The following is an 85,719-nucleotide window of genomic DNA, read 5'->3' on the forward strand; positions in this document are numbered from 1 at the left end:
TGGACGCATCAGAGCAAAGAAAAGCTGGCTCAGTTTATTGTAGACAAAATTGTAGCTTCACATTGTTAAGCTATTTTAAAAAAAATAAAATGTAAAAGAAGCGGATTTACGAAATGTGAATCCGCTTTTTTATGATTTTTCGCTTGCAAGTTTTAATTCTCTATTCATTTATGTTAAATAATTCATAATATCCACCTCATATTTATTATTTATTTTGAGTTTTATTAAATTGCCGCTCATTTTTGAATCTCATGAAGACGTGTAATTTTGTACTTATCCTAACTGTTTTATTATCGATATTTTCCTGTAAAAAAAAGTCTGAAGCCAAAGAAGTTTCGGCTGAAAATACAACCAATCTGCCCAACTATGGAAATGTAGATCTGGGTAATATTTTTACAAAAGGGGACGGACAGCTTTTGAATAGACAAACTACCGTAAGTTATATCGATCAGTATTACAAGAAGATATGGGAAGGAGGAGACCTTAGCGGTGGAATTCTTGTTGCCAAAGGTGATGAAATCCTGTATGAAAATTACAGAGGTTTCGGAAGAGAAGGAAATCAAATGCCAATCGATAAAAATACACCTTTACACGTTGCTTCAGTTTCGAAGACTTTAACGGCAATGGCGATGATGAAGCTGATAGAGGCAGGAAAAATAAAATTTACGGATCACCTTACGCAGTTTTTTCCAGGATTTCCCTATCCGAATGTTACCGTTCAGACTTTATTGGATCAAAGAAGCGGTCTTCCGAAATATGAATATTTTATTACCAAGATACAGCCGGCTCCGGCAGAACTTTCCAAGCCATTTATTACAAATGAAGATGTATTGAATATGATCATTAAATATAAACCTGATCTGGCAAGAGATACGGATACAGGATTTATGTATTGCAATACCAACTTTGCTTTATTGGCTTTATTAATTGAAAAAGTGACCAAAACTCCTTTTCCTCAGGCGATGAAAGAAATGGTTTTCACACCGTTGAAAATGAATAATACGTATATCTTTCAGGAAAAAGATATTCCAACAGCAGCACAGTCTTTTTATTATGGAGGAAATAAGCTGTATCCTTTAGACAGACTTGATCTGATTTATGGAGATAAAAATGTCTACACTACGCCAAGAGATCTGTACAATTTCTCAAAAGCCATGTTTTCGAAAAATTTCCTGAAGCCTGAGCTGATGCAGATGGTATTCACTCCTTACAGCAATGAAAAAGCGGGAATGAATAATTATGGTTTAGGATTCAGAATGAAAATATTTGATAACGGTGAAAAGCTTACTTATCACAATGGATGGTGGCATGGTACCAACTCGGTATTTGCCCATCTTTTAAAATCTAAGGTTACCATCGTAGCTATCGGAAACAAATATTCAAACAAAGTATATACAGCTCTTGCATTATCCGGATTATTCGAAGATTTCCCTTTACAGAAAGAGAAGCTGCATACGGTGATGCATGACAATAAAGATACTTTGAATTCCGGACAGGAAGTTTTTGGAGAATAATGTTTACTTTTGCCTAAACATTTTCATGAAAAGGTTTCTTTTATTACTCGTTATCTGTTTTCTTGTACATTCATGTGCAAGGGTAGGATCTCCTGTCGGAGGGCCTAAAGATACTCTGGCACCGAAGTTTTTAAGTTCAAACATTGATACAACAAGAATTAATGTCAAAAGAGATATTCACCAGCTCCGTCTGGATTTTGATGAATATGTGACGTTGAAGGATATCAATAAAAACCTTATTATTTCACCTCCCATTAAAGGGATCACGAGGATTCTTCCTTCCAATATTGCCAACAAGTTTGTTCTGATTCAATGGTCAGATACGCTTCAGGCCAATACGACTTATAACTTTAATTTTGGAAACTCAATTGTTGATAATAACGAGTCCAATATTTTAAGGTATTTTAATTTTGCTTTTTCTACAGGAGACAAATTGGATGATTTGTACATCAGTGGGGAAGTAAAAGATGCGCTCGATACTAAAAAGAAAACCGGAACTACAACAGAAAATAAGCTGGTGGTAGGATTGTATCAGGTAAAGGATACAATGGATTACAAGAAAAAGCCATACTATATCACCAAGGTAGATGAAGATGGATATTATGAATTAAATTATCTGACTCCAGGAAAATATAAAATTATTGCCTTTGAAGACGAGAATGGAAATTCAATGTATGACCCCGGAAAAGAAAAAGTTGGATTCCAGAAAGATCCGATCAATTTTGAGAAATCTATTTCAGGATTGAATTTAAAAGTATACCCTTCCAAAAAGGCTGTAAAGTATCTTGAAATGAAAGAGATTGCAGGAGGAATTTTAATGACATTCGAAGGGAATCCTGATGACGTGAAAGTTCAGTCGCTGAATGAGAAACTGAAAGATGTCAAAATAACCCATACTCCGAAATCAGACTCTGTAAGAATCTGGTTTGATGCTGTAAAGGATAATGTGGGGCAGGAAGCCAATGAAAAACTGATATTTACTCATAATAAAGGTCCGAAAAAAGACAGTGCCTATAGCGTCTCTTTATTTTACAGATACAATAAAAAGAATGCCATGGACCTTAACAGTGATAATGGAGGAGAATCAATAGCTCCACAGTCAGATTTTAAAATATCGTCCAACTATATTGTGGATAAAATTGATCCTTCAAAGTGGACACTTAGGGCTAAAGGAGATAGTTTAACAACGTTACCGTTTACTGCTAAAATTTCAGAAACCAATCCTTATCAGATTCAGGTTCAGTCAGATTTTGTGATGGGAAAAAGCTATCAGCTTACGGTGCCTAAGGAGACTGTATCCTCATACTATGCAAAAAACACACAATCTAAGCGTTTTGATTTTGATGTTGCCAAAATAGACCAGTTTGGAAGTGTTGAATTCACTATTTCAAATGCACCGGAAACAAATTATTGGATTCAGCTGTTGGATTCTTCAGACAAGGTTGCTTATCAGAGGTATATGAAAGGAGATAAAGTGAAATTTGATATCCTCAAACCTGGGGAATACATCGTGAGAATCCTGGTAGATAATAACGGGAATAAATATTGGGATGAAGCAGATTTTGCTAATGATATTTTTGCTGAAGATGCCTATATTTTCTATAAAAAAGTGATCGTTAGAGGTCTGTGGGAAACAAGAGAAGAGTGGGATCTGAAGGATACCAGAACACTTGATAATCCTAAAGGAGCTACCCCCGCTGTAGCAGCTCCTGCTGGGGAAACACCGCCTGTACCGACTGAAGTGAAACAGGAGGTTAAAAAAGAATTGAAATCTCAAAATGCTGTTATAACGCCCGCAAAATAAGCAGATGAAGACCGCTAAGAAAATAGTATTCTGGACTTTTGTGGCATTTGCCCTGATTCAGTTCTTTCCTATAGACAGAACCAATCAGCCTGTGGATGCAAAGGTAAACTTTGTGGATGCAAGGAAATCACCGGAAAAGGTTAGAACACTGCTTAAAAATGCCTGTTACGACTGTCATTCCAATGAAACAGTTTACCCGAAATATGCTTTTATTGCACCCGTTTCCTGGTCTGTAAAAAGCCATGTGAATGAAGGCAGGGAACATCTTAATTTTTCTGCATGGGAAACTTATAATAAGGATTTGAAGGAGAACATGCTGACTAAATCCATTCAGACCATTCAGAATAAAACAATGCCGATGCCTGGCTATATCGTGTACCATAAAGAGGCTAATCTTTCAGAAGCAGAAAGAGCATTGCTGATTCAGTATTTTGAAGAAATGCTGAAGACTAAAACTTATTAATTTCTACCATAAAAAACTCCCGCAGATTTTACAAACTGAGCAGATTGTTTAAAACAAATATCTGTCCGGTCTGTAAAATCTGCGGGAGAATATTTTACAAAAATTATTTCTTTAAATAGCTCTCAAAAAATCTCTTCTGAGAATCAAAAGCAAGATCTTCAAGATCCAGATCCTGTAAAGGAATCCAGACAGCTTCCGAAATCTCAGAGAGCTCGAGATTTACCTCAAACTTTTCCGAAACATTGTATTCATAAAAGAGATCGATCGTATTGTAATCAATTTCCTTGTATTGATAGATGTTAGGAAGGCTGGTGAGGTATTTCAGGTTCGAAATATCGATATCAAGCTGAAGTTCTTCAAAAAGTTCTCTTTTACAGGTTTCTTCTGCACTTTCTTTAGGGTCGACAAATCCTCCTGCAAGATCGAGTTTCCCTTTTTTAGGTTCTCTGTTTCTTCTGGTAAGATAAATTTCGTCTCCACATCTGATGACAACCGCTACAGCACCTGCCACATTATTATACAAAGTAAAACCGCATTCCGGACAGCTCCATTTTTTTTCACCATCCCAGTGTAAGGACTCTCTGCCACAGCTTGGACAATATTTCAATAATTTCATTGAGCAATATTAATATTTCTCGGGTGATAACTCAAAATAACATCCCTTAATTCTTCCGTTTTCAGGTGCGTATAGATCTCCGTTGTCGTAATACTGGAGTGTCCCAGCATTTCCTGAATATAACGTAAATCGGCTCCATTTTGTAATAAATGGGTCGCAAATGAATGTCTGAATGTGTGTGGAGATATTTTTTTGTTAACCCCTGCTTTATCTGTAAGTTCTTTAATAATAAGAAATACGATTACTCTGGACATAGAAGTCCCACGACTGTTTAAAAACAGAGTGTCTTCATATTTCTTATTGATTTTACCTTTAGAACGAACCTCTTTGATATAACTTTCAAGCAGATCAGCAGTATAATCAGCTAAAGGAACAAAACGGGTTTTGTTTCCTTTTCCGTTTACCTTGATGTATTGCTCTTTAAAGTTGATATTGGAGATCTTCAGATCGATCAGTTCAGAAACACGAAGCCCACAGCCATAGAGTACCTCTATGATGCATTGGTTTCTTTTTCCCAGATCTGTATTCACCTCAATAGCAGCAATAATTTTGTTGATATCAGGCAGGCTTAAAGTATCAGGTAGATATAATCCCAGTTTTGGGCCTTCAAGTAACGCCGCAGGATTGTCTTCACGATATTCATCCTCCAGCAGAAATTTAAAGAAAGCTTTGATGGAAGATATCCACCTTGCCTGTGATCTCTCACTGAATTTCTGTTTGGAAAGATTGAAAATGTATTCCTGCAGGTTTTCGTAACCGATGGAGTCTGGACCGACGTTTTCCAGATCCTCTTCTGCGTAATCTTTTAATTTCTTAATGTCCCGAACGTAGGCGTCGAGTGTGTTTTCTGAAAAATTTCTTTCGAAACGAAGAAATATTTCAAAATCTTTGATCTTTTCATCCCAAGTCATTTGTGCTTATTTTTTTAGTTCACAGTCCGATATTTGTTCTATTTCAATGTTATGGTTCCTCAGGAACGATATTCCATCGTCATCCGAATACTCATTAATATACACCAGTCTCGTAATCCCTGCCTGCAGAATCAGCTTGCTGCATTCTTTACAGGGAGACAGCGTTAAATATAACGTTGCTCCTTTTGCAGATTGGGTAGAGGCAGCCAGCTTTAATATAGCATTGGCTTCCGCATGCAATACGTACCAGTGTGTTTTTCCATCTTCATCTTCACAGCAGTTTTCGAATCCCGAAGGAGTCCCGTTGTAACCATCTGAAATAATCATCCTATCTTTTACGATAAGAGCTCCCACCTGTTTTCTCTTACAGTAGGAGAGTTTTGCCCATTCCTGAGCCATTTTTAGATAAGCTTTATCAAACTTATTCATACCGCAGCATTGTTTTTTTTCGAAATAATTTGGATTAAAATCTTTTAGAAAGATTTAGAAGTTAGGCTTTCTCTTCTCTAGAAACGCAGTAACTCCTTCTTTCTTATCTTCCATTTCAAAAAGTTCTCCGAAATATTTGATTTCAGTTTCAAAACCTTTCTCCGTATCCGATAAATTCACGGCATTGATAGCCTTCGATATTGCCATTGGTGAATTGTAGGCAATCGTGTTTGCTAATTCTTTCGTTTTGGTTAATAATTCTTCAATAGGGTATACTTCATTCACCAGTCCGATCTCTTTTGCTTTTTGAGCAGGGATCATTTTGGCAGAGAAGATCATTTCATTGGCAATACCTTTTCCTACAAGCTTGGGAAGCCTCTGGGTTCCTCCATATCCCGGAATTAATCCAAGAGTTACTTCAGGAAGCCCTAATCTGGCGTTTTCCGATGCGTATCTGATGTGGCATGCCATGGCAAGCTCTAAACCTCCTCCTAATGCAAAACCGTTTACGGCTGCAATGACAGGTTTAGACATATTTTCAATTTTGTTGAACAATGTATTCTGTCCGTTTCTTGCAAGTTCTTCAGCTTTTTCCTGTCCGAATTCACTGAATTCCTTGATGTCAGCTCCCGCTACAAAAGATTTTTCTCCACTTCCGGTAAGGATAATTACTCTGCATGAAGTGTCAGCGTTAAGCTCATCCAGTGCGGTACTGATTTCCTGAATTGTTTTGGCATTTAAAGCATTTAAACTCTCAGGTCTGTTTATGGTAATAATAGATAATTTATCTTCTTTTTTTAATAATATGTTCTCGTAACTCATTTTTCCACTTTAAAATATCATCCTTTGCAAATTATGAATTTTTTACAAAAAAAAGGAAAAAATATTATTTTTTTTTCCTTTTTTTTAATTTATCATTCAATATGATTATTTGGAATGATTCATCATATTTGCATCAATATTGACGTTTAGTTGAGAAGCCACTTTCATGCCAAGCTCAATGTTAGCACGGAAAAAGTGACATAGTTGTCTGTTGATAATCTCATCTTTCTTAGACCCGGTAATACCACTCATGCTGCCTACAATATTTTTGATCAGATGATCTCTGTCTTCTGCATTCATCGCTTTTGAATACAAAAGTCCAGGTTGGGTATAGTGGTCACTATCGTTGTCATTTCTGTTGTAGCTGGCAACATGGGCACTGTCTAACTCATATTCATAGTTTTTATAGGATGAATCTGCTTGGATGTCATCAAAACTGTTAGGATGGTAATTCGGCTTGTCCTGATACTGGCTTGAATCTGCCATAAAACCGTCTCTCTGGTAATTGTTGACCGCAAAAGGACATCTGTTCACTTCCAGCTGATGGGCGTTGACACCTACTCTGTAACGGTGGGCATCAGGATATGAGAATAATCTTCCCTGAAGCATTTTGTCCGGTGAAAAACTGATTCCGTTAATTAAGTTACTTGGAGAAAAAGTAGACTGTTCCACGTGAGCGAAATAATTAACAGGTACTTCGTTCAGTTCCATTTCTCCTACCTCAATTAATGGGAAATCATCATGGAACCATACTTTAGTTACATCAAACGGATTCCATCTGAAATCTTTCGCCTGCTCCTCTGTCATCACCTGTATAAATAAAGTCCATTTCGGGAAATCTCCGTTTTCAATAGCGTTGCAAAGATCTTCCTGTGCAAAGTCAGGGTTTTCTCCAGCCATTTTTACGGCTTCTTCATCCGTGAAGTTTTTTACACCTTGTTTTGTTTTAAAATGGAATTTTACCCATACTCTCTCATTTTTATCATTGATCATGGAGAACGTATGAGATCCGAAACCGTGCATATGTCTGTAGCCGTGAGGTGTTCCTCTGTCTGACATCAATATAAGAACCTGATGAAGTGATTCCGGGTTTAAGCTCCAGAAATCCCACATCATGGTGGCACTTTTCAGGTTGGTTTTCGGTACCCTTTTCTGGGTGTGGATAAAATCCGGGAATTTTTTTGCATCCTTAATAAAGAATACCGGAGTATTATTTCCTACCAGGTCCCAGTTTCCATCTTCCGTATAAAATTTTAAAGCAAATCCTCTTGGGTCTCTTGCAGTATCGGCACTTCCTTTTTCGCCTCCCACAGTAGAAAATCTTGCAAACATTCTGCATGAGTTTCCTACTTTTGAAAACAGTTTTGCTTTCGTGTACTGGCTGATATCATGCGTTACGGTAAAAGTTCCGTACGCTCCGCTTCCTTTGGCATGCACAATTCTTTCAGGAATTCTTTCCCTAACGAAATGTGCAAGATTCTCCTGAAGAATAAAGTCCTGCAGCAATACCGGGCCTCTTGGTCCTACCGTCTGTGAATCCTGATGTTCAAAATAAGGTGCGCCGTTACTTAACGTTAATTTTTTAGAATCCATATCATTAATGATTTGTATAAATGTTTTTTGTTTTTCTAAATCCAAGTGTAAAGGTAATGAATATCAAATTTACTTGAATTTTTAATTGGTAATAGCAAAAACGTTATATCTTTGTAATAGATAATATTAATCAAATGAACATTCAGCAACTGGAGTATCTTATCGCTGTTGATAAGTATAAACATTTTGGTAAGGCCGCTCAGGCGTGTTTTATTACCCAACCTACGTTAAGTGCCATGATACAGAAATTTGAGGATGAACTGGATGTAAAGGTTTTCGACAGAACGACCCACCCGATCCGTACCACGGACGTAGGTCTTCAGATTATTGATCAGGCAAAGGTAATTATCGAGTCTGTCAATGAGCTGAAAAACAAAGCCAACCTTTTGAATAATATTTTAGGAGGAACAATCAATCTGGGAATCATTCCTACGGTGTCTTCTTTCATTCTGCCAACAGAGATTTTTAAATTCCTGGAGGATAATCCGAAGATTCAGATGAATGTAAAAGAAATGACAACTGATAATATTATTAAAGCATTGAAAGCAGGAGAACTGGATGCCGGAATTATTTCTACTCCGTACGATACTGCTGACGAGTTTTATCAGGATTTCCTTTTCAACGAGGAGCTGATGATTTACAGCTCCAATACAGAAGCTAACAAAAAGAATTCTTACATCATTCCGGAAGATCTGAATGTAGAGAAAGTATGGCTTCTTGAAGAAGGAAACTGCCTGAGAAATCAGTTTGAAAATATCTGTCATCTGAAAGAAAATACCCTGAAGCCAAAAAATTTGGATTTCTTAGCTTCCAATATCCAGACTTTGGTACATATGGTGGATAAAGTAGGGGGTATCAGTATTCTGCCGGAACTGGCACTGAGCCAGCTTTCAGAAGAGCAGAAGAAAAATGTTTTCAGATTCAAAAAACCTTTCCCATATCGCGAAATCAGTATTATTTATTATAAACCAACCTTCAAACAAAAGATTATTGATGAATTATCACATTCTATCAAAACTTCTTTAGAACTTAAGTTGAATTACCACGAAAGTCCGAAAGAATTTGTAAGCATTAAGCCTCAGTAATGGAAATGCTTTAAAGTGATAGAAATCATCAATTTAAATAAAAGTATAATTAATAAACAAAATTTTTGAGTATTAGGAAAATAGTACTTAAATTTGCTGACGTTTATTACGAGGAAAAATTTGACCTGATTGCAACCTCTATAAAAAAATGCTAAAACAGTATTCTTTTTTCTGGGCAATTTCATTCATATTTTTCGCAAATACAATTTTTTAAATCTTTAAAAACAAAAGAATTATATGTCTTATTTATTTACATCTGAATCAGTTTCAGAAGGACATCCGGATAAAATTGCCGATCAAATTTCCGATGCATTAATCGACCATTTCCTGGCATACGATAAAGATTCAAAAGTAGCATGTGAAACTCTTGTAACTACCGGACAGGTGGTATTGGCAGGAGAAGTAAAATCAGATGCGTACCTTGATGTACAGACTATTGCCAGAGAAGTAATCAACGGAATCGGGTATACGAAAGGTGAATACATGTTCAATGGAGACTCTTGCGGAGTTATTTCTGCAATCCACGAGCAGTCACCTGATATCAACCAGGGAGTTGACAGAGCTGTAAATGATGAGTCTTTCGAAGCTAAAGCAAATGCACAGGGAGCTGGAGATCAGGGAATGATGTTCGGGTATGCAACCAACGAGACGGCTAATTATATGCCTCTGGCATTGGATCTTGCCCATACAATTCTGAAAGAACTTTCTGCCATCAGAAGAGAAAATAAGGAAATCACTTATCTTCGTCCGGATGCAAAAAGCCAGGTAACGATTGAGTATTCTGATGATCATAAGCCTATCAGAATAGATTCTATTGTAGTTTCAACTCAGCACGATGACTTTGGTACGGAAGAAGAAATGCTGAATAAGATCCGTGAGGATATCAAAAATATTCTGGTTCCAAGAGTCGTTGCGCAGCAAACTGAAGAAATCAAAGCTTTATTCAACGATCAGATCAAATATCACATCAATCCTACCGGGAAATTTGTAATCGGAGGACCTCACGGAGATACAGGTCTTACAGGTAGAAAAATCATCGTTGATACCTACGGTGGTAAAGGTGCCCACGGTGGTGGTGCTTTCTCTGGAAAAGACCCTTCTAAAGTAGACAGAAGTGCTGCATATGCTACAAGACATATTGCTAAGAACCTAGTAGCTGCCGGAGTAGCGGATGAAGTTTTGGTACAGGTTTCTTACGCCATTGGAGTAGCTGAGCCTTGTGGCTTATACATCAATACTTACGGAACTGCGAAAGTAGATCTTCATGATGGGGATATCGCGAAAAAAGTTTCTGCTATTTTTGATTTAAGACCTTATGCTATCGAGCAGAACTTAAAATTAAGAAACCCTATTTATCAGGAAACAGCGTCTTACGGACACATGGGTAAAGAGCACTATGTAGCTGATAAAACTTTCAATAAAGGCCATAAGAATGAGATTACGTTAAAAGATCTTGAGTTCTTTACCTGGGAGAAACTAGACAAAGTAGAGGAGATTAAAACCGCTTTTGGAATTTAATTTCTCTTTGAAGAATAATAAATGAACTGCTTTATCTTTGGATAAGGCAGTTTTTTTTAATTTTACACCTTAATAATATAGAAAGATGATGAATTTTCGAACTGTAGTTGCTGTCATGTCCCTGTTTTTGCTAAGTTCTTTAGTAAAAGCCCAATATACCATGCATAAAATGATCAGTGTAGGGTATACTTACCAGAATCAAAGTTTTGGTGAAGTAGGAGGTAAATTACTTTTTCTTAAAAATGATGATGTGATTTACAGATTGGGAGGATCTGCAATGATGGGATCTGTAGATTCTAAATTTGCTATTATGCCAAAACTACAGGCTGATGTCCTTCTTAATTTTGAAAAAAATGTAGACTTCTATCACTCGTATTACTTTTTAGCAGGAGTAGAAGGTACCAATAAATACATTGCCCCTAAGATCGGAGTTACCCTATTTGGGATGCTTGACCTTACAGGAGGCTATGCCTTTCCTATCGGAGACACCCGACTGAACGGTAAAGAGATGAAAGGACTTAATATTAATTTTACATTAAATATCCCTACTGTATTTATTCATGACATGTTTAAGTGATTTTTTTTAGATTTTTCTCTATAAAATTTAATAATAGGTTAACAGTTATTAAAAAATTATTATATTTACATCATAATAATTGTACTACCGCCTATAGAAGAGACTCTACTCAAGAACTGTTTTGTTTTACAGCAAAGGCCAGAAGAAATATCTGGTAGAATGCCTGTCTGCAAATATTTATATTGAGAAGAGTTATGAAATCAAAATCGGATAGTTTACTAATTTCCCTTTACCAGAAAGGTGATGAGAGCGCGTTGTCAACCCTCATTCACCGTCATCAGAGAGAACTTTTTACATTCATTTTTTACAAAATTAATGATGAAGATTTAGCCAACGATATCTTCCAGGATACATTCATGAAGATTATTGTCATGCTGAAAGAAGGACGCTATAACGAAGAAGGCAAATTTATTCTTTGGGCGAAAAGAATTTCCCACAATTTAATCATTGATCATTTCAGGTCAAAAGCCAAGAATATCAAAGTTTCAGAAACTACTTTTGAAACAGATGAATATTCTATCTTTGATTTAATCAGAGAACCTTCGGAAAATATTGAGGATCAGCTTGTGACCAACCAGATTCAGGAGGATCTTATGAGGATGTTACTGTTTTTGCCACAAAACCAGCAGGAGGTAATCAAACTGAGGTTTTTTGATGGTCTGAGTTTCAAAGAAATTGCAGACCATACAGAGATGAGCATTAATACTACGCTAGGAAGAGTAAGGTATGCACTGATAAACCTGAGAAAAATCATGGATGAAAATAATATAATCTTAACAAGATAGATAATATTTCAGGAAATTTCGCGTTTTTAAGGAAAACATACTTCGCTTATGAAAAAAAATGACTCCTTAAAAGTGAAAACTTTGAAACCTAAAAAACAAACAATTGATTTTTTGCTGAATTTTTCCAAAAGCCTTGAGATTGTGAAAAGCAAGAGCAAAAATTATCCTATTACAAAAAATTAAAATTATTAACTTTGTGCTGTATGAAAATGCAGCACGTTTTTTTTGACCTGGATAATACACTCTGGGATCATCGCAGAAATGCCTATCTTACCATCAAAGATCTTTTTGAAAAACAGGAAATCACTTCAAAATATCATATTGAATTTGAAGAGTTTCATTCTGTATATCACAATATCAACGAAGAGTTGTGGGAAAAGATCAGAGACGGAATTATCGGCAAAGAGTACTTGAGAGAACACCGTTTTTATGATTCATTCAAACATTTTGGAGTAGATAATAAAGAGCTTGCCCTTTATTTTGAAGAAAACTTCCTTGATAATATTGTAAGTCATAATGAATTGGTAGAGGGAGCAGAAGATGTTTTGGAATATCTGAAAGCTAAAAATTATACACTACACATTATTTCCAACGGATTTCAGGAGGTAACAGAAAGAAAATGTACCCTTTCCGGAATTGCCCCTTATTTTAAAACAATTACCAGTGCAGATGCAGTAGGCGTAAGAAAACCTAATCCAAGGATTTTTGAATACTCACTAGGACTTTCTGAAGCCAGCAAAGAAGAAAGTATCCTGATTGGAGACGACTGGATTGCAGATGCTTTGGGAGCTACAGATTTCGGGATGGATGCGATCTTCTTCGATGTTTACAAAGAAGATAAACAGAAAGAAGGGTTAAAAGCCATTACCCATCTTCAGCAGATCAAAGAATATTTATAGAAATATAAGATCATAAAATTTGATAAAAAGCCACTAAGACAATCTTAGTGGCTTTTCTGTTTTTAATACCCTGCAGAAATCGACACAAACATCTGTGATCATCTGGGTCAATCTGCGATTAAATCATTTTTCCCAATTCTTTCCCAAATTGATTAGGAACTTTGCTCCATAATAATAACAGAAAAATGTAATAGTATGAAAAATGTAAAGAAAATCACAGGAGTATTAATGGTCTTATTTTTATTGATCGGAGGCTTGGTTTCAGCACAGGACAGAGCAATCAATGCAAATCAGTTACCGAAAACAGCTAAAAACTTTCTGGCTGCTCATTTTAAAGGAATACCTGTGGCCTCGGCAATAGAAGACAGAGAAATCTATGGTGTAGATGAGTACAAAGTATATCTGACAAATGGAATGAAAATGGAATTTGACAGCAGTGGAAGCTGGAAAGAAGTGGATGGAAAACATCAGAAAATTCCTTATGGCTTCATTCCTGTATCCATCAGAAATTACAGCACGAAAAACTTTCCTAACACTTACATTATTAAGATTGAAAAGAAAAGATGGTCTTATAAAGCAGAGCTTTCCAATGGATTGGAGCTTGAATTCGACAGGAATGGGAATTTTAAAAGAATCGATGATTAGCACGTAACCGAATACAAACACTAAATAGTAATACTATGGTCAATTGGAATTTAATAAACAGTAACGGAAGAAAGGGGTCTTCTGCCAAGATTAGAAAAAGTATGGTGTCTTTTCTGACAAAGTACCATCCCGGCAGCGTGATTGATTCTATCGAGAAAAAATACAATGCCTATAAAATCAATTTGATGAATGGTATCAGTCTTGTTTTTGATGCAGACGGCCGATATGTCAAATCGAATTAATGGTAAGGCTGGAAGTTGGAGGTCGGAAGAAGGAAGTTAAATGAAACTGCATAGATTGATGGAGTCTGAATAACTTCCAGCTTCCCTCTTCAATCTTCCAGCTTTTAATTTCATATATTTGATATACATTAATGAAGTAGCAGAATATACAGATCCAGAAATATGAAGATTTTAATAGTAGAAGACGAACCTGAACTGAAAGATACCGTACAGAAGTTTCTGGAAGCAGAGCATTTCATTGTAGAATATGCGGAAAATTACAGCGGTGGGCTGGAGAAAATTATTTCTTACGAATACGACTGTATTTTGCTCGATATTATGCTGCCTGACGGAAACGGAATAGATCTTTTGAAAGAGATCAAAAAAATGCATAAGAAAGATCCTGTAATTATCCTTTCTGCTAAAGACTCTGTGGACGATAAGGTGGCCGGACTGGAAATAGGAGCAGATGATTATCTTGCAAAACCTTTCCACCTTGCAGAACTGATGGCGAGAATCAAATCTGTGATCAGAAGAAAAAATCAGGATGGCGAAAATATCATCCGTTACAAAAATATCAGCATCGATCCGGAGAACAGAACGGTGAAAGTAGGTGATGAAGAGCTGGTTCTTAACAGAAAAGAATATGATCTTCTGTATTACTTCGTAATTCATCCGGAGAAAACCTTACAGAAAACAACACTGGCTGAAGCCATCTGGGGAGATTATATCGATCAGGCAGACAGCCTGGATTTTATATATTCCCAGATCAAAAATCTTCGTAAAAAACTGAAAACCCTCAATGCAGAAGCTGATTTCCAGGCTGTATATGGAATAGGATATAAATTCATCTGATGAAGACTTCATTAAAATATTATACGATTAAATATCTGATCATGATCCTGCTGCTGATTATAGCAGTGTGGGCAGGTCTTTTTTATGCCTATATCCTGGATGAAGTGCATGATAATGTAGATGACGGATTGAGGGATAGAAAAATACAGATTATTAAAGCGGTCTATCTTAATCCTCAGCTTTTGAAGAACAATGAATTTGGATTCAATGAATTTAAAATCAATCCCATCAAAGCTGGAAATTATCAAAACAAAAGCAGGCTGTACAACAAGATGTACTATATGGAGTATGATGACAAAGACCAGCCTTACAGGGTTTTGGAGGCCGACTTTATTGACCAGTTCAAAGGTCATCAGCGGCTTGTCATCAGAACATCTACGGTAGAAGAAGATGAGCTGATATACGACCTTACAACAGCCTTAATTGTGCTTTATATCCTTTTGGTGATAAGTATCGTAGCTGTTAACGGATATCTGCTTAATAAAGCCATGAGGCCGTTCTATCTGATTTTGGATAAACTTAAAAAATATCAGTTTGGAATTCCTTTCTCTCAGGAAAAACATAACTATAAGATTACCGAATTTGAGGAATTGAATGTGGAAATCAATGAAATGATTGAACGTAATGAATTGGTTTTCTATCAGCAGAAACAGTTTATTGAAAACGCTTCCCATGAGCTTCAGACTCCTTTGGCTATCGTGATTAATAAAATTGACCTGATGATCCAGAATGATGATCTTGATAAAAAGAATCTGACTTTTCTTACGGAAGTGAAGAATGACCTGAGAAGAATGGTGGGACTGAATAAATCCTTACTCATGCTTTCCAAGATTGAGAACAGCCAGTTTAATAAAACTTCAGATGTTGATTTTAATGTGATGATCGCTCAATTAGTTCAGAATTATGAAGATTTTATTGCCTTTAAAAAAGTAGAGGTCAATATTATTGAAAAAGGAAAATTTGTTGCAGATTTCAATCAGGATCTTGCGGATATTCTGCTGTCTAATCTTCTTAAAAATGCAGTAAAATATAACAACGAAGAAGGAACTCTGAACATTATCATTGAAAATAACAGAATCGCATTTCAAAACAGTGGAAATCCTGTGGCTTTAGATCAGTCAAGGATCTTTAACCGCTTTTACAAACAAAGTTCAGATCATACATCCACCGGACTGGGATTGTCTATCATTAAAACCATTATCAAACAATATCCGGGCTGGGATATTCATTATGAATATGGAGATCAGATGCATTACTTTATTGTGACAAAGAATAACGGACGTTAAAAATTGTAATTTATATTTATAGAGAAAGAGGCTGTCCCAAAAGTGTCATTCTGAACGAAATGAAATGTAGTGAAGAATCTAATATATCTGATATCAATAAGATTCTTCCTTCGTCAGAATGACAAAAGTCAATAATTGACTTTTGAGATAGCCTCTTTCTTATTTTTACAACTCAGCATTAAAATCCTAAGCTTGTTCTTACTCTTTTCAGCGTTTCCAGCGCAATGGGTCTGGTTTTCTCAGCTCCTTGCTGAAGTTTTGCTTCAAGTTCATCAAGATTGTTCATGTAATAAGCGAACGTTTCTCTTTCTTTCTCAAAACGTACCAGGATAAGATCCAGCAATTCTTTCTTAGCATGTCCGTATCCGAAGTTTCCGGCAAGATATTTTGCTCTTAATTCTTCAGTCTGTTCAGGTGTAGCAATCAGCTGATAAATCTGGAATGTTTTGTCCGTATCAGGATCCTTAGGCTCTTCTAAAGACTTGGAATCTGATTCAATGCTCATCACCTGTTTTTTCAGCTCCTTTTCAGGTAAGAAAATATTGATGATATTTCCTCTTGATTTTGACATTTTCTGACCGTCCGTTCCAGGAACATATTTAGTGTCTTCCTGAAGTTCAGATTGTGGTAATACAAGAATTTCACCCATCTGGTTATTGAACCTTGAAGCGACATCCCTTGCAAATTCCAGGTGCTGAAGCTGATCTTTTCCTACAGGAACGATTTCAGCATCATACAATAAAATATCTGCAGCCATCAGAATAGGGTAAGTAAACAAACCGGCATTTACATCCTGAAGTCTGTCTGCTTTATCCTTAAATGAATGGGCTAATGTTAATCTTTGATAAGGGAAAAAACATGATAAATGCCAAGAAAGTTCACAGGTTTCAGCGATATCACTTTGTCTGTAGAAATATGTTTTTTCAGTATCTAATCCACAAGCAAGCCAAGCCGCAGCAATCTCGTAGGTATTTTGTCTTAAAGTCTGCGCATCCTTAATCTGTGTAAGCGTGTGAAGATTCGCAATAAATAAAAATGATTCATTTCCTTCCTGCTTGGATAGTTCGATAGCAGGAATAATAGCTCCCAATAAGTTTCCAAGATGGGGCGTTCCGGTGGCTTGTATGCCGGTAAGAATTCTTGACATTTGGTTAAAATTTATATTTAAAAATTAATGAATAGCAAATTTACGAGGTTTGCCGGGAATAACGAAAGATAAAAGATAAAAGATAAAAGATAAAAGATAAAAGATAAAAGATAAAAGATAAAAGATGTTGTTATTAAAATTCAATAGGGGGTGGGCTTCAGCCCAGCCAGCTTAAAATTGAACATCACCCATTGGCTTTAGCCAAAACCTATCCATTGGTAAAATCTTAATATCCTTCTACACAATCATCTGTGAAAATCCGTGCAATCCGTGGTTAAAAAAAATTAAGGAATCAAAATCTTCTCTCCCCCAAATTTAGGCTCCACACCAAAAAGAAGATCCCAATAGGCTTTAGCTTTTGCAAAATACTCTCTCAAATTGGTCTTTAAGCCTGCATATTTATTCACATCTGCTGCATTGTATCCAAAGGCTTCCATGCCATTTTTCCTGGCCAGGAAAACCGCTCTTTCATTATGGAATTTCTGAGAGATAATAACCAGTTTTGTCTGGCTGAAAATATCTTTTGCTCTTACTACAGAATCCAGAGTCCTGAATCCGGCATGGTCTAAAATAATTTTATCCTTTGGAATTCCTTCCTGTATCAGTGCAAGCTGCATATCTTCAGGTTCATTATAATCCTTGGTACTGTTATCACCACTAACGATGATGTATTGTATTTTCCCGCTTTTGTATAAATCACTTGCGGCCTTAATTCTGTTATAGAAATAAGCATTTGGAGTTCCGTTGCTCAGAAGTTTTCCTGTTCCCAGTAATAAAGCGGTTTTTGCTTCCGGCACATCAGCAGTATTGTAGGAAACGAATGGTGCGCTGTCCTTTTTAATGCTGTAATTCGCCCAGGCAATAAAAATAATTCCTGCAACGAAAAGAAGCAGGAAAAATTTAAAAATATTTTTGATTATTTTTTTCATCCGAAAATATATCTTTTAAAACTCCAGACCGTTCGGGAAAGCTTTTTTTCTGAATATTAATAAGAATGCAGCTCCTACTGTGATCGCAGAATCAGCAACATTGAAAATATATTTGAAGAACTCAATATGTTTTCCTCCTATCACAGGCCAGCTTTCAGGAACGTACCAGTCTACTACAGGGAAATGAAGCATATCCACTACACATCCTTTCATAAATGTAGAATATCCGTGTCCGAAAGGAACAAGCTTGGAAATTCCGCCATAGCCAATCCATCGGTCTGTACTGGCATCATAAACCGTTCCGCTGTCGAAGATCATTCCATAGAACATTCCGTCAATAAGATTTCCGATTGCGCCTGCAAAAATGATAGCCATGGGAACTAAAAGATAATTAGAAGCTCCTTCTTTCAACCATTTTTTGAACATGTAGATCATCCCTCCAATCAGGAAAACCCTTAGGATAACCAGAAAATATTTCCCGATAATTCCTCCGAAGTGAAATCCATACGCCATTCCCGGGTTTTCAACAAAAGTTTTGTTAAAGAAACCGTTGATGACAGGAATACTCTCATTCAGTTCAAAATGAGTTTTGATATAGATTTTTGAAGCCTGGTCAATGAATAACACTAAAAGAGTTATCGCTAATATCTTTTTCATTACTGTCCTTTAGGTTTTGAAGGCTTTGAAGCCGGCTTTACATTTTTGTTATCGCTTGCTTTCTTCACCACTTTTTGTCCATTGAATGAACTCTTAACGTGAGCTTTTTCAAATTTAATGCCCATTTCTTTCAGAACACTTTTCAGTGCACTCAGCTCCATAGAATTCTTAGGATGTACTATGATAGATTCCATTTCTTATATTTATTTTTTACATTTTGGACAGCTCATCAAGTCTTTTCCTGTCTTTCTCAGACAGATCATTGACTCCATTTTTGCCCATCTTACTCAAAAGTCTGTCGATTTCTTTCTCCCGTTCCCGTTTATCAGAATTGAATTGATCATCAATGGTATAGTTCTTCTGCGGTTCAGGGAAGAATCTGTTTTTGATCCATTCTCTGTTGAAAAACAGTAATACTACCGTGACAATCAATCCCAAAATTAATAATTCGCTCATGGGTATACATTAAAAATTAGGTTTATAAAGTATCCGTGAATACGATATAAACCCAATATTATTTTTCAAACCTTACGGTTATTTCTGCATGTTTTTCGCTTCGATGCTCAGCGTAGCATGAGGAACAGCTAAAAGTCTTTCCTTAGGAATCAGTTTTCCTGTTACTCTGCAAACACCGTACGTTTTATTTTCGATTCTGATCAAAGCATTTTTAAGATCACGCACGAATTTTTCCTGTCTTCCTGCCAAAATAGAATTCTGTTCTTTGCTCAACGTTTCTGCTCCTTCCTCAAAAGCTTTGAAAGTAGGAGATGTATCATCAGTGCCATTATTCTGGTCATTGATGAAACTTTCTCTGATAAGCTGAAGATCTTTTTCTGCTTTTTCTATTTTTTCTTTAATGATCGCTTTAAATTCCTGTAAATCAGCATCGCTGTATCTAACTCTTTCGTCTGACATATTCTTTCTCTTTTTTAATAAAATTATGAAATGGAATTTGAAATATAATAACTACATGTTAATTTTTTTCAACATTTATCTTAAAATTAACCTCATCTATTTCGATTTCGTTAAAATTTGAAAGTGAAGATACAATTTCTATTTTATTTGACAAGACTTCAGAAGAAATATATTCCTCATTTTTCTTAATCTCATTCAGGAAAGGAGAACTTTCTTCCAATGTGATTGAGATTCTGTCTGTCAGATCAAAGTCTTTATCTTTTCGCAGGTTTTGAATTCTGTTGATGAACTCTCTTGCGATACCTTCAGATTTTAACTCATCGGTTAACGTCAAATCTAATGCCACAGTTGTTTTTCCATCGGAAGTTACTGTCCATCCCGGGATATCTTTTGTAGAAATTTCCACATCATCAAGAGTAATCTCGTATCCCTGAACGTCTATTCTTCCTTCTTTTTCAAGACCGGCAATCTGCTCTGCAGTAAGATTGGCAATCTCGCCACCTACCACTTTCATGTCTTTTCCTAATTTAGGACCAAGCGCTTTGAAGTTAGGTTTTATTTGCTTTACAATTAAGTGAGATGCTTCTTCAGCATTGATTAGCTGTAATTCTTTCACGTTTACTTCCTGCTTGATCAGGTCTGCTACAGCAAGAATCTGCTCTTCTGCTTTAGAATCCAGTACAGGAACCAATACTTTTTGTAACGGCTGACGAACTTTTACATTTTCTTTCTTTCTCAAAGAGAAAACCATACTTGTAATGTTCTGTGCTAAATGGGTCTTTTCAACCAGATCCTGATCGATTAAACTTTCATCTGCTACCGGGAAGTTTGTTAAGTGTACAGATTCACAATTTTCTTTACCTGTTACCTTATTTAGATCCTGATACAACTGATCCATAAAGAATGGTGCAATTGGAGCAGATAATTTTGCCACTGTTTCAAGACAAGTGTATAAAGTCTGGTAAGCAGAGATCTTGTCATCAGAATAATCTCCTTTCCAGAAACGTCTTCTGCACAGTCTTACATACCAGTTGCTTAAGTTGTCGTTCACGAAGTTGCTGATTGCTCTTGCAACTCTTGTTGGTTCATAGTCTTCATAGAAAGCTTTCACTTCCTTGATCAGAAGATTCAGTTCAGAAAGAATCCATCTGTCGATTTCCGGACGGTTTTCCACTTCTTTTTCCGAATAGTTGAAGCCATCCACATTCGCATATAAAGCAAAGAATGAATAGGTATTGTAAAGTGTTCCGAAGAATTTTCTTCTTACCTCGTCAATTCCTTCAATGTCAAACTTCAGGTTTTCCCATGGGTTTGCATTCGAGATCATATACCAACGCGTTGCATCCGGTCCGTATACAGCCAGTGTTTCGAACGGATCCACAGCATTTCCTAAACGTTTTGACATTTTTTGTCCGTTCTTATCCAGAACAAGACCGTTACTCATTACATTTTTATAAGCAACTGAATCAAATACTGCAGTTCCGATAGCGTGAAGCGTATAGAACCATCCACGCGTCTGGTCAACACCTTCTGCAATGAAATCAGCAGGGAATGCTTTATTATTATCGATTAATTCTTTGTTTTCAAAAGGATAGTGCAACTGTGCATAAGGCATAGACCCTGAATCGAACCAAACGTCGATCAAGTCGCTCTCACGCTTCATTGCTTTTCCTGAATCAGAAACCAATACCACTTTGTCTACTACGTTTTTGTGAAGATCCACAAGCTCATAATTAGACTCAGACATATTTCCGATGATGAAACCTTTGAATGGATTTTCAGTCATCAGTCCTGCTGCAATTGATTTTTCGATTTCGTTGTATAATTCTTCTACAGAACCGATGATTTTTTCTTCTTTCAGGTCATCTGTTCTCCAGATTGGCAACGGAATACCCCAATATCTTGAACGGGAAAGATTCCAGTCGTTTACATTTTCCAGCCAGTTGGCAAAACGTCCTTCTCCGGTAGCTTTTGGCTTCCAGTTGATGTCTTTGTTCAGATTAACCAGTCTGTCTTTTACAGCAGTCATTTTTACAAACCAGGAATCAAGCGGATAGTACAATACCGGCTTATCTGTTCTCCAGCAGTGTGGATAAGAGTGGACATATTTTTCTACTTTGAAGGCTTTGTTCTCTGTTTTCAACAAGATCGCAAGTTCTACATCCCATGATTTCTCAGGAGCAGTTCCTTCATCGTAATATTCATTTTTGATATAAGTTCCCGAGAATACCTCAGGCACATTGTCTCCTTTGATGAATTTCCCTTGTAAGTCTACCAATGGTACAAGATTATCATTTTCGTCTTTTACCAACATTGGCGGGATCTCAGGCTGAGCCATTTTAGCAACTCTCGCATCATCCGCACCAAAAGTAGGTGCCGTGTGAACGATACCTGTACCGTCCTCAGTCGTTACAAAATCCCCTAAGATTACTCTGAATGCGTTCTCAGGATTATCATTTGGCGTAAACCAAGGAACTAATTGCTCATATCTTGTATCAACAAGTTTTTCTCCTGTAAACTCTTTTAAGATTCTGAAAGGAATTACTTTCGTTTCCGGAGTATAATTCGCAAAATCTTCATCTGTACCTTCTGTATATTTTTTACCGAAAACCTTAGGTAAAAGAACACTTGATAACACTACGGTTACAGGTTCAAATGTATATTGATTGAAGGTTTTAACTACAACATATTCAATATCTCTACCTACGGTAAGAGCCGTATTGGATGGAAGCGTCCATGGAGTTGTCGTCCATGCAAGGATATGTACATCTCCGTCAACATCATTGAACAATGCTGAAGAGTCTTTCTTTACTTTAAACTGAGCCACAACCGTTGTGTCTGAAACATCACGATAGGTGCCAGGCTGGTTAAGCTCGTGAGAAGAAAGTCCTGTCCCTGCTTTCGGAGAGTAAGGCTGGATCGTGTAGCCTTTGTATAACAAGTCTTTGCTATACAACTGCTTCAATAACCACCAAACGGTTTCCATATATTTTGACTTGTACGTGATGTACGGATCATCAAGGTCTACCCAATATCCGATTTTCTCCGTAAGGTTATTCCAAACATCGGTATAACGCATTACCGCTTCACGACAAGCTTTGTTATAGTCTTCAATAGAGATTTTTTTGCCAATATCTTCTTTCGTGATTCCTAACTCTTTTTCTACACCCAGTTCCACAGGAAGACCATGCGTATCCCAGCCAGCTTTACGGAAAACCTGCTTTCCGTTCTGAGTCTGGTAACGGCAGAAAATATCTTTCAATGCTCTTGCCATTACGTGGTGAATTCCAGGCATACCGTTTGCTGAAGGCGGACCTTCATAAAAAACAAACTCAGGATTTCCCTGACGAATCTCAACACTCTTATTGAAAGTTTTATTTTGTTTCCAAAATTCCGCTACATTCTCTGCTACGTCAATAAGGTTGAGGTTTTTGTATTCTTTAAATTGGCTCATTGTAAATATCTCAATATCGTTGATTAATTAAGTCTGCAAATTTACTAAAATTTGTCGGTTTATAATATATGTTTTATTTTGATATCTTCTATTAAAAAGTTCAATTTCAGAAATATAAATGAAGAAAGTGAGAAAAAGTGAATAGTGAATGGTGAATAAGTGAATTTTCCTGGCTGTTTTTCATATGAAATTTAATGCAATTTATTCAATAGGAGCGGGCTTTAGCCCGCTTAAATAATAAAAACAAATCCTACGGCTTTAGCCAAAACCTACAACATAATCATCTGTGAAAATCTGTGAAATCTGCGGTTAAAAAAATAAGCATAACTTAAAAATTCGTATATTTAATTAGACGTAAAACCCAAATGCTGTATGAAAATCTTTTATTACCTAATGCTTTTTGTCTGTTTTATCAACACAAGCATTGTACAAGCTCAAAATAATTATCCACAAAATTATTTCAGGAATCCACTCAACATTCCCATGCAGCTAGCAGCCAATTTTGGAGCTATCAGGACCAATCACTTTCATATGGGGCTGGATTTAAGAACCAATAGCCAGGAAAACCTTCCTGTTCTTGCAGCTGCGGATGGCTATGTAAGCAGGATAAAAGTCGAGCGCTACGGATTTGGAAATGCTGTGTACATTACTCACCCCAATGGCTATACAACAGTATATGCTCACCTGAACAAATATTTTAATGCACTTGATGAATACGTAAAGGAAAGACAATATAAAGACGAAAAGTGGGAACAGGACATCATTTTTCAACCCGGACAGTTTCCTGTGGAAAAGGGACAACAGATTGCTTTGAGCGGAAATACCGGAGGATCTGCAGGTCCGCATCTTCATTTTGAAATAAGAGATACCAAAACAGAGGAATGCCTGAACCCGTTACTTTTTGGTTTTGCCATTCCTGATAATATAGCCCCGATTATTAGCGGATTGTATTGGTATGACCGACGTTTCAGTACGTATGAACCAGGAGCGAATAGTATTACCATAAAAAAAGCGGGAAATATTTATACTGCCGGTCTCATTCAGGTAAATTCTCCGGAAATAAGTTTGGGCATTAAAGCAGTTGATAAAGCTAATCAGGGTTTTAATTTAGGTGTTTATAATGCTGACCTATTGATGGATGGAAAGCTGATTTACAGTTTTAAAATTGATAAGATTCACTATGATGATACCCGATATATCAACGGCTGTATAGATTATACCAAATTTATCAGAGATAAAATGGGAATTCAGCACCTGTCCGATTTACCGGGAATGAAACTTCAGAATTATAGTCTTCCAAATTTAACAGGAATGATCAGACTTCAGGATGAAAATGTTCATACCATTGAAATTGTTCTGAAAGACGTGAAAGGAAATACAAGCCGGTTAACAACAAAACTCCAGTTAAGCAAAACCTCAGATAAAATATCTCCTACGGCAAAAACACTAATAGCTAACGAAGCGAAAACCATTACCACAGAAAATACGGAGATTACCTTCAGTAAAAATGCCATGTATGATGCGGTAAATTTCAATGCTTATGAAAAACCGGATGCTGATCCGAATGCCGTTTCAAACAGTATTGTTTTGCAAAGTCCATACATTCCCGTTCAGGACGAATATACTTTAAAAATAAAACCGAATAGAAAATTAACCAATACAGAAAAAGATAAAGCTGTTATCCTCCTTGATTATGGCAGTGATAAAACCGTTGTCAAGGTAAAATGGAATGGTGATTGGGCAGAAGGGAAATTCAACAGATTGGGTACCGCAAAATTGTTGATTGACAATAATTTTCCATCCGTTTCATCAGGCTGGTCAGAAGGGGCATTGGTTAATAGCAGTTCTTTACTCTTAAAAGGAACAACGAAAGTGGGAGATATTATTTCATTTCGTGCCGAACTGGATGGCAAATGGTTGAGGTTTGCCCGTGTAAAAGATAATTTTGTCTACATTTTTGATGAAAAATGTCCTAAAGGAAGCGGTTCTCATACTTTAAAAGTGACAACCATCAATACTGCCGGGAATACCAATACCCAAACTTTTACGTTTCAAAGATAAAACTGTAGCTGCAATCATGAATACATTTTACATGAATACCTCCTACAATCTTGTAATTTTAAATAAATTTGCTTTTTAAAAATTAAAATCATTGGAATTTTATCCGTCAATCGAAAAAGCAGGGATTCAGGAAATCAAAATATTTCAGGAAGAAAAACTTCATGAGCTTTTGAGGTATCTTGAAACTCATTCCCCTTTTTATCAGAAACTGTTCAAAGAAAATAATATCCATATTGCTGACATTCGTACGTTGGAAGATCTTCAGAAGATTCCTACGACTACAAAAAACGATCTCCAGCAGTATAACCATGATTTTTTCTGCATAACACCGGATAAAATTGTGGATTACAGTACCACTTCCGGAACATTGGGAGATCCGGTAACTTTTGGATTGTCTGACAGTGATCTTGAAAGGCTTGCGTACAATGAAGCGATATCTTTCGCCTGTGCAGGAATTCAGAAAGGAGATGTTGTTCAGATGATTACCACCATTGATAAAAGGTTTATGGCCGGGCTTGCTTATTTTCTTGGTTTAAGAAAAATGGGTGCTAGCGTAGTGAGAATGGGTCCTGGAATTCCGGAACTGCAGTGGGATTCTATTTTCAGATACAAACCCAAATATTTGATCACCGTACCTTCTTTTCTACTTAAAATGATTGATTATGCCGAAAAACATGGATTGGATTATAAAAATTCCGGTGTGTATGGGGCTGTATGTATTGGAGAAAGCATCAAAAATCAGGATTTTACAGATAATATTCTTTCACAGAAAATCAAAGAGAAATGGGACATCAAACTCTTTTCCACCTATGCTTCTACCGAGATGAGCACCGCTTTTACAGAGTGTGAGTTCCAGATGGGAGGACATCACCACCCAGAATTGATTATTACAGAAATTCTGGATGATGAAGGAAATCCTGTAAAAGAAGGAGAAAGCGGAGAACTTACGATTACGACTTTGGGAGTGGAAGCCATTCCTTTGTTGAGGTTTAAAACCGGAGATCTTGTAAAAGCCCACTATGAGCCATGCCAGTGCGGAAGAAATACAATGAGATTAGGACCTGTTGTAGGAAGAAAGCAGCAGATGATCAAATACAAAGGAACAACGCTGTACCCACCGGCAATGAATGATATTTTGAATGATTTCAACAATATCTTATGCTATCAGATTGTTATTCAGGCTAACGAAATCGGACTTGATGAGATCATTATTAAACTAAGTACTGAAGCGGATCACGAAGGGTTTGTTAATGAAGTAAGAGACCACTTCCGTGCAAAATTAAGAGTGAGTCCGAAAATTGAAATCATAGATTTTGATGTTCTCTCTAAAACTGTTTTTAACCCAAACAGCAGAAAGCCAATCACTTTTATTGACTTAAGATAAAATTAAAATAAAGAGTGGGTAAAGATTTCCTTTTTACAATATCTTTGGGCTCTTAAATAGTAAAACTAATACACTATGAAAAAATTATTTCTGCTGCTTTTTGCAGCCATTACCACGGCAACTTTTGCCCAGGACAAAATTAATATTGAATCTGGAAATTTTGACTTTCTGAAAGATCAGACTGAGGTAAATGTTCAGTTTAAATTTGAAAACCCTCTTTTTCAGGCAGATAATTATACTGAAGCCCAGTATCTTGAAAGAAGAAAGACAGAAACGTTAGCTAAGAAAGGCGAAGAATCCTGGAAAGAATGGGATGAAGAGTGGCAAAAGCATAAAGAATCTGTTTTTTTTGATAAGTTTATTGAAGGAGTAAATGGTAAAGCGAAAAAAATAAAATTCAGTAAAGGAGCATCGGCAAAGTACACCTTGATACTGGAGACAAAATGGATCTATGCCGGATGGACAGGATTTGTAACACAACCTGGTAAATTAACCTCAGAAATGATATTTGTTGAAACTGAAAACCCATCTAAAGTGTTAGCTAAAGTTCAGGGTGATAAGATTGAAGGGATAGGAAGTAAAGGCAGTTATCGTATGGAATACGGAAGAATATCTGCAGCCTATGAAAAAACAGGAAAAGAATTAGGGAAAGCTATTAAAGATGCTTTAAAATAACAAAAAACGGTCTGAATGTTCAGACCGTTTTTTTATGCTTGATTTTGCTGTTCCTGTTTTTCCAGCTTGATCAGGTTGGCAAGGTTTTTAATAACTGTATCGTGCTTTCTCACAAAAGGATTGTCTTTATTCCAGACATAGCCTGCTAAAACAGCACAGATCTTTTTCTTTACGTCCGGATTTTCCGGTTGATGGAAGAATAATTCCTGAAGATTTCCGGTATACCATTCTTTTACATACGTTGTGAAAACATCCACTCCATATAAAATGTAGTCTGTGTATTCCTTCTGCCAGTCAATTTTTTCTCCGTTTAATTGTCTTAATGCCAGTTTTGCGGCCAGCATTCCGGATTCTGTAGCAAAAGCCATTCCTGAAGAGAATACCGGATCAAGGAATTCTGAAGCATTCCCCGTTAAAGCAAATCCGTCTCCGAATAAACTTTTTACAGAACAGGAATAATCTTTCAGATGTTTAGGTTCAAAAAGGAAATCTACGTTTCCAAAACGTTTTACATAATATTCAGAAAGAGAAATCGCTTTTCTTAAAGCTTCCGTTGTATCTCCGTTTTCAGATAATTTGTCGATATATTCAGTAGGACCTACAATTCCTAAACTTGTGTTTCCGTTGGAAAAAGGAATTACCCAAAGCCATACTTCTGTTTCAATAATGTCAAAAGAAATTAAAGTTCCTTCCTCTCCCGGTTCTCTGTTGATATCATTTACATGAGAGAAAATCGCAGAGTGAGGAGATAGTTTTGAAGGTTTCTCCAAATCAAGAAGACGAGGCAGTACTCTTCCGTAGCCGCTGGAATCGATAACAAACTTAGCATGGATCTCTTTTGTTTCTCCATCCTTGTTTCTTACCGTAGTTATAGAATCTGTTCCGTCAAATTTGATGTCTATCACTTCAGTTTCAAACTCAAGATCAATTCCCTTATTTATGACTTCCTGAGCAAGCGTATTATCAAAATCAGCTCTTGGAACCTGCCAGGTCCAGTCCCAGCCTTCTCCGAATTTGTTGCTGAAATCAAAAATGCAGACTTCCTCACCACGAAGAAAACGAGCTCCAAGCTTTTTTTCAAAGCCCATTTTGTCTAATGCAGGGAAAAGTCCGGCTTCTTCAAAGTGGTCCATTACCCTTGGAATTAAGCTTTCTCCAACTACGAGTCTGGGGAATTTTGTCTTTTCGACTACTTTTACGCTGACGTTATTGTTCTTCAGGTACGAAGAAGACACGCATCCGGAGGGTCCGGCTCCGATTACAAGAACGTCAACAAATTCTTTGCTCATCTTTGATTTTTTATTTTAATAATAACTTTTATCTTTGCCGCAAAATTAGTGACAAATAATTAATATTTTACAAAATTATCAACTATTACTTTTAATTGATGAAAATAAATAACTTTTTAGAACTGAAAGACTTTCAAAAAATTATCATTGAGAATGAAAAAATAGAACTGGATGAATCACTTTTGTCAAGAGTAGATAAAAGTTTTCAGTTTTTAAAAGAGTTTTCAAAAAATAAAGTAATATATGGTGTGAACACCGGTTTTGGGCCCATGGCTCAGTTTAAAATCAGTGATGAAGACACCCACCAGCTTCAGTATAACCTGATCAGAAGCCACTCTTCAGGAATCGGAAATCCGTTACCTGCAGAAGAAGTAAAAGCATGTATGCTGGCAAGATTGAATACCTTATCATTAGGGAATTCAGGAGTACACCAGTCTGTTATTTATCTTCTTCAGGAGCTGATCAACAGGGATATTACTCCACTGATCTTTGAACATGGAGGAGTAGGAGCAAGCGGTGACCTTGTTCAGCTGGCTCACCTGGCTTTGGTATTAATTGGAGAAGGAGAAGTTTTTTACAATGGAGAAAGAAAATCTACCAAAGAAGTTTTTGAAACTGAAGGCTTAGAACCGATCAAAGTAGAGATCCGTGAAGGTCTTGCTTTGATGAACGGGACTTCAGTGATGTCAGGAATCGGTATTGTGAATGCTTATAAAGCCAATCAGCTTACTGATATTTCTCTTAGACTTTCTTGTGCCATCAATGAGATTGTACAGGCTTATGATGATCATTTATCAGAAGCATTGAACGGAACTAAGAAACATTACGGTCAGCAGAAAGTGGCAGAAAGAATGCGTGCTCACCTGGCAGACAGTAAACTGATCAGAAAAAGAGAAGAACATCTTTATACCCATTTTGAAGAACAGGAAAAAGTATTCAAGGAAAAAGTTCAGGAATATTATTCATTAAGATGTGTTCCTCAGATTCTAGGTCCGGTATTGGATACATTGGAATACACAGAGAAAGTTCTTGAAAATGAGATCAATTCAGCGAATGATAACCCGATTATCAATGTTGAAGACCAGCATGTTTACCACGGAGGAAACTTCCACGGAGATTATATCTCTCTGGAAATGGATAAACTTAAAATTGTGGTAACCAAACTTACCATGCTTGCAGAAAGACAGTTAAACTACCTTCTGAATGCCAAAATCAACGAAATTTTGCCTCCTTTTGTCAATTTAGGTAAATTAGGTTTCAATTTCGGGATGCAGGGAGTACAATTTACGGCAACTTCTACTACAGCAGAAAGCCAGATGTTGTCAAACCCTATGTATGTTCACAGTATTCCAAACAATAATGATAATCAGGATATCGTTAGTATGGGAACAAACGCTGCTGTAATTTGCAGAAAAGTCATTGAAAATGCCTTTGAAGTTTTGGCTATTGAAGCGATTACCATTATTCAGGCGGTTGAATATCTTGGATTCCAGGATAAGGTTTCATCCTCTACAAAAGAACTGTATGATGATATCAGAAAAATTATTCCTGCTTTCTCAGACGATATGGTCATGTATCCGTATCTGGAGGAAGTAAAGAAATATCTGAAAGGAATGTAACTATTGGTTGCCATCAATTGTCTTTTAAAAAAGGCTTCCAGCATCAACTTAAAAAACTAAAAACGATATAAACACTAACGCATGAAATGTGCAATTGTAACAGGAGGCTCCAGAGGAATCGGGAGAGCAATCTGTATAAAACTGGCTGAAGAGAAAAACTATCACATCCTTATCAACTACGCTTCAAATGAAACGGCAGCAAACGAAACGTTGGCTAAAGTGAAAGAATTGGGCGCTACCGGAGAAATTCTTAAATTTGATGTAGGAAACCCCGAAGAAACACAAGCTGTTTTAACGGAATGGCAGGAGAAAAATCCTGATGCCGTGGTAGAAGTGATCGTCAATAATGCCGGAATCACAAGAGACGGTCTTTTTATGTGGATGCAGAAGGAAGACTGGAACAGTGTAATCAATACAAGTCTGGACGGATTTTTCAATGTGACCAATTTTTTTATTCAAAAGCTGCTTCGTAATAAATACGGAAGAATCATTAATATGGTTTCTGTATCGGGAGTAAAAGGAACCGCTGGTCAAACGAATTATTCTGCTGCGAAAGGTGCTTTGGTGGGAGCTACAAAAGCTCTTGCTCAGGAAGTTGCCAAAAGAAATGTTACCGTCAATGCTGTTGCTCCTGGTTTCATCAAAACAGATATGACTCAGGAATTCAATGAAGAAGAACTGAAAGCAATGATTCCTGCCAACAGATTCGGAGAAGCTGAAGAAGTGGCGGATCTTGTAGCATTTTTAGCATCTAAAAAATCTTCTTACATTACAGGAGAAGTGATTAATATTAACGGAGGAATTTATTCATAACATGGAAAATAGGGTTGTAATTACCGGAATGGGAATTTATTCCTGCATCGGGACGTCTTTAGAAGAGGTCAGGGAATCCCTATATCAAGGAAAATCCGGTATTGTTTTAGATCAGGACAGAAAAGAATTTGGTTTCAGGTCTGGCCTTACGGGAGTAGTTCCGAAGCCTGACCTGAAAAATCTTTTAAACAGACGCCAGCGTGTCAGTATGGGAGAGGAGAGCGAATATGCTTATCTTGCTACATTGGATGCTTTAAAACAGGCGAATCTGGATGAAGAATTCCTAGATGCTCATGAAGTGGGGATCTTATACGGAAATGACAGTGTTTCCCAGGCAGTCGTAGAATCTATCGATATTGCAAGGGAAAAGAAAGATACAACATTGATGGGATCGGGAGCGATCTTCAAATCAATGAACTCAACGGTAACGATGAACCTTTCAACCATTTTTAAACTGAAAGGAATCAATCTTACCATCAGCGCAGCATGCGCAAGCGGTTCCCATTCTTTGGGACTGGCTTATATGATGATCAAAAATGGTTTTCAGGATATGATTATCTGTGGGGGTGCTCAGGAAACCAACAAATATTCCATGGCGAGCTTTGACGGATTGGGAGTGTTCTCAGCCAGAGAAGATGAGCCTACAAAAGCATCCAGACCTTTCGATGCAGAAAGAGACGGATTGATTCCAAGTGGCGGAGCAGCCAGTCTGATCGTTGAAAGCTTAGAATCTGCCCAAAGAAGAGGCGCTCCGATTATTGCCGAGATTATCGGTTACGGTTTTTCTTCCAACGGAGGTCATATTTCAACGCCTAATGTAGACGGGCCGGCTTTAGCAATGGACAGAGCCTTAAAACAGTCAGGATTAAAAGCTTCAGACATCGATTATATCAACGCTCATGCAACTTCTACTCCAATTGGTGATGCCAACGAAGCGAAAGCCATCTATGAGATCTTCGGTAGCGAAGTTCCGGTAAGTTCTACTAAATCAATGACCGGACACGAGTGCTGGATGGCAGGTGCAAGTGAAGTTATCTACTCCATTCTGATGATGCAGAACGATTTTGTGGCTCCCAATATCAATCTGGAAAACCCTGATAATGAAGCACAAAAGATAAATTTAGTCGCAAAAACAAAAAATCAAAAAATTGATGTATTTTTGTCGAATTCTTTTGGGTTTGGGGGAACCAATTCTGCACTAATAGTTAAAAAATTTGATTAAAAACATGGAAAGGGAAAAAATTGTTGCTATTGTTAATGATTTTCTTGTCAACGAATTCGAGGTAGACGGAGACGAAATCAGTAACGATGCCAACCTTAAAAATACACTGGGCTTAGACAGCTTAGATTATATCGACATGGTAGTCGTGATTGAATCCAATTTCGGGGTGAAATTAGGAGAAGCAGATTTCAAAAAAATGGTAACATTTGATGATTTCTATACAACGATTGAACATAAGATTGCTGAAAAAAACGCGTAGTTATTGAGTAAATCTTTATTCTATAAAATGTGCCAATGTAACAATATCACAGTGATCCGGTAACGGACACTTCAAAAAGGTATTATTACATTGGCTCTCTGTTATATTAAATTATAGATATGAACAAATGGAAAGGTAAATCTAAAGGAACAGTACTCGGATACAGAATATTCGTCTGGTGTATTAGAAATATCGGGATCAGAAGTTCATATGGTGTGCTGTATTTTGTAGCAGCCTATTACTCCCTGTTTCAGACGAAAAGCAACCAATACATTCTTTATTATTTTCAGAAAAGACTGAACTACGGATACTGGAAATCCAAAGCTTCTATTTTTAAAAGCTATTTTACTTTCGGAAAAGTTTTAATTGATAAAACCGCGATTTCTGCCGGACTCAGAGAAAAATATACTTATGAGTTTGACGGTATTGAAAACCTCAGAAATCTTTTAGCCGCTAAAAAAGGAGGAGTGCTGATCAGTGCCCATATCGGTAATTTTGAAATTGCGGAGCATTTTTTTGCTGATATTGATTTCGACTGTCAGATCAATCTGGTCACTACAGATCAGGAAGTTACCGTCATCAAGGAATATCTTGAAAGTGTTGCTGTAAAAGAGAGCAATATCAAGTTCATTTATGTAAAAGACGACATGTCTCATATCTTTGAGATCAATCAGGCTTTGTCCAATAATGAGCTTATCTGCTTTACCGGAGACCGTTATTTCGAAGGATCCAAATATCTGGAGGCAGAACTGTTGGGAAAAAGTGCAAAATTTCCGGCCGGCCCGTTTTTGATCGCTTCAAGATTAGGTGTTCCGGTAGTATATGTTTATGTGATGAAAGAGAATAATCTTCATTACCATCTGTATGCAAGAGTGGCACAGAATATCAAGAACCGGGATTCACAAGGGCTTTTACAGTCGTATGTGCAAAATCTTGAAACTATGGTGAAAAAATACCCGCTTCAATGGTTTAATTATTTTGATTTTTGGGATGATGTTGATTAATTTTTCTATTTTTATCCCATAAAACGAATAAAAACTAAAACCATTAAGATGTACCGAGGTTTAAGATAACCAAAAAAAATTCTTTGCTTACTTTACGAAAGTAATCTTTAAATATCTTAAATTCCCTGTTTCTTAATTATTAAAAGCACATTCTCTTTTGAAGAAAGAATATGACATACTTGTAATCGGCAGCGGATTGGGAGGTCTTGTTTCAGCTCTTATTTTAGCGAAAGAAGGTCTGAAAGTATGCGTTCTGGAGAAAAATAACCAATATGGAGGAAATCTGCAGACCTTTTCAAGAGATAAACTTATTTTTGATACCGGAGTCCATTATCTTGGAGGTTTATCCAAAGGACAGAATCTGAACCAGTTTTTTTCCTATCTTGAAATCATGGATGATCTTGAGCTTCAGTTGATGGATGAAGACGGCTATGACAGAATCAGTTTTGGAGAAGATGAAATAGAATATCCTCATGCACAGGGCTATCAGAATTTTGTTGAACAGCTTTCAAAGTATTTTCCCGAAGAAAAAGAAAATCTTGAAACCTATTGTGAAGAAATTCAGTATGTATGCAGCCAGTTTCCCAGATATCATGTGGTGGGAAAAGATAATTACAACGAAGAAATCCTGCACCTCAATACTAAAAGATTCATTGAGTCTGTTACCCATAATAAAAAACTGCAGTCGGTTTTATTAGGTTCCAACTTTTTATATGCCGGAGACTCAGAGAATGTTCCCTTTTATGTACATGCTTTGACGGTAAATTCTTATATCCAAAGTGCTTACAAATGTGTGAAAGGAGGAAGCCAGATTTCTAAACTTTTAATCAGAAAACTTCGGGAATATGGAGCCGAAGTACACAAGCATTCGGAAGTTTCAGAATTTGTTTTTAATGAAAATAATACACTGACCTCTGTTAAAACAAAAAAAGGAAAAGAATACACCGCCAAACAATTTATTTCAAATATAGAAATCCGTTCCACCATTAAACTTATTGGTGAAGAAAGACTTAAAAAGTCCTTTCTGAACAGGGTTTTAAGCTGGAAGCCGGTTTCATCGTGCTTTAGCATTTACCTTGTTTTAAAACCTCACTATCTTCCGAATTTTAATTATAACAGATATCATTACTCTTCTGAAGAACAGGTTTGGAATGCATTCCAATACCGGAAAGAAACATGGCCGGAAACGTTTATGCTTTCTTCTACACCTTCGAAACGTCATCCTGAATTCGCAGAAAGTCTGACGGCGATATCGTATATGGATTTTGATGAGGTTAAAGAATGGGAAAATACCTTCAATACCGTTGCCGATGAACATGAAAGAGGAAATGCTTATGAAAGATTTAAGCTTGAAAAAACAGAAAAAATGCTTGATGCGCTGGAAAAGAAAATTCCGAATGTAAGGCATGCCATTAAAACACTCTATACTTCCTCTCCTTTGTCTTATCGGGACTATATCGGGAATTGTGAAGGAAATATGTATGGATACATGAAAAGCTCGGAGAATCCCCTTAAAACGATGGTTTCTCCCCGTACCAAAATTGACAATCTTTTTCTGACCGGACAATCCGTGAATATGCATGGGATTTTAGGCGTTACTATCGGAGCTTTTAACACCTGTGCTGAGATTATCGGAAAAGAAACGATAGACATGCGGCTGACTCAAATGATTAATAAAAACTAAAGTGAAAAAAACTAAAACCATTTATTCATCTCACAAAAGAATTTTTCTTTATCTCACTTTTTGTGTTTTCCTCACATCTTGCGGAATCTCAAAGTCTGTCAAACATATTCCCGAAGTACAACAATATGCTCTGGAAGTTCCGAAAGTAAACCAGATCAATGACAGTACATTCAGCTACAATCAGAATTATCTTACCAAAAACAAACAGCAGCTCTGGGAACTTTATATTAAAGGAAACCCTTTGCAGCTCGGATATAACAGCGGAGCATTGACGCAAAGCTTAATGCAGAAACAGGAAAACATTTTCTTTTCAAAAGTGGAAGGTTTTGTACCCTCAAAATTCAGGCAAGGACTGCTAAGAGGTTTTTTAAAATGGTACAACAGAAAAATGTACCTCAATGTAAGAGAAGATTATCAGGCAGAATTATTTGGCTTGTCACAGTATTCATCCGATCAGTATGACTTTATTGCTCCCAAATATTTAAGAAACCTTTACCTGCACGGAGCTCATGATATCGGGCATGCCATGCAGGATCTTGCCATGGTAGGATGTACATCTCTTGCTGTATGGAATGAGAATACGGAAGATGGAGAATTGTTGATTGGAAGAAATTTCGACTTTTATGTGGGAGACGATTTTGCTAAAAATAAATTGGTAGAATTTGTGCAACCCGAAGAAGGAATTCCCTATATGTCGGTAAGCTGGCCGGGAATGATTGGTGTGGTTTCAGGAATGAATAAAGAAGGAATTACTGTGACCATTAATGCCGGAAAATCAAAAATTCCTTTAACGGCAAAGACTCCGATTTCCCTGGTTACAAGAGAGATATTACAGTATGCAAAAAATATAGAAGAAGCTATTGCCATTGCTCAAAAAAGAAAGGTATTTGTTTCAGAATCCATTCTTGTGGGAAGTGCAGCAGATAAAAATGCAGTCATTATTGAAGTTTCACCTAAAAATTTCGGAGTGTACAGCGTGCAGAATACCAGCAGAGTTCTTTGCACCAATCATTTCCAGTCTGAAGCTTATAAAGATGACAAAAGAAATCAGAAGCAGATTGAAGAAAGCCATTCTAAATACCGCTATGAAAAACTTCAGGAGCTTTTGCAGAAAGAAAAGAAGATCACTCCCGAAAAGATGGCTTCCATTTTAAGAAATAAATCCGGTTTAAAAGAGGAAAGTATCGGTTACGGTAATGAAAAAGCACTCAATCAGCTATTAGCTCACCATGCCGTTATATTTTCACCTCAGAAAAAACTGGTTTGGGTTTCTTCCAATCCTTATCAGCTTGGAGAATTTGTTTGTTATGACCTGACTGAGATTTTTTCCGGTAAACAGTTATCGCAAAGTCTGCTGGCCAAAACAGAACTGAATATTGCAAGAGATCCGTTTGCTGATTCTGAAGAATTTCAACACTATGAACTGTCCAAATTGTACGGTAAAGAAATCAACGAGGCCGCTGATGATAAAAACACGCTGTTGACAGATGATGTAATCCCATCGTATCAGGCTATGAACCCCGATTTTTGGCTGGTCTATTATCAATCAGGAAAGTATTATTTTAGCAAAAAAGAATATTCGAAGGCAAAGATGGAGTTTGAGAAAGCATTGACGAAAGAAATTACAACAGTTCCCGACAGAAAAGATGTTGAAAAATACCTGAAGAAAACTTTAAAGAAACTGAAATGATCCCCAAATATATAAAACTGCTGTTCTGTATTCCTTTTGTTATTATCATCTGCTATTCTGTGTATTTGTGCACCGTTTACAGCTCAATACCTGACACCATTACTATTCACGGGTACGGAAGTATGAAGGACAATTATGGAAGCAAAATCTTTCTTGTGTTTCCCGTATTGATGAATCTGGCTGTTCTTTTATTTATCTGGTTGATCATCAGAAGGCCTGATAAAATAAAATTTACTTTTGAAATCAATGAGGAGGAAAGAGAAAAAACATATCATATCACCCAGCTCGCTCTGGTTATTATTTCGATATTTGTTACCATCATGATGACACCACTATCATTTGCTGATGTGGTCTTTAAATAATTGATTATGAAAAAACTTTTAACCTTATTCTTTACCGCATTAGCTCTGTTATCATTTTCCCAGGACAGAAAAGAGATCGGAAATACTTTCATTAAAGCTTTGCTTATAGATAAAAATGCGGAAAAAGCACATTCTTATTTCGATCCTTCCGTAGCAGGGCAAATTCCGGTGGATCAGCTTAAAGCCATTCCAGAACAGCTTCATAGCCAGGTTGGAGGATTTAAAAATATCCTTGAAGTAAATAATGAAGGAAACACCTACTATTACTATTCCGAATTTGAAAAAACAAAACTTGACATTCAAATTACTTTTGGAGATAATAATAAAATGCTGGGTTTCTTTTTAGTTCCGCATAAAACATTTGAAAAACCAGACGAGAAAACCACACTTAAAATAAAAAGTGATGGAATTGAACTGAATGGAACGTTGTTGCTTCCTCCTTCCAACAATAAAAAGAAACTGGTTATTTTCGTTCATGGCTCAGGAGCACATGACAGAGACGAAACCATTGGGGAAAACAAGCCGTTTAAAGACATTGCAGAATATCTTTTAGCCAACGGAATTTCTTCTTACCGATATGATAAAAGAACCTATTCCTACCCTGAGACATTTAATGAAAAATCTACTGTAGAAGCGGAAACGATCAATGATGCCGTAAACGCAGCTCTTTATTTTAAAAATAATGCTGATTATAAAGGATATCAGATTATCATTCTTGGGCATAGCCAGGGAGCGTATATGATGCCAAAAATTGCCGAAAAGGCTCAGGTTTCAAAATATGTTTTTATGGCTGGAAATGCGAGACCATTGCAGGATTTATTAGTGGAACAGTATGATTATCTTCATGCTTTAGATCCAGCTAAATTTCCTGCTGAGGCTGTTCAGAAAGTGAAAAAGGAGGTAGCATTTTTAAATTCGTCTAAATTTAATGTAAGTTCACCTTCATCAGAGCTTCCTTTGGGACAATCTGCATCCTATTGGAAATATTTGAAGGATTACAATCAGCTTAATGAAGTTAAAAAAGTAAAAGCTCCCATGTTTTTTGCACAGGGCGGAAGAGATTATCAGGTAACTGAGAAAGATTTCAGCCTTTGGAAAGAAACATTGAAAAATGATAAGACTGCTGTATTTAAGTTTTATCCTACATTAAGTCACTTATTCATTGCAGGTTCTGGAAAACCCTCTCCAAAAGACTATGAAACGAAAGGGAAAGTGGATGAACAGTTTTTAAAAGATTTGGTTCAATTTATTCTGTAATAATGTATTCAACGTAAAATAGAAAATAATATTCATTGTGATAGGCCTGGAACTTTATTCCGGGCTTTTTAGTTGTTTTCCGGGCTTACTTTATTCAGAAACAAAAAAGAAGCTATTCCTGCAACAGCAGAAAGTGTGGTGCTTAAAATAAAACTGCCGATAACATATTGCAGAAGATTGTTCTTAATCAGCTCAAAGTTTAAATCCTGATTTAATAGATCACTATCACCACTTACAAATGGTGCTCCCAGAAATAGAGAGGCTGCAATAATAAAAGGAATAAAAGGAGGGAGACTTACATTGGAGGCTACAAATGCAAGGACTTTATTGAGTTTAAAAAGTACAGATAAGCTGATCACCAGAAGCGTCTGAAATCCCCAGAAAGGTGAAAGTCCTATAAAAACTCCCAGTGCTATAGAAAATGCTTTCGTACGGTTACTTCCGTCACTTTCTAACACGTCTTCCTGTATGAATCTTTTAAAGCTTTTTTTTTTGAAATTATTCACGAAATTTCTCGGAATAATATAAAGTAGAGTAATCGTTACCAGAATCGTATTCAGAATACTGATTCTCGTAAAATCTTTGAAAGGTCTGAAATGCGAAACCCGCTCCGCCGGATCATATAAAACCTTAATCGGAACATTTTTTACCGGAACATGCCTCCATGCAGTTCTTACAATGATTTCGATCTCAAATTCAAACTTAGGCGTAAAGTATTTTTTTGGAATTTTATGCAAAGGATAAAGCCTGTAGCCGGACTGTGTATCTTCCAGCTTGATACCGGTTTCAAACCAGAACCAGAAATTGGAAAAACGGTTTCCGAAACTGCTTTTCTTAGGAATACCATCCTGAGACATATTTCTGTTTCCGATCAGAAGAACTTCCTCTTTTTCCTGAAGAAGGGCTTCTACAAATACCGGAATATCATCCGGATAATGCTGCCCATCCGAATCGATGGTGATGGCGTAATCATATCCTGACTTCTTTGCTGCTCTGAAACCTGTTTTAAGACCATTTCCTTTTCCTTTGTTCTGCGGAAGGGAAATCACCGTAATCTGAGGATATTGAGAAAGAATCTGTACGGTAGAATCTGTAGAACCATCATTGACCACGATAATACTTTCGGTGTAGTCGAGAACGCCGTCAATAACCCTCTTCAGGGTTTTTTCATTATTGTAGGTAGGTATTAAAACGCATATCTTCTTTTCGGAAATAGCGTCTTGTACTTCAGCAAGCAACATTTTTTTATTTTAAAGTGGCTCTTTCAGCCTCTGTCATGGTTTTAGACTGCATTGCAAACCTTTTGATATAGCTTTTTAATGCTGTATTCTGTTTGCTGTAATTGTTCAACAGGAATGCTTTATCATCTTTCAAACTTCCACGATATCCTACAATTTTCGGAATATTTTCCTGAACGCTCATTCTGATCAGACGTAATTCCGCATTATTAGGATTGCTTTTGATAATGCTTTCAAGACTTGTTGCTCCTGTTTTTACCAGTGATTTTCTGTTGCTTTTAGCAATTTTTGCCTCCATAATCTTTGCTGCTGCCTTGTATCCTGCAGTGACTGCATCAGAACCGGATTGTTTGTCCGCTGTTTCAATGAAGTTTTGTGTATTGCTATTAGATTCATTGGCTTTAGCATAGCTGTTTCTCAAGGTTTCAAGATCAGATTGAAAGAAAAAAACAAATGCTGCTATGAATGATAAGATTAGTTTCATGACGATATTTTTTTATAGCTTACAGACAATTTCAATGCAATAGTCTCGCCAAAAGAAGTCGTGTTTTTTACTTTAACATCTTCTTCATTTTCAGCAATATCCAGGTTAAGTACCAGATCAGGTGTTTCAAAAGGATTGATAATTGCCATGAACTTTACATTGGAAGCTGTTTTCAGAAATAACTTTGAACCTGTAAATTCCTCAGTCAGTTCCTTAATAATCTGCATCATACAAACACCTGGAGTTACCGGATTTCCAGGGAAATGCCCTTTGAAAATCTCGTGGTCTTTATTCAGGTGAATATGAGCGGTAAATTTTCCGTCTTCTGTCTTATCGTATGATGTTAAAGTATAAAAATCTGTAAGAATCGTTTGCATGATCTTATTTTTTAAGATTAAATGTATAATACATTCCCACCTGGAATGTTACGTTGGTATTGTCATTGTTAATATGTACAAAACCTTTTTTAATTCGGGCCTCAACGCCTATATTTTTTGTAATATCATAACCGGCTCCAAATAACAGTCCCAAATCTGCCTCAATAGGGGAATCGATATTTTTATGATCTGTCAGAAGTTCCAAGGTCGGACCAAAATGAATATTAAACTTTTCAAAATAGAATTTATTCACTACTGCTCCTCCTACATAAGAAAGTGTCGCTGTTTTTGAAGAAACAGCAGGATTCTGGCTTTCAAATCTTGCGCCCTGGCGGGTATAATAAATTTCCGGCTGAAGAGCATAGAATTTTGCAAACCGGATATTGGCCTGGAAACCTATGTAGAAATCCACTTTTGATTTGATATCATAAGCATTGGTACCATAGTGATATCCCTGATTGTCATTATAATAAAAGGACTCATAAGCAGGTCCGTCAGAGATATGTGAAATATTGGCACCTACTCTGATTCCCGGATTGAAAGTGACCTGGGCAAAAGATAAGGCGGAGAAAAGTGCAAAAAGCAAGAAATATATTTTTTTCATGTGAAATTTATTCCGTTTCGGTTATTTGAAATAGTTTTATATTGATCTTAAAGTCCTTGTGCTGCAGGTTTAAGCTGTCTGCGAAGATAGGTTTTTTTGCATCAAAAGTGAAATCGATTTTCTCCTTGTTGTTTTTTGTATAAATAATCTGCTTCAGCAAATTATTTTCTTTGTTGAAAAAAAGATAATAGCTTTTATTTTCGATTTTTGAAAGATAGATGTTAGCATGATCATTTTCAAAGCTTTCATTGACAGAATATTTTCTTTTCAGAAGCTGCTGAAAGTCATTTTTTAGAAAGTTGATCACGATTTTTTTATCCAGATCGGGAAGTACATAATTCAGTTTGAAATTCTCATCAGAAACCTCAAAGTCAATCAATTTATTGCCAAAATCTGAAGTTAAAGCAACGCGGTGTGTCGTTTCATTCAGTTTTTTGATGATCAGAATTCCGCTCACATGGTTTTTATAAATGTCCATCTGGCATTTGTAGACATAATCTTCACCGGAAGAAAAGTATAAATTTTCAACCACTTTCTCAGAGGAAGAAACGGGCTTTGCATCTGCTAACTGATACGTTTTACAGGAAACAGCCAGTATCAGAACAAGGCTATAAAGAAAACTCTGACGCAGGAATGGAGGCATTGATCTTTGTATTTTTGAAAACAATATTGGTGGTATCTCCGGAAGCTTCAGTCATATTCACTTGGGAAACCGTCGATTGGTTCTTTGGGAAGTAAAGCTCAATCTGCTTGATGTATTTCAACAGCTGCGATGTCTTCGGAATAAACTTCGCTACGTTGTAATTTCCGTTTTTAAAATAGGTTACGGTGAACTCCGGATCATTGAACATCGTTCCGTTTGAGCTTCCTACAATCAGCTTATTGATTTTTTCAAATGTTTTGCTCTTGGCATCTACAGAAGACTTTTTCCCCTGATCATTGATGAAGATCTTGTTGCTTTTAAAAACAATACTATACTGATATGGTTTCGTATACTTCCAGCTCAGCATATTGGGTGTCTGCAAAGACATTTTTCCATAGGTAACAATACTTTTATCCAGGAAATCCATTTTTTTGGTCTGGGTAAAATCGCTCTGCAACGTTTTAATTTCTTTCGTGTCTGAAGAAACCTTCGATACAAATGCTTTGGCTTCAGCTCCTGACATTGCGGTATTTTGCGCAAAAAAGAAACCGGAAACCAGTAAGAATGCTCCGAAAGCAATATTTTTAATCATTTCTATTTGAATTTATCACTGTATCAACAGTAAAGGTTGAATATTTTTTATCCCTCAAAAATACTAATAAATTGGTCAGCACCCGAAAGGTCTTTTCCGAAGTGTCGTGAAGAAGGATAATACTCCCATTTTTAAGGCCTTTCGTCACTCTGTTGTAGATTTTCTTTTCGTCATCAATGATGGTATCCAATGACCGGACATTCCAACCGATGCTTACTTTATTTGTTTTTTTGATCGCTTTTGCAATATTCGGATTCGTTACTCCAAACGGCGGTCTGTAGAGATTGGTCTTGATATTTCCCACATTTTTCATGACTTTATCACATTTTTCAATCTCTTCAATCATTTTTGAAGTCGATAAAAACCCTGTGGAATTGGAATGCGATAGGGTATGATTTCCAATCGTATGACCTTCTGCAATAATTCTCTGAAACGTCTCAGGATATTTTTCAATCTGTCTTCCGATACAGAAAAAAGTTGCTTTTATCTGATGTTCTTTAAGCAGGTCTAAAAACTTTGGTGTAAACTCAGTCGGTCCGTCATCAAACGTAAGTGCTACTTCTTTGATTCTGGTCCGTTTATGGGTAATACTGTTGACAAAATAGCCCAGTTCAATATCAAATGAACCCCAGACAACGACTGCAGAAAAAGCAAAAAAACAAAACAGATACACCCAGATACTTCCGTGGAACGCATAAATAAAAACGTTACAGAAAAGGTAGAACAGGATGAAGGGATAGTGTTTCATTGCTGATTGTTTTTTATTGTTAAACTTCTGGAATGTATACCCATTTTGTCATTCTGAGTGTAGCGAAGCGAAATGAAGAATCTATCATATAAAAAGCAGAGATTCTTCCTTCGTCAGAATGACAGCAGCACTGTTTTTATTACTCCTCTTCAATTATGCCTTCTCCAATAACACCAAACTGTGATCATCACCTCCCAGATGATTGTAAAGAAGGACATTCTTCACGTTTTCTTTTTTCATAGAATTGATCATCATGATTTCCGGAATCTGCTGTTCCTTAAGGATATGACAGGCTATAAAAGTTGAAAAACCACTTGCCGTATTAAATTCTCCGCTCAAATGTTTGTAATACAGCTGTGCTGAATCCGGAAACAGATCCATTGCTTTTGTATAATACATATCTGATTGCGCATCTCCACTGAACCCTAAAATAACCGCATCAATATCATGAGTTGAAAGGTTGTTTTGAACTAAGAACTTTTGGATAAAATCCTGTACTTCACTCAATTCAATTGTGTTGCTGATATGGATATTTTTAAGCTTAGCGTAAGAGTTTTCGGTCTTATCTTTTCCTACAACGAAAAAGCTGGCTCCTTCACCCCAGATCACGCCATTAGTATTAGAATTCAGATAATCTACAGGAAGATCAGCTTCTTTTTTGATCGTATTATTTAGGCAATAAAGTTCCATGGTTCTGTCTGTCTGCTCATCTGTAGAACCTACCAGAACATTTTCTGCTTCTCCGTCATTGATCTGAAGCTGGGCATCCAGTAATGAAAACTCCAGTGAGGAAGAAGTATTTACATAGGTGAAGTTATACGCATGACATTGTAACCCCAGAGCAATCTGTCCGGCTACCGTATTGTGAGTAGACTGGATGAAAAAGGTAGGCGTAAGGAACTCTTCATGATTATCAATCACGTTTTTCAGAAACTTTTCAGAATCCTGCGAACAGCCCATTCCTGTTCCTACGATGATAGCATCCGGTTTTTCAATTCCAGCTTCCTTCAATGCGTGATGAGAGGCTACAGAACTCATTTTTACTGTTTTAGACATCCTTCTGATCATCGCAGGCGGAATGAACTCTTTGTAATTAGGTTCTATCGCTTTAATGATGTTTGAAGAATTTCCAGGAGTAAGGTTCTGAAGAATATTTTCGTTTAAAGTGTCCTGAACCGAGATACAGGATGCACTGTTGATGTATACTGCACTCATGATTTTGAGAAAATTAAGGTGGAACAGTTTCCTCCAAATCCAAATGAGTTAGAAAGTACATGATTAATGTTTTTCTCTTTCAATTCGGTAACAGGAGTAAGATCAAACTCTTCCATTTTTGTTTTGAAATTCAGGTTCGGGAAGATCACGCTGTTTTGCATGGCTAGAATTGAAAATACGGCTTCAATTCCTGCCGCAGCAGCTAAAGTATGTCCTGTAAATGCTTTTGTGGAGCTGAATTCAGGCACCTGGTTTTCTCCGAATATTCTGATCATGGCAATCCCCTCAGATAAATCGTTATTGGGAGTAGCCGTTCCGTGAACGTTGATATAATCTATATTTTCTTTTTCCAATCCGGAGATTTTCAGAGCTTGCTGCATCGCTAAAAATGCACCCTGCCCGTTTTCTGAAGATGCCGTCTGATGGTGTGCATCATTGGCATTTCCATATCCGGAAAGATAAGCGAGAACTTTTTTATTTTCTTTTTTGACCATTTCTTCAGATTCAAGGACTAAGAAAGCCGCAGCTTCCCCAAGGTTCAGGCCTTTTCTGTTGTTGTCAAAAGGAGTGTTGTAGGAATCCGTAAGAATCATCAGCGTATTGAATCCATTCAAAGTAAATTTTGAAAGCGAATCTGTTCCTCCGACAATTACACGATCCAAAACTCCGTTTTTAATCAGTTTAGCACCCATCATAATGGCATTGGCTGCTGATGAACAGGCAGTACTGATGGTAGAAACCATGCCCTTCAATCCCAGATAATCAGCAATAGCCAATGAGGAATTTCCGGCATCATGAGCGTCAATATATTTTTGCTTTTCAGGGAAGTCTTCGTAAGAGTAGAAGTATTTTTCAGTGATATCCATTCCGCCTACACTGGTAGAAGAAATCAAGCCGGTTCTGTAACCATTGATATCTGAAATTCCTGCACTTTCTACAGCTTCCTTCGCAGCGAGCATTCCCAATAAAGAAGTTCTTGTTACATTATTGTCTTCATCAAGCTGAAGCTGTTGTACAAGTTCTTCATTGGATAATTTTATTTCACCTGTTTTAATAGCTCCGGCATGACGGGTTTCAAACATTTCGATATCTGAAATTCCATGTTTTCCGGATTGCAATGAAATAAAATTTTCCTCCACATTGTTTCCGATGGAGGAAATGATGCCCATTCCCGTTATGGCAATTTTTTGACTCATGGTATTCAATAATGTAACAATGTATCAATCGAATCATTTACCAATAATTGCTACATTGTTACACTGTTAGATTGTTATATTAATTTATTTTGTTCTGTTGTCCTCGATGAATTTTGCCATCGTATCGATAGATTGGAAAATCTCTTTTCCTTTTTTAGGATCAGCTAATTTTATTCCATAGTCTTTATCAAGAAGAACAATCAGTTCCAGAGCGTCGATAGAATCTAATCCTAATCCACCTCCGAACAATGGATCAGTATCTTTGATTTCTTCTACAGATACATCTTCAAGGTTAAGAACTTCGATAATTTTGTGTTTCAATTCTGTTTTTAAGTTTTCCATAATTCAGTTGGTTTATCAGCGCTTCAGCATATCATGAAGATCATTACATCATTGCACTGTTATATTGTTACATTTTTATAAGGTTAGCAAATATACAAAAGCTTTGTAATTTTCCTGATACAATTCTACCCAGCCACACAATACTTTGTCGGCTTTTCCAGATAGAAGAATCTGCTCAGAATAGTCATTCAAAAATTCTTCATCAAAATCATCCAGCACAAAAAAAGCATTTTCTGTCTGCATTTTGTGTTTAATGCTGATTTCTCCTACACAGATGTTGGGTAAAGTATACACAAAAACGGCAGGACTCGGATAGAAATTATCCTGATCGTTGATGCTTTCCTGATATTTGAAATCGGTATCCAGACTGGAAGATCTGTTGGCAAAAACAATAGCTGTTCTGCTGTGATCATCATCACTCAAAATGGTTTCAGCGGCAAGAAAAGCCAGTTTACTCAAATGATCCATTTTATGAAACTTTGGATAGCTGAGGTCTAAACTTTTATAAGCTTCTTTGGCAAATTCCTGAAAGATTTCGCTTGGGCTTTCAAAAATAAGATTTCCGTCAACGGTTATTTTTGAATGTTCTACGGTACAGGTATTTATTTTCTTCATCACTTTCAGTTTAACATTTTTCCAGTACAACAGCTGCATTACATCCTCCAAAACCAGAAGCGGTCTTCAGAATATATTTAATGTCTGCAGTTTGATTTTCCTTGATGATATTCAAAGGTTGGGTTACTCCCATTTCTTTAAAATTCTTTGAAGGAATCAAAATGCTGTGAAGAGCACTTTCCATAGAGATAATACTTTCCAAAAGACCGGAAGCACCCAGACAATGTCCGTAATAGCCTTTCATACTATTGAGCGGAATATGCTGAAGATCCATTCTGTTGAAGGCAATGGCTTCCATTTCGTCGTTATATAAAGTGGCCGTTCCATGGGCAGAAATAAAATCAATTTGTTCCGGAGAAACCTTCGCTTCAGTCATGGCATTTTTGATACTGGCATATAAACCGTCACCTGTTCTTGAAGGACCGGAAATATGATTGGCATCATTCACTGCTGAATCTCCCAGTACTTTAAATCTGAACTTTTCGTTTTGTGAGATTGCTTCGTCACTTTGTTCCTCGCAATGACATGAGGTGATATAAACAGCTGCTGCTGCTTCACCGATATTGATTCCGTCTCTGTTTTTATCATAAGGTTTGCAAGGTCCGGAGCCAATGGCCTGAAATGAATTGAATCCTGAAATAACAAATTCAGAAAGCTCATCACCTGCAATCACAAAGGCATCTTTGTATTTTCCTGCCTGAATCATATTTTTAGCAACAGAAATCGCCATTACTCCTGAAACGCAGGCATTGGAAACGATGATCGGTTTTGTTTTAAATCCAAAAAAATCAGCAATTTTTTCTGCTAATTTTGATAAATAAACACCTTCTGGTAATTCGGACTGGTTTTTTAACTGGCTGATATTTCCTTTTGTGGTGGAAAGGATAAAAGCGGTGTCTTCTGATACAGTACGTTTTTCAACAAGTGGCTGTAAGCTTAAAAGAAGCATTTTTTCCAGTCTTGTGAAATCATTTGTATGCTGAGCAAAGAATCTGTTGAACTCTTCATTCAGTTTGTCAGAATCAATCATAGAAGCATAGAAAGCATCCTGATTGTCTATAATTTTATGTAAAGCAACTCCCGACTGTCCTTCTAACAGAGCCTTCCAGTTGGAATCAACATTGAAACCCAAAGGAGTTACACAATTGTAGTCTGTGATATAAATTTCCTTGCTCATGATAATCCCATTTTATCTTTCCAGGTTTGAAAAAATTCCGGATTGTACAGGCATAAGCTTCCATTGCTATCAAGAAATACCTGAATGGTTTCTCCACTGCATACCAATTGGTCTTCCTGATTGAAAAGCTCATATCTGTAAATAAGCTTGGCAGAAACAGAATTGATAAAAGTGGTCACAATTCTGAATGTTTCTCCATACTTTAAAGGAAGAAAATGTTCGCAGGTACTTTTTACGATAGGCGTTACATATCCTGCATTCTGAATATCAAGATAGGTAAGACCATGCAGACGACCGAAAGCTTCTCTTCCGTCTTCAAAATATACGATATAGTGCCCATGCCAGACAATTCCCAGCGGGTCTGTTTCATTGAATCGTACTCTGACTTCTTCAGTACAGGTTAATATATTTTCTTTAGACTGCATTTTGTTTTTTTTCGTAAAAAATAGAAATAGCTACAGTGGCAATATAGAATAAGAAAAGGAAAACCAGTTCTTTGGCAATTCCGCCAATTCCGCTGTTTCTTAAAATAATATCATAATAGGCATTCAGTCCCCAGTTCATGGGAGAGAATTTGGCTACGGTCTGCATAAATTCCGGCATTAAAAATACAGGAACCCAGATTCCTCCAATGGCTGCCAAAACTACTACAGACGTTGCTCCAAATGGGGCAGACTGTTCCTGCGTATCAGCTATAGTTCCCAATAGAACTCCAAATCCAATTGCTGCCAATCCTGCAAACAGTGTTACTACCACAAGCTGGAACATTTTTCCGGATACATCAAAAGCCGGAAGATCCATATATGGGAAAAGGTAAATTCCTACAGCAACCATCAGTAAAAACTGAATAAGACAGATGATAAGATAGGTAAATGTTTTTCCTAAAATATGGACAAAATAAGGAGTAGGGCTTATTCTTGCCCTTACACTTGTTCCCTGGCTTTTTTCTTTTACCAGATTGATGGATAAAGGGACTACAATAAAGAAGATCGCAAAAAGTGTCCATGCAGGAACGTTGTGCTGGACAGAGTTGGGCATGACGTCCATTTCTCCTTTTTGGGGCGTGATTTCTTTAAAACTGATCAGGTTTTTATTTTCGTCAAGATTCTCCGTTGTTCCCAGCTGATCCTGGAATGCTTTGTAAATCTTTTTATTTTCAATCTCAAAAACCATTTTATTCACAGAATTCATCACAGAGTTCTTGAATCCGGCATTGGTAGCAGGGTCAAAGTACAAATGAATTTCTTTGGCTTTGGGAGCTGCAGTTTTTACTTTTGCAGAATCTCCTTCCAGCCCGAATGAACTTACTATGGTCTGAACTTTAGAATCAATATTGGAATTTAAATCTTTCGTCAAATTTTCCGGAATGACAATCGCCATCTGATAATCTCCTGAAAAAACAGCATCCTGAGCCGATTTTTCATTGAAGTTGGTCAGCAGCTGGAATGTTTTGCTGTTTTCCAGTTCTGCTTTTATATTTTTTGAAACTTCAGATTTGTCCTGATCAATAAAAATAATTGGGATTTTTGAGCCTTCAAGGTTTTTAAAGGTAGAATCCTGAATAAGGGTAATGGTGACAATCAAAAGCAAAGGCATCACAAAGATGATGACGATTCCACCGATATCTCTTTTCAGCAGAAGAATTTCCTTAATAAAACTTCTCCACAGTTTATACAACAACATCTCTTAATTCTTTTCCGGTTAATGAAATGAAAACGTCTTCCAGGTTTTCGGCATTCGCAATCTGTGAAACAAGTTCTTCAGGCGTTCCTACAGCATGAATTTTTCCATGATCGATGATGGCAATTTTTGTACAGAACTCTTCAGCCTCAGAAAGATGATGGGAAGTATAAATAATGCAGGTTCCCTGTTTATTTAAATCCAGAAGATAATCAATAATTGCTTTTTTAGACTGAACATCCACACCTACAGTCGGTTCATCCAGAAAGAGAACTTTAGGATTGTGAAGAGTTCCTGCGATGAGGTTGCAGCGGCGTTTCATTCCTCCTGAAAACTGTCCTACCTGCTTGTTCGCAAATTTTGAAAGTCCCATGATTTCCAGAGACTCGTCAATGGCTTTTTTAAGCTGATTATGTTTTAACCCATAAAGACTTCCGAAAAACATAAGGTTTTCTTTAGCGGTAAGCGTTGGATATAAAGCATATTCCTGGGGAACAATTCCGATAATCTGTCTGATTTTAAAACCATCTTTCTGGGGAGATAAACCATTGATGGTAAATTGTCCTGAAGTAGGTTTGATCAATCCTGAAAGCATTGAAATCAGCGTTGTTTTTCCAGCTCCGTTGGGCCCGAGAATTCCGTAGATTTCATCTTTGCTGATACTTAAAGAAATATCATTTACAGAAAACTCATCAGAATTTTTGTATTTTTTATATAAGTTTTTAATCTCAATCATATTTTCCGCCATATCAGATCGCTTTTCTCAGTTTTTTATAGAAAGCTTCTTCCAGGTCTGCAATGTGCAGCATTGTTTTTGAAAGTTCGTTATAGATATTGCTTTTGGAGTTTCTGTTTTTATAAACACGGGCAATATCCACGGCAAAGTCTCTCCAAAGGTCACCAATAGAAGTAATTTCTTTTGATAATTCCTTCAGCTCATCATTTTTAAGAATAACAGCCGCTTCCTGAAGAAATGCACCATAGATAAATCTGAAGCCTCCGCCTCCGGTTCCGATTTCCTCCTGCATCCTGATCAATTGCCCCAAATAATGGTTGGTCACTTTTGTACCTTTCTTTTCTGCCCATTTCGGGATGCTTCTGGCTACCCATCTCATGGCTTTTACTCCGATAAGCGGTACAGGCGCCAGCATATTTTTACAGGTATCCTTGATTCCTTTTTTGATTGCCTTTTCAAGATTCACATTTTCCGGAACATACACAGGATAGTACATATGTCCTTTCGGAGGAAGTGCTCCTTTGGCGTATCTTACTTTTTCCAGTTCTGCTTCAGAAAGGGAAGTGGTATAATCCATTACAGGATCACTGATCAGGAATTTTCCGTCTTCTTTTCCGTACACCACAAGGTTGTGGGCATTGAAGTGGAATTTGTATTCTTCAGGAAAATAAGTAAGGTTGAAAACACCTACCTGAAGTCCGGTAGGAATATTTTGTTCCAGATTTCTTTCAAGAGCTTTTTGGGCATCCTGAGGATTGGAGAATTTTTCTCTTTTGATTTTAATTCCTAATCTTTTGGCTGCTTTACTGAAAATAGCACCCGGCATCGGACGATAGCTGAAGCCCGGAGCAAAATTCACCTTTAAAAAAGGGAGATAGACGAAAAACAGTCCTGAACCGATCCCGAAGATCATGGGCTCACTCAGTTTCAAGCCTTTATTAAGCAGTAGATTAGAAGCAACACCGTTTTCGCAATGCGCAGTCTGATGGTGTTCAAAGTTTAATTTCATTTGCTGATTGTATCTTTTCATTGGTCAAATAAAACAGGCTTTATATTGAGCCTTGTCTCATTTATTTTCCGTTGAAGTTTTTTAATTCATCCACTGAAATACCGAATGCATCGGCATATTTTTTCAGTGCATTTTCGCTTAGTGTTTTGAATACTTTGGGTTTAAAATGTCTTTTTACCCTCCATTGCCACATTCCTACATAAGAAGCAAGGACTCCCAGATCCATTTTGTTCAGTTCCATAAAATACACAATGGGACTTGCTATATTATTAGCTACATTTTGCTTTGCTTCCTCAATTCTCTCATAAATAAGTTCCATAGATTCATCCAGAGCAGCTTTCTTGGCATCCCAGCCTGTGCTGTTTGCTGTCGTGTAGTTGTCGTTCTCATCCGTCACATACAGAACTTCAGTCATGTTGGCGGATTTCAGGTTACTTTCGTCTTGAGGCAGGTCTTGTTTTTTCATCTAAATAATGTTTATATTTTTAGATTCCAGATGACATAAGCTCACCTGTTTTTTGATTCTTTTAATCAGGTGGCTAAAATAGTGAAAATACATTATATGTAAATCATATTACATTTGAGGGAGTTATTGTTGAGAAATAGAGGCTGTAACCTTAATAAATCTCCAAAATTATAATTCATCCCGATTTTTCTTGTCTCTGTTTAGAAAAAAGCTTTTAACTAATCCTATATAAAAGAATCTTAAAAGAATCCCTTAAAGCTTATGGTTTCTGCTTGTAACAGTTCCTTTGTAACAAGTGTTTATATAAATAAGACTAATGGGGAAATTTGGTTTGAAAATAATATTAAATAACTACTATGAAGAAAATTTTTATTTCGGTTTCGCTTTTCTGTATGATCAGCGCAATGGCACAGAAATTTGAGACCCAAAAGCAGACCGATGCTCAAGGGTATACCTATGAAACGGTAAAGAATGACCAGGCTGGAGTGCGTGTGTATACACTGAAAAACGGGTTGAAGGTTTATCTGGCAAAAAATGATGATGCCCCGAGAATCCAGACTTACATTCCCGTAAGAACAGGATCTAATAATGACCCAAGTGATAATACAGGTTTAGCGCACTACCTGGAACATATGGTTTTTAAAGGAACTTCGCACCTGGGAACTCAGGACTGGGCAAAAGAAAAAGTTTTATTACAACAGATCTCTGATCTTTATGAGCAGCATAAAGCAGAAAAAGATCCTGAAAAAAAGAAAGAACTTTATAAAAAGATTGACGAAGTTTCTCAGGAAGCTTCCAAATATGCTATCGCTAACGAATATGATAAAGCGATTTCTTCATTAGGAGCTACAGGAACGAATGCTCATACTTCACTGGATGAAACGGTGTATAAAAACAATATCCCTTCCAACGAATTGGAAAAATGGCTAAGAGTAGAGAAAGAGCGTTTTTCAGAATTGGTATTACGTCTTTTCCATACTGAGCTTGAAGCTGTATATGAGGAATATAACAGAGCTCAGGATAATGACAGCCGTCTTGTATTCTATTCATTGATGCAGGCTCTTTTCCCAAAACACCCGAACGGACAGCAGACGACAATCGGAACTTCAGAGCATTTGAAGAGCCCTTCCATGGAAGCGATCCACAAGTATTTTGATACCTATTATGTGCCTAATAACATGGCCGTAGTATTGGTTGGAGATCTGGATTATGACAAAACTATAAAATTAGTTGATCAATATTTCGGTGCATTCAAATACAAAGAACTTCCGATGAAAAAGATGGTTACGGAAGAACCAATGACCAGCATTGTTACCAGAACGGTAAAAAGTCCTACTACACCAAGAATGACTATTGCATGGAGAACAGATTCTTATGGAACTCAGGAAGCAAGACTGGCAGATGTAGTATCTGAAATTTTAAGTAACAGAGGAGATGCTGGATTAATTGACCTTAACATCAACCAGAAGCAAAAAACACTTGGAGCAGGAGCGTATGAGTCGCCTTACAAAATGTATGGTACATTTGGATTAGTGGTAACTCCTAAAGAAGGTCAAAGCTTTGATGAAGCTAAAAAACTGCTGATGGATCAGTTGGATCTTGTGAAAAAAGGACAGTTCCCGGACTGGATCCTGAAAGCCATCGTAAATGATAAAAAAGTTCAGCGTATGAAGAGCTGGGAAACAGCTGACGGATTAGCTACTGAACTGTATGATTCTTATATCAACGTAAGAACATGGGAACAGGAGCTGGATGAGATCAATCAATATGACAAAATCACGAAAGCTGACGTTGTGAAGTTTGCCAACGATTTCTTTAAAGATAATTATGTTGTCATTTATAAAGAAAAAGGAGTGAATGATAAGCTTGTACGTGTACAGAACCCTGGAATTACCCCGATTAAACTGAACAGAGAAGCTCAGTCTCCTTTCCTTAAAGATATTCTGAATACAAAAGTACCGGAAAGTAAGCCTGAATTTATTGATTTTAAAACAGCCATTCAAACTTCAAAGATTAAAGATAAGACGATAAGTTTTGTGAAGAATAAATATAATGAGGTTGCTCAGATCAGTTATATTTTCCCTTTCGGAACAGATAATGATAAAGAACTTTCTATTGCAGGAACCCTTTTCGAATATCTTGGAACCGATAAGTATACTCCGGAGCAGCTGAAAGAAGAATTCTTTAAACTGGGCGTAAGTTATAGCCTGAGAACTTCCAATGACCAGATGATCATTACATTAAATGGTCTTGAAAGTAATATGAAGAAAGCTGCAGAGCTGATGAACCACTGGATGACGAATGTGAAAGCGGATAAAGCAATTTATGCTCAAACGGTAAAAACAATTCTGGAATCAAGAGCTTCTGCGAAGAAAGATAAAGTGAGAATTATGGCCGCTCTTTCAAACTATGCTAAATACGGTAAAAATTCAAGAATGACAGACATCGTTTCGAAAGAACGTCTTGAGAGCATCGACGCCGTAGAATTGATGAAGAAAGTGAAAACACTAAACCAGTATCCTTATCAGGTGCTTCTTTACGGACAGGATCAGTCCGGATTGGAAAAAGCGGTGAAACCTTTTATCATCAATACAAGCCTTCAGCCAGCACAGGCAAAAGAATATGCTGAACCGGCTACTGAAGGAAAGGTATACTTCACAAATTATGACATGGTACAAATGGAAATGTCAAAAGTAGCAAAAGCCAGCACCGTAAACCTTAGTAATTTCGGGAAAGCAAATGTTTTCAATGAATATTTCGGAAGAGGATTATCTTCTATCGTTTTCCAGGAGATCAGAGAAAGTAAGTCATTGGCTTATACGGCCTATGTTTCTTATGGAAATGCTTCGGAAAAAGGGAAAGCAAACTATGTGACAAATTATATCGGAACACAATCCAACAAGCTTCCTTTAGCGGTAAATGCAATGAATGACTTAATGGTATCTTTACCACAAATCCCTGCCCAGTTTGAGAATGCCAGAGGTTCTGCCTTAAAACAGATTGCTTCCAACAGAATCAACAGAACAAATATTTTCTTCAATCAGTTAGCATTGAAAAAATTAGGGGTTGACTATGATATCAGAAAAGATATTTACGCTGAAATTCAGGGATTGACATTGCCACAGCTTACAGGATTCTATAACACCGAAGTAAAACCTGTACAATACAATACAGCCATCATCGGTAAGAAAGAAAACCTGAATATGGAATCTATCAACAAAATGGGAGAATTCCAGGAAGTATCTCTGGAGGAGATCTTCGGATACTAATCCTTTTGTTTACAATAATGATAAAAGCGGGACAGAAATGTTCTGCTTTTTTGTTGCTGAAAACTGTTTCTCCCTGACCATCAGAGTTTCACGGATTTATAAAATGTTTCACGTGAAATAATTCATCTGATGATGAGGTTTTTAAGTCTGTAATATCTTGTCTATCAATTGCTTTGTTAGGATGTTATGAATGTGGAAATAAACAAAAAATGAACCTTTTTCCGTAAAATCATTGTAATCAATTCAATAGGAGTGGGCTATGATTCTGAGTGGAGACGAAGAAAGCCCGCTTAAAAAAAGAGAAAAATCAATCGGCTTTAGCCTAAACCAATATTTTAAACACGAATAACACAAATGGATTGCACAAATGTTCACAAATAAATCTATTAGAGAATATAAAATTGATTTAAAAGAGAAAAGCTGTACGTTTTGTACAGCTTTTCTATGTCTATGTTGAATTGGTCTTTACGATTTTACTTCCTGAATGAACAGGTTGATCTCCGCTCTGATCAATAATTCATCATTATTAAATGTTTCACAGAAAATGTGGCAGATGTTCTCAAACTGTGAAATAAGAGATGCTCGGGAAATGATTTTGTCATTCACTTTTGGAAGAGCAAAAATCTCAATCTTCTTGATATTGGTAATGAATCCGATCACTTTAGTATCGGCTTCAGGATTTTCAAAGAAGCTTTGTCCAAGGATAGAAGAGCAGGTTTGCGCCAGGTTTTCGATTAAGCCGGCTTCTGCAAACTCATTGTTGTGAACAAATATATTATCTTCTTTGATTTCAAAGGAAGTCACTACTTTTTCTTTGGTCAGCTCCAGAATATAGTCTGCCATCAACATCGGTTCACGATGCGGTAAAAAGTTGTGTATATTGATGATATTTTCTTCCTTTATTTCCATTTCCAGTTTATTTTACAGCGGTTTTCATTTGAGATTTTGCAATCACTTCACCGTTTAGTTTCGTAACAATATCTACAAGGGTTACTCCCATTACTTCATTAAGGATGGTAACTTCAGATTTCAGATGGTCTCCTACTTTAGGAAGAATTTCAGCTTCAAAAGATTTGATGGCTCCGATATATCCCGTAGGAGCATCTTTCCCCAGCAGATAATATTTATATCCTGTATGCAGGGCAACGCTTTGTGCCTGGTGCTCAATCAGTCCGGAAGCCTGAAAAGATCCGTCCTGGATAAAAAGGTTATCTTCTTTGATTTCAAAACCGGATAAAAGATGGTTTTCAGAATATTCTGATAACTCATGTACCATCACAAAAGGAAACCTTTGCGGAATAAGGCTTTCTACAAAATCTTTATCGGATGTAGGCAGTTTGTTTTCCATTAGCAAACAGTTAATAAAGCACAAGAATAAGCGAATCTTCCACTTTCAGGAACACAAAGAAGTACTTTTTCTCCTTTTTTCAATGTTCCGGAGTTCATCAGTTCTTCAAGGGCAATAAATATCGATCCCGCACCGATGTTTCCAACCTCAGAAAGGTTATAGAACCATTTTTCTGCAGGGAAATCCATTCCTTTTTTAGCAAATTCTTCTTTCAATCCATCTTTAAAGTATCCTGAAGAGATATGAGCCAATACGTGGTCAATTTTTTCCGGATCAAGATTATGTTTATCAAAAGATGATCTTAAACTTTCTGCTCCTTTTACAAGGATATATTTATCAAGGATTTTAGTGTCCTGTTTGATGGCAAAAATAGATTGTTTCAGCCATTCATCAGAAGGGTAGTCGGCCCATGATTTCAGGGTTCCGTCTTCCAGCTTATCACATCCGGCATACATACATGCTTCAATTTCGTGAGCATAAGAGTAGAAATCAATGAATTCTACTTTTAAGGAAGTACTGTTTTCTCTTGGTTTATTTTCCAAAAGGAAAGCTCCGGCTCCATCAGAAAGCATCCATCTCAGGAATTCTCTTTTGAAAGCAATGATAGGTCTTTCCTCCAGCAATTTTAAATTTTCTGCTTCATGGTTGAATTTGTCAGCAGTCATCCATGCAGACATTCTTTCAGAACCTGCACATACTGCGTTGTCCTGTACACCGGCTTTTACAGAAAGGAATCCATAGTTTAACGCATTCATTCCTGAGTTACAAAGACCTGTTGAAGTATTAATTTCAATAGATTTTCCTATGTTCAGCTCACCATGTACCATAGAAGCATGAGAAGGCTGGATCTGATCCGGTGAAGTAGTTCCTACCGATAGTAATTTCATATCTTCCTTTTTGAAATTTTCGTCAAAAAGTCCTTCGATGGCTTTGGCAGTAAGCTGCGCATTAGAGTGGGTAGGATTTCCTTCTTTGTCTAAGGCGTAGTATCTTGTCGTGATTTTATTATTTCTTAGGATAAGTGATTTTGCTTTAGATGGCGCATCATTGATAAGCCCAAGATAAGTCTCCATTTCATCATTCGCTACCGGCTCATTGGGTAAGTATTTTGATGCTTTTGTTATAAATACGTCGTACATTCTATTTTAAATTAATTCCTTGTAAATATCTTTTTTGTTTTTGTCTTTTAAACCAAAATATAGGGGTTGTAAGCAGGTGTAAAACCAAAACGACAGGTGAGATAATCCATATCGCTGCCATCAAATATACCTTAAAGAATTTTATCAGCAATGGACGTTTCTCTTTTTTCTTGATAATCAGGTTAGACCATACTGTAAAAATTTTGTTTCCTACCTTTTCTACACGCACTAAAAACGCACGGATTTCAATCGCTCCGTTTTTCACAAGATCTGGTTGTAAACTGTTAAGGTCATTATTATTAAAATGTCTTTCAATAATCTCGCCATACTTTACAGAACCTGTGATTTCTTCATCGGAAACTCCTGCCGCAGGAAGCATTCCTGATTTTTCTTTCTGACCTGTGGTAAGCCATCGGAGAATTGTTAATACGCTGGTATAATTGTCGTGTCTGTCTACCAAAGCAATATTTCCTACCAGTTTAGCCTGTAAATCTCTTAAGTAAACCTTTAATTTTTCCTGGGAAAGCATCCACATATTTCTGGTCCCTGAGATCGTTACTACAGGAGTATCTTTAAGGATTGGTTTTGCATAATCACTCTTTAAAAAAGAAATAATAGGAATGGATGGTGTGAGATACCATACCTGATACCCGAATAGGATAAGGTCGTACTTTTTGTTCAGAATTTCTTCTGAAGGAGGAAGGATTTCTTTTGGAATCTGCAGATAAGATTCAGGAAAAGTGTTGAAAAAGACATCGCCCGGCCAGGGAAAAGGAAAATCTTCCTTTAGCTGAATGTTGTAATACGTAACATCATAAGCCTCCTTTTTAGCTTCAAAAGGTTGGGCTATATTTCTCACGATATCTTCGAGTTGTCCGGTTTGTGAATAATATATGACAAGTATATTTTTCTTCATTAGTTTTCTTTAGCGTTTACAAAAATATGTTTTTCATATTTATTATTTGATTTTAAATACTTTTAATGATTCAGAACTAAATTTTAGTGTATAATGATCACCTTCAAAAGAATCACTTTTTGTATTTACAAAAATAATGGTCTCTGGCAGCTCCTGAATATCATTCCATGTAAAACGATCATGGGAGATCAGGAGTACATCAATTTTTTTGCTTACCTCAGAAAGGTCTTTTATATAATGGATCTTTCTTCTTTTTACAAGATAACTGTGTGCTGCTGTTGCTCTTTTTTCATCATTCTGAATCAGAGAAAAAACTCTTCGGCTGGCCTGGTATAAAGTTAATAATGCATCCTTCTGCCCGAAATCATCAGCCAAATGAAGAATATGGGCGTCATTTGAAATATGCTTGTTCAGTTCGAAATATACAGATTTATGAGCATTAAAATCTTCTTTTACTTCCTGTACTACTTCACTGTCTTTGTAAAGATAGCTCAGGAAGAGTTTCTTTTTAAAATAATTCTCATCCTCAATCTCTTCACGCAGTCTGGCAAATTCTTCTCTGAAATAGGCATTGATCTTCTTAGTTCTCTCAGAATAGTTTTTACCAAAGCTCATATCATCTTTGCTGATTCTGTTGCCCACTTTTACGGTAATGCTTCCGTCATAGATAATGAAGTCTCCTTTCGGTAATACTTCAGAGTTTCCGTGGATGTAAAGCGGAAGAATATCCAATCCGAATTGTTCCGCAAGATAAAACGCTCCTTTATGAAACCTTTTCACATCATTGGTATAGGAACGTTCTGCTTCCGGGAAAACAACCAGAGAATATCCTTGTTCTACTTTTTCTTTCAGCTTGTTCATTCCATTCTCAATTCCTTGAGAAACAGGATAAAAGCCCAGCGCTCTTACCAGTTTTCCAAAAACAGGAGACTCGTATACCCAGTCATTCACAAGATAAATAATTTTGTGCGTAGCCATTGCGATAGCCAGCGTATCCAGAAAAGAGGTATGATTGGCAATGATAACTGCAGGTCTGCTGAAATCTTCAGATGTATTTTTAATGACCTTCTTCTTTACAAATGGATTAGAATAAAGAACAGAAGTTAAAAATTGAGCTAAAATAAGTTTAATAATATTCAGTGTTTTCCCTTGAGAATTTTTAACAAAGAAACTTCCAAATGCTGAAAAAATAAGTCCTCCAAGTCCGTAATATAGAAATGATAGTACTGAAATCAGGAATAGTCTGAATGTGATGGGAGAAAGTCCTTTTTTTGCCCGGTTGGTAATGAATAATCTGAACCAGAACGGATACAGAGTAGAGGTAATGATAATCACGGAGAACATTCCTATCAGGGCCACTAACGCTAAAGAATGTAGTGCCGGATGTTTGGCAAAAATCAAAGATCCAATGGAAAGAATCGTCGTGAAAACGGCAAGAATAATAGAAATTCTATAGGTGGGTAATTCATTCTTTCCAGTAGTATGTTCTTTTTGCATAGCCTGAGTCAGGAAAATACTGAAGTCGTCTCCGACTCCAAATACCAGCGTACACACTACAGTACTGAAAATATTTAATTCCAATCCTAAGAAATAGAGAATTCCGGCGGTCACCACTCCCGTTAAAACAATGGGAAACATCGTAAGAACGGTCAGTTCAAAATTCCTGAAGAAAACAATGATCGTTAAAATGATCGCAAGAAGAGAATAATTGATCAATGTACTGAAATCTCTTTTCAGCAAACCAAGAAAATTCTCATTCATCTGTTGGCGGTCAATGGCTATGGCATCATGCTTCTTCTCAATATCCTTGATGAAAGTATCCCGTTTTTTTTCGTCTACTTTTACTACATTGGAAACCGTGTAGAACCCATTTTCGTTGCTCATGAATTCTGATATCTGAAGCGCTTTTACCTTTTGATAATCTTTCAGGCTCAATGTAGAATAATTTTTATGCAAAACTTCATTGAAGCCATCAAAAGCGGAACTGTTGAAACCGAATTTATTCCCGTTGCTGACCAGCTCGGAAATGGTCTGACTCTTCTTCTGGTCATTCCAGAATTGATTCCATTCTTCAATTTTTTTCTGTTGGTCTTTTTCTGAAAGCACCACACTTCCGATAGAGTTATAGCTTAAAATCTTGCCCTCTTTTTTCTCTTTTTCAAGGAAGCTGCTCAGTTCAGAATTTCTGCTTAAAGCCTGTTCTTCAGAATTCCCATAAGAGATCGTGTAGATTGATTTTGAAGTAATATCTGAAAGTTTCTGAAGTTTTGCTTCACTGATTTTTAATTCTTTTGGAATATAATTCAGATCGCCAATATCTTCATTGAAACCTACATGTCTGAAACCAAAAAGGCAGGCAAGAATAATGACAGAGCATCCTATAATCAGCGGTTTGTTTTTTTCGTAAGGGTAAGATCCTATCTTGTCAATAAAGTTGGTGTTGAGGTGCTCTCCTTTTTCTTTTGGCTTGTAAAGCTGAGGAACAATAATTAAAGCTGAAACTGAAGAAAGAATCACTGTAATCGCAGCGAAAAGTCCCAGGTCCTTTAAAGCTTCAGAACGAACAAAAACCAGACATAGGAATGAAACGGCTGTCGTTGCACTGCTTAATATAATAGGCTTCGTAATTTCTTTGTAGAGCTCTTCAATATTATTGTTGTGCTTATAATGGGTAAGAATATGCAGGGCATAATCGATGGTAATCCCAATCAGAATAGCTCCCACACTGAGGGAAATTGCCGAAATCTTATCTTTAATAAAATAAAGAACCAATAAGGCAAGCAATACAGAAAATACTGTTGGTAAAAATACAATGATAGGAGTAAAGACATTTCTGAAATAATAGATCAGTAGAACCAAAAGAACCGTCATGGAAATGATTACTGTGTTCTGGATATCTTTTTTGATCTGCTTTGCATTGGCCACCGCAATCACCGGAGAACCGAAATAACTTATTTCTGTTTTGCCTTTGAACTGCTTGTTGATTCCGTCTTTGATTGCATTAAGCTGATCTACAAATGCCTCATTAGCTTTCGTGTCGTTACTTTTATTTTTAGGATCAATGAAAAGTAAGAGGTTTTTTCCGTCTTTGGTAACAATATAGCTGTCTTCAAGTTTGAAGTCTTTGCTGATGTTTAAAGCATTTAATTTTTTGATCCCCAGAAAAGTAAGTCCCAGAGGATCTTTTTTTATAAACTCTTTGGTGACAAGGCTTGTGGGAGAAACCAATGATATATAGTTATTCTCTACCTGTGTGGCAATGCTGTCTTTCTGAAGTTTCCGGTCTATGTCCTTATAGTCATTCTCATTAAGAAATAAAGGTAAATTCTGATTGACAAAATCAAAGGTCTCGGAGATTTCATTATCATTCACTTTTCCCTGAACAGAACCGATGTATTTCTGTAAAGGCTCAATTTTTTTCAGAAAAGTATCTGCCGTTTCAGAAAGCTGGAAGCTGTCTTCGCTGGATTTGTTCTCAATAATAACAATAATCTTATCCGAAAAATTAAGCTGTTTAAGAACCTTTGCGGTAAGATCCGACTTTTCATTTTTAGGGATAATCTGATTGATGTCTTCCTCAAAATTGATCTTTGACGCAAAGAAAATGCATAAAACGGCAATTCCCAGAGCTGCAAATACAGACAGGATTTTATTTTTGGAAATCAGATAATATAAAAATATAAAAAAGCGATGCATTGCATTTAAATCAAGTCTGCAAATTTAATTTTTTAAGCATTAGTTCAAAATAGTTAACGAGAAGTTTTCACTGAAAATCAATAAAATATTCTAGGAAGAATGAAAAAATATTCTACTTTTGCAAAAGTTCCCTTTTGAAAAAATGTATTTTAAACCACCATTATTATTAAAAAAATAAGAATCTGTTTTAGATATGTTGAAAAGAAATGATGAAAAAATAAACGGATTTCTATTTGTAATAGTACTTCCGCTTCTGTTGTTTGCCATGTCTTATTATGGATTTGAATCTTCATATACAAGACTGAAAACATCAGCCACAACCCCTGATTTTTTATTTTCCTCCGTATATGCTTACAGAGTGATTCCCAATTATCTGAGTGTACAGATGACAGATCTGATGTATAGTCTGATTAATGGACCTCTTTCTTTCTTCAAAGATTTTTTGTCCAAAAATGGAACCCCTTTTTATCACGGGCTTTTCCTGATGAACAGCGTGTTCTTTGTTTTGTGTTCTTTGATTTTGAATGCTATTTTCCGGATGAAATCAACAGGACTTCTTCTGAATCTTAATGCAAGGAGAATTATTCATCTCCTCTCTGTGTTTTTTATTGTGATCACACAGTATGCGCCTACAAACTGTGATACCATTGCATTATTCTGTTATCTGGCAGGTGTATTTTTGACCCTGAAATATTTAGATACCCAAAAAAATATTTTCTTTTTCATTCTCATTGGTCTTATTGGAGTCTCTACTTTGGTAAGAGAAACGGCGTGTTTGAATATTGCGTTTTTTGCAGCAGTATTTTTCAATATAGATGAGTTGAAAAAAGGAAATTATCAGGTAATCTGGAAAATTATACCATTGGTTGTTGCTTTTCTGATTCCTTATCTGGGATTGAGAGCTCTGCTGGTTCAGGATGAAACCACGTTTGTGGAAGGGTTTTATATTAACAGGAACTTTTCCAGCCCCTTCAACCTTGCAGGGCTGGTCTTTGCCTTAATTGTGATTTATTTTATATATGGTCTTTGTACTGAAGAAGAAAACAGAAGTGTTTTTGGAAAGTATTTTTTCTTTTCCATTCCCTATCTTCTTATGATTACTTTAGTGGGGCTTTTCTGGGAAGTGAGGCTATTCCTGCCTTTAATTCTGACCGGAATAATCACAGCATATCATCAGTTTAAAAAAACATCAGAGAGTTAGCATGAGTTTACTACATCCATATTATATAATTGCAATCGTCTATATGCTGTTCTTCAGTGTTCAGGAAGTATATGGGAAGAAGGTTGATAAAAAGTGGTTCTGGTTTCTCGCTGTTTATTTTATTATTATTGTTGGTCTTAGAGATAATGTAGGTCCGGATTACGGAAGTTATAAAGGGATTTATATTTACTCAGATACCAAGAGCTACTACAGTATCTTTATGAAGATGCTCCATATGGAAGGAACAGAAACGCTGGATGTGGAATGGCTGTATACCCTGATTAATAAAGTTCTTCTCAATTTTTTTGATGCCCCTTTTTATATGCTAACGCTGGTTATTGCTATTTTTGCAATGATCTTTAAAGTAGAATATACCGAAGACAATACTTTTTATCCATTTACCTTTACCCTTTTTATGTTTATTCCCAACTTCTTTATCGGGGAAAGCGGGCAGATCAGACAAAACCTGGGAACTTTTATCGCTTATTTTGCAATACGGTATATTAAGGAAAGAAAGCTCTGGCATTATCTTTTTTTTATATTCATAGGATCGGGTATACACAGTGTTTGTTATTTATTCCTGCCGATGTACTGGCTGGCCCGGGTTCCGTTGAATAAAACCATGATGCTGATTATGATTGTAGGTTCTGTCTTTTTATCTCCGTTTGAAATCTATAGAAGTTTTGGAGGTTTTCTGGATGGTATGGCTTCTAACAGTACCCTTGTAGAAGGATTCAACGGATATATGGATGAAACCGTGCAGCGACTTAACGGGGGAATTGGAATCCCGGAGGTCATGATGGCTATTCTTACTTTTTTCCTTTTTGTTTTTGATAACAAGATGAAAGAACACTATCCTTACTATGAATATCACAGAAATTATGCCGTAATCGGCATATGTCTCTATTTTATTTTTAGAAATAACCCTATCTTCTCATCCAGACTTGCAGGAGCATTTATTGGGTTCTCCTATATCATTATTCCAAATGCGATGTATGCTGTTTCCGGAAGGGTTAAAAATATGATCTACGCATTTATCATCGCACTTGTCGTCTTCAATTTTGTTATCTTCTCTATGTTTAATAATATTACGGCCGGACGATTTTCCATTGACCGTTATCAAAACCATATTCTTCCATAGGATTTTGAAAATTAAAATATAAAGACAGCGTAAGGCTGTCTTTTTTTTATAAACAAGGTTTATTGTTATTTACTTTGTTTATTGGGTTTTCCTTTATTTTATTAATAACATAATTAAAATATGATGTATTTATTTATATAATAAATCACTTTTTATTGAAGTGGGCTCAAAAATTGCATTCGCTAATCACACTAAAACCCTAAGGTATGAAAAGATTAGCTGGAAAATTTGCGGCAGTCATCTGCCTGATATTATTTGGAGTGAGTTCCAAAGGTAATATCAACGAAGATCTATGGCCTATCAAGAATAAGGATTCATTGAAAAGGCCAGTGAATGAATGGACACAATTACTTCTTCCGGACTGGAAAAAGGCACCCAACAGTTACATCTTTGATCCCGGTCAGAACAATGAAGGATTGCTGGTACCTGTAAAAAAAGCTTATGCAATGTGGGAAGGAGGCGGATATCTTAACGGAAGTGGAATTCCGGCAGGTACGGTAACTGCAGATGTTTTGTGGGAAGATGTTCACGGGCTTATAAAATCCGGGGCAAACTATGCCCTTGAAATTATAGGAACCGGACAGGACGCCAAGATAAGAGTCCCTGTGAATAAGGCAAAAAAAGGAAATGCAGTAGTAGCTTTCAAAGTAAACGGAGAGATTTATTGGAGCTGGCATATATGGGTAACCGATGATCCTACCAATGGGTCTGCCTATAGAAGCTTCAACAACATTAAAAGAATGAGGTCGGATGGAACCACAGAAGTTATTCCGGACTCTGATTGGAAATGGATGGATAGAAATCTGGGAGCCATCTCAAATTCCATTACAGCATCAGATTGGAACAGGAGTATCGGGCTTCTTTATCAGTGGGGAAGAAAAGATCCTATACCACCCTTAGTAACAAGAGGAAATGATTTCTATGAAGCTTCAGGATCCATAGGAAGAGTAAGGCATAGAGGCGCGAAAAATATGACCAATGCTGTAAGTATTGATGATTTCAGGAAATTTGTTCTGCTTTCCGCTGCAGAAGTTACCAATAATATAAGGCTTTCTGTAAAAAATCCTTTGAGTCTTATTTATGTTAATAAAGATGATAATTCAGGCCAGGCTTATTACAATAACAACCTTAATCTTCCTGTCAATTGGTTTGGTAAATCTACAACTTTGCCCAATAACAGGCTTTCTGAGCTTAATCTGTGGTCTGATAATGCGCAAGGGAAAATTGAAACTGTCTATAATACCGATGATAAAACAAAACCTTATAGAGATAAATCTCCTTATGATCCTTGTCCCAATGGATGGCGTATCCCTTCCATGCTGGTTGCAAACCTGGCTTCTCCTTCTTATGTAGATGATATTAGAATAGACTTTTCACCCTTTGGAGTCAGGACCAATATGGCAAAAAATGTTTTTGAAAACAATAAATATCATATTATTAAACCTACTGATGCAGGAGTGCCTGCCTTTATGACAGGATTTAGAATTTACCCTAATTTTGGTTTTGATCTTTCGGCAGTAGGTGGCTATAATATGGGAGTCTTTCCCGGAAACGGACAGTTGATCAGAGCAGCTCATTCCGGACAATATAGTGATCAGCATCACACAGCATTGTGGACTGCGACTTTAACCAGGCTGTTTGATGCGTCTCCTGCTGTTACTGTAAGAGGGCTTTCCATGATTCCGGATAAAGGACAGCCAGATGTTCCGGATGCGAATTATCCTAATATTAAAGGGCGTTATTACTACTTTCCTATGGCCGGGATGTATACTTCGGATGCCAATGGCTGCAGATGTATCAAAGATCCCCTATACACTATTAATGATTATGATTTCCCAACAGAATATCTGCCGCCGGCTACAGAGTACAAAGAAGGTTTCAATAGCCCGAATACTTACCAGATTGTTAAAAGCGAAACAGTTTCTACTATTGAAATTCCGGTCAGTAAAGCATTTTCGGTGCAAAGTCAATTACTGGATAACGCTGAGATATTAAATCCTTCCAGTTTTAATAGTTTAAAAGCTAATGTTCTCTGGACAACAAATACAGCTCTTATCAGCAGGATTTCAATGGTGAATCCTTCACCTTCATCACTACAGGATATTGGGAATTCTAAAATATCCGTAGAAATTGCGGCCAATGAAAGTGGGAATGCCGTTGTCACATTACATAATGGGAGTATATCTTCACCGGTGTATTGGAGCTGGCATATCTGGGTGACAGATTCTCCTCTGGGGTCTTACTTTTATATCACAGAAACTCCTGTGGCTGTTACAAATTACGTGAATTATGTCAACAAAGCAGATCTTGCATTGCAGACTGTTTTTATGGATCGTAATCTAGGGGCAACAGATGTTTTTCCCAACGTTGTCAATCCTCAGGCTCCCACTGCTGATGAACTGCTGAAAATACGCGCTTCTACAGGATTGCATTATCAATGGGGAAGGAAAGATCCTATTCCTCCATTCCAATATGCGGATAACAGAAGTGTTTATAATGTGTTTTTAGGAACTCTGGGGACTAACGGTACAGTTTCTTACACCGCGCTTAATCAGTCTGACTATAATAATCTTTCAGGAAATTATATAGTACCTTACAACACTTATGCCTCGGCATCAAATGTACAGTTAACTGATAAACCTGCAGAAAGAATCTCCAAGATACTCTCTTATTCTGTGAAGAATCCTCTGGTATATATGATTCCAAGTACCTTTGCTCCTTATAACAGTGCAACACCCAATTATACCAACGGAACGGACTGGCTGGCACAGGAACCCAATTTAGCTCCTGACAGATGGGGAAGAGGAGGCAAAAAATCTCCTTTTGATCCCTGTCCTGAAGGATGGAGAATCCCGGATCTTACAAACGTGGCTTTGGTTTCCGGAGCTGATTTCGGACAGACGCCATGGTACAAAAAAGATAAAAATATAGCAACATCCTACAGTATTGCTACAGATTATTCAGGGATCAGGGTGAGGAATTCAGCCAATGCCACCGTAGGATATATTTTTAATAATCCGGCATATTTTGTAGGAAACTATCCTGACTCTGGTTCCAGAGGATTCAGAAGTGTAACAGCCAATCAGACAGCGCAGGGAACATTTAATGTGCTGAACTTTCAGTATCCTGCTGTATGGACCGCTGCTTTAAATTCAAATTATATTGGAAGATCTGTTAATGTGCTGTTTGATGCGGCTTCTACAACCAATAGAATAATCGTCTTTCATGATAACAATGATCCCTACTTCGGAACAGGCTGCCGGTGTGTGAAAATAGAATATGATGCCAATGGCAATGAAGAAGGTCCTGCGTCCGGAGTTTTTATGATGTCTAACAGGTCTAAACTGATAAATGAAAATGTACAATCTAAGGTAGCCAATAAAATTTCTCTATATCCAAGCCCTTTTTCCAATATTCTTTATATAAGGGCTACGGAAAATAAAGAATACAATTTTCAGATTTTTAATATTCTGGGGCAACTTGTAAAATCAGGAAAGTTTATCAACAATCAGACAGATCTTTCATCTTTAAATGCAGGAGTGTACGTCGTAAGAATCAATAATTCTGAAGCGAATGTGAAAATTGTAAAACAGTAAATAGTAAAATTAACATGCAAAAAAAGCAGAATAACAAGCCTTATTCTGCTTTTTTTACAGGACAGCATATTTCTTACATCTATTATAGCTGATGAAAAATTCTATATCCATCAATGTTGAAAATTGTATAACAGTCTAAAACCTATGCTACAAAGGGTTTGTTTCTTCAAAAAACGTGTGTTGAAAGATGCTGTAATGAACTCAGATTATTAAATTAAACCCGTTTAACAAAAAGTATATAATAAAAAAGCTTTACTTTTGCAAAAATTTTTAGTTAGAATGTCGAAAAATTTAGTAATCGTAGAGTCCCCGGCAAAAGCAAAAACTATTCAGAAATATCTTGGAAAGGATTTTGAAGTGAAATCCAGTTTCGGACATATCCGGGATCTTCCAAAAAAAGGAATGGGGATAGACCTTGCTACATTCAGTCCTGATTACGAAGTTTCAGCAGACAAAAAGAAACTGGTAACCGAATTAAAGGCTGCCGTAAAGAAAGCCGACATGGTATGGCTCGCTTCCGATGAGGACCGCGAAGGAGAAGCTATTGCATGGCATCTTGCGGATGAATTGAAGCTGAAGCCCGAAAACAGAAAAAGAATTGTTTTCCACGAGATTACCAAAAACGCCATTCTAAAAGCAATCGACAATCCAAGAGACATTGATCAGAACTTAGTGAATGCACAGCAGGCTAGAAGAGTGCTGGACAGAATCGTAGGTTTTGAAATGTCACCCGTTTTATGGAAAAAAGTAAAACCGGGACTGTCTGCGGGTAGAGTACAGTCTGTAGCAGTTAGGTTAATTGTTGAAAGAGAAAAAGAAATCCGTGAATTTACACCCAAAGCAAGTTTTAAACTTGACGGAATATTTTTAAATAAAACAGAGCAGGAGATTGCTGCCAAACTGAAAAAAGACTTTGAAAAGGAAGAAGAGGCAGAAAAATTTCTGGAGCAGGCTAAAACAACAGAATTTAAAGTTCTCAACGTTGAAACCAAACCTGGTACACGTTCGGCTTCAGCTCCGTTTACAACTTCTACGTTGCAGCAGGAGGCTTCATCAAGACTTGGATATAATGTAACCAATACCATGCGTTTGGCACAAAGGCTATACGAAGAAGGGTTTATTACTTATATGAGAACAGACTCCGTAAACCTTTCCCAGGAAGCAATTGAAGGAGCAAAAAAACAAATTATATCAGAATACGGAGCAGAATATTCTTCTCCAAGAAATTATACTACAAAGTCAGCTTCAGCACAGGAAGCTCACGAAGCTATCCGACCTACAGATTTTGGAGTGAAAACTGTAGCTGATGCCCAATTAAACAGATTATATCAATTAATTTATAAAAGAACACTGGCTTCTCAGATGGCTAATGCTAAAATTGAAAAGACAGTGATTGAAATAGGAAATGCTTCATTGCCACATCATTTCGAAGCGCAGGGTGAGGTTATTATATTTGATGGTTTCCTGAAAGCTTACGGAATTGTAAAGACTGAAGAAGATGATGAGGAAAACAACGATAAGTTGTTGCCGAAAGTAAGCGTGGGAGAAGTCCTGAATTATAAAACCATTACGGCTACTGAAAAGTTCACAAGGCCAAGCGCAAGATATACGGAAGCCGGGTTGGTGAGAAAGCTTGAAGAATTGGGGATTGGTAGACCTTCTACTTATGCTCCTACCATTCAGACTATTCAGAACAGAGAGTATGTAGATAAAAGAGAAATCGAACCACATACCCGTGAAGTGATCAAAATGTCTTTAACAAAAGATAAGATCAAAAAAGTAGTCCTTGAAGAGAAATTCGGTGGTGATAAAAATAAATTTGTTCCTACAGACATCGGTGAAGTAGTCAATGATTTCTTAACGGATAATTTCAGAGAAATCCTTGATTACGGTTTCACAGCAAGAGTAGAAGAAAGTTTTGACGAAATTGCAAGCGGTGATCAGAAGTGGAAAGAAATGATGACGAATTTCTACTCGAAATTCCACCCTAGAATTGAAGATGTAGAAGAAAATGCAGATCGTGCGACAGGAGACAGGCTATTAGGAGTAGATCCAAAAACTGGTAAAAATGTCCATGCAAGAATCGGAAGATTTGGAGCAATGATCCAGATTGGAGAAACAGATGATGAAGAGAAACCAATCTTTGCCTCATTAATGTCAGGACAGAATATTGCAACCATTACTTTCGAAGAAGCACTGGAATTGTTTAAGTTACCTTTCGATTTAAGTGAAGTTGACGGACAAACAGTTTCTGTAGGTGTTGGTAGATTTGGACCTTATGTAAAATGGGGAGAAACGTATATCAGTATTCCGAAAGGTGAAGATCCGCTTTCTGTAGATCAGAAACGTGCAGAGGAAATTATCACTGAAAAGAAGATTGCTGATGCTCCGATTGCCACCTATAAAGGTGAGCCTGTCACAAAAGGATCGGGAAGATTCGGACCATTTATCAAGTACAAAGATATTTTCGTGAATGTTCCAAAAAGATACGATTTTGAAAATCTTTCACAAAGCGATATTAACGAACTGATTGATGCTAAGCTTGAAAAAGAAGCCAACCGATATATCCAGCTGTGGGAAAAAGAAAAAATCTCTATTGAAAACGGAAGATGGGGACCTTTCATCAAGTTTGGAAAAGCCATGTTCAAAATTCCGAAAAAAGCAGATGACACAAAGTATGAAGCTGAGGAATTAAAAGAACTTTCTTTAGATGAGGTTAAAAAATGGATTACAGATCAGGATCCTAAGGCCTTTGCCGAAAAGAAAAAACCAGCAGCTAAAAAAGCAACTGCAGCTAAGAAAACTACCACAACAGTGAAAAAAGCTGCCGCTAAGAAACCTGCCGCTAAAAAATAAATAATTTTAAGATTAAAATACAAGCTGTCAACACGTGTTGGCGGCTTTTTTTATGAACAAATAGAAACATGTCTTCTCAGTTCCGGTGTTTTTTGTATGTTTGTTATATCAAGCAATTAATCAATTATTACATTTTAAATTAAAATATGGACTTCGAAGACTTTATCATTTCACCAAGAAATTTTAAAACAGAAACCTGGCAGATAGGAAATCGGATTACAAAAGATATCAGAGAAGACAGTATTGTTCTTTTGTTTGTGTCAGATTATAGAGGAGCGGGCGGGGATGCAGAAGTACAGGATTTTACGGCAGTAAGAAAAGAATTTTATAAGCTTTCACAGATGGACTTCGAAATTCCTGTGGTAGACCTTGGCGATCTGGTATCCGGGAAATCCGTTCAGGATACTCATTATATTTTACAGGAAGTACTGTCGGCATGTCATTATAAAAGAGCTATTCCAGTGATTATCGGTGGCTCCAATGATTTTGCTTTCTCATTATTTTCAGCACTGAATTTCCATAAGAAAAGCATCAATTATACCCAGATCAGTAATATTATTTCCCTTCAGCAAGGAGAATCCATCAATGAACATACTTTTTTAAGCAAGATTTTCGGAGCCAAGAATTTCTCTATTAAAAATTATCATCATCTGGGTTACCAGAAACATTTAAATGAAATGGATTCTGTACGGCTCATCAAAGAAGTAGAGTTTGATATTATCCGGCTGGCTGAAATGATGAATTCTACAGAAAAGACGGAACCTTTCTTCAGAAAAGCAGATCTCGTGACTGTAAATTGCGATGCTATTGAAAGTTTTAGTGAGCCTTTTTCAATGAATCCGCAGGTAAATGGGTTGAACAGAAGAGAGATCTGTGCCTATATGAAAGAAATCGGACTGAGTGAAAACCTGAAGTCTGTCGGGATTTTTAATTATAATATTTATTCGGAAAACCAACTGAATCATCAGCTGCTGGCACAAATGCTGTGGTATCTGATCGAAGGAATCAATATCCAGCATTCTCATCCTAAAGAAAGACACTATGAGCTGTTCTATGTTTTGATAGACGACAGCCAATATGCGTTCAGGCGTGATACTTTCAGTAATTTGTGGTATTTTGGTGATGATGAAAATATAGAAAACTGCATTCCCTGCTCCAGAAAGGATTTTGATGAAGCTAAAAAAGGCTGGCTGAATGCAAGACTGACGAAAATTTAATGTATGACAAATGTTCCCTCAAGAGTATCCATTATCGTTCCCGTTTATAATGTCGAAAAATATTTGACAAAATGCCTTGACTCTCTGGTGAAGCAAAGTCTTCCTGATATTGAGATTCTTGTAGTAAATGATGGAAGTAAGGATAACTCCGAAAAAATTATTACAGAATTTGCACAAAAATATCCTGAAAAAATAAAAGCCTTTACCAAAGAAAACGGAGGACTAAGTGATGCCCGTAATTTTGGTATTGACAGAGCTACCGGAGATTATATCGCTTTTGTAGACAGCGATGATTATGTTACCGGGACCATGTTTGAGGAAATGCTTCTTTTAGCAGAAAAACATCAGGCAAAAATGGTGATCTGTAATATTCAGAAAGTAAATGAAAATGGAAAGATTATCCAAAAACTGACTCAGCTTCCCAATATGCCTGAGAAAATTATACTTGGAGATTATTTTTCTGTTTTTTCGGATATCAGCTATTTTGCATGCAATAAGCTGTTTAAAAAGGATCTTTTTAGCCAGAAAAGATTTAAAAAAGGAGTTCATTTTGAGGATATCCAGCTTATTCCGCAGCTTTTGCTGGAATGTGAAACCATTGCGCAGACTCAGAATTTCCATTACCAGTATCTGGAGCGTACTGATTCTATTACAAAAACCCATACGGAAAAAGGGCTTGATATCTTAAAAGCCGTCTCTGATGTGGAACAAATATTCAGTAAATCCCTGTATTCCCATAAAAAAAAAGAGTTGAAAAATTTTCAGATTTTTGAAGGGGTTTACTCATTTTTGGCTTATCTGGCCTTTGTGAAAAAAGAAGAAATATTTTATAGTATGTCGGATCAATTAGTTCTTTTTATGAAGGAAAGACAAATAAAAATTCAAGATATATTGAAGTATAGTCGTTTTGGTAAGAATTATCTTTTATCTTTGCCCCTGAAGAAAAAAATTTTTTATCTGTTGTTTTTTGCAGGACAGAAGAGATTGATAAGAAAATTAATTTAGTAAACACAAATGTAAGTACTATTGTTTCGGTCAATAGAAGATGATAATGAAGGTAAGTCTGCATTGTGATTTTTTATTTAGGAGATACAAGTGCTGAATAAGAAAAGAATGAAAAATTTTGAATTGTTCTTAAGCGGATCGGGAATACCTATTTTCTATATAAAAATAGGACTAGGCTTCGTGTTCTCCTTTTTAATTACATTTTTCTCTATTCCTACCATTGTCAAGATTTCAAGAAGAAAGAATCTGATGGATGAGCCTGGAATAAGAAGCTCGCACCTTAGAGAAATTCCCAACCTGGGAGGTATTGCCATTTTTTATTCCATAGGAATCTGTGCCTCGATTTTTGCCTATGAATTATTTGATCTCTATAAATTCTTATTTGCCTCATTAATTATCCTGCTCTACGTGGGTGTAATGGATGATATTGTCGTCATGAGGGCCTACAAAAAACTCGTTGCACAGATTGTTGTATCTTCCCTGATTGTTATTGGCTCGGATATCAGAATCAGAAGCTTATTCGGAATCTTCGGAGTATATGAGCTGGAGTATTTTGTAAGTATAATATTCAGTATTGTAACATTTATTATTCTGATTAATGCATTCAACCTGATTGACGGGATAGATGGGCTGGCAGGTGGTTATTCTGTGATCTGCAGTGCCTTATTCGGTATCAGCTATTACCGTTTGGGCGAGTACAACTATCCGTTGGTGGTGTTATCCGTTGTTATTATCGGAACTGTATTGGCATTTCTGTATTATAATTTGTCAAACTACCGTACCCACAAGATATTTATGGGAGATACCGGTTCCATGCTGCTTGGCTTTTTGTTGGCTTTTACATCTATTTGTTTTATTGATATTTTTATAGATAAGAAACTCATCGATGTTCCAAGATATCACCTTCAGTCAGCTCCTGTAGTAGCAGTGGCCATTTTGATTCTTCCGATCGTGGATACTTTAAATGTAATCATGATCAGACTTTATAACAAAAAATCACCTTTTGATGCCGACAAAAACCATATTCATCACAAGCTGCTGAAATTGAACCTTACCCACAGGAGATCCACTTTTTATATTATCCTTTACTATCTCATGATTGTGGGAGTAGCCTATTATTTAAGACATATTAATATCAATCTTTTATTACTGGTCATTCTTTCAATAGGTTTTTTTGGTGCTTATCTTCCGGATTTGCTATATCGATTAAGAAATAACAAAAATTAACAATTAAATATTACTTTTGTAAACAATATTATATATGATGAAAAACTTTAAATATTTATTTTTAATATTCCCTCTTTTAGTTACCTCATGTATTACAACAAAGGATGTAAGATACTTACAGCCAAGTGAGAGTCTCGTAATTAATGAAGAAGGTCTCGTTCCCTACAATATTCCTGTATACAGGATTACCAAAAATGATATTCTTAATCTTAACATTGTAACAACTCCCAAAGGAGATGCTGCACAGTTTTATTCCTCTTACAATTCTTCCGGAGGAATAGGAACCGGAGCCGGAACAGCAACAAGCCCTGCTATATCAGGAGGAGGTTCCGTTGGAGGTGGAATTGGTACTACCTCTGGAGCAAGCAGGGGAGGAAACATGAATTTTTATTTTAATGGGCTCAAGGTAGATTCCAACGGAGATATCAATGTTTTTGGAATTGGCTATGTAAAAGCGGAAGGGAGAACATTAGAGGATATCAGAAAAGAAATTCAGGAAAAAGTAAATGAAAACTTCCAGGAAGGTAAGTCTGAAGTACGTTTGAATACAGACGGTATTACGTATTATATTCTTGGCGACGTAGAAACTACAGGTCTTTCGGGAGAGAAAGTAGCTCATAAAAATACACTTACCATTACCGAAGCTTTGGCTATTAATGGCGGGCTGAACAGGACGATCGACAAAAAAGAGATCGTTATCCACAGAAAACTTCCGGAAGGAATCAAAATTGCCAAAATAGATCTTACCCGCGAAGATCTTATGAACTCTCCTTTCTATTATGTGCAGAATGGTGACGAAATCTACCTGAATACCAGAGCAAAAAGTTTGAACGGATTTGGAAAAGACCCTATTCAGACTTTAACGACAGGAGTTTCGGTGATTACTACAGCATTGTCTATTTATTTACTTCTTAAAAATCTTTAGCCATGATTCCAGAAAGAGTAACCGCTGCAGAGAAGAATAATTCTCAGAAAGAAAAGTATGGGTCATTTGCATTATTTGATTTAGAGCACTTTTTAAGAAGGATTCTTAAAAACTGGTACTGGTTTGTATTTATGTTTTTTATCGGCTATGCAATTGCATGGGGATACACTCATTATTATGCACAAAATATTTATGCATCAGACTTGTCATTAAGTACTTCAAGTAAAGGGTCGGAGTTTTTACCAACACAGGCTAATCAATCCATCAACTTCATTTGGGGAGATACCGGAAATCAGGATGGGCTTTATCTGAAGAAAATGCTTTTATCCAGATCGCATAATGAATTTTTGGTAAAAGAACTGGATCTTTTTGTCAATTATTCTACCAAAGGGCTTATAAAATCTACTTATCTCGATAAAGATGATTCACCTGTCTTTCTTCAGATTGATAAAAAACACCTTCAACAGATTAATTATCCTATTACCCTGATACCAAAAGGAGACGCAGCCTATCAGGTTGTTTTACCTGAAGAAGGAGAATCTACAAACTTATATAATTATGAAGTTGAAGGATTCCAGAGTATCAGCTCATATAGCAGACCCGCGGATAAAATCATTAAAATAAATGAGTGGTATAATGCTCCAAACCTGAGATTCAGACTTATTAGAAATCCTGTTCCCACTAAAATCAAGTTGGATAATATCATTGTAAACCTGAACTCGATCAATGAGAGTGTAAATGAAATTGTTTCTACCACAGGTGTGGATTTTGATAAAGAAATCAGATCTATTATGATTATTACCAAAAAAGGATATAATCTGAATAGTACAGTTAATTTCCTGAACAAATCTGTTGCAGAATTACAGAAAAAGAGATTGGCTGATAAAAATGTGGTGAATAAGAACACAGATATCTTTTTAAAAGAAAATCTGGATAACATCCGTAAAAAGCTTGATTCAAGTGCTAATGTGCTGAATTATTTAAAAACCTCAGAAAAGCTTTATAATATTAAAGACAGAGACGAAAAATCGCTGGAAAAAATAAAAGAACTTGAGGCTAAAAAAGCAGATCTTATAAGCAAGATCAATTCTCTTAACAACATAAAAAATACGCTGCAGTCTCAGAATTTTGATAAAATGATTGGAACCAACGCAGCAGGTTTTGAAGATGGTGTATTCTCAGCAACAGTTACTGAACTTAAAGCTTTGTATACCAAAAAAGCAGAAATGGCTTCTATTTATAAACCTTCATCAGAGCCAATGAGAGAAATCAACAGGCTTATTGATGAAGCAAGAATGGGATCATCAAATAGTTTAAGAGGATACTACAGCAGATATTATGATGAAATTAACAAGATAGATCGTGATATTTCAGGTGCCAACTCAGATTTAGCTTCTTACCCTGAAAAAGAAAGAAGATATTTGGATGCAGAGAGAGGATATAATATGATTGAGGCCACTTATAACAGCCTTTTGGGAAGACAGAGTGATACTAAAATGAGAATGGCCACCAACCAATCTGATATTACGGTGATTGACCCTGCTAAAAACCTGGGACAAAGAGCTATCGGACCGAATGTAAAGCTGGCAAAAACTGCCATTATCTCTGGATTACTGCTGCTTCCATTACTGTTCATCTTTGTAGGAGAGGTATTAGATAGTAAAATCAGAAATATTAAAGAACTTCTGAGCGCTACAAAAATTCCACTTCTTGGAGTAATAGGCAATAACAGTAATGAAAATATGCTTACCGTTCTGGAGCAGCCAAAATCATCTGTTTCTGAAGCTTTCAGAGGAATAAGAGCCAATATGAGATTCTTAATGGACAACGAAAGTGAAAAAGGTAAAGTTATTCTCATTACATCATCCATTGGGGGAGAAGGGAAAACTTATATTTCTATCAATTTGGCATCGGTAATAGGATTAAGTGATAAAAAAACAATCTTATTAGGAATGGATCTTAGAAAACCAAAAATCTTTGGAGACTTTAAGATTGATAATAAATATGGGATCTCCAATTATCTTACTGGAGAAGTAGATATTGACCAGATTATTAACAAAACCAAAATTCCTAATCTTGATGTGGCGACTTCGGGTCCTATCCCGCCCAATCCATCTGAACTTTTAATGAGCCAGAAAAATATCAGATTTATAGAAGAACTCAAGGAAAAATATGATTTTATTATTATAGATTCACCACCTGTAGGTCTTGTGGCAGATTCTTATGAGCTGATGAAGTATTCTGATACCAATATTTATGTGGTACGTCATGAATACACAGAAAAGTATATGCTGAAGATGATTACTGAAAAGTATCATAATGATGAAGTTAATAATTTGGGACTTGTTTATAACGATTATAATACCAAGCAAGGCTACGGATATGGCTATGGCTACGGTTACGGATATGGTTATGGCTACGGATATTTTGATGAAGATAAAAATTATAAAGAGCCTTTATTAATAAGGATCAGAAATAAAGTACAGGTATTGTTCAATAAAAAATAAAGCATTAAACCCTCATTTAATGGGGGTTTTTTCATATATAAAGTATTTTCATTCTATGAAAAAAAGAATATTTTTGCCACTTTGCCGTTTACTTTATAACAAATTATGTTTTTTTGTTTATTTTTAACTAAACATTAAGATTATCATTAATATAAAAATGTTTTATATTTGCAAAAATTAAATTTTAAAATAACCATAAATCCATATTCTTTTATGAATAAAAAATTATTGTTTAGCTTCCTTGCTTTCCTTGGAATGGTAAGTGTTAAAGCACAAAGAAACGAATTGGGAGTTCGTCTAGGTATGAGTAACCTAGTGGGAGATGTAGGAAGGACAAATTATATTTTACAGAAGCCGTTGGATTTAAGCAGAGCGTCAGATTGGGGTATCCCATTTTATGGTGGTTTATTATACAGATTTAATTTTAACCCGCATCAGACCGTTAGATTGGATTTAGGATATAACCAGATCCAGTTTAGTGATAAAGCGGCGAAAGAAGATTATAGAAGAAATAGAAACTCATACGGAAAAAATAATGTGTATGAGGCGAGTTTAATGTTTGAATATAACTTTTTCCCGGTAAATAATGAGCAGATCAGCATGCTGAGCCCTTATATCTTCGGAGGTATTGGTGCTTTGATGTTTGATGCTCCTAAAGCTACTCTTATGAATGATTTCAGAAGAGATGCTGATGGTGTAGCGCAGGCTCCGATCAATGAATTGGATTTTACCACTACAACAGAGTATTCATTAGGGAAGAAAGTAACAATGCATATTCCTTTTGGGGTGGGTTTGAAGTATAAATTCAACCATTCCTGGGCTATATTTGCAGAAGCTACATTCAGATATACATTGACGGATCAGTTGGATCACAGTAAGATCCTTTCCAAAGATGTAAAAACTTCTTTTAATGCTGATATTCTGGATCCCGCTACAGGGGGTTCATTATTACAGTCTGGAAATTATTATGCGGTTTCTAAAGAAAGAGAAGCAGAGTTTATTAAAAAGAGAAATATTGGAGATGGAAGATCCAACGACTGGATAAATACTTTCAGTTTAGGACTTACATATTCGTTCGGAAGACCTCCATGTTATTGTGAATAATATGTCGTTGATTAAAGAAAAAATAAATTCTGAGAATTTACCAAAGCACGTAGCCATCATTATGGATGGTAATGGAAGATGGGCAAAATCTCGTGGCGAAGAAAGAACTTTCGGTCACAAAAATGCCATTAATGCAGTAAGAAATGCTATTAATGCATGTAATGAGATTAATATCCCTTACTTAACACTGTATACATTCTCTTCAGAAAATTGGAATCGTCCAAGCGAAGAAGTGAATACCCTTATGAATCTGTTGGTAGAAACCCTGCTGTTAGAAGCAGAAGAGATCTTCAGCAAAGGATTGAGAATGCATGTGATAGGAAATCTTGAAAAACTGCCCGTATTAGTGAAAGAGCAGTTGGAACGTGTGGTAGAGCTTACAAAAGAAAACACAAAAGGAAACCTTGTATTGGCTATAAGCTATGGCTCACAAAATGAAATACTGGACGCTGTAAAAAAAATAAGTTCTGATGTAAAAGAAGGAAAAGTAGAGATAGAAGATATAAACGAAAGTTTATTTGAAAACTATCTTTATACAAAAGATTTTCCTCCTGTAGATTTACTGATCAGAACCAGCGGCGAAATAAGAATAAGCAATTTCCTCCTTTGGCAGATTGCTTATGCAGAATTACAGTTTTTAAATGTTCTGTGGCCGGATTTCACCAAAGATATTTTCTTCCAATGTATTGTTGATTATCAGAATAAGGAAAGAAGATATGGTTTAACCGGTGAACAGGTAAAAGGCCAATAAAATTTTAAGAAAAGAAAGACTCGATAAAATGAAGTTTAGACTATTACCCATCATTATGTTTGCTGCTTCTGCACATTTTTATGGACAAGTAACTCCACAAGACAGCACAAAAGTAAATAATGCTGTACATGCAGAAAATGAGGCAGGAACTTATACACTTAAAGACATCGTTGTAGATGGGGTAAAAAAATATACACCCGCTCAGATCTTAAGATTTACGGGCCTTACAAAAGGAGAAAGTGTAGACATTCCAGGACAGAAAATCAGCAATGCTGTAAAAAAACTTTGGGACACCCAATCTTTTTCTGAAGTGGAAGTTTATGTTCAAAGCATTGAAGGACAAACAATCGTTCTGAAATTTTACCTGCAGGATCTGAAAGAACTTGGAGAAGTTAAATTTTCAGGAAAAGGTATTGGTAAATCTAAAAGTGAAAAACTGGCAAAGGATAACAACCTTAAACCAGGAACTAAGATTACGCAGAACTTAATTTCAAGCCTTAAAACCAATGTCCCTAAAGACTACATCAAAAAAGGTTTTGCAGATGCTAAAATAACTATCCAGGATAAAGTAAATGCTGGAGATCCCGCATTGGTAGACTGGACAATTAATGTAGATAAGGGTAAAAGAATTAAAATTGATCATATTGAATTTGAAGGAAACGATAATGTAACCGATAGAAAGCTTAGAAATAAAGCTTTTAAAGAAACAAAGCAAAAACGTTTCGGTATCGGCGGAATATTGAAGTCCTCAAAATTCATTGAAGATAAATATCAGGAAGACAAACAAAGTCTTATCAGTTATTACAACTCCCTTGGATACAGAGACGCTAAAATTGTTTCAGATTCAGTATGGAGAAACAAAAGAAATAACTACGAAATCAATGTAAAACTTAGCGAGGGTAAAAAATATTATATCGGGGATGTTACATTCACGGGTAATACAGTATACTCTACAGAATATTTACAGAGATTATTAGGATACAAGAAAGGGGATATTTACGATGCAGTAGGTTTCAACAAAAAAGTTGGTGAAGACGGAGGTAAAGAAGATGATTCAGATATTAAGTCTGTTTATATGAACAACGGTTATCTTTTCTCGAATGTAACACCGGTTGAGAAATCTGTGTCAGGAGATGCCGTAAATCTTGAAGTCAGAATTAATGAAGGAGAACAGGCTACCTGGAATAAAGTAACATGGCAAGGGAATACTACAACCCATGACCATGTAATTCTTAGAGCACTTAGAACAAAACCGGGTGAGCTATTCAAGAAAACAGAAATTAAGAGAACCTATTTCGATTTAGCAGGAATGTCATTCTTTGACCCGCAGCAGGTGGGACAGGATATCCAGCCAAATCAGGTGGACAATACTGTAGATATCAACTGGAAGCTTGTAGAAAAAGGATCTTCACAGGTTCAGTTACAGGCAGGTTACGGTGGTAACAGCTTTATCGGTACTTTAGGATTAACCTTTAATAACTTCTCATTAAAGAATTTCCTTAAGTTTAAAGATTTCAAACCCGTACCTCAGGGAGACGGACAAACGTTCTCTATTCAGGTGCAGGCAGGACAGTATTTCCAGAACTATGGAGTATCATTCTCAGAACCTTGGCTATTTGGTACAAGACCAACAGCACTTTCTGTAAGTTTGAATAACTCAAGAGTTAGATATACAGATCAATATGGAGAAGCCCAGAAATTGAACATCTTCTCTGCTTCAGTAGGATTAAACAGACTATTGAACTGGCCGGATGACTATTTCTCTCTTTATACTGGTTTACAGTTCCAGAAGTATGACTTCAAGAACTATCCATTCCAGTTTGGAGATACCACAGAAAATAACGGTACTGCGAATAACTTCAGTATCAACTTAGGACTGAGCAGAAACTCAGCAGGTATTGACCCGATTTTCCCAACAATGGGATCCAATATTGAGCTTTCAGCAAAACTGACTCCTCCATACTCATTGTTCAAGAAGAAAGATTACTCCACAATGTCACCTATTGACAAATACAAGTGGATGGAATTCTATAAAATCAAGTTCAAAGCAGATGTTTACAATGAAATCATTGGAAAACTTGTCTTGAGATCTTCTGCAGAAATGGGATTCATGGACGGATATAACAGCCAGTTAGGTGCTCCGCCATTTGAAAGATTCTATATGGGAGGTACAGGTCTTTTCGGAGGTCGTTATGACGGTAGAGAATTGATCCCTCTGAGAGGTTATGAAAATGCCACTACAGAAGGAGGTCAGGGAGAAGATATTACACAGAAAGGAGGAGGTACAATCTATAACAGATTTACTTTGGAACTGAGATACCCGATCTCAATGAGCCAGACTGCAAAAATCTACGCTTTGACATTTGCTGAAGGAGGTAACGTATGGAATTCATGGAGTTCTTACAGCCCGTTCCAATTAAAAAGATCAGTCGGAGTTGGGGTAAGAGTTTATATGGGAGCATTTGGATTAATCGGATTCGACTTTGCACTAGGTCTTGATAAGACAATTTCAGGTGATAAGTCTGGATGGAGAAACCACTTCTTGATGAACCAAACATTATAATTACAGATATGAAGCACTTTAAAATAATTTTCACATTCGCATTACTCTTGCTTTTCGGGTTGAACAATGCCCAGAAAATCGGAGTAGTGGATACTAATGAAATTTTAAATAAATTACCACAGTATAAAGAAGCTGAAGCAAGATTAAATTCTCAGATCGATACCTGGGAGTCTGAACTTCAAAGCCTTCAGTCTGAATATGAAAGAAAAAAGGCTGCTTTTGAAAGTGAAAAAGTTTTATTGATTGGTGACCAGCTTAAGCTTAGAGAAAAAGAAGTTACCGATCTTGATAAAAATATTAAAACAACAACAAGTTTACGTTTTGGCGCTAACGGTGAAATTACAAAACTGAGAACAAATCTTGTTCAACCTTTTCAGGATCAGATCTGGGGAGCCATCAAAACAATGTCCGAAAAAAATGGCTTGGGCATAGTTCTTGATAAAAGCAATAACATTAGTGTTATTTTCCTTCAGTCAAAATATGATTATACTGAAAAAGTATTATCTATTTTATTAAAAGGAACAGACAAGAAGGAAAAAACAAATAGCAAAGGCAAAAAATAATAAGAGAATTAACTTTTGCTATATTTTAAAATCTAAAAACAAATTAAATTATTTATTTACCAGTTATGAAAAAATTAAGTGTATTATTTGCAGCAGTAATGATGGTTGTATCTGTAGGTATGGCAAAAGCTCAAAAAATTGCTACTTTAGATGTAATGGGAGTTCTTAACGCAATGCCGGAGAAAAAGAAAGCAGATGCTGATCTTAAAACATTCTTAGATACTAAACAAGCTGAGATTAAGAAAAAAGCTGACGCAGCTCAAACTAAATATCAGCAATATCAAACTGAAGCTCCTAAGAAAACAGCTGACGAAAACACAGCAAGAGAAGCAGAAATGAAAAAATTAGCTGAAGAAATCCAGCAAATGCAGGACAAAGCTCAAAAAGATCTTCAAGCTAAACAAGATGTAGCTTTCGGTCCTATCGAGAAAAAGCTAAATGATGCAGTAGAAAAAGTAGCTAAAGCTAATGGTTATGATTATATTATGGATGCAAACTCAACAGCATTTCTTTATAAAGCAGGACCAGACGCAACAGCAGCTGTGAAGAAAGAATTAGGAATTCAATAATTTCAGCAAATTAACAAAGATTTATAAAACTAACCACCTCTTTTAGAGGTGGTTTTTTTATTTTTGCGGAATGGAAAAAGAAGTATCAACTACAGTCAAAGTTAGGTTCAGCGACTGTGATCCGATCGGACATTTGAATAATGTAAAATATCTCGAGTATATGTTCAATGCCAGAGAAGATCATGTAGAAACATTTTATGGATTTACTTATGAAGAATATACCAAACAAACCGGCTGTACCTGGATTGCTATTCAAAATGAAATCGCCTATCTGAAAGAAGTAAGATATAATACACAGGTAGTGATCAGCAGCAAGACCATCGATGTACAGGATAGAACGGCAAAAGTTGAAATTCTGATGAAAAGCCTTGATGAAAAAACGATTCATGCTGTACTTTGGGTAACCGTTATTTACTTTAATGTCAAGACAAGAAAATCGGAAGTTCATCCCGAAGATATCAAAGAAATTTTTGATAAATTCTATGTAGATCTTATCCAGAAAGACTTCCAGTCAAGAGTGAAGTTCTTAAGATCTCAGAATGCCAAGAACTCTTAACCCCATTTCTTATTGAAGGTTCCAATTTAAAAATTAATAATAAACAAATGAAAAAAATAGCAGTAATAGGGAGTAACGGACAATTAGGAAACTGCATAAAAAAGATTGCCCCGGATTTTGAACATCTGTATGAATTCTTATTTACAGATTCATCCACTTTAGATGTTACCAATGAAGAGCAGGTGAATGATTTCTTTTATGATAACAAACCTGATTATTGCATCAATGCTTCTGCATATACCGCAGTTGATCTGGCAGAAAAGGAGAAAGAAAAAGCCTTTGCCGTAAATGCTGATGGAGTGGCTCATCTTGCTCAGGCATGTGCAGATTATAAATCCGTTCTGATCCATGTTTCTACAGATTATGTTTTTGACGGTACCACAAATCTTCCATACGCTGAAGATGACTTTACAAACCCGATAGGAGTATATGGCGCATCAAAAAGAGAAGGAGAGGAGCTTGCGCTGGAAATCAATCCAAAAACAATCATTCTGAGAACTTCATGGCTGTATTCTGAATTTAATAAGAACTTTGTGAAAACAATGTTAAACCTTTTCTCTCAAAAAGAAGAGTTGGGAATCGTTGCTGATCAGTTTGGACAGCCTACTAACGCAAATGATCTGGCAGAAGCTATGATGAGGATTATTGAAGCTCCACAGAAAACTTATGGAATTTTCCACTTCTCAAACTATCCGGAGACAACCTGGTTTGAATTTGCCAGAAAAATTGCTGAATTTTCAAAGTCATCAATAAAATTAAATCCTTTAACAACCGAGCAGTACCCGACTCCTGCCAAAAGACCTGTAAGAAGTACCATGTCTTTAGACAAAATAGAGGAAGTTTACAAAATAGAACCCAAACATTGGGAAAACAGTCTTGAAGAATGCGTTGATATCCTTTCACACTAATACTATACATATGAAGAATATTGCAATCCTCTTTTCCGTGTTATGTATCCAGCTGTGGAGCGCACAAAATGTTTATATGACCAGAGTTGAAAAGACAAATGACAACTCAGATAAATTTTTGTTCAGAAAAGAGACCGCTGCCACGGATGCTATTTATTTAGGAGAAGTAGAAGTACAGGGATTTTCAAAAGATGATGCACTCGTATTTTCTCTGGTATATAAAAAAGCAAAAGAGATTGGTGCCAATACATTCGAATTAAAACCTTTCGAAAATGTGGATGGTACACCTCAGGCATTCAATGCTGCCAATTATAAAATCGCTTTATATTATACACCCAAAGAAAAATTAGCAGCTAAGCATGGTGAGATGTATATTTTTGCCTCTTCTGAAAAAGATCAAAAGATCAACATCAACCGTAGAGACTATACAATCTCTCCCAGATCTTTTTTAAAATTAAAAATTGTCCCGGGAGAAATCTATACCATCTCAACCAAAAAACTTTTAGGCTCTACGGTGAAAGTTCAACCGAAAGCTAATGATGATAACCTTTATTTTCAGGTTTCTTCTCTAAAAGTAAAATCAGACAACTCAGGAGTAGGAGGGTTAAATCTAAAATCAGGCGATATTATTGGTCTGGAGAAATCTTATGCAGAATTTTTGAGTGTAATCTACAAAGAAAGCAAACCTTAGAAGCAGTCTATATAAACAATTGTAGGTTTTGCCCTATATAAATCAACAATAGGAACGGGCTGCAGCCCGTTCTTTTTATAATCTTTATCCCCCGACTTTATCACAAATGTATTTCCAGTTACACTTTGTACAGGTTTTATTGGAAATTTCTTCTTATCTTATTATATGTTATATGTATCAATAGAAACGGTTTATAATCCTGAGTTTATCTGAAGGAATCCCATTTAATAAAGACAACCCCTCCATTTAATTTCAATTCAAACCTAAACCTTATTATTATTTATACCTTATTTTCATCCTTCCACACCCCCAAAACCCCGCATCCCGCACCCCTCTCACCCTCTCCAACCCTCCCACGCTCTCATCCAACCCTCCAAACAAATGTTTAAAATTTTTCACCCTGCC

At 36.5% G+C, this 85,719-nt stretch carries 78 protein-coding genes (1 of these 78 cut by a window edge); 43 read left to right on the plus strand and 35 right to left on the minus strand.

The features are described from left to right. From DDF69_RS16075 to DDF69_RS16090, 4 genes are all read left to right on the plus strand, one after another. Nucleotides 1–69 carry the 3' end of a 2-hydroxyacid dehydrogenase gene (locus DDF69_RS16075; protein ID WP_114821670.1) on the plus strand. 861 nt of this gene lie to the left of the window's left edge, so the window shows 69 of its 930 coding nt (coding positions 862–930); its start codon lies off the left edge, out of view; its stop codon occupies nt 67–69. A 182-nt stretch (nt 70–251) separates the two neighbouring features. Continuing rightward, nucleotides 252–1,514, plus strand: a complete 1,263-nt coding sequence (locus tag DDF69_RS16080) for a serine hydrolase domain-containing protein (protein WP_114821671.1) — start codon at nt 252–254, stop codon at nt 1,512–1,514. 25 nt (nt 1,515–1,539) lie between these two features. Next, a complete protein-coding gene (locus DDF69_RS16085; protein ID WP_114821672.1) occupies nt 1,540–3,318 on the plus strand; it encodes an Ig-like domain-containing protein in 1,779 nt (592 codons plus the stop codon). Between the two features lie 4 nt (nt 3,319–3,322). Then, nucleotides 3,323–3,781: a heme-binding domain-containing protein gene (locus DDF69_RS16090; protein ID WP_114821673.1), complete on the plus strand. Its 459-nt coding sequence runs from the start codon at nt 3,323–3,325 to the stop codon at nt 3,779–3,781. 103 nt (nt 3,782–3,884) lie between these two features. On the opposite strand, the gene DDF69_RS16095 is transcribed toward DDF69_RS16090, so the two are convergent. The 5 genes from DDF69_RS16095 to DDF69_RS16115 form a co-directional block, all read right to left on the minus strand. Beyond that, on the minus strand, nt 3,885–4,397 hold the full coding sequence (locus DDF69_RS16095) for an NUDIX hydrolase (RefSeq protein ID WP_114821674.1): 513 nt from the start codon (nt 4,395–4,397) through the stop codon (nt 3,885–3,887). Beyond that, entirely contained in the window at nt 4,394–5,308 is a 915-nt protein-coding gene (gene xerD, locus DDF69_RS16100; protein ID WP_114821675.1) for a site-specific tyrosine recombinase XerD, read from the minus strand. The genes DDF69_RS16095 and xerD overlap by 4 nt, the downstream gene beginning before the upstream one ends. 6 nt (nt 5,309–5,314) lie before the next feature. Continuing rightward, nucleotides 5,315–5,737 carry a deoxycytidylate deaminase gene (locus DDF69_RS16105; protein ID WP_007844123.1) on the minus strand — a complete coding sequence of 141 codons (423 nt, stop codon included), beginning with the start codon at nt 5,735–5,737 and terminating at the stop codon, nt 5,315–5,317. Nucleotides 5,738–5,791: 54 nt separating this feature from the next. Further along, the gene (locus DDF69_RS16110) at nt 5,792–6,559 is read right to left on the minus strand and encodes an enoyl-CoA hydratase/isomerase family protein (RefSeq protein WP_062675984.1); all 768 of its coding nucleotides are present in this window, start codon (nt 6,557–6,559) and stop codon (nt 5,792–5,794) included. Nucleotides 6,560–6,664: 105 nt separating this feature from the next. Continuing rightward, nucleotides 6,665–8,152: a catalase gene (locus DDF69_RS16115; protein ID WP_114821730.1), complete on the minus strand. Its 1,488-nt coding sequence runs from the start codon at nt 8,150–8,152 to the stop codon at nt 6,665–6,667. A 134-nt stretch (nt 8,153–8,286) separates the two neighbouring features. Here DDF69_RS16115 and DDF69_RS16120 point away from each other — a divergent pair, with 134 nt between their 5' ends. From DDF69_RS16120 to DDF69_RS16160, 9 genes are all read left to right on the plus strand, one after another. Further along, complete coding sequence (locus tag DDF69_RS16120; protein ID WP_047428937.1) at nt 8,287–9,237, plus strand: LysR substrate-binding domain-containing protein; 951 nt, start codon at nt 8,287–8,289, stop codon at nt 9,235–9,237. Between the two features lie 237 nt (nt 9,238–9,474). Beyond that, on the plus strand, nt 9,475–10,755 hold the full coding sequence (gene metK, locus DDF69_RS16125) for a methionine adenosyltransferase (protein ID WP_114821676.1): 1,281 nt from the start codon (nt 9,475–9,477) through the stop codon (nt 10,753–10,755). 85 nt (nt 10,756–10,840) lie between these two features. Further along, nucleotides 10,841–11,332 carry a hypothetical protein gene (locus tag DDF69_RS16130; RefSeq protein ID WP_114821677.1) on the plus strand — a complete coding sequence of 164 codons (492 nt, stop codon included), beginning with the start codon at nt 10,841–10,843 and terminating at the stop codon, nt 11,330–11,332. 194 nt (nt 11,333–11,526) lie between these two features. After that, nucleotides 11,527–12,117 carry an RNA polymerase sigma factor gene (locus tag DDF69_RS16135; protein WP_114821678.1) on the plus strand — a complete coding sequence of 197 codons (591 nt, stop codon included), beginning with the start codon at nt 11,527–11,529 and terminating at the stop codon, nt 12,115–12,117. A gap of 203 nt (nt 12,118–12,320) precedes the next feature. Further along, nucleotides 12,321–13,016, plus strand: coding sequence for a YjjG family noncanonical pyrimidine nucleotidase (locus DDF69_RS16140; protein WP_114821679.1), 696 nt, complete (start codon nt 12,321–12,323; stop codon nt 13,014–13,016). Between the two features lie 195 nt (nt 13,017–13,211). Further along, on the plus strand, nt 13,212–13,661 hold the full coding sequence (locus tag DDF69_RS16145; RefSeq protein ID WP_114821680.1) for a PepSY-like domain-containing protein: 450 nt from the start codon (nt 13,212–13,214) through the stop codon (nt 13,659–13,661). 35 nt (nt 13,662–13,696) lie between these two features. Beyond that, on the plus strand, nt 13,697–13,903 hold the full coding sequence (locus tag DDF69_RS16150) for a PepSY-like domain-containing protein (RefSeq protein ID WP_114821681.1): 207 nt from the start codon (nt 13,697–13,699) through the stop codon (nt 13,901–13,903). Nucleotides 13,904–14,065: 162 nt separating this feature from the next. Further along, a complete protein-coding gene (locus tag DDF69_RS16155; RefSeq protein WP_062675977.1) occupies nt 14,066–14,737 on the plus strand; it encodes a response regulator transcription factor in 672 nt (223 codons plus the stop codon). After that, nucleotides 14,737–16,023, plus strand: a complete 1,287-nt coding sequence (locus DDF69_RS16160) for a sensor histidine kinase (protein ID WP_114821682.1) — start codon at nt 14,737–14,739, stop codon at nt 16,021–16,023. The genes DDF69_RS16155 and DDF69_RS16160 overlap by 1 nt, the downstream gene beginning before the upstream one ends. Before the next feature lie 178 nt (nt 16,024–16,201). Here the strand turns inward: DDF69_RS16160 and trpS are convergent, their stop codons facing one another. From trpS to ileS, 7 genes are all read right to left on the minus strand, one after another. Further along, nucleotides 16,202–17,170, minus strand: coding sequence for a tryptophan--tRNA ligase (gene trpS, locus DDF69_RS16165; RefSeq protein ID WP_110009868.1), 969 nt, complete (start codon nt 17,168–17,170; stop codon nt 16,202–16,204). A gap of 284 nt (nt 17,171–17,454) precedes the next feature. Beyond that, the gene (locus DDF69_RS16170) at nt 17,455–18,099 is read right to left on the minus strand and encodes a vancomycin high temperature exclusion protein (RefSeq protein ID WP_114821683.1); all 645 of its coding nucleotides are present in this window, start codon (nt 18,097–18,099) and stop codon (nt 17,455–17,457) included. 15 nt (nt 18,100–18,114) lie between these two features. After that, a complete protein-coding gene (locus tag DDF69_RS16175; protein ID WP_114821684.1) occupies nt 18,115–18,756 on the minus strand; it encodes a lipoprotein signal peptidase in 642 nt (213 codons plus the stop codon). Further along, entirely contained in the window at nt 18,756–18,950 is a 195-nt protein-coding gene (locus DDF69_RS16180; protein ID WP_062675973.1) for a DUF2683 family protein, read from the minus strand. The genes DDF69_RS16175 and DDF69_RS16180 overlap by 1 nt, the downstream gene beginning before the upstream one ends. Before the next feature lie 16 nt (nt 18,951–18,966). Then, nucleotides 18,967–19,212, minus strand: coding sequence for a DUF6576 domain-containing protein (locus DDF69_RS16185; RefSeq protein ID WP_114821685.1), 246 nt, complete (start codon nt 19,210–19,212; stop codon nt 18,967–18,969). A gap of 78 nt (nt 19,213–19,290) precedes the next feature. Then, nucleotides 19,291–19,671: a TraR/DksA family transcriptional regulator gene (locus DDF69_RS16190; protein WP_002983772.1), complete on the minus strand. Its 381-nt coding sequence runs from the start codon at nt 19,669–19,671 to the stop codon at nt 19,291–19,293. 58 nt (nt 19,672–19,729) lie between these two features. Further along, nucleotides 19,730–23,125, minus strand: a complete 3,396-nt coding sequence (gene ileS, locus DDF69_RS16195; RefSeq protein ID WP_114821686.1) for an isoleucine--tRNA ligase — start codon at nt 23,123–23,125, stop codon at nt 19,730–19,732. A 372-nt stretch (nt 23,126–23,497) separates the two neighbouring features. On the opposite strand from ileS, the gene DDF69_RS16200 reads away from it, so the two are divergent. From DDF69_RS16200 to DDF69_RS16210, 3 genes are all read left to right on the plus strand, one after another. Further along, complete coding sequence (locus DDF69_RS16200; protein WP_114821687.1) at nt 23,498–25,186, plus strand: M23 family metallopeptidase; 1,689 nt, start codon at nt 23,498–23,500, stop codon at nt 25,184–25,186. Between the two features lie 91 nt (nt 25,187–25,277). Further along, a complete protein-coding gene (locus DDF69_RS16205; protein ID WP_114821688.1) occupies nt 25,278–26,570 on the plus strand; it encodes a phenylacetate--CoA ligase family protein in 1,293 nt (430 codons plus the stop codon). 75 nt (nt 26,571–26,645) lie between these two features. Beyond that, nucleotides 26,646–27,245, plus strand: coding sequence for a hypothetical protein (locus tag DDF69_RS16210; protein WP_114821689.1), 600 nt, complete (start codon nt 26,646–26,648; stop codon nt 27,243–27,245). Nucleotides 27,246–27,277: 32 nt separating this feature from the next. Here DDF69_RS16210 and DDF69_RS16215 read toward each other — a convergent pair whose 3' ends face one another. Beyond that, on the minus strand, nt 27,278–28,534 hold the full coding sequence (locus tag DDF69_RS16215) for an NAD(P)/FAD-dependent oxidoreductase (protein WP_114821690.1): 1,257 nt from the start codon (nt 28,532–28,534) through the stop codon (nt 27,278–27,280). 98 nt (nt 28,535–28,632) lie between these two features. Between DDF69_RS16215 and hutH the strand changes: the two genes are divergently transcribed. The 9 genes from hutH (at nt 28,633) to DDF69_RS16260 (ending at nt 38,444) form a co-directional block, all read left to right on the plus strand. Further along, nucleotides 28,633–30,153 carry a histidine ammonia-lyase gene (hutH, locus tag DDF69_RS16220; protein WP_185144360.1) on the plus strand — a complete coding sequence of 507 codons (1,521 nt, stop codon included), beginning with the start codon at nt 28,633–28,635 and terminating at the stop codon, nt 30,151–30,153. Between the two features lie 81 nt (nt 30,154–30,234). Further along, nucleotides 30,235–30,966: a 3-oxoacyl-ACP reductase FabG gene (gene fabG / locus DDF69_RS16225; protein WP_114821692.1), complete on the plus strand. Its 732-nt coding sequence runs from the start codon at nt 30,235–30,237 to the stop codon at nt 30,964–30,966. Nucleotide 30,967: 1 nt separating this feature from the next. Then, entirely contained in the window at nt 30,968–32,188 is a 1,221-nt protein-coding gene (locus DDF69_RS16230; RefSeq protein WP_114821693.1) for a beta-ketoacyl-[acyl-carrier-protein] synthase family protein, read from the plus strand. Between the two features lie 4 nt (nt 32,189–32,192). Further along, nucleotides 32,193–32,447 (plus strand): acyl carrier protein, encoded by a 255-nt coding sequence (locus tag DDF69_RS16235; RefSeq protein ID WP_034692469.1) that lies wholly within the window; start codon nt 32,193–32,195, stop codon nt 32,445–32,447. Between the two features lie 119 nt (nt 32,448–32,566). After that, nucleotides 32,567–33,451, plus strand: a complete 885-nt coding sequence (locus DDF69_RS16240) for a lipid A biosynthesis acyltransferase (protein WP_114821694.1) — start codon at nt 32,567–32,569, stop codon at nt 33,449–33,451. Between the two features lie 157 nt (nt 33,452–33,608). Continuing rightward, entirely contained in the window at nt 33,609–35,135 is a 1,527-nt protein-coding gene (locus tag DDF69_RS16245; RefSeq protein ID WP_114821695.1) for a phytoene desaturase family protein, read from the plus strand. A gap of 1 nt (nt 35,136) precedes the next feature. Continuing rightward, nucleotides 35,137–36,825 (plus strand): C45 family autoproteolytic acyltransferase/hydolase, encoded by a 1,689-nt coding sequence (locus DDF69_RS16250; protein ID WP_228412019.1) that lies wholly within the window; start codon nt 35,137–35,139, stop codon nt 36,823–36,825. Then, entirely contained in the window at nt 36,822–37,187 is a 366-nt protein-coding gene (locus DDF69_RS16255) for a hypothetical protein (RefSeq protein WP_114821696.1), read from the plus strand. The genes DDF69_RS16250 and DDF69_RS16255 overlap by 4 nt, the downstream gene beginning before the upstream one ends. Nucleotides 37,188–37,193: 6 nt before the next feature. Beyond that, nucleotides 37,194–38,444: a DUF3887 domain-containing protein gene (locus DDF69_RS16260; protein WP_228412020.1), complete on the plus strand. Its 1,251-nt coding sequence runs from the start codon at nt 37,194–37,196 to the stop codon at nt 38,442–38,444. Nucleotides 38,445–38,512: 68 nt separating this feature from the next. Here DDF69_RS16260 and DDF69_RS16265 read toward each other — a convergent pair whose 3' ends face one another. The 17 genes from DDF69_RS16265 to DDF69_RS16345 form a co-directional block, all read right to left on the minus strand. Beyond that, nucleotides 38,513–39,685 carry a DUF2062 domain-containing protein gene (locus DDF69_RS16265; RefSeq protein WP_114821698.1) on the minus strand — a complete coding sequence of 391 codons (1,173 nt, stop codon included), beginning with the start codon at nt 39,683–39,685 and terminating at the stop codon, nt 38,513–38,515. Nucleotides 39,686–39,689: 4 nt separating this feature from the next. Further along, entirely contained in the window at nt 39,690–40,166 is a 477-nt protein-coding gene (locus DDF69_RS16270; protein ID WP_114821699.1) for a hypothetical protein, read from the minus strand. Then, complete coding sequence (locus tag DDF69_RS16275) at nt 40,163–40,543, minus strand: 3-hydroxyacyl-ACP dehydratase (protein ID WP_114821700.1); 381 nt, start codon at nt 40,541–40,543, stop codon at nt 40,163–40,165. The genes DDF69_RS16270 and DDF69_RS16275 overlap by 4 nt, the downstream gene beginning before the upstream one ends. A 4-nt stretch (nt 40,544–40,547) precedes the next feature. Further along, the gene (locus DDF69_RS16280; protein ID WP_114821701.1) at nt 40,548–41,147 is read right to left on the minus strand and encodes an outer membrane beta-barrel protein; all 600 of its coding nucleotides are present in this window, start codon (nt 41,145–41,147) and stop codon (nt 40,548–40,550) included. A gap of 7 nt (nt 41,148–41,154) precedes the next feature. Next, nucleotides 41,155–41,790 (minus strand): hypothetical protein, encoded by a 636-nt coding sequence (locus DDF69_RS16285; RefSeq protein WP_114821702.1) that lies wholly within the window; start codon nt 41,788–41,790, stop codon nt 41,155–41,157. Continuing rightward, on the minus strand, nt 41,756–42,382 hold the full coding sequence (locus DDF69_RS16290; protein ID WP_034692447.1) for a LolA family protein: 627 nt from the start codon (nt 42,380–42,382) through the stop codon (nt 41,756–41,758). Before DDF69_RS16290 ends, DDF69_RS16285 begins: the two co-directional genes overlap by 35 nt. Continuing rightward, nucleotides 42,375–43,130, minus strand: coding sequence for a polysaccharide deacetylase family protein (locus DDF69_RS16295; protein ID WP_114821703.1), 756 nt, complete (start codon nt 43,128–43,130; stop codon nt 42,375–42,377). The genes DDF69_RS16290 and DDF69_RS16295 overlap by 8 nt, the downstream gene beginning before the upstream one ends. Before the next feature lie 153 nt (nt 43,131–43,283). Next, nucleotides 43,284–44,345 carry a beta-ketoacyl synthase N-terminal-like domain-containing protein gene (locus DDF69_RS16300; RefSeq protein WP_114821704.1) on the minus strand — a complete coding sequence of 354 codons (1,062 nt, stop codon included), beginning with the start codon at nt 44,343–44,345 and terminating at the stop codon, nt 43,284–43,286. Then, nucleotides 44,342–45,541, minus strand: a complete 1,200-nt coding sequence (locus tag DDF69_RS16305) for a beta-ketoacyl-[acyl-carrier-protein] synthase family protein (RefSeq protein ID WP_114821705.1) — start codon at nt 45,539–45,541, stop codon at nt 44,342–44,344. Before DDF69_RS16305 ends, DDF69_RS16300 begins: the two co-directional genes overlap by 4 nt. 84 nt (nt 45,542–45,625) lie before the next feature. Beyond that, nucleotides 45,626–45,883: a phosphopantetheine-binding protein gene (locus DDF69_RS16310; protein WP_034692439.1), complete on the minus strand. Its 258-nt coding sequence runs from the start codon at nt 45,881–45,883 to the stop codon at nt 45,626–45,628. A 75-nt stretch (nt 45,884–45,958) separates the two neighbouring features. After that, nucleotides 45,959–46,498: a 3-oxoacyl-ACP synthase gene (locus DDF69_RS16315; RefSeq protein ID WP_114821732.1), complete on the minus strand. Its 540-nt coding sequence runs from the start codon at nt 46,496–46,498 to the stop codon at nt 45,959–45,961. A gap of 10 nt (nt 46,499–46,508) precedes the next feature. Continuing rightward, entirely contained in the window at nt 46,509–47,675 is a 1,167-nt protein-coding gene (locus DDF69_RS16320) for a beta-ketoacyl synthase N-terminal-like domain-containing protein (protein ID WP_114821706.1), read from the minus strand. Beyond that, complete coding sequence (locus DDF69_RS16325) at nt 47,672–48,100, minus strand: acyl-CoA thioesterase (protein WP_114821707.1); 429 nt, start codon at nt 48,098–48,100, stop codon at nt 47,672–47,674. Before DDF69_RS16325 ends, DDF69_RS16320 begins: the two co-directional genes overlap by 4 nt. Next, nucleotides 48,090–49,358 carry an ABC transporter permease gene (locus DDF69_RS16330; protein ID WP_114821708.1) on the minus strand — a complete coding sequence of 423 codons (1,269 nt, stop codon included), beginning with the start codon at nt 49,356–49,358 and terminating at the stop codon, nt 48,090–48,092. Before DDF69_RS16330 ends, DDF69_RS16325 begins: the two co-directional genes overlap by 11 nt. Continuing rightward, a complete protein-coding gene (locus DDF69_RS16335) occupies nt 49,345–50,103 on the minus strand; it encodes an ABC transporter ATP-binding protein (RefSeq protein WP_114821709.1) in 759 nt (252 codons plus the stop codon). The genes DDF69_RS16330 and DDF69_RS16335 overlap by 14 nt, the downstream gene beginning before the upstream one ends. Nucleotide 50,104: 1 nt before the next feature. After that, nucleotides 50,105–51,100 (minus strand): BtrH N-terminal domain-containing protein, encoded by a 996-nt coding sequence (locus DDF69_RS16340; RefSeq protein WP_114821733.1) that lies wholly within the window; start codon nt 51,098–51,100, stop codon nt 50,105–50,107. Between the two features lie 61 nt (nt 51,101–51,161). Continuing rightward, on the minus strand, nt 51,162–51,566 hold the full coding sequence (locus DDF69_RS16345) for a hypothetical protein (protein WP_114821710.1): 405 nt from the start codon (nt 51,564–51,566) through the stop codon (nt 51,162–51,164). 356 nt (nt 51,567–51,922) lie between these two features. Here DDF69_RS16345 and DDF69_RS16350 point away from each other — a divergent pair, with 356 nt between their 5' ends. Next, entirely contained in the window at nt 51,923–54,835 is a 2,913-nt protein-coding gene (locus DDF69_RS16350; protein WP_114821711.1) for a M16 family metallopeptidase, read from the plus strand. Between the two features lie 465 nt (nt 54,836–55,300). Here the strand turns inward: DDF69_RS16350 and DDF69_RS16355 are convergent, their stop codons facing one another. From DDF69_RS16355 to DDF69_RS16375, 5 genes are read right to left on the minus strand one after another with little or no spacing between them, the layout of a single operon-like run. After that, complete coding sequence (locus DDF69_RS16355) at nt 55,301–55,744, minus strand: ABC transporter permease (protein ID WP_114821712.1); 444 nt, start codon at nt 55,742–55,744, stop codon at nt 55,301–55,303. A 7-nt stretch (nt 55,745–55,751) separates the two neighbouring features. Next, nucleotides 55,752–56,183 carry a hypothetical protein gene (locus tag DDF69_RS16360; protein WP_114821713.1) on the minus strand — a complete coding sequence of 144 codons (432 nt, stop codon included), beginning with the start codon at nt 56,181–56,183 and terminating at the stop codon, nt 55,752–55,754. Next, complete coding sequence (locus DDF69_RS16365) at nt 56,183–57,322, minus strand: beta-ketoacyl-ACP synthase III (RefSeq protein ID WP_079243423.1); 1,140 nt, start codon at nt 57,320–57,322, stop codon at nt 56,183–56,185. The genes DDF69_RS16360 and DDF69_RS16365 overlap by 1 nt, the downstream gene beginning before the upstream one ends. A gap of 1 nt (nt 57,323) precedes the next feature. After that, nucleotides 57,324–58,238, minus strand: a complete 915-nt coding sequence (locus DDF69_RS16370; RefSeq protein ID WP_114821714.1) for a hypothetical protein — start codon at nt 58,236–58,238, stop codon at nt 57,324–57,326. 42 nt (nt 58,239–58,280) lie between these two features. Further along, nucleotides 58,281–61,934, minus strand: a complete 3,654-nt coding sequence (locus DDF69_RS16375; protein WP_114821715.1) for an MMPL family transporter — start codon at nt 61,932–61,934, stop codon at nt 58,281–58,283. Between the two features lie 193 nt (nt 61,935–62,127). Between DDF69_RS16375 and DDF69_RS16380 the strand changes: the two genes are divergently transcribed. From DDF69_RS16380 to DDF69_RS16460, 17 genes are all read left to right on the plus strand, one after another. Then, nucleotides 62,128–63,135, plus strand: coding sequence for a hypothetical protein (locus DDF69_RS16380; protein ID WP_114821716.1), 1,008 nt, complete (start codon nt 62,128–62,130; stop codon nt 63,133–63,135). A gap of 1 nt (nt 63,136) precedes the next feature. Next, complete coding sequence (locus tag DDF69_RS16385) at nt 63,137–64,276, plus strand: EpsG family protein (protein ID WP_228412021.1); 1,140 nt, start codon at nt 63,137–63,139, stop codon at nt 64,274–64,276. 206 nt (nt 64,277–64,482) lie between these two features. Beyond that, a complete protein-coding gene (locus tag DDF69_RS16390; RefSeq protein WP_114821718.1) occupies nt 64,483–67,872 on the plus strand; it encodes a T9SS type A sorting domain-containing protein in 3,390 nt (1,129 codons plus the stop codon). Nucleotides 67,873–68,151: 279 nt separating this feature from the next. Next, nucleotides 68,152–70,728, plus strand: a complete 2,577-nt coding sequence (topA, locus tag DDF69_RS16395) for a type I DNA topoisomerase (protein ID WP_114821719.1) — start codon at nt 68,152–68,154, stop codon at nt 70,726–70,728. A 146-nt stretch (nt 70,729–70,874) separates the two neighbouring features. Continuing rightward, nucleotides 70,875–71,945 (plus strand): formimidoylglutamase, encoded by a 1,071-nt coding sequence (locus DDF69_RS16400; protein WP_114821720.1) that lies wholly within the window; start codon nt 70,875–70,877, stop codon nt 71,943–71,945. Nucleotides 71,946–71,948: 3 nt separating this feature from the next. Continuing rightward, entirely contained in the window at nt 71,949–72,950 is a 1,002-nt protein-coding gene (locus DDF69_RS16405; RefSeq protein ID WP_114821721.1) for a glycosyltransferase family 2 protein, read from the plus strand. Between the two features lie 108 nt (nt 72,951–73,058). Next, nucleotides 73,059–74,177: a glycosyltransferase family 4 protein gene (locus DDF69_RS16410; RefSeq protein WP_114821722.1), complete on the plus strand. Its 1,119-nt coding sequence runs from the start codon at nt 73,059–73,061 to the stop codon at nt 74,175–74,177. Nucleotides 74,178–74,211: 34 nt separating this feature from the next. Next, nucleotides 74,212–75,102 carry a polysaccharide biosynthesis/export family protein gene (locus DDF69_RS16415; protein WP_079243412.1) on the plus strand — a complete coding sequence of 297 codons (891 nt, stop codon included), beginning with the start codon at nt 74,212–74,214 and terminating at the stop codon, nt 75,100–75,102. 2 nt (nt 75,103–75,104) lie between these two features. Further along, nucleotides 75,105–77,609, plus strand: a complete 2,505-nt coding sequence (locus tag DDF69_RS16420; protein WP_114821723.1) for a polysaccharide biosynthesis tyrosine autokinase — start codon at nt 75,105–75,107, stop codon at nt 77,607–77,609. Between the two features lie 213 nt (nt 77,610–77,822). After that, nucleotides 77,823–78,713, plus strand: coding sequence for a DUF6089 family protein (locus tag DDF69_RS16425; protein WP_114821724.1), 891 nt, complete (start codon nt 77,823–77,825; stop codon nt 78,711–78,713). A 1-nt stretch (nt 78,714) separates the two neighbouring features. After that, complete coding sequence (locus DDF69_RS16430; RefSeq protein ID WP_114821725.1) at nt 78,715–79,464, plus strand: isoprenyl transferase; 750 nt, start codon at nt 78,715–78,717, stop codon at nt 79,462–79,464. Nucleotides 79,465–79,492: 28 nt separating this feature from the next. Then, nucleotides 79,493–82,027: an outer membrane protein assembly factor BamA gene (gene bamA, locus DDF69_RS16435; RefSeq protein ID WP_114821726.1), complete on the plus strand. Its 2,535-nt coding sequence runs from the start codon at nt 79,493–79,495 to the stop codon at nt 82,025–82,027. An 8-nt stretch (nt 82,028–82,035) separates the two neighbouring features. Further along, nucleotides 82,036–82,590, plus strand: a complete 555-nt coding sequence (locus tag DDF69_RS16440) for an OmpH family outer membrane protein (protein ID WP_079244001.1) — start codon at nt 82,036–82,038, stop codon at nt 82,588–82,590. A gap of 65 nt (nt 82,591–82,655) precedes the next feature. Continuing rightward, nucleotides 82,656–83,159: an OmpH family outer membrane protein gene (locus tag DDF69_RS16445; protein ID WP_105684212.1), complete on the plus strand. Its 504-nt coding sequence runs from the start codon at nt 82,656–82,658 to the stop codon at nt 83,157–83,159. 70 nt (nt 83,160–83,229) lie between these two features. Further along, on the plus strand, nt 83,230–83,715 hold the full coding sequence (locus tag DDF69_RS16450) for an acyl-CoA thioesterase (protein ID WP_062675928.1): 486 nt from the start codon (nt 83,230–83,232) through the stop codon (nt 83,713–83,715). A gap of 47 nt (nt 83,716–83,762) precedes the next feature. Then, nucleotides 83,763–84,623 carry a dTDP-4-dehydrorhamnose reductase gene (gene rfbD / locus DDF69_RS16455; RefSeq protein ID WP_114821727.1) on the plus strand — a complete coding sequence of 287 codons (861 nt, stop codon included), beginning with the start codon at nt 83,763–83,765 and terminating at the stop codon, nt 84,621–84,623. Between the two features lie 10 nt (nt 84,624–84,633). Further along, nucleotides 84,634–85,314 carry a hypothetical protein gene (locus tag DDF69_RS16460; RefSeq protein WP_114821728.1) on the plus strand — a complete coding sequence of 227 codons (681 nt, stop codon included), beginning with the start codon at nt 84,634–84,636 and terminating at the stop codon, nt 85,312–85,314. Nucleotides 85,315–85,719 lie beyond the last annotated feature (405 nt).

The organism is Chryseobacterium sp. KLBC 52, from assembly GCF_003347605.1.
Taxonomy (GTDB): domain Bacteria; phylum Bacteroidota; class Bacteroidia; order Flavobacteriales; family Weeksellaceae; genus Chryseobacterium.

Excerpts from the sequence above, each read along its gene's own strand:
- DDF69_RS16430 (WP_114821725.1), top strand. The coding sequence starts at position 78,715 with ATGTCGTTGATTAAAGAAAAAATAAATTCTGAGAATTTACCAAAGCAC.
- fabG (WP_114821692.1), top strand. The coding sequence starts at position 30,235 with ATGAAATGTGCAATTGTAACAGGAGGCTCCAGAGGAATCGGGAGAGCA.
- DDF69_RS16320 (WP_114821706.1), bottom strand. The coding sequence starts at position 47,675 with ATGAGCAAGGAAATTTATATCACAGACTACAATTGTGTAACTCCTTTG.
- DDF69_RS16400 (WP_114821720.1), top strand. The coding sequence starts at position 70,875 with ATGGACTTCGAAGACTTTATCATTTCACCAAGAAATTTTAAAACAGAA.
- DDF69_RS16155 (WP_062675977.1), top strand. The coding sequence starts at position 14,066 with ATGAAGATTTTAATAGTAGAAGACGAACCTGAACTGAAAGATACCGTA.
- bamA (WP_114821726.1), top strand. The coding sequence starts at position 79,493 with ATGAAGTTTAGACTATTACCCATCATTATGTTTGCTGCTTCTGCACAT.
- DDF69_RS16210 (WP_114821689.1), top strand. The coding sequence starts at position 26,646 with ATGAAAAAATTATTTCTGCTGCTTTTTGCAGCCATTACCACGGCAACT.
- trpS (WP_110009868.1), bottom strand. The coding sequence starts at position 17,170 with ATGTCAAGAATTCTTACCGGCATACAAGCCACCGGAACGCCCCATCTT.
- DDF69_RS16095 (WP_114821674.1), bottom strand. The coding sequence starts at position 4,397 with ATGAAATTATTGAAATATTGTCCAAGCTGTGGCAGAGAGTCCTTACAC.
- DDF69_RS16310 (WP_034692439.1), bottom strand. The coding sequence starts at position 45,883 with ATGGAAAACTTAAAAACAGAATTGAAACACAAAATTATCGAAGTTCTT.
- DDF69_RS16445 (WP_105684212.1), top strand. The coding sequence starts at position 82,656 with ATGAAAAAATTAAGTGTATTATTTGCAGCAGTAATGATGGTTGTATCT.
- DDF69_RS16305 (WP_114821705.1), bottom strand. The coding sequence starts at position 45,541 with ATGAGTCAAAAAATTGCCATAACGGGAATGGGCATCATTTCCTCCATC.
- DDF69_RS16265 (WP_114821698.1), bottom strand. The coding sequence starts at position 39,685 with ATGTTGCTTGCTGAAGTACAAGACGCTATTTCCGAAAAGAAGATATGC.
- DDF69_RS16215 (WP_114821690.1), bottom strand. The coding sequence starts at position 28,534 with ATGAGCAAAGAATTTGTTGACGTTCTTGTAATCGGAGCCGGACCCTCC.
- hutH (WP_185144360.1), top strand. The coding sequence starts at position 28,633 with ATGAAAATAAATAACTTTTTAGAACTGAAAGACTTTCAAAAAATTATC.
- DDF69_RS16285 (WP_114821702.1), bottom strand. The coding sequence starts at position 41,790 with ATGCCTCCATTCCTGCGTCAGAGTTTTCTTTATAGCCTTGTTCTGATA.
- DDF69_RS16325 (WP_114821707.1), bottom strand. The coding sequence starts at position 48,100 with ATGCAGTCTAAAGAAAATATATTAACCTGTACTGAAGAAGTCAGAGTA.
- DDF69_RS16180 (WP_062675973.1), bottom strand. The coding sequence starts at position 18,950 with ATGGAATCTATCATAGTACATCCTAAGAATTCTATGGAGCTGAGTGCA.
- DDF69_RS16235 (WP_034692469.1), top strand. The coding sequence starts at position 32,193 with ATGGAAAGGGAAAAAATTGTTGCTATTGTTAATGATTTTCTTGTCAAC.
- DDF69_RS16375 (WP_114821715.1), bottom strand. The coding sequence starts at position 61,934 with ATGCATCGCTTTTTTATATTTTTATATTATCTGATTTCCAAAAATAAA.
- DDF69_RS16345 (WP_114821710.1), bottom strand. The coding sequence starts at position 51,566 with ATGAAAAAACAAGACCTGCCTCAAGACGAAAGTAACCTGAAATCCGCC.
- DDF69_RS16425 (WP_114821724.1), top strand. The coding sequence starts at position 77,823 with ATGAATAAAAAATTATTGTTTAGCTTCCTTGCTTTCCTTGGAATGGTA.
- DDF69_RS16355 (WP_114821712.1), bottom strand. The coding sequence starts at position 55,744 with ATGGAAATAAAGGAAGAAAATATCATCAATATACACAACTTTTTACCG.
- DDF69_RS16440 (WP_079244001.1), top strand. The coding sequence starts at position 82,036 with ATGAAGCACTTTAAAATAATTTTCACATTCGCATTACTCTTGCTTTTC.
- DDF69_RS16145 (WP_114821680.1), top strand. The coding sequence starts at position 13,212 with ATGAAAAATGTAAAGAAAATCACAGGAGTATTAATGGTCTTATTTTTA.
- DDF69_RS16190 (WP_002983772.1), bottom strand. The coding sequence starts at position 19,671 with ATGTCAGACGAAAGAGTTAGATACAGCGATGCTGATTTACAGGAATTT.
- DDF69_RS16280 (WP_114821701.1), bottom strand. The coding sequence starts at position 41,147 with ATGAAAAAAATATATTTCTTGCTTTTTGCACTTTTCTCCGCCTTATCT.
- DDF69_RS16450 (WP_062675928.1), top strand. The coding sequence starts at position 83,230 with ATGGAAAAAGAAGTATCAACTACAGTCAAAGTTAGGTTCAGCGACTGT.
- DDF69_RS16150 (WP_114821681.1), top strand. The coding sequence starts at position 13,697 with ATGGTCAATTGGAATTTAATAAACAGTAACGGAAGAAAGGGGTCTTCT.
- metK (WP_114821676.1), top strand. The coding sequence starts at position 9,475 with ATGTCTTATTTATTTACATCTGAATCAGTTTCAGAAGGACATCCGGAT.
- DDF69_RS16085 (WP_114821672.1), top strand. The coding sequence starts at position 1,540 with ATGAAAAGGTTTCTTTTATTACTCGTTATCTGTTTTCTTGTACATTCA.
- topA (WP_114821719.1), top strand. The coding sequence starts at position 68,152 with ATGTCGAAAAATTTAGTAATCGTAGAGTCCCCGGCAAAAGCAAAAACT.
- DDF69_RS16255 (WP_114821696.1), top strand. The coding sequence starts at position 36,822 with ATGATCCCCAAATATATAAAACTGCTGTTCTGTATTCCTTTTGTTATT.
- DDF69_RS16160 (WP_114821682.1), top strand. The coding sequence starts at position 14,737 with ATGAAGACTTCATTAAAATATTATACGATTAAATATCTGATCATGATC.
- DDF69_RS16350 (WP_114821711.1), top strand. The coding sequence starts at position 51,923 with ATGAAGAAAATTTTTATTTCGGTTTCGCTTTTCTGTATGATCAGCGCA.
- DDF69_RS16270 (WP_114821699.1), bottom strand. The coding sequence starts at position 40,166 with ATGAAACTAATCTTATCATTCATAGCAGCATTTGTTTTTTTCTTTCAA.
- DDF69_RS16340 (WP_114821733.1), bottom strand. The coding sequence starts at position 51,100 with ATGAAATTAAACTTTGAACACCATCAGACTGCGCATTGCGAAAACGGT.
- DDF69_RS16170 (WP_114821683.1), bottom strand. The coding sequence starts at position 18,099 with ATGAAAAAAATAATCAAAAATATTTTTAAATTTTTCCTGCTTCTTTTC.
- DDF69_RS16385 (WP_228412021.1), top strand. The coding sequence starts at position 63,137 with ATGAGTTTACTACATCCATATTATATAATTGCAATCGTCTATATGCTG.
- DDF69_RS16240 (WP_114821694.1), top strand. The coding sequence starts at position 32,567 with ATGAACAAATGGAAAGGTAAATCTAAAGGAACAGTACTCGGATACAGA.
- DDF69_RS16360 (WP_114821713.1), bottom strand. The coding sequence starts at position 56,183 with ATGGAAAACAAACTGCCTACATCCGATAAAGATTTTGTAGAAAGCCTT.
- DDF69_RS16105 (WP_007844123.1), bottom strand. The coding sequence starts at position 5,737 with ATGAATAAGTTTGATAAAGCTTATCTAAAAATGGCTCAGGAATGGGCA.
- xerD (WP_114821675.1), bottom strand. The coding sequence starts at position 5,308 with ATGACTTGGGATGAAAAGATCAAAGATTTTGAAATATTTCTTCGTTTC.
- DDF69_RS16290 (WP_034692447.1), bottom strand. The coding sequence starts at position 42,382 with ATGATTAAAAATATTGCTTTCGGAGCATTCTTACTGGTTTCCGGTTTC.
- DDF69_RS16275 (WP_114821700.1), bottom strand. The coding sequence starts at position 40,543 with ATGCAAACGATTCTTACAGATTTTTATACTTTAACATCATACGATAAG.
- DDF69_RS16140 (WP_114821679.1), top strand. The coding sequence starts at position 12,321 with ATGAAAATGCAGCACGTTTTTTTTGACCTGGATAATACACTCTGGGAT.
- DDF69_RS16090 (WP_114821673.1), top strand. The coding sequence starts at position 3,323 with ATGAAGACCGCTAAGAAAATAGTATTCTGGACTTTTGTGGCATTTGCC.
- DDF69_RS16415 (WP_079243412.1), top strand. The coding sequence starts at position 74,212 with ATGATGAAAAACTTTAAATATTTATTTTTAATATTCCCTCTTTTAGTT.
- rfbD (WP_114821727.1), top strand. The coding sequence starts at position 83,763 with ATGAAAAAAATAGCAGTAATAGGGAGTAACGGACAATTAGGAAACTGC.
- DDF69_RS16335 (WP_114821709.1), bottom strand. The coding sequence starts at position 50,103 with ATGGCGGAAAATATGATTGAGATTAAAAACTTATATAAAAAATACAAA.
- DDF69_RS16080 (WP_114821671.1), top strand. The coding sequence starts at position 252 with ATGAAGACGTGTAATTTTGTACTTATCCTAACTGTTTTATTATCGATA.
- DDF69_RS16330 (WP_114821708.1), bottom strand. The coding sequence starts at position 49,358 with ATGTTGTTGTATAAACTGTGGAGAAGTTTTATTAAGGAAATTCTTCTG.
- DDF69_RS16200 (WP_114821687.1), top strand. The coding sequence starts at position 23,498 with ATGAAAATCTTTTATTACCTAATGCTTTTTGTCTGTTTTATCAACACA.
- DDF69_RS16130 (WP_114821677.1), top strand. The coding sequence starts at position 10,841 with ATGATGAATTTTCGAACTGTAGTTGCTGTCATGTCCCTGTTTTTGCTA.
- DDF69_RS16370 (WP_114821714.1), bottom strand. The coding sequence starts at position 58,238 with ATGAAGAAAAATATACTTGTCATATATTATTCACAAACCGGACAACTC.
- DDF69_RS16135 (WP_114821678.1), top strand. The coding sequence starts at position 11,527 with ATGAAATCAAAATCGGATAGTTTACTAATTTCCCTTTACCAGAAAGGT.
- DDF69_RS16110 (WP_062675984.1), bottom strand. The coding sequence starts at position 6,559 with ATGAGTTACGAGAACATATTATTAAAAAAAGAAGATAAATTATCTATT.
- ileS (WP_114821686.1), bottom strand. The coding sequence starts at position 23,125 with ATGAGCCAATTTAAAGAATACAAAAACCTCAACCTTATTGACGTAGCA.
- DDF69_RS16115 (WP_114821730.1), bottom strand. The coding sequence starts at position 8,152 with ATGGATTCTAAAAAATTAACGTTAAGTAACGGCGCACCTTATTTTGAA.
- DDF69_RS16405 (WP_114821721.1), top strand. The coding sequence starts at position 71,949 with ATGACAAATGTTCCCTCAAGAGTATCCATTATCGTTCCCGTTTATAAT.
- DDF69_RS16230 (WP_114821693.1), top strand. The coding sequence starts at position 30,968 with ATGGAAAATAGGGTTGTAATTACCGGAATGGGAATTTATTCCTGCATC.
- DDF69_RS16420 (WP_114821723.1), top strand. The coding sequence starts at position 75,105 with ATGATTCCAGAAAGAGTAACCGCTGCAGAGAAGAATAATTCTCAGAAA.
- DDF69_RS16185 (WP_114821685.1), bottom strand. The coding sequence starts at position 19,212 with ATGAGCGAATTATTAATTTTGGGATTGATTGTCACGGTAGTATTACTG.
- DDF69_RS16315 (WP_114821732.1), bottom strand. The coding sequence starts at position 46,498 with ATGAAGAAAATAAATACCTGTACCGTAGAACATTCAAAAATAACCGTT.
- DDF69_RS16260 (WP_228412020.1), top strand. The coding sequence starts at position 37,194 with ATGAAAAAACTTTTAACCTTATTCTTTACCGCATTAGCTCTGTTATCA.
- DDF69_RS16295 (WP_114821703.1), bottom strand. The coding sequence starts at position 43,130 with ATGAAACACTATCCCTTCATCCTGTTCTACCTTTTCTGTAACGTTTTT.
- DDF69_RS16300 (WP_114821704.1), bottom strand. The coding sequence starts at position 44,345 with ATGAGTGCAGTATACATCAACAGTGCATCCTGTATCTCGGTTCAGGAC.
- DDF69_RS16175 (WP_114821684.1), bottom strand. The coding sequence starts at position 18,756 with ATGAAAAAGATATTAGCGATAACTCTTTTAGTGTTATTCATTGACCAG.
- DDF69_RS16410 (WP_114821722.1), top strand. The coding sequence starts at position 73,059 with ATGAAAAATTTTGAATTGTTCTTAAGCGGATCGGGAATACCTATTTTC.
- DDF69_RS16120 (WP_047428937.1), top strand. The coding sequence starts at position 8,287 with ATGAACATTCAGCAACTGGAGTATCTTATCGCTGTTGATAAGTATAAA.
- DDF69_RS16460 (WP_114821728.1), top strand. The coding sequence starts at position 84,634 with ATGAAGAATATTGCAATCCTCTTTTCCGTGTTATGTATCCAGCTGTGG.
- DDF69_RS16390 (WP_114821718.1), top strand. The coding sequence starts at position 64,483 with ATGAAAAGATTAGCTGGAAAATTTGCGGCAGTCATCTGCCTGATATTA.
- DDF69_RS16380 (WP_114821716.1), top strand. The coding sequence starts at position 62,128 with ATGTTGAAAAGAAATGATGAAAAAATAAACGGATTTCTATTTGTAATA.
- DDF69_RS16365 (WP_079243423.1), bottom strand. The coding sequence starts at position 57,322 with ATGTACGACGTATTTATAACAAAAGCATCAAAATACTTACCCAATGAG.